At 58.5% G+C, this 94360-nt stretch carries 73 protein-coding genes and 1 pseudogene (1 of these 74 running past the window's edge); 16 read left to right on the top strand and 58 right to left on the bottom strand.

The features are described from left to right. The 13 genes from HPY65_15660 to HPY65_15720 all read right to left on the bottom strand — a co-directional run. Positions 1 to 502, bottom strand: the 5' portion of a protein-coding gene (locus HPY65_15660; GenBank protein NPU85912.1) for a hypothetical protein. It extends 302 nt beyond the left edge of the window; the window shows 502 of its 804 coding nt (coding positions 1-502); its start codon is at positions 500 to 502; the stop codon falls past the left edge of the window. A 3-nt stretch (positions 503 to 505) separates the two neighbouring features. Further along, positions 506 to 1000 (bottom strand): hypothetical protein, encoded by a 495-nt coding sequence (locus HPY65_15665; protein NPU85913.1) that lies wholly within the window; start codon positions 998 to 1000, stop codon positions 506 to 508. A gap of 54 nt (positions 1001 to 1054) precedes the next feature. Next, complete coding sequence (locus HPY65_15670; protein NPU85914.1) at positions 1055 to 2503, bottom strand: hypothetical protein; 1449 nt, start codon at positions 2501 to 2503, stop codon at positions 1055 to 1057. Positions 2504 to 2823: 320 nt separating this feature from the next. Further along, a complete protein-coding gene (locus HPY65_15675; GenBank protein ID NPU85915.1) occupies positions 2824 to 3969 on the bottom strand; it encodes an acyl-CoA dehydrogenase in 1146 nt (381 codons plus the stop codon). 97 nt (positions 3970 to 4066) lie between these two features. Continuing rightward, positions 4067 to 5284: a thiolase family protein gene (locus tag HPY65_15680; protein ID NPU85916.1), complete on the bottom strand. Its 1218-nt coding sequence runs from the start codon at positions 5282 to 5284 to the stop codon at positions 4067 to 4069. A 40-nt stretch (positions 5285 to 5324) separates the two neighbouring features. Further along, on the bottom strand, positions 5325 to 6098 hold the full coding sequence (locus HPY65_15685; protein ID NPU85917.1) for an SDR family NAD(P)-dependent oxidoreductase: 774 nt from the start codon (positions 6096 to 6098) through the stop codon (positions 5325 to 5327). A 22-nt stretch (positions 6099 to 6120) separates the two neighbouring features. After that, positions 6121 to 7455, bottom strand: coding sequence for an acetyl-CoA hydrolase/transferase family protein (locus tag HPY65_15690; protein NPU85918.1), 1335 nt, complete (start codon positions 7453 to 7455; stop codon positions 6121 to 6123). A gap of 553 nt (positions 7456 to 8008) precedes the next feature. Further along, entirely contained in the window at positions 8009 to 9943 is a 1935-nt protein-coding gene (cadA, locus tag HPY65_15695; GenBank protein NPU85919.1) for a cadmium-translocating P-type ATPase, read from the bottom strand. Next, positions 9940 to 10089, bottom strand: a complete 150-nt coding sequence (locus HPY65_15700) for a hypothetical protein (protein ID NPU85920.1) — start codon at positions 10087 to 10089, stop codon at positions 9940 to 9942. Before HPY65_15700 ends, cadA begins: the two co-directional genes overlap by 4 nt. A gap of 245 nt (positions 10090 to 10334) precedes the next feature. Continuing rightward, a complete protein-coding gene (locus tag HPY65_15705; protein NPU85921.1) occupies positions 10335 to 10829 on the bottom strand; it encodes a cytochrome c in 495 nt (164 codons plus the stop codon). A 287-nt stretch (positions 10830 to 11116) separates the two neighbouring features. Further along, on the bottom strand, positions 11117 to 12004 hold the full coding sequence (locus HPY65_15710; protein NPU85922.1) for an alpha/beta fold hydrolase: 888 nt from the start codon (positions 12002 to 12004) through the stop codon (positions 11117 to 11119). 68 nt (positions 12005 to 12072) lie between these two features. Further along, positions 12073 to 13866 (bottom strand): sigma-54-dependent Fis family transcriptional regulator, encoded by a 1794-nt coding sequence (locus HPY65_15715; protein ID NPU85923.1) that lies wholly within the window; start codon positions 13864 to 13866, stop codon positions 12073 to 12075. Further along, positions 13856 to 16000 carry a hypothetical protein gene (locus HPY65_15720; protein ID NPU85924.1) on the bottom strand — a complete coding sequence of 715 codons (2145 nt, stop codon included), beginning with the start codon at positions 15998 to 16000 and terminating at the stop codon, positions 13856 to 13858. Before HPY65_15720 ends, HPY65_15715 begins: the two co-directional genes overlap by 11 nt. Positions 16001 to 17305: 1305 nt before the next feature. On the opposite strand from HPY65_15720, the gene pal reads away from it, so the two are divergent. From pal to HPY65_15740, 4 genes are all read left to right on the top strand, one after another. Beyond that, a complete protein-coding gene (gene pal, locus HPY65_15725) occupies positions 17306 to 18451 on the top strand; it encodes a peptidoglycan-associated lipoprotein Pal (GenBank protein ID NPU85925.1) in 1146 nt (381 codons plus the stop codon). A 192-nt stretch (positions 18452 to 18643) separates the two neighbouring features. After that, complete coding sequence (locus HPY65_15730) at positions 18644 to 18868, top strand: LapA family protein (protein NPU85926.1); 225 nt, start codon at positions 18644 to 18646, stop codon at positions 18866 to 18868. Positions 18869 to 18891: 23 nt separating this feature from the next. Next, complete coding sequence (locus HPY65_15735; protein ID NPU85927.1) at positions 18892 to 19809, top strand: mechanosensitive ion channel; 918 nt, start codon at positions 18892 to 18894, stop codon at positions 19807 to 19809. A gap of 42 nt (positions 19810 to 19851) precedes the next feature. Further along, on the top strand, positions 19852 to 20211 hold the full coding sequence (locus tag HPY65_15740) for a hypothetical protein (protein NPU85928.1): 360 nt from the start codon (positions 19852 to 19854) through the stop codon (positions 20209 to 20211). Here HPY65_15740 and HPY65_15745 read toward each other — a convergent pair. Further along, complete coding sequence (locus tag HPY65_15745; protein ID NPU85929.1) at positions 20182 to 20568, bottom strand: hypothetical protein; 387 nt, start codon at positions 20566 to 20568, stop codon at positions 20182 to 20184. The genes HPY65_15740 and HPY65_15745 overlap by 30 nt on opposite strands. Before the next feature lie 166 nt (positions 20569 to 20734). Here HPY65_15745 and HPY65_15750 point away from each other — a divergent pair, with 166 nt between their 5' ends. Beyond that, positions 20735 to 22240, top strand: coding sequence for a TIGR00341 family protein (locus HPY65_15750; GenBank protein ID NPU85930.1), 1506 nt, complete (start codon positions 20735 to 20737; stop codon positions 22238 to 22240). Between the two features lie 74 nt (positions 22241 to 22314). Next, a complete protein-coding gene (locus HPY65_15755; protein ID NPU85931.1) occupies positions 22315 to 23118 on the top strand; it encodes a zinc-dependent peptidase in 804 nt (267 codons plus the stop codon). Between the two features lie 103 nt (positions 23119 to 23221). On the opposite strand, the gene HPY65_15760 is transcribed toward HPY65_15755, so the two are convergent. From HPY65_15760 to HPY65_15780, 5 genes are all read right to left on the bottom strand, one after another. After that, on the bottom strand, positions 23222 to 24259 hold the full coding sequence (locus HPY65_15760; GenBank protein ID NPU85932.1) for an isovaleryl-CoA dehydrogenase: 1038 nt from the start codon (positions 24257 to 24259) through the stop codon (positions 23222 to 23224). Then, positions 24256 to 24411, bottom strand: a complete 156-nt coding sequence (locus HPY65_15765; GenBank protein ID NPU85933.1) for a hypothetical protein — start codon at positions 24409 to 24411, stop codon at positions 24256 to 24258. The genes HPY65_15760 and HPY65_15765 overlap by 4 nt, the downstream gene beginning before the upstream one ends. Before the next feature lie 168 nt (positions 24412 to 24579). Then, entirely contained in the window at positions 24580 to 26097 is a 1518-nt protein-coding gene (locus HPY65_15770; GenBank protein NPU85934.1) for a hypothetical protein, read from the bottom strand. Positions 26098 to 26909: 812 nt separating this feature from the next. Beyond that, on the bottom strand, positions 26910 to 27959 hold the full coding sequence (locus HPY65_15775; GenBank protein NPU85935.1) for a hypothetical protein: 1050 nt from the start codon (positions 27957 to 27959) through the stop codon (positions 26910 to 26912). 129 nt (positions 27960 to 28088) lie between these two features. Next, the gene (locus HPY65_15780; GenBank protein NPU85936.1) at positions 28089 to 31286 is read right to left on the bottom strand and encodes a PAS domain S-box protein; all 3198 of its coding nucleotides are present in this window, start codon (positions 31284 to 31286) and stop codon (positions 28089 to 28091) included. A gap of 230 nt (positions 31287 to 31516) precedes the next feature. On the opposite strand from HPY65_15780, the gene HPY65_15785 reads away from it, so the two are divergent. The 4 genes from HPY65_15785 to HPY65_15800 all read left to right on the top strand — a co-directional run bounded on the left by HPY65_15785 (position 31517) and on the right by HPY65_15800 (position 35342). Beyond that, entirely contained in the window at positions 31517 to 32170 is a 654-nt protein-coding gene (locus tag HPY65_15785; GenBank protein ID NPU85937.1) for an SGNH/GDSL hydrolase family protein, read from the top strand. Between the two features lie 2 nt (positions 32171 to 32172). Continuing rightward, entirely contained in the window at positions 32173 to 32751 is a 579-nt protein-coding gene (locus HPY65_15790) for a DUF4412 domain-containing protein (protein NPU85938.1), read from the top strand. A 25-nt stretch (positions 32752 to 32776) separates the two neighbouring features. Next, a complete protein-coding gene (locus tag HPY65_15795; protein NPU85939.1) occupies positions 32777 to 33658 on the top strand; it encodes a hypothetical protein in 882 nt (293 codons plus the stop codon). A 91-nt stretch (positions 33659 to 33749) separates the two neighbouring features. Then, entirely contained in the window at positions 33750 to 35342 is a 1593-nt protein-coding gene (locus HPY65_15800; GenBank protein NPU85940.1) for an acyl--CoA ligase, read from the top strand. 289 nt (positions 35343 to 35631) lie between these two features. On the opposite strand, the gene HPY65_15805 is transcribed toward HPY65_15800, so the two are convergent. The 5 genes from HPY65_15805 to HPY65_15825 form a co-directional block, all read right to left on the bottom strand. Continuing rightward, positions 35632 to 37326 carry an FAD-dependent oxidoreductase gene (locus HPY65_15805; GenBank protein ID NPU85941.1) on the bottom strand — a complete coding sequence of 565 codons (1695 nt, stop codon included), beginning with the start codon at positions 37324 to 37326 and terminating at the stop codon, positions 35632 to 35634. Between the two features lie 58 nt (positions 37327 to 37384). Next, positions 37385 to 38647, bottom strand: coding sequence for an MFS transporter (locus HPY65_15810; protein ID NPU85942.1), 1263 nt, complete (start codon positions 38645 to 38647; stop codon positions 37385 to 37387). A gap of 74 nt (positions 38648 to 38721) precedes the next feature. After that, positions 38722 to 39927: an alpha/beta hydrolase gene (locus HPY65_15815; protein ID NPU85943.1), complete on the bottom strand. Its 1206-nt coding sequence runs from the start codon at positions 39925 to 39927 to the stop codon at positions 38722 to 38724. A 195-nt stretch (positions 39928 to 40122) separates the two neighbouring features. Further along, positions 40123 to 40962 carry an N-acyl homoserine lactonase family protein gene (locus HPY65_15820; GenBank protein NPU85944.1) on the bottom strand — a complete coding sequence of 280 codons (840 nt, stop codon included), beginning with the start codon at positions 40960 to 40962 and terminating at the stop codon, positions 40123 to 40125. A gap of 71 nt (positions 40963 to 41033) precedes the next feature. Then, entirely contained in the window at positions 41034 to 41462 is a 429-nt protein-coding gene (locus tag HPY65_15825) for a cupin domain-containing protein (protein ID NPU85945.1), read from the bottom strand. 272 nt (positions 41463 to 41734) lie between these two features. On the opposite strand from HPY65_15825, the gene HPY65_15830 reads away from it, so the two are divergent. Further along, the gene (locus tag HPY65_15830; protein ID NPU85946.1) at positions 41735 to 43114 is read left to right on the top strand and encodes a sigma 54-interacting transcriptional regulator; all 1380 of its coding nucleotides are present in this window, start codon (positions 41735 to 41737) and stop codon (positions 43112 to 43114) included. Between the two features lie 68 nt (positions 43115 to 43182). Here the strand turns inward: HPY65_15830 and HPY65_15835 are convergent, their stop codons facing one another. The 3 genes from HPY65_15835 to HPY65_15845 all read right to left on the bottom strand — a co-directional run bounded on the left by HPY65_15835 (position 43183) and on the right by HPY65_15845 (position 46983). Then, on the bottom strand, positions 43183 to 43839 hold the full coding sequence (locus tag HPY65_15835) for a hypothetical protein (protein NPU85947.1): 657 nt from the start codon (positions 43837 to 43839) through the stop codon (positions 43183 to 43185). A 76-nt stretch (positions 43840 to 43915) separates the two neighbouring features. Next, entirely contained in the window at positions 43916 to 44344 is a 429-nt protein-coding gene (locus tag HPY65_15840; protein NPU85948.1) for a MaoC family dehydratase, read from the bottom strand. Continuing rightward, positions 44344 to 46983, bottom strand: coding sequence for a PAS domain S-box protein (locus HPY65_15845; GenBank protein NPU85949.1), 2640 nt, complete (start codon positions 46981 to 46983; stop codon positions 44344 to 44346). Before HPY65_15845 ends, HPY65_15840 begins: the two co-directional genes overlap by 1 nt. 128 nt (positions 46984 to 47111) lie before the next feature. On the opposite strand from HPY65_15845, the gene HPY65_15850 reads away from it, so the two are divergent. Next, positions 47112 to 47486 carry a hypothetical protein gene (locus tag HPY65_15850; GenBank protein ID NPU85950.1) on the top strand — a complete coding sequence of 125 codons (375 nt, stop codon included), beginning with the start codon at positions 47112 to 47114 and terminating at the stop codon, positions 47484 to 47486. A 31-nt stretch (positions 47487 to 47517) separates the two neighbouring features. Here HPY65_15850 and HPY65_15855 read toward each other — a convergent pair whose 3' ends face one another. The 24 genes and pseudogenes from HPY65_15855 to HPY65_15970 all read right to left on the bottom strand — a co-directional run bounded on the left by HPY65_15855 (position 47518) and on the right by HPY65_15970 (position 80319). Further along, positions 47518 to 48426, bottom strand: coding sequence for a glycyl-radical enzyme activating protein (locus tag HPY65_15855; GenBank protein ID NPU85951.1), 909 nt, complete (start codon positions 48424 to 48426; stop codon positions 47518 to 47520). 18 nt (positions 48427 to 48444) lie between these two features. Next, positions 48445 to 48888, bottom strand: coding sequence for a hypothetical protein (locus HPY65_15860; GenBank protein NPU85952.1), 444 nt, complete (start codon positions 48886 to 48888; stop codon positions 48445 to 48447). Between the two features lie 25 nt (positions 48889 to 48913). Beyond that, entirely contained in the window at positions 48914 to 50080 is a 1167-nt protein-coding gene (locus tag HPY65_15865; protein ID NPU85953.1) for an acyl-CoA dehydrogenase, read from the bottom strand. A 42-nt stretch (positions 50081 to 50122) separates the two neighbouring features. Then, complete coding sequence (locus HPY65_15870) at positions 50123 to 51490, bottom strand: MmgE/PrpD family protein (GenBank protein ID NPU85954.1); 1368 nt, start codon at positions 51488 to 51490, stop codon at positions 50123 to 50125. 200 nt (positions 51491 to 51690) lie between these two features. Then, positions 51691 to 52491 (bottom strand): CoA-transferase subunit beta, encoded by an 801-nt coding sequence (locus HPY65_15875; GenBank protein NPU85955.1) that lies wholly within the window; start codon positions 52489 to 52491, stop codon positions 51691 to 51693. 40 nt (positions 52492 to 52531) lie between these two features. After that, on the bottom strand, positions 52532 to 53467 hold the full coding sequence (locus tag HPY65_15880; GenBank protein ID NPU85956.1) for a CoA transferase subunit A: 936 nt from the start codon (positions 53465 to 53467) through the stop codon (positions 52532 to 52534). 34 nt (positions 53468 to 53501) lie between these two features. Next, a complete protein-coding gene (locus HPY65_15885) occupies positions 53502 to 55883 on the bottom strand; it encodes a formate C-acetyltransferase/glycerol dehydratase family glycyl radical enzyme (GenBank protein NPU85957.1) in 2382 nt (793 codons plus the stop codon). Between the two features lie 71 nt (positions 55884 to 55954). Next, complete coding sequence (locus HPY65_15890) at positions 55955 to 57403, bottom strand: aldehyde dehydrogenase family protein (GenBank protein NPU85958.1); 1449 nt, start codon at positions 57401 to 57403, stop codon at positions 55955 to 55957. 16 nt (positions 57404 to 57419) lie between these two features. Then, positions 57420 to 58259 carry an SDR family NAD(P)-dependent oxidoreductase gene (locus tag HPY65_15895; GenBank protein ID NPU85959.1) on the bottom strand — a complete coding sequence of 280 codons (840 nt, stop codon included), beginning with the start codon at positions 58257 to 58259 and terminating at the stop codon, positions 57420 to 57422. Between the two features lie 78 nt (positions 58260 to 58337). Then, a complete protein-coding gene (locus HPY65_15900; GenBank protein ID NPU85960.1) occupies positions 58338 to 59324 on the bottom strand; it encodes an NAD-dependent epimerase/dehydratase family protein in 987 nt (328 codons plus the stop codon). Between the two features lie 42 nt (positions 59325 to 59366). Beyond that, positions 59367 to 59900 carry a PadR family transcriptional regulator gene (locus tag HPY65_15905; protein NPU85961.1) on the bottom strand — a complete coding sequence of 178 codons (534 nt, stop codon included), beginning with the start codon at positions 59898 to 59900 and terminating at the stop codon, positions 59367 to 59369. A 280-nt stretch (positions 59901 to 60180) separates the two neighbouring features. Then, complete coding sequence (locus tag HPY65_15910) at positions 60181 to 63120, bottom strand: PAS domain S-box protein (GenBank protein NPU85962.1); 2940 nt, start codon at positions 63118 to 63120, stop codon at positions 60181 to 60183. A gap of 266 nt (positions 63121 to 63386) precedes the next feature. Further along, complete coding sequence (locus HPY65_15915; protein ID NPU85963.1) at positions 63387 to 63836, bottom strand: DUF4442 domain-containing protein; 450 nt, start codon at positions 63834 to 63836, stop codon at positions 63387 to 63389. Between the two features lie 76 nt (positions 63837 to 63912). Further along, positions 63913 to 65844: an FAD-dependent oxidoreductase gene (locus tag HPY65_15920; protein ID NPU85964.1), complete on the bottom strand. Its 1932-nt coding sequence runs from the start codon at positions 65842 to 65844 to the stop codon at positions 63913 to 63915. A 287-nt stretch (positions 65845 to 66131) separates the two neighbouring features. Beyond that, positions 66132 to 66800, bottom strand: coding sequence for a nitroreductase (locus tag HPY65_15925; GenBank protein NPU85965.1), 669 nt, complete (start codon positions 66798 to 66800; stop codon positions 66132 to 66134). 194 nt (positions 66801 to 66994) lie between these two features. Beyond that, positions 66995 to 67654, bottom strand: a complete 660-nt coding sequence (locus HPY65_15930) for a TetR/AcrR family transcriptional regulator (GenBank protein ID NPU85966.1) — start codon at positions 67652 to 67654, stop codon at positions 66995 to 66997. Positions 67655 to 67930: 276 nt separating this feature from the next. After that, the gene (locus HPY65_15935; protein NPU85967.1) at positions 67931 to 69448 is read right to left on the bottom strand and encodes an NAD(P)/FAD-dependent oxidoreductase; all 1518 of its coding nucleotides are present in this window, start codon (positions 69446 to 69448) and stop codon (positions 67931 to 67933) included. Between the two features lie 92 nt (positions 69449 to 69540). Next, positions 69541 to 71073, bottom strand: coding sequence for an AMP-binding protein (locus tag HPY65_15940; protein NPU85968.1), 1533 nt, complete (start codon positions 71071 to 71073; stop codon positions 69541 to 69543). Between the two features lie 91 nt (positions 71074 to 71164). Then, positions 71165 to 72517, bottom strand: coding sequence for an NAD(P)/FAD-dependent oxidoreductase (locus HPY65_15945; GenBank protein ID NPU85969.1), 1353 nt, complete (start codon positions 72515 to 72517; stop codon positions 71165 to 71167). A gap of 14 nt (positions 72518 to 72531) precedes the next feature. Continuing rightward, complete coding sequence (locus tag HPY65_15950; GenBank protein ID NPU85970.1) at positions 72532 to 74091, bottom strand: acyl--CoA ligase; 1560 nt, start codon at positions 74089 to 74091, stop codon at positions 72532 to 72534. Between the two features lie 112 nt (positions 74092 to 74203). Further along, positions 74204 to 76039 carry an acyl-CoA dehydrogenase gene (locus tag HPY65_15955; GenBank protein NPU85971.1) on the bottom strand — a complete coding sequence of 612 codons (1836 nt, stop codon included), beginning with the start codon at positions 76037 to 76039 and terminating at the stop codon, positions 74204 to 74206. A 39-nt stretch (positions 76040 to 76078) separates the two neighbouring features. After that, positions 76079 to 77256, bottom strand: a pseudogene (locus HPY65_15960) (thiolase family protein). A 145-nt stretch (positions 77257 to 77401) separates the two neighbouring features. Continuing rightward, positions 77402 to 78529, bottom strand: a complete 1128-nt coding sequence (locus tag HPY65_15965) for an NAD(P)/FAD-dependent oxidoreductase (protein NPU85972.1) — start codon at positions 78527 to 78529, stop codon at positions 77402 to 77404. Continuing rightward, positions 78526 to 80319, bottom strand: coding sequence for an FAD-dependent oxidoreductase (locus tag HPY65_15970; protein NPU85973.1), 1794 nt, complete (start codon positions 80317 to 80319; stop codon positions 78526 to 78528). The genes HPY65_15965 and HPY65_15970 overlap by 4 nt, the downstream gene beginning before the upstream one ends. A 500-nt stretch (positions 80320 to 80819) precedes the next feature. Here HPY65_15970 and HPY65_15975 point away from each other — a divergent pair, with 500 nt between their 5' ends. The 4 genes from HPY65_15975 (at position 80820) to katG (ending at position 85650) form a co-directional block, all read left to right on the top strand. Further along, on the top strand, positions 80820 to 81872 hold the full coding sequence (locus tag HPY65_15975; protein ID NPU85974.1) for a 4Fe-4S binding protein: 1053 nt from the start codon (positions 80820 to 80822) through the stop codon (positions 81870 to 81872). Between the two features lie 17 nt (positions 81873 to 81889). Continuing rightward, positions 81890 to 82543 (top strand): TetR/AcrR family transcriptional regulator, encoded by a 654-nt coding sequence (locus HPY65_15980; GenBank protein ID NPU85975.1) that lies wholly within the window; start codon positions 81890 to 81892, stop codon positions 82541 to 82543. Positions 82544 to 82856: 313 nt separating this feature from the next. Continuing rightward, the gene (locus HPY65_15985) at positions 82857 to 83321 is read left to right on the top strand and encodes a transcriptional repressor (GenBank protein NPU85976.1); all 465 of its coding nucleotides are present in this window, start codon (positions 82857 to 82859) and stop codon (positions 83319 to 83321) included. A 112-nt stretch (positions 83322 to 83433) separates the two neighbouring features. Beyond that, on the top strand, positions 83434 to 85650 hold the full coding sequence (katG, locus tag HPY65_15990) for a catalase/peroxidase HPI (GenBank protein NPU85977.1): 2217 nt from the start codon (positions 83434 to 83436) through the stop codon (positions 85648 to 85650). A 181-nt stretch (positions 85651 to 85831) separates the two neighbouring features. Here the strand turns inward: katG and HPY65_15995 are convergent, their stop codons facing one another. The 7 genes from HPY65_15995 to HPY65_16025 form a co-directional block, all read right to left on the bottom strand. Further along, positions 85832 to 87358, bottom strand: a complete 1527-nt coding sequence (locus tag HPY65_15995; GenBank protein ID NPU85978.1) for an acyl--CoA ligase — start codon at positions 87356 to 87358, stop codon at positions 85832 to 85834. A 96-nt stretch (positions 87359 to 87454) separates the two neighbouring features. After that, positions 87455 to 88930: an aldehyde dehydrogenase family protein gene (locus HPY65_16000; GenBank protein NPU85979.1), complete on the bottom strand. Its 1476-nt coding sequence runs from the start codon at positions 88928 to 88930 to the stop codon at positions 87455 to 87457. 17 nt (positions 88931 to 88947) lie between these two features. Beyond that, positions 88948 to 89412, bottom strand: a complete 465-nt coding sequence (locus HPY65_16005) for a hypothetical protein (GenBank protein NPU85980.1) — start codon at positions 89410 to 89412, stop codon at positions 88948 to 88950. A 90-nt stretch (positions 89413 to 89502) separates the two neighbouring features. After that, entirely contained in the window at positions 89503 to 90720 is a 1218-nt protein-coding gene (locus HPY65_16010) for an iron-containing alcohol dehydrogenase (protein NPU85981.1), read from the bottom strand. Between the two features lie 309 nt (positions 90721 to 91029). After that, positions 91030 to 93027: a sigma 54-interacting transcriptional regulator gene (locus HPY65_16015; protein ID NPU85982.1), complete on the bottom strand. Its 1998-nt coding sequence runs from the start codon at positions 93025 to 93027 to the stop codon at positions 91030 to 91032. Positions 93028 to 93121: 94 nt separating this feature from the next. Beyond that, the gene (locus HPY65_16020; protein NPU85983.1) at positions 93122 to 94054 is read right to left on the bottom strand and encodes an MBL fold metallo-hydrolase; all 933 of its coding nucleotides are present in this window, start codon (positions 94052 to 94054) and stop codon (positions 93122 to 93124) included. Between the two features lie 169 nt (positions 94055 to 94223). Further along, positions 94224 to 94360, bottom strand: a 137-nt coding sequence (locus tag HPY65_16025) for an acyl-CoA dehydrogenase (protein ID NPU85984.1), incomplete at its 5' end; no start/stop codon positions are given.

A 94360-nucleotide genomic window follows, 5' to 3' on the forward strand; every position in this document is an offset into this window, starting at 1 on the left:
CTATCATCAGGGCGGTCCCAGAGCTACCGGTATTTTCCAGCGCTTTATAAAAACCATAGAAATGCTTGATCTTTCCCATCAATACGTAATCATATTCTTTTCCCAAGTCGGATTTATCTTTTTTCGAATAATCCGCAACAGACACATCGACAAATTCCGTTTTTATGAATAGTTTTTTCTCTCTTACCTGATCCGCTATTGATCGTGACAATTGTTGCGCAACATTATAAACTTTCTTTTCTCCTCTCTTATTTAAGTAAGCCCATTCTTCCGTATAAAAATTGGCGTCTTCGATCAGGTTCTCTAATCTCGATTTGGCATATCTTTCGATATCAGGTCTTACATCATCAAAGACAATGACAGCCACTTTCTTATCTATGGTGATAAATTCCTTTTGATTTAAAATGGGAGCCTGAACCGTGCCTTGATCGGACGCGAACGATAATTGGACTGTCATCAGGACAACCAGCAAAGAAGATAATATGGTGTTTTTTCGTCCCATGATTCAGTCTTCTCCCATCTTCACTGTTTCTTTCTGCCCTCCTATCATAAACCACACTTGATCGAATAATTTATCCTCGTAATAAACCTCTATTTTCCATTTTCCCTGTTTTGCTTGTGCGGCACTGCCCTTGATCAGCAACTCTGCTATGATCGCCTCCGAAATCCAGAAACTTTTTATTTCTTGTTCCTTGTAAATGCTTTTGTCGGGGGCAAACCATTTGGCCGTCATGGTTGGAGGTGAGAAGAAACTGCTTGCAATAAACTCACACCACCATACGGCTTTTTCTTCCGATGGATCGAAGAAATTCTTTATCCCGGTGAGTTTCAACGGTCCCGGTAAAATAATATTCCCCTGCGGGATCGCCGACGTGGCCATGCCGGAGTCTCTTATTCTTGAATCCTGAGCGGAATTGCCTCGCGGAAACGTTGCGCATCCATTCATGACCGTGAAACCGACAATCATGCCGATTAAGATGAACATTCTGAGAGTTTTCATGTCGGCCCTTCCTGATGAATTTTGTGGACAATGGATCCCTCTTATCCGGTTTCATCACGGAGAACGATTGATTCCAAGATCCCGGACTTGCAATATCTTCTTTTCAATTTTCATGGCGTGCAACTCGACCGGCTTCGGAGTGATGGCTGCATTTTCTTCTGAAAGTTGAAACGGGCTTTGAGAAACCTTTTGCTTCAATGAGTCGGGGCGGGCATCCTTCAGGGGGTTCCAAAGCAGAAGATAAAAATTTGTTGTTTCCTTCGATAAATCGTAATCACTGAACAGGAAATACCTGCCCTGCGATTTCACCGCCGACCTTACTCCAACGGTTGGCTTCTCCGGCGATATGCATGATTTTTCATTGCCATCCTCATCAATCAGGAAAGCAAAGTAATTTACTGGTTTCTTGTAACCTATAAGATAGCCCCATACACCGTCACCAGTGACTCCGGCGATGAGAAACTGTTGATCGTATGCGCTCACGATGACCCTTGGATAAGTGATCTTGTTCATGTTGTACTGGCGGCTCCACAAGATGTTCCCCTGGGACGTGAACCTGGATACCCCCGCATTGGCCTGTCCACTTCCCGTTATGCTCACAACATTTGCAACGGTGGCGATAATCCTTCCTTTATTGTCGATCACTAAGCTTTGCGGCCAGATACGCTTCGTATCCGGGCTTTTGAGAGTTTTCGCCCATATTGGCTTCCCTTCGAAATCTGTAAGGAATAAACCGAATTTCTCCGTTGCACTGAAAAGAACGGCCAAGTTTCGATCCTGGGTTTCCGTTACCCGGAATTGATCCATTACTGATCCAGTTGAAAGATGATAACAGTTTGCCCAAAGCAGATCGCCTTTTTCAGACAACTTAAAAAGCAATGGGCCGCCTTTATTTTTATCCTTACATCGGGGAGAACTACCGGAAAAGATATATCCTTTATCGGCGGTTTGAACGGCATTGTTGAGATGGAAATCAAATCCACTCATATAGTAATCAATAACCGTAGCCCATTGGATGTCGCCCGTGGAGTCGGTCTTGATGATCAGGGGATACTGCTGTTTGTCCGTTGATTTGAGAGGAGTAAAAAGCATGCTCTTGCTCAAGCCTACGAGGAGAAATCCGCCATCCGAGGCGGCAACGGCGAAAAGTGCACCATCCGCACCACTGCCATCGTACGTTTTCGCCCAGATAACCTTCTGGTCCGCTGAAATCTTCACAGCCAGGTAGTCCATAGACCAGCCGAAACTTCGCACGGTATCACCGAAGAGCAGACAGGCTCCTTCTTCCGTGCAGGCAATGCTCATCCCGGAATCAATCCCGTTTCCGCCATAGAGGAACGCTTGAACGCTTTGATCCGGTTGACCCGGAGCCGAAGCCGACAGCGATTTCTGACGAATGCTATCGCTTCCCGGAGGAAGCGTCGTCGCACACCCGAGAAACAGCAGGAGAGCGATGGACCAGGTAAACATGGCGTAGAATCGTCTCATTTCCTTGCCTTTCATGTAAAAAAAACCCGCCTTCCTTGAAAGAAGCCGGGGTTGAATTGGTAGGTTCGTTGTTTTTCATACCGTTGCCTCAGAAACGGTTCACGATTCCTGGAAATCTTCTATTTAACTCCTGTCATTCCCAAAAAATTGCGTCACTATATCGTCCGAGGCGGAATTGTCAAGTCTATTTACGACAACATCTCAATATTATGTACTTTTTGAATAATGATGCGCTGGATTCATGCTAAAAAGGCAGGGCCGGGTGCTCCGCTTGGAAATTTCACGGAACACCCGGAGTGGGGGGATACTGTTTTAATGCTTCTGGGGGGCTGTTCTCAAAGACCCATCATCCGCCCGACGATGACCTTCATGACCTCCGTCGTGCCGGCGAAGATGGGGATCACGCGCACGTCCCGGGCGAAGCGGCAGATGGGGTATTCCTCCATGTAGCCGTAACCGCCGTGGAGCTGAACACAGTGGTAGGCCACCCGGTTGGCCATCTCGGGGATCCAGTATTTGGCCATGGATACCTGCTTCACGATGTCCTTCTTGGCGAGGAAGTCGCTGATCAGCGAATTCAGGAACGTCCGGCCGATCTCGATCTCCGTGGCCATCTCCACGATCTTGAAGGTGTTGTGCTGGAAGGAGCTGACGGGCTTCCCGAAGATCGTCCGCTCCTTGCAGTATTTGACCGTCATGTCCAGCATGGCCTCGGCCATGGCCTGGGCGATGATGCTCACCACCAGTCGCTCTCCCTGGAGCTTCTGCATCAGGTAGTAGAACCCCTGCCCTTCCTTCCCCAGGAGGTTCCCGACGGGCACGCGGCAGTCCTCGAAGTTCAGCTCCGCCGTGTCCTGGCTGTGGAAGCCCATCTTCTTCAGCTTCCGGCCGCGGGTGAAGCCGGGGGTGCCGTCCTCCACGCAGATCAGGCTGATGCCCTTGAAGGGCGGATCGGCCTTCGTGTCCGTCTTGGCCGCCACGATGACGAGGTCGCAGTGGATGCCGATGGAGATGAAGGTCTTCGCCCCGTTGATGACGTAGTGGTCGCCGTCCCGGACGGCGGTGGTGCGGATCGAGGCCAGATCCGAGCCGGTGCCCGGCTCCGTCATGGCGACGGCGGTGATGATGTCGCCGGAGGCGCAGCCGGGGAGCCATTTCTGCTTCTGCTCCTCGTTGCCGAAGGTGTGGATGTAGGGAACGATGATGTCGCTGTGGAGCCCCGCCAGGAGGCCGTGGGCGCCGATGTAGGACAGCTCCTCGTTGATGATGACGGAATATTCGAATCCGCCGCCGGCGCCGCCGTACTCCTCTTCCAGCCACGGGCAGAGGAAGCCGTTCTCGCCCATTTTCTTCCACACCACCTTGGGGACGATGCCGACTTCTTCCCATTCCTCAAGGTAGGGGATGACCTCTTTCGCGAGGAATTTCTTGAAGCTGTCCCTGAACACCTGATGCTCTTCCTGAAAAATCGTCTCTGCCATTCGAAACCCCTTTCCTGATGAGATGACTCCGGAATGAAAGAACGGCCGTCGTTGCCGCGGCCCCCGGCATTCCCAGGGACCGCGTGCCCGGGGATGCTCAGACCCTGATGACGATCGCCTCGCCCTGCGCAAGGCCGCCGCAGATGGACGCCACGCCGTAGCCGCCGCCCCGGCGCTGGAGTTCGTAGGCCAGGTGCATGGTGATCCGGGCCGCGCTGGCGCCCACGGGGTGCCCGATGGCGATGGCGCCGCCGTTGACGTTGGTCTTGTCCAGGAGCTGCTTCCAGATCGCCGGGTCGCCCCCGGCCAGGAGCTTGGTGGAGACGAGGGGCATGGCGGCGAAGGCCTCGTTGATCTCGATCAGGTCCATGTTCCCGATCTTCAGTTCTACCCTCTTGAGCGCCTTCGCGATCGTCTGCGCCGGGATGGTGGCGATGCCCCGGGGATCGGTCGCCGAGCTGACGGTCGCCAGGATCGTCGCCAGCGGCTTCAGCCCCTTCTCTTTCGCCTTCTTCGCCGTCATGAGCAGGATGGCGCTTGAGCCGGCGCTGAGGGGCGGGGCGTTTCCCGCCGTGACGGTGGGGCTGCCGTAGATCGGCTTCAGTTTTGCCAGCGCCTCCAGGGTGGTCTTCCGGGGGGATTCGTCCCGGTCGATGATGATGGGCTCCCCCTTCTTCTGCGGGATGACCACCGGGATGATCTCTTCGCCGACCTTGTACTTCCCCTCGGCAAAGGCCTTGGCGTACTTCTCTTGGCTTCCCTGCGCCCAGGCGTCCTGCATCTCCCGCGTGACGCCGTGCTCGACGGCCACCTCGCCCGCATCCAGGGCGACGGAGTTGAACCCCTTGGACTTGTAGCCCAGTTCGAAGAGGCAATCAATCAGCTTGATGTGGCCGAGCCGCTTTCCGCTCCGGAGGCCCGGGGCGAGGTGCGGCGTCCGCGGCATGTTCTCGGAGCCCACGGCCATCACGATCTCCGCCTCCCCGGCCCGGATGGACATGACGCCGAGTCGCAGCGCCGTGAGGGAGGAGCAGCAGGCCCGATCCAGCGAGACGGAGTTGTTCTCCGCAGGGAAACCCGCCAGAAGCGTGGCCTGCCGCCCCGGGACGTCCGTCTCCAGGGCATACTCTGCAGGAATGCAGCTCCCGTAGTAGAGGTCGTCCACCTCGTCCGGCTTGAGGCCCACCCGCCGGAGGGCCTCCTTCATCACGATCACTCCCAGGTCGATGCTGGGGATGTCGGCCATGGCCGACTCGAAGCGGCTGAAAGGCGTCCGGACCGCACTGACGATGACGATTTCTTCCTGATTTACCATTCTGATCTCTCCTTTTTAATCGCTGAAACACCCCTTGCTGCTATTTCGCGGCCATCCGGATCGCGCCGTCCAGGCGGATCACCTCGCCGTTCAGCATCGGATTCTCGATGATCTGCCGGCACAGCATGGCGAACTCCGAGGGCTCGCCCAGACGCCGCGGGAAAGGAACCATCGCCCCCAGCGCGTCGCGGGCGGCCTGCGGCAGGATTGCCAGCATCGGCGTGTTGAAGAGCCCCGGGGCGATCGTCATGACGCGGACGCCGTAGTCGGCGCACTCCCGGGCCAGGGGCAGGGTCATGCCGACGACGCCGGCCTTGGACGCGCTGTAGGCCGGCTGGCCAACCTGGCCGTCGAAGGCCGCGGCGGAGGCCGTGTTGATGACGACGCCCTTCTCCCCGTCGACTCCCGCCTCGTTCTTGACCATCTGCTCCACGGCCAGGCGGATCACGTTGAAGGTGCCCACCAGGTTGATCTGCACGACCCGGTTGAAAAACGAGAGCGCCATGGGGCCCTTCTTGGAGAGGAGCTTCGCGGGGTCGCCCACGCCGGCGCAGTTGATGGCCGTGTTGATGCCGCGGAAGGCGTCCACCGCCTTTGCGACGGAGGCCAGGACACTCTCCTCGCTCGTCACGTCGGTGCTGCAGAAGATGACGCCGGCCCCCAGTTCGGCGATCAGCTTTTCCGCCCGGTCCTTCTGCATCGGCAGGTCGAAGATGGCGGCCCTGCCGCCTCCCCCCGCGATCATGCGGACGCACGCTTCCCCCAGTCCCGACGCGCCGCCGGTAACCACCGCCTTCACATCTTTCAGGTTCACGGATCTCTCCTTTCGTCCCTCTTTATTTGGTCATGTAGAAATTCTTCTTCAGGCTGTTTCTCAGCTCCCCCCGGAGGTCCGGGTGGGCGATCTCGATCAGGGCAAGGCCCCGCTCGCGTCGCGTCTTGTAGCGGATGTCGGCGATGCCGTACTCCGTCACGACGTACTGGGCATAGAATCGGGGAACGCTGACGGGCGTGCCGAGGGGCAGCTCCGGAACAATCGCCGAGACGAACGAACCGTCCTTCAGTTTCCGGGACGAGTAGAGCATCGTGATGCCCCGGCCGCCCCGGGAGTAGAAGGTGCCCACCATGAAGTCGAGCTGCCCGCCGACGCCGCTCACCATGCGGTGGCCGATTCCCTCCGAGGCGATCTGGCCGCTCATGTCCACCATCATGGCCATGTTCATGGCGACCATGTTGGGGTGCTGGGCGATGAAGGCGGGGTTGTTGGTGTAGGAAGACGGGTAGAATTCGCAGACGGGATTCTCGTGGACATAGTCGTACATGGACTGGTCGCCCATGCAGAAGGTCGCCACGGTGACGCCCTTGTGGAAGGGCTTCTTCGCGTTCGTGACGATGCCCTTTTCCACGAGCTGGGGCAGGCCGATGGGGAACATCTCCGTCAGGACGCCCAGGTCGTGCTTGCCTTCCAGGCCCGCCACGACGGCCTCCGGGATGGCCCCGATGCCCATCTGGATCGTATCGCCGTCTTTGAGCAGCTCCAGGGCATAATCCCCGATCTTCTTCTCCCGCTCCCCCGGCGTGGCCCGGCCGACCTTGGGGATGGGGGTCGAGTTCTCCACGAAGACGTCGAACTCGGAGATGTGCATCCAGTTGTCGCCGTAGATCGTCGGCATCTGGTCGTTCACCTCGGCGATGGCCAGGCGGAGCTTTCCCTCCTCGCGCCCTCTCCGGATGGCCTCCATGGTGTAGAAGTTCGTGAGGCCGAGGTTGATGAATCCCTGGGAGTTTGGCGGCGTCGTCATGCAGATGAAGACGTCGGAGCGTTTCGCGTACTTGTCGCCACCCTCGGAGCTCATGAGGGGCAGGTAATCCGGCAGGCGGGACTCGATGATCTTGCGGCTGGCACCCGTTCCGAAGGACGGGTCGAAGTTGATGTGGCCGTCCAGGCCTTTCATGAACTCGAGATCGTAGAGCCTCGACGGGCGAACGGCGACGGAATCGCAGATCCGCACCCCTTTCAGCTCTTTCCCCCGGTCCAGGATGGCGTCGAACATGGCCGGGGAACAGGAACCGACGGCCAATCCGATCCCCACGAAGTCATTGTTGCGGATCTGCGCGGCCGCACCGGCCAGGCTCGTCGATTTGCGCTTGTACTCCTCCCTCCAGTCCATACTCCCTCCTTTCGTGTCTGCCCTGTTCCTCCCAAAACAGGGACGTTGAACGGACGACCGCCCCCTTTGCGGTCCCCTGCCTTCCCACGACATGCATGGAACGACACGATACAGAGCAAGGGGCGTGCCCTCATACAACCGGGACGCGTTACACTTTGTTATTGATTGATATTTTACTTGGTGAGGCGGTGCTGCATCGTGGGATCGATGAACCCGTGGTTCACAAATTGAATCAGATGATTCATTTTATGAAGGAATGTTAAGTATTGACCTGCCCCCAGAAACGAGGCCAGTTTTTGTGCTGGGATTGCGGCATAAGACGGGATCAGGGGGCAGGTTATCTATTTTTTTACATTTAGCACCTACAACTCTTCAGTCCGAGCCTTATCTCATGATCAATGATTTCCATCAGAAATATGTATAAAAAAGGCAGAGCCATTTCTACCCCTGCCCTTTCTTACCTCATTTGCCGATGTATTTTCCTAGAGAAGCTATGAAAAATACGAAGCATCAACGATGTCTACCTTAGAATGGCAATTTGCTTTTTTGTTCCTTATCGGGCGACACGCAGAAATCGCGCGTTGATGGCCACAATGACCGTGCTCAGGGACATGAGGACAGCCCCCATGGCGGGGCTCAGCAGGATTCCGTATTTGTAGAGGACACCCGCTGCCAGCGGAATTGCGAAAGCATTGTAACCCGTTGCCCAGGCAAGGTTCTGGACCATCTTCCTGTAAGTTGCCCGGGCAAGGCTGATAATGGCCACCGTGTCGAGAGGATTGCTTCTCACGAGGACAATGTCAGCCGTCTCGACAGCCACATCGGTGCCTGCCCCGATCGCTATCCCCACATCGGCTTGGGCCAAGGCGGGGGCGTCGTTCACTCCATCCCCCGTCATGGCTACAATCAGCCCCCGTGACTGGACCTCTTTGATTTTATCTGCCTTTTCCTGGGGCAGTACCTCAGCGAAGTATTCATCCAAGCCGATCTCGTCAGAAACCCATTTGGCCACGAGCCTGTTGTCTCCGGTCAGCATCATGCATCGGATTCCCATCTCCTTGAGCTTTGCTATGGTCTCCCTGGATTCAGGCCTGATGATATCCGCAAGAGCGATGGCGCCCTTCAGCTCTCCGTTCATCACGACAAAAATAACGGTCTTTCCCTGTGCGCTGAGCCTTCCAATCCTTTCATCAGCAACGCTGATCCCCTTTTCTCTAAGATAGCCGGGGCTGATGACTTTCACCTCCTTGCCCTCTACGATTCCTTCAGCCCCTCTTCCGGGAATGGCTTTGAAACCTTCAACAGAAAAGGTTGCCTTTGAGGAGGAGACAATCCCCTGCGCTATCGGATGCTCCGACCGCGACTCAACGGAAGCGGCATACTTCAGGAGTTCCTCGTCTTTGATGTCGTGAGAAAAGAGGATCGTGCCAGTGACGCCGAATTTCCCCTGCGTCAGCGTGCCCGTCTTGTCAAATATGATGGCCTGGATGTTCCTGCCCCTTTCAAATGCCGCCCTGTTTCGTATCAGAAGACCGCTAGCGGCGGCTTGGGCGGTAGAAACGGCAATGACTAGAGGGACGGCGAGGCCTAACGCATGGGGACATGTGATCACCATGACGGTTACCATTCGTTCGAGAGCGAAGGCAAAATCCTGGTGCATAACGGCCAACCATAGGCCGATCGTCACACCTCCTCCCGTCAGGGCAATGATGGTCAACCAAAGTGCGGCCCGGTTTGCCAAGTCCTGAGTCCTGGACTTGCTCTCCTGGGCTTGCCTGACAAGTTCGATCACCTGGGAAAGGAAGGAATCCCTGCCTGTTTTCCTGACCTCCACCGTAACGGAGCCTTCACCGTTGATGGAACCCCCTATGACTATTCCTCCCGGTTGTTTGGGTATGGGTTTTGATTCCCCGGTCAGCATGGCCTCGTTTACCGACGTTGTCCCCTCTATCACCTCGCCGTCTACGGGGACCTTCTCCCCCGGTTTGATCATGACCCGGTCCCCTGCCTTGAGCTCACCCAGGGAGACATCCCAAGTACTGCCATCGGGCATGACTTTATGTGCATTGGAAGGCATGAGCCTTGCCAGTTCCTCCAGGGCCATGGATGCCCCCATGACGGATTTCATCTCGATCCAGTGCCCCAGAAGCATGATGTCGATGAGGGTGGCGAGTTCCCAAAAGAACACTTTTCCTCTCAGACCGAATACGACGATGCTGCTGTACACATAGGCCGTCGTGATCGCTACGGCAATCAGGGTCATCATGGCAGGCTGCTTCTTCGCCAATTCCCCAACGAAGCCTTTCAGAAAAGGGCCGCCGCCGTAAAAGAAAACGAAGGAGGAGAGAAGAAAGAGCACGTACCCGTCCCCTATGAAGGCCAGAACGTGCCTCAACTCGAGAACTTGCTGGATTAACGGTGAAAGGGCAAGAATTGGGATGGTGACTGCAAGGGATATCCAGAATCGCATCCGGAAGTCGGCAATCATGTGGGCATGGCCTCCCTCGTGCTTGTTGCCTGCCCTATGTCCTTGTTCATGGGCACTTTCCACGTGCCCATCGTGCCGATCGTGCTTTTCTTGGCTTCCACCATGCAGTTCTTGAGACTTTTCTTCGGAATGATGGTGGTCCACATCAGCCTCCTTGTTGGCGGACTTCATACCCCCGACGACAGGTCGATAGATGCTGAAAAATCATGCCGGAGCAAGCCATGGCGCCTTTTCACCCGAGGCGATGTTCGCTGCACTGGAGAAATATTCCGTGATGCTTATGCCCAAGAAGCAGTCGTCATGACTTCCTACGGATTTCTGTTTGTCAAACCCAAAGATACACAGACTTTCATGATCATTGATGGCTTTGGTTAAGGAATATCCGCCTATCCTATGGCAGCTTTTTGAGGAAAGCTATCAAATCAGCCAGATCCTCATTGCTGATGTTCCAGCGAGGCATGTCCGGCTTTAGTTGCGTGCCATCGGGATCCTGCCCCTTGACAACTGCCAACTGGAATTTTTTAGCGTCAAATTCTTTTTTCAGGACTGACCAGCGAATGTCCTTTGCATCCATAACCTGCATCATGCCCATCCGGTGTATGCCGCCCCGTCCGTCTGGACCGTGGCATGAAACACAGGCCAATCTCCCTCTCATCATCATCCATCCGCCATAAGAGGGGCCGCCGGTGTAGGCTATTTCCGTGCCCCGGTTGCTTGTGGAAGTATAATAGATTCGTTCGCCGTTTGAGCGAAAGGCGCCCACTCCCCAGCCGGTGCCGCTGCCTGGCCCCATCACATCGCTGCCCATCTGGGCGCTTCCGTTCAATGTGAAGAAGGCGGCGGACATCACAACCACCGAAATGAAGACGAACGCAATTTTTCTCATTGGATCCTCCTTTCAAATTTTCTTGCAAGAAATCCTGAAAATGTAAACAACGCCAACTTATCTATAATCTGATTATTACAACGAATAATGATTACTACAGGTAGTATACCCGTCATAATCATCGGATTCTGTCTTTCAGGAAGGAATCTTCGATTACCAACTTTGCAGATACTTACAACGAAACCCCGATCTACGGCAATTAAGCGTCCCGCGTGACGGCATCGATCAATCGTCCCCGAAAACGCCCCCGTTCGAATTGACGGGGCTCAGGTCGGCGATTCATCCTTTCATCGGTCGGTTTGATTTGAATGCCGGGAAATGGCCTCTGCTATTTCCGCCCAGACCCCTTTCGGCATGTCATGCCCCATTCCATTGACGATCAACAATCTTGCTCCCGGTATCACCCGGGCCGTGTCTTTTCCTCCTTCGACCGGGATCAGCGGATCATCGGCCCCATGAATGACAAGCGTCGGAACCCTGATGGACGACAGCATGGGCCTTCGATCGCCACCCGCAATAACCGCCGTGTTCTGGCGTGCCATTCCCTGCGGGCAATAGGAACGGTCATAGCTCTTCTCCAGGAACGTCCGGGCTCTTTCTTCCTCGAAAGGAAACCCGGGGCTCCAGATCCTCCGCCAGACATTCACGTTGTGTTCGACATAGGCCTCGCGTTCCTCCGGGGCCGGCGCGACAACGGCGGCGATCTCCTCGGGTTTCCCCTGCGGGAGGCCTGGATTTCCGGTCGTCGACATGATGGAAGTCAGGCTCAGGACACGGTCGGGATGCCGATAGGTGATCATCTGGGCGATCATGCCGCCCATGGAAGCGCCGCAAATATGCGCCTTCCCGATGCCCAGGGCATCCAGCAGGCCAACGGAGTCATCCGCCATGTCGTCCAGGGAATACGCCGATTCCACCGTTTTACCTTGCATGGCCGCCTTGACGGCGGCCATCATGTCGGGAATTCCCGCTTCATCGAATTTCGTCGAAAGACCGGCGTCCCTGTTGTCAAAACGAATGACGAAGAATCTTTTTTGGGCCAGGGATTCGCAGAACTCAACCTCCCAGAAGAGCATCTGGGCGCCGCATCCTGCAATCAGCAGCAATGCCGGGAAAGAACGATCGCCAAACACATCATATTCGATCTGTATTCCATTCGCTGTCACATGAGGCATCGCCTACTCCTTATTCTTCCAATATCATGAATAAAGCTTCGCGAGAGAGGCTGGAAGCGGAAATGGGGTCAGCCCCCTTTTTTCCGCCGGCCGATACCGTACTTCCGGATACGGTACACGGCGGTCGGCCTGGAGATGCCCAGCATCCGGGCGGCGCGCGACTTGTTCCCCTCGCAGATGTCCAGGGCCTGGATGAGCAGGTTCCGGTTCTGCTCGTCGTTATCCTTGCCCGTTGCGAAAGCGTTCACCGGCAGCGCTTTTCCTACATAAGCCGGGGGCGGCGCGTCGTGGGCCGTCTTCCGCTCCGGCAGGCCGGGGCCCTGCTCGTAATAAGCGTTCTGCCGGATGAAATGGCGCAGGGCCTCCATGAAAAGCCTGTCCCGGTACGACGGTTCCGAAGGTTCGTGATTGTCGGCGGCCTCCCCCTGGTAGTTCCGGAAGCGCCCGACGGGGACCTCTCCGCTCCAGCCGGAATCATTGTGGCTGTTCACCACGAACGCGAGATGGCGGGGCTCGATGATGCTGCCCTCTTCCATCAGAACGACGCGATCGATCGCGTTCTTCAGCTCCCGGATGTTGCCCGTCCAGGGGGCATCCACCAGGATGCGCCGGGCGCCTTCCGATATCTCCTGGAACCTCTTCCCGTATTTCTTGTTGAATTTGTTCATGAAAAAAAGAGCGATGGGGACGGTGTCCTCTTTTCTCTCCCTCAGGGGCGGAAGCCACAGCTTGACGATGTTGAGGCGGTAGTACAGATCCTTCCGGAATTTCCCTTCGCTGATCGCATCTTCCAGCTTCCGGTTTGTGGCCGCGATGATCCGGACGTCCACCTTTTTGGTTTTTGAGCCTCCCACGGGATAGAACTCCCGCTCTTCCAGAAACCGCAACAGCTTGACCTGGATGGACGGCAGCAACTCGCTGATTTCGTCCAGGAGCAGGGTCCCGCCGTCGGCCAGCTCGAAAAGCCCTTTCTTCCCCTCCTGTAGCCCGCCGGTGAAGGTTCCCCGGTCGTAGCCGAAGAACTCGGATTCGACGAGGTCCTTGCTGATGGCGCCGCAGTTGATGCGGATATAGGGTTTCCCGACCCGGCTGCTGTGGTAGTGCAGCATCCTGGCGATGATTTCCTTGCCGGTCCCGGTTTCCCCTTCGATCAGGACGGTCGTGTCGTAGCTCCTGGCGATCTTGAGCGCCTGCGCGAGCACTTTCTTCATTTCCCCGCTTTCGCAGACCATGTCCGTCTCGACTTCCTGCCACGACAGGAGCTGCTGGATTCGTTTCTTGTTCCTTTCCTGGAGCTTGGCGTTCTCGATGATGATGCTGGCCTGGTTCGCGAAGATGGAGAAAGACTTGATCTCGCTTTTCGTCAGGTCCATCTTCACGTCGTTCCTGTCCGCCTCGATGAGCCCGATGACATCCTTCTTGATCATGAGGGGCACGGCCAGCGTGGACACCCTTTTGTGAATCCTGCTGATTTTCAGGTCGATGTCCGTGATCCTGCCGTCGTTCGCGTGGTCCTTGATGAAGATGGTCGTCCCCGTCTTTACGACGGAGGTTTCGATGCAGTCGTGCCGGTCCAGGCGAAAGGGGCGGGTGAGCGCCCGTTCCCGCTCGGTAGGCTTGAAACCGATCAGGTATTTGCATTCCAGGAGGTTGCTTTCCTCGTCCTTGAGAAAGATGGCAACCCTTGTGAGTCCGAAGACCCTCGACGTCTCCTTCACGATTTCCGTGAGGATCCGGTCCAGCGTGACCGGCTTCGTGAGGAGGCTGCTGATCTTGTAAATGGAAGACAGCAGCTTCTCCTTGCCTTCGGCGTCAAGGATGTAGCGGTCGATCCTCTCCCGGGTCACATGTTTAACCGTCATGACAGGCCCCCTGCGTCGGCTGGTCCTTAACGGCTTGATGATCTCGGTCTACCATGTCTTCCGGTTCGGCCCCGGCCGTCTGGAGAACATACATCGGAAACACGCCGTAATTCTTGGCCAGCGGCATCTGGCCGACATACTCGCAGGCGCAGTTTTTCAGACGCTGCGCCGTGACCAGCGCGGCAACGGCCTGGCTGACGTAAATCTTCCCCGGCGGCGTGATGGGTTCGATGCGGGCGGCGCTGTTGACATGTGTGCCGTAGCAGGTTCGGCGCCCCGTTACGGGATCCCGCCCGATATAGACCGGCCCGGCATGCAGGGCCACGCGCAGGTTGATTTCGGCGGGCAGGCCGAGCACGCCCCAGTTCGTCCCGTTGATGCAGTCCAGCAGGGCGCGGCCGTACCGGATGGCGTCCTCGGCCTTCCGGAATACGAGAAACAGCCCGTCGCCCCACGTGTTTTTCGCGACGGGCTTCAGACCGAGATCCTTCTCGATTCTGCCGATGGCATCCAGGAAGCCGGCGACGAAGTGGGGCATCTGCCGCTCCTGCATCCTGCTGAAGTGAACCACGTCCGCGAACAGCATGATCATGGTCTGCGCGCTCAGGCCGGCCGGGAGCCGGGTCGCGGCCCGGGCACGGTGGGGCTGCCTGCGGACCTCGATGCCGTCCGGTCGGAATTTCCGCAGATCGATGATCTCCATCGAGTGTCCCAGTTTTTTCCAGTCGCTCATCGTCTGGGCAACACTGCCTGTCGCGGAACTGGGCCTGCCGTCCCAGACCACGAGCGGCACCAGCCCGCACCGGAGCTGTCTTGCGCGGAGCATGGCCAGGCCGAGCAGCAGGTGGTTCGCATACCGGAAGACGACGCTCCCTTCGTCGAGCCGCTGAGGACTGGTGACGATGACGCGCCTGGCTTTCTCCAGGACCCGTTCAAACCTGTCTTTCCAGTCCATATCCTCCCGGATCGCCACGCTGTCCGCAAAGAACTCCTCTCGGCCGTACGGCAGCACCACGTGCGTTTCGCCGCCTGCCGCCAGTACCACCTCGTGGAACAGGATCGGTGCACCGCAGGCGGCGGAAGCGAAGCCGGCCGCCACGTTGAGGTTTGAAATGCGTTCCCGGATTTCCCCCGCCACGGTTTCGACGAGGGATGGAGGGAAGCGCGGCTCCTTCCGATCTGCAAAGTCAACCATGTGTCCCGCGAAAACGACCACTTTCGGTGAAGGCAGCACGCACTCCAGGGGAGTGGGGTCTTCCCCGAGCAGTACCAGGATGCTCTGGACGATGTGTCTCACTTCCGCCATGTCGCCGCTGCGGCCCTGGCTGAGTTCCGATAATGCCTGAAACGATTCGAATCCCTCGCTGAATCGTCCTTGAAGGACCGCCGTGATGCCGAAGATCATCCGGTGCCAGAATGTGTCCGTTCCTTTATCCGCGGTGTCCTGAAGCATTTCCCGGACGCCGGCCTCGATCAGGGCCGCCAGTTCGGCGGCCTTGTCCTTCCGGCCGAGTTCCAGGGCCAGCCAGGCGGCATGGATGCCGCTCCACATGCCCCGATTGGATCGGTAGGCCTCCTCGTACAGTTCGAAGGAGCGTTTCAGACATCGCAGGCGGGCTTCCGGCTCCGTGGCGCGTTCTCCGAGATCGCGCAAAGCGCGGGCCAGCGGCGCCAGCGTTCCCTGGTCCCGATGTCCTTCCTTCAGGAGTTGCCGGAGGATGCCCAGGGCCTCCGCGGGACCACCGGTTCGAATCAGGGCCAGGGCCTGGAGCTGACGGAGATACACATCGGCCGGATAATCCTTCAGGGCATGCCGGACACTGTCGTACGCAAGAATGGGCTCCCCCTGCTTGAGAAGAGCCTCCACCCGGAACCGTTCCTCCTGAAGGTTCGATTCCGGCGTATGGGGAGTTTCGATCTTGATTCCGGCTTTGAGAAGCTCGTCCAGGTTTTCTCTGGCTGCATCGCGGACCAGCACCTTCTGATCCTCATTGAGCGAGCCGTAGGGAAGCTCGTCGTAGCGGATCTTCCATAACTCATCCGGGTACTTGCGCACGAGGTCCCGGTGGACCTGTCCGGCCAGTACCTCCAGGAGTTCCTGGTATCGCGAGGGATTCATGAAGTCGATGGGCATCGTACACGCTCCTCCGGGGATTGTGAGGGTCTGCATTATACGAATGGACGGCTCTCACCACGGCCACACTACCATTTCCCCTCGGTAACGACAACGCCCCGATCATAAAACAGGGGGCGGATTTCAAATCTGCCTCCTGTCCCGGGTTGCTATACAGCCCGGCAGGACGGCTGCGGATTGCCGGTCCTGGTCATGACCATCTGCCATAACGGAATGCTTCTCGACCGGAAGGCCCCTGCGCAATCCGTCCATGCAGGCCTCGCCGAGTCCCAGATTTTTCTCTCGAAGAATTTGACGATCATTATGTACGGCTTTTCGGACATATCGGCATAGCAGTAATGCGCACGAAGGTTCCGGAGATAATCCCACGGGAGACCTTATATGCGGATCGCCCTTTTTTATTTACATGAGAATCATATTGTTTTATTCTGAATCATCTGATGTTGCTTTTTTTAATGTTCACCCCCGAAAACAAGCTGCGACGTGATCATCTGCCGTGCATCGATTCCCTTTAATCCTCTGACAATACATTGCTCGCATAGAACAGTTCTTACCGACGGCCCTTGATGGGGCCGGCAACCATCACCGGCCCGTGAATATCCGCGAACGGGAAAACGCACGGGAGGGCATTGTGAACCTTAACGATCATCAAATCATGATCGGCTCAAACGCCCGCCGTAGTCATTTGGCTGTTATGATGGAGTGGAGGTTCCGGCCTGCGGACGATGCCGTATCGAAGGCTGATGCAATCATATGAATTAACGGTAATTTCCTTCATCTTCCATTGTTTCTCCTGTTCGGACGTCCCGGCCGTCCACCACGATTGATGTACCGGCAAGTCCCGTTATTTGAAATTCCACTCATAATTACCGCATGAATCCGAAGAACCAGGAGGCTGGCGGCCATGCAGTCGTTAATTGAATATTTACGGATATCTCCCGACCTGCTGGAGAAGCTGATCCTGTCCATTGTCATTCTCTTTTTCCTGCTGGCCGTCCGATTCACGCTGAATTTCATTCTGTGGATGCCGACCGGAACACAGGCAGAATCATCCATGTGCCGAACAGCAGATACGGGAAGCCGTGCTCGATACCCTTGCCGGAGAGGACGACATCGATCTCGCCTACCCGACGACCCGTTTCTACAGCAGGGAAAAACCGGCGGTAACGACCGGCGGACACCTCCAGCCGGACACGTCCGATACCTGAACTCATTCCTGTTGTCGGACCGGCAGTCTCAAACCACAAGAAATCCGGAAACCATCCGGTAACCATAAATAAGCAGAAAGAAAGGAGGACACACACCATGAGAAGAATCCTTTGGTTTTTTGTGATGGTTGTATCGTGCATCCTGTTCTCGGGCTGCGCGGCGAAGATGGCCTATACGCCGGTCGATCTCAATCCGAAAATAAAGTCAGGGCAACTCGTTCAAAAAACGGATAATTTCTCTGTTCTCTATGACACGTCCTCGTCGATGGCGGAGCGTCTCGGCCGCGGCAATCGCCTGGAATTCGCGGAGGACGTGACACGGAGGCTGGCTGCGACGATTCCCGATATCAAGCTGACTGCCGGGCTGAGGGACTTCGGAGGATCAAAGGGAGAGGAAAAGACCGAACTGGTGTATGGGATGTCTCCGTTCAACAGGGACGACTTCGTGAAGCCCTTGGACAAGCTCGGACTGCCTCTTGGACGTACGCCGCTGGGGAGGACGATCGCGGCGTCCGGCGAAGACCTCAAGGGATTGCCGGGTAATTCGGCAATCATCATTGTCAGCGACTTCGAGGAGATCACGGGCGTTGACGACATCAGGCCCGGGAGCGTCATCGAAAACGCGGCGGCGGTCAAGTCGCAATACGGCGACCGGCTCTGCATTTACGCGATTCAGATCGGGAAAGCACCGCCTCCCGGCGGTGAAACGCTCGCCCGGGAGGTTGTCCGGGAGGGCAAATGCGGGATGGCCGTGAATGCCGACGATCTCGGGACACCGCAGGCCATGGCCGATTTCGTCGAGAAAGTTTTCCTCGGCCTGCCCGTAGCCATGCCTGAGAAACCGGCGCCCCCAGCCGAGGAGATGAAAAAAGAAGAAGCCGCTCCCTCGGTGGTTGAAGAGGCGGTGGCATTCGAAAACATCCACTTCGACTTTGACAAATACAACCTGAAGCCCGAGGCGCGGGAGATACTGGACAAGCTGGGCGAGTACCTGAAAAACAACCGGGAAGCGACGGTCCTGATCGAAGGCCACTGTGACGAGCGGGGCACGAGGGAATACAACCTTGCACTGGGTGAAAGAAGAGCCGCCGGCGCCCAGCAATACCTGATGGATCTCGGGATCGACAAGGCTCGCATCACGACGATCAGCTACGGCGAAGAACGTCCGTTGGATCCGGGCCACACGGAGGAAGCCTGGGCGCTGAACAGGAGGGATCACTTCGAGATCACCGTAAAGAAATAACGCGGAAGTTATAAAGGCATGGGAAAAGACCCGACTTGGATCTATTCCTTGTCGGGTCTTTTTTTTAATGATAATATTAACCATACCACTAACCAACAATTATAACTCATGTAAACATTACAGCAGTTGTGTAAGCAGATACTTGTATAATTCAAGATTCTCCATGCTGAGTAAAGAAGAAGGGAGGATGATATGAATTACAAATTCATACTGATTCTTATCGCGGTAAGTCTCTCCGCCATCTTTGTTATACAAAATGTAGAAGCAGTTGATGTCACTTTTCTGTTCTGGAGTATATCTATGTCGCGAGCTCTATTGATAGTATTTGCGATCATTATTGGAGTGATCCTCGGGTGGTTTGCCCATAGTTATTTTTCATATCGACGACTAAAGGACTATTCTTCTAACGGTTTATAAGCCTTAGGAGGTAGGCTGTAATTATGAGTGAAACGCTATGGAAATCGGTTGAAACGATTTTTTTTGACCCTCTGGTGGGAAAAATTGTTGCAGTTATTGCTGGCATACTTGTGATCTCTATCATAACCCGTGCATTTCACCGGTTTCTGCTGGGGCGCATTGAAGGTACGGATACCCGTTACCGTCTCAAGAAACTTGTCAATGCAGCCGGCACACTTGTTGCCGTCATTTTTATTACAGTTATCTTCAGCGATAAATTTGGAAATTTGACGGTCGCCTTTGGCGTGGCCGGTGCCGGCATTGCTTTCGCCTTGCAGGAGGTAATCGCAAGTATCGCCGGATGGGTGGCCGTTTCTTTCGGCAACTTCTATTCCGTCGGCCACAGGGTTCAATTGGGGGGCATTGTTGGCGACGTGATCGATATCGGCGTCTTACGGACCACGATCATGGAAACGGGGCAGTGGGTAAGGGCTGACCTGTATAACGGCCGCATTGTCAGGGTCGCCAACAGTTTCGTTTTCAAGGAACCGGTATTCAATTATTCAGGTGATTTTCCCTTTCTCTGGGACGAAATAACGGTTCCGGTCAAGTATGGCAGCGACTATAAACTTGCCCGTGAAATACTGCAGAAAATTGCTGATGACGCGTTGGGCACTGTCGTGCCGGAAGTAAAGAAGACCTGGCATGAGATGGTGATGAAATACCGGATTGAAGATGCCCGGCTTGAGCCTGCGGTAACGCTCATTGCCAACGACAACTGGATGGAGTTTACTGTCCGCTATATAACGAACTACAAGCAACGGCGCAGTACCAAAGACGTCCTTTTCACGAGGATTCTGGATGAGTTTGAGGCAACCCATGGGAAGGTTTCATTGGCTTCGGCAACATTCCATCTGGTGGACGCTCCGGTTCTTGATGTACGCTTGAAACGTGAAGCTTGAGCTCCCGGCGATCGCTCAGGTTGAAGACCTGACGAAAGGCGCATGAATCTATTTGAAATAACGTCCATATTGGTGATACTGACGGCGTTGTTCAGTTACATCAACTACCGCGTGCTCCGCATGCCGATCACCATCGGCGTTATGTTTACCGCTCTGGCGACCTCTTTGGGCATTATCTTGCTCAGTGGACTGGGTGTGGACATCGGGCAGGTTCATGTGGCCAGAATCCTGGAGACAATCGACTTCAATCAGTCGTTATTGCATGGCATTTTGTCCTTTCCTCTTTTCGCCGGAGCAATGCATATCAAGCTCGAAGACTTGAGCCGTCAGCAATGGGTCATAAGCATGCTCGCGACGCTGGGTGTTATTGCTTCAACATTCGTTGTGGGCGGACTTACGTGAATTGCGCGGCGGCCTCGCTCTTTCTCTACCACCAGTGCCGGAACGAGCGACAATCATCACGATCACGTACACGATCGTCGTATTTTCAATCATCGCCCAGAGAATGACCCTTGGCAGACTGTCCACTCGCACCTTTCCCGATGCTAAAGGTGCATCGGGTGGAAGCGGCAAATGAAAAGCATGCTGCTTGCAGGCGATGAACCTTCCATGGGCATTGTCTTTTTTGCTGTTGAACAGTCGCAAAACACGCGGGCAAGGATTATGACGGGAATCTTGAGGTGGTCCATGGGGATGATCGTTTTTTCTGATTTTGTACCGTCGTGTGGGAATGCCTGTATTTAATGTTTCGATCTTCATGTAATTAATTACATTATTGGGCAGAGGAGTCTATGAATTCACCTTTCGCCATCAGAATAAAGTATTTAATCAGACACATGCTTGAGAAAATTATGCATCTATCGATCAAAAGTCCGTAATCAAAGACATCTATTCCGAGGTTGATACTACCGCCGGATATTTCCTCATGCTTACCTTGGCCAATCTGATAGCACTCAGCGGTCTGCTTATAAACAGTGCCCCCGTCATTATCGGAGCCATGCTTATATCTCCTCTTATGGGGCCGATGCTGAGCTTCGGTTTTTCTTTTATTACCGGAGATAAGGTTATATGGAATAAATCTCTTAAGAAGCTTATTATTAGTGTCGTCGTTTCAGTCGTGATCGCCGGCATCGCAACCTATCTTTCTCCCCTCACCGAAATTACAAATGAAATTCTATCAAGGACTACCCCTAATCTTTACGATCTTCTCATTGCTTTCCTTGCCGGCACAGCGGGTGCAGCCGCCATCTGTACCAAGAAGGGTTATCTAACCGTCGTACCGGGGGTTGCCATTGCAACCGCCGTGATTCCTCCTCTCAGTGTTACAGGGTTCGGAATCGGGATCGGAAATATTTATGTTGCATCGGGAGGATTTTTTCTCTTTTTTACAAATTTTGTTGCAATTGTCATTACCAGCTGTTCCGTTTTCTATTTTTATGGATTCAGGCCGATTCTTACAAACAATCTCGATAAGGAACAGCTTAAAAAAAGGATTATCTTTCTTGCCCTTGTTCTATTTCTAATATCCATTCCGCTCATCTATACGCTGGCTCAAACCATTTCAGAGGTCAAATTAAAACAGGATATACAAACAATATTAAAAAAATCATTTGATAGGGATGAGTTCTCAAGACTATCGACTTTCAGTTATTACAAACAGGAAGATGGCACGCTGGAAATCAATGCCGTTGTTGATACGGTAAATTATTTAAAAGACGCGGATGTCATGCCGGCAGAAAAGATCCTGTCGGACAGCCTTAAACGGAATGTGAGGTTTAACCTGGATCAGGTTAAAGTCTTGCGTGGGGGACTCAAGAAGGAAATCAGCAAGCCATCCTTACCGAAAATCATACCGCCGGTGCCGGCCCAGGACCTGGTAAAGAGATCCAGAGAGGATCTTCTCGCGGCGATCAGGCCATCCATTGCCAAGGTTGAAATGATGTTGTCACCCTCACGAGTAATCGACTTTTCGATGGGCTATCATGACAAGGGGCAGCAGGTGACCGTTTTACTGAAAGTCAAGAGAGACGTCTCAATAAGTGCGGAAGAGACACTTTGGCTCCAGAAAGTATTTAGTTCCGATCTCAAAGCTCCCGTTTCTCTCTCAATAGAAACAGTCCCTTTTATTCAGCCGCAGATTTTTCACGCGGGGGAAGCGAACATATCGGATTCAATGAAGCAATCCGTCGTGATCCTGAAGGATATCTACGGCCGGAACAATGAAATCAATATTCTTGTTGAGAGCGGCGCAGAATCTGCATTCCCATATCATAAAAGAATCGCGCTGGCCCGGAAACGCGCCGATATTATGGCTGAGTTTTTAATATCGGACTGTAATATTCCATCAGCAAAAATTAGAATCAGAATATTACCTGCGGCCGTGAAAAAACCTTTTGTCAAGATTTCTGTTCTTACTACTGCACCTTCATAGGAGCATTACAAATCCGCTATTAAATTGAAGCTCAATGCTTGATACTTAAAAAGGACATAAGAAAGCATCTTGCAATGTTTCGCTGGCTGGTCGAACGTCAACGACGGAAACTCACCGAAGCCCCTTTCCCATCCGCATGGGAAGAAATCATCCGGCAGAATGTCGCCCATTACTGCATGCTGGAGGATGCCGAGCGGGCGCATCTGCGCGCACTGGTTCAAGTGTTCATCGCGGAAAAGAATTGGGCAGGCGCCGGCGGTCTGGACCTGACCGACGAAATCCGTGTGACGATCTCTGCCCAGGCATGCCTGCTCCTTCTGGGCCTGCCCCACAACTATTACCGCAATGTGGACACCATCGTCGTCTATCCGTCTACCGTCGTTGCACCCCGGCACAGGCCCGGATTCTTTGAAACGGCGCTCGCACCGGTGGAGCCGGAACAGGCCATTATCGGACAGGCGTTTCGGCAGGGACCCGTTATCATTATCTGGGATGCCGCCCTCCATGGCGGACGCCATCCGGAACTGGGCCACAATGTCGTTTATCACGAATTCGCCCACAAACTGGACATGCTGAGCGGCGCGGCCGACGGCACGCCCCCGCTTTGGGACCGGGCAGAGTACAGGGATTGGGTCCAGACCTGTTCACACGAATATTTACGTCTCCGGAGCGATGTCGAAAAGGGAAGGAAATCGTTCCTCAATTCCTACGGCGCAACGAGTGAAGCGGAGTTTTTCGCCGTTGCCACGGAACAATTCTTTGATCAGCCGCGCTTGATGATCGAGCATGCACCGGAGCTCTATCGCGTCCTGCGGGAATACTACCGTCAGGATCCCTCGACCCGGACGTCCAGGAATCGGTGCCTTGAAAAGGGTTGAAAAAATCCGCTCTGCTCACACAGGGGGAAAGGTAAAAAAAGAAGGCCATGGTGTTCGCCATGGCCTTCCGTGTCTGTACCGGCCGTGGCCGGGGATTTTGTGATTACAGACCGCTCTTGAAGTCGTCGCGCATCAGCTCGCGGGCGATGATCATGCGGCGGATTTCCGACGTACCGGCGCCGATCTCCCACAGTTTCTGATCCAGGAAGTGACGGGAAATGGCGTACTCGGTGCAGTAGCCGTAACCGCCGTGGATCTGGATCGCATCGAGGCCGATCTTGGTGCCCATCTCGCCCGTGTACAGCAGGGACGCCGCGGCCATCCGGTCGAGGTCCGTTCCCTTGCCGCCGGACTTGTTCTCCAGCGTGTCGCAGTAGGCGGCGGCGCTGTAGGCCAGCCACTTGCCGGCTTTGTAGCCGCAGTACATGTTCGCCAGCTTCTCCTGGATCGTCTGGAAGGAAGCGATGGGCTTGCCGAACTGCACTCTTTCCTTCGCATACTTCAGGCTGAGCTCCAGGCAGGTCCTCTGGCCGCCCAGGGTGCAGCCCGACAGCGTGATGCGCTCGGTGCACAGACCGCTCGTGAGGATCGCGACGCCCTTGTTCTCGCCGCCGATCAGGTTCTCCGCGGGAAGTTCCATGTCCTCGAAGGTGATCAGAGCGGTGGGGGAGGTCCTCATGCCCCACTTCTTGATCTTCTCGACCTTGCAGCCCTTCACCTTGTCGAACTCGAAGCAGAAGGCGCTGATGCCCTTGGGGCCGGCGGCGGGATTGGTCTTGGCGTAGAAGGTCATGAACTGGGCGACGGGGCCGTTGGTGATGAAGATCTTGGAGCCGTTGATGATGTACTTGTCACCCTTCTTCTCGGCCTTGGTGGCCATGGACATGGCGTCCGAACCGGCGTTGGGCTCGGTGATGCCGAGGCAGCCGATCCACTCGCCCGTGCAGGCCTTCGGGAGGACGTATTCCCGCTGCGCTTCCGAGGCGTTCCGGCGGAAATTGTCGAAGCAGAGGGTCTGGCTCGCGCCGACCGTCATGGAGAGGGCGTTGCTGACGCGGGCGATGGTCTCGTAAACGAGCAGGGTTTCCACGTAGCCGAGGGCGGCGCCGCCGTACTTCTCGGGGAAAACGATTCCGTTCACGCCGAGATTGCCCAGTTCCTTGAAGATCGGGGGGGCATCTCGTCCACTTCGTACATGTGTTCCATCTGCGGCTCCAGCCAGGTTGTGGCCCAGCGGTAGACCTGATCCTCGAGCATCCTCTGTTCTTCGGTGAAACTGAAATCCAAAGCCATAACGTTTTTCTCCCTTAATTGAATTTAAAAACCCAAACCAGCGGCGGAACCTTCGGGAAGACCGTCAAATTGCACGAACAACCTGTCTCCCTTCGTTTACGCTGCACGCACGCCGATTCTGTCACGCTCATGAAACGGGGTTTTCCCCGTCTTCAGAAAAAGACCGGATCATTTTCCGCTCTGGATTCCCTGATCCCACTCGTAACCCCACACGGCGCTGCCCATGGGGATCTTGTAATTCCTGCGCTCCTCGCATGTTGGGTAACGGCGTCCGCCGCCCTCTGCGGGAAGCATCGACACGGGGAACTTCGGCGGCAGAAGACCATGTTCGCGGGCTTCCCTCTCCAGCCACTCCCGGTCGTCCGGGTGGGCAATGGAGATCAGCGCCGCCGCCCGCTCGTAGCCGCTGAGGCCGCGGAGGTTCACCATGCCGAACTCGGTGCAGACGTAGTTGGCAAACTGGGCCGGCACGTCCACCGTCGAGCCCTCAGGCAAAAACGGAACGATACGGGCCGTGCCGTGCTTGCTCCGGGACGTCATTGCCGCGACGCCACGGCCGCCCTTCGACTGGGCGCAGAAAATGTGGAACTGGAAGAAGCCGCCCGACGACGAAATGGGTCGCTTCTCGTAGAAGCCCGTGGAGATCTGGCCCAGGAGGTCGACGGCCACGCAGTTGTTGATGGAGATCATGTTGTCGATCCGGGTCAGGACGTTCAGGTTGTTCGTGTAATCGACGTCGTACGCCGCGAGGGCCTGGTTGCGGTGAATCGTGTCGTAGTACCACTGCACGTCCACGGGGAACGCAAAGGTGTAGACGCTCTTGTGACGGTCCAGCGTCTTGTAGGCGTTTGTGACCTGGCCGGATTCGATCATCTTGATGAGGCCGAAGTTCAGCATTTCCGTATGGACGCCGAGATCCTTGAAGCCTGCATCCGCCATGGCGGCGACGCAGGCCGATGGCAGGGCGCCGATGCCGAGCTGGATGATGTCGCGATCCCGCATGATCCGCATGACGTTCTTCGCGATCTGCTGCTCCACCGGACTGGGCTGAATGGCCTGCTCGTTCACCTGGGGCCACCGGTACTTCTCGCAGTCCACCTCGACCCAGTAGTCCACGTCGTCGATGTGGATCGTATTGAAGCGGCCGCCCTCCGCCCACGGATAGTCGGAGCGGACCTCAAAGACAATCTTTTTGGCGGTCTGCCGGAAGATGTTGCAGTTGTTCGTCCCGTAGGACATGTTGAAATAGCCGTGCTCGTCGGGGGCCGTGACGGCGTTGAACCACCAGTCCATCCCGCGCTTTTCCTTCACGGCGTTGGCAAACCGGTAATGGTGGGCCCACATGCCGTACGCCCATCCCCACTGGGCCCAATCGGTCGCTTTGTTCTTGTCCCGGGCCGCACGGTTCCAGGGGAAAAAGAAGAACTCGTGGACGGTATGGAATTCCTGATGGGGATCGATCTCCTGCAGTTCTGGATGGGGATAGAACATCGCATGCATCCAGAACTCGATGTCCCTCAACCGGCCGGGACCGTTGCCCAGCCGCCTGGCTACCGCCTCGGTACAGACCGTGGAGTCGCCGCCGGTGCTGCCGTGGTTGATCCAGTCGCCCGACCTGACCATCTCCGCGATCTGTTCCGGCGTCCGTTTCTTGTCTCTGATTTTCTGTTGAACCGGTGTCGCCATTATGCGTCTCCTATTGGTTGTTTATTGAACTGCCATGGCAAAAAGCGCGTTTCCATATTCCTCCACAATCGTACGGGTGTTGAAGGCACTTGCCGTTCAATCCGGTTTTGAAGGAGGCGTGACGTGTCCCAGAACATGCAGAAGAGTTACGGAGCGGTATTCAATGGAGTGAAGAATCGCTGTGGCGACAGGATGATCCGTTGAATAATGAAAAACTGTTTATAATAATTCCCGACACCCTTTGGCGTCTGAAAAAAGCCTGCAATCGGTAAATTCTGTCGCTGTCAACTCAAATGCCATTCCCGGTGTCTTACGCTATAATAATATCCATACTTCCCGCATATTATCCTGATCGAGCTTTTGATTTACCCTTTTATACGAATTTGCTTCCTGATCGGAGGCGTATGTTTCCAACTTCTTCCCGTAAACTCGAGGCAGACTTCCCTGCTTTTTGGGGCCATAGATTGAGGCCTGTTCTCTTATTTCGCAATGCGATTCCGGCTGAAGCTCCCTGCAGAGGTTGCCGACGGTTTCACCGGTTTTCGGATAAGTGTCGCTACAGGATACAAGATTGAGATCCCATCGGCGTTCAACCGATGTGGCCTGCGGGAACCGGGCAGAACGGGACTTCAGCAGAGGACGGCTATGCGGGTCGCGGCGGTGGACGTGGCATCGGCGAAGGTCTTCCCGTATGGCGCTGCCGAAAGCATTCCGGATTTTCCACCGCCGCTTTTCGACGACAAGGCCGGGCCGGTTGTCCGGAGTGTCTACCATCTCGACAACCAGGCCCGCATCTACTTTTCCCTAACTTTTTACAGCCCGTTTTCAAACAGGTAGGCCGTAGCATACACGGCAAGGGGGATTGCCTTGTCCACCGCCTCTTTCCACTGTCTGCTTCCGATGGTTAAATTCCTGTTATATTTGTCGATCTCACTGTCAACCATGAGGGAATACTTGTTCGTCCCTGCCGTTTCGGCATGAAGATCCGTCTCGATGAACGGAACGAACGCTTTCGCCCTGTTGTAGATTTCCGTGGCGAATGCTTCGGGCTTTGACAGATCCGTATTCAGAGAACCCTTGAAAGTGTCGTATTCGCTTTTTGTCAGGACAAATTGCGGAGAGCCGTAGACATACAGATTTGCATATTTCTCGAAGAAGTAGTGATCCACATAGGGAACGGCAGGGTAATTGCCGACATGGTGCGGTGCCGTCAGGTCCTGAAGGTAGTGGGCCGCGATGCCCAGAGATCCGGCGTTTCTGTTCACGGACATGGCCAGATCGTAATTGGTTGCGAAATTTTCCAACGCATGTTCGTGAATGTCTTCATCGAGACCGTTCCTCGCCTTTTTCAGTCCTTCCAGCACGAGCACCGCCGCAGTAGGAAGGTTCTCGATAAAGTTGCCCCATGCCCCCGTGTTGGTCTCTCCGTAGAAATGACCCTCGAAGATCAGGTCCTGCATGTCGCTCTTCGGATCGTCCGGGTATTTGCAGTACTCCAGAAGCAGCGCGGACAAGGCGGGGTTGACATTCACCAGGTTGAGTGCCTGCCTGGTTATCCAGCAGTGCGTGCTCTCGCCCAGTTCAAGAACCCTTTTGAATTTCTCATAGGACTCATGGGTAAGGCGGATCATTTTGCTGACATCTTCAAAGATTTCGGTATTGAAGGCCTTATTGATCTTTTCCCCGAAATAGATGCGAACTTCTTCTTTCCCTTTTTGAGAAATATCCTTTTTGCCGACTTTTAGGCTTTTCTTGCTGACCTTGGGCATGGAATTGAGCTTGGCCATGAGACCGGAGTACTCTTTCAATGAGTCCTTCAGTTCGGTGATGGACACATCCTTTTGCAGCACTGCTCCGTTCATGTCGTCCTCCTTTTCTTGTCCATCTGATTTGAATCGGGATAAAATCCTGCAAGAGATGTTGCCCGCTTAACCGCGCACGTTTCAATTTATCTTGTTCACAAGCCATTGGTTCGAACGGACCGGCCTCCCTCAGTCCAGTACCTCCCTTAGCTTGCTGGAGAGTTGCTCGAGATGAAAGGGCTTCTGGAGGAAGCCGTTGCAGCCTCGCTCCATAATGGTTTTGGCTTCCCCGTCGATGCTGTAGCCGCTGGACAGAAGGACCTTGACCTCCGGATCGATCTCCTTGAGGCGATCGAAGGTCTCCCCTCCCGATAAACCCGGCATGATCATGTCCAGGATCACCAGGTCGATCTCTTTTCTTTTCATCGTATAGACGGCAATCGCCTCCTGGCCGCTTCCGACCTTATAAACGCTGTAGCCCAGAGAAGTCAGCAGTTCGCCGGTTACCTCGGCGACCGTCCCTTCGTCATCCACCAGCAGGATCGTCTCCTTTCCTTTCGCGATGGTCCCGGACTCTCTTGCCTCCGTCACAACTTCTTTCTCCGATGCGGGCAGGAGAATCGTGAAGGTCGATCCCAGGCCCGGCTCGCTCTCCACGTGGATCATGCCCCCGTGCCCCTTGACGATTCCATAGACCATCGCCAGTCCGAGGCCCGTTCCCCTTCCCATCGCCTTGGTTGTGAAGAAGGGATCGAAGATCCGCTCCCTCGTCTTGGCATCCATCCCCGTGCCGGTGTCGGTGATCGTGATTTTTACGTATTTTCCGGGAATGACGGACAGGAGCTGTGCGTCCGCCTCGTCCACGATGACGTTTTCCGTTGCCAGAAAGATCTCCCCGCCTCCCGGCATGGCCTGCCAGGCGTTCACGTACAGGTTCATGAAGATCTGCTCCATCTGGCCGCGTTCGGCTTCGACGCTCCACAGCTTCCTGTCATATTTCCGATGGACGGCGATCTCCTTTTTGGTCCGACCGAACATGGAGGAGGTCTTCTTCACGATCTCGTTCATATCGGTGGGCTTCACTTCGTACCGTCCCCCGCGGGCAAAGCCCAGGAGCTGCCGGGTCAGGTCCGTGCCGCTCTGCACCTGCTCCTCGATCCGCTTGAGCCTTTCGTAATGGGGATGGGATGGATCCAGATCCAGGAGCGTCAGTGAGGCGTAGCCCTGGATGCCCATGAGGAGGTTGTTGAAGTCGTGGGCGATGCCGCCGGCCAGCGTGCCGATGGCCTCCATCTTGTCGGCGTGCTGCAGGCGCTCCTCCAGCCTCCGCCTCTCCTCGTCGGCGTTCCGCTGATCGGTGATGTCGATGAGCGAGGCGACGCTCTGTTTCGTCCCCGGGATCAGGCCGACCGTCAGGAGAATATGCTTCACGGAGCCGTCCCTGTGTCGCAGCCGGAATTCGTAGCTTTTTTCCACGTCATCTGAATTCGTCCGCCGCAGCCTGTGTCGGGCGACCATATTCTCCAGGTCTTCCTTCTCGACAAACTCCGTCCATTTCCTATTTCCCTCCACCTCCTCCCGCCGGTAGCCCGTCAGGCCCTCGAAGCGTTTGTTCGCCAGGGAGATGGTCATGTCATCCTCGACGATCAGCATGGTGGCCCCCGTCGTCTCGAAAAAGGCCTGATAGCGGGTTTCCGACTCGCGCAGGGCGTCCTCCGCCTGCTTGCGGTCCGTGATGTCGTTGAAGAAATTCAGGGTGGCTGGCTGACCCAGCCATGAGATCGGCGTCACATGAATCTCGATCCACTTGACCGATCCATTCCCGGCAAGGAGCCTGAAGGTGTATACGCTGGGAACATGCTCATCTTTCATCCTTTTCCTGTATCGCTCCGCGATCATCTTCCGGTCGTCGGGGTGAACATAATCCAGGAAAGGCGTGTCCAGTATTTCTTCCCTGGGGCGGCCGATGATTTCCACGGCGCGGCGATTGATAAAACAATGCCGGCCCTCCTGGGCAATCGAGATGGCCTCCTCCGCGTTCTCCACGACTAAGCGATACTGCTCCTCGTTTTCCCGCAGCGCCTCTTCCATGCGTTTGCGTTCGGTGATGTCGGTGGCCACGCTGAGCACGACGTCCTTCCCCCCCCATTTCGCCGCCTTGGCGATGGCCTCCATGGGAAAGCGCGTGCCGTCCCTGCGGAGATGTTCCACATCAAACCGCGCTTCCCCGGTCGTCATGACCTCCCGAACCCTATCCTCAATAAGGGCTGCGCTCTCCGGCGTGTCGAGCATCTGGACCCTCAGGCCTTCGGACTCCTCCCGGGTATAGCCGTGGAGCTCCAGCAGTCGCTGGTTGGCGTAAAGAAACCTGCCCTCCAGGTCGTGCACGGCGATCGCGAGGGGCGAGAGTTCAAAAAGCTCGGCCAGGATGCGGTACTGCTCCTCGATCTTTTTCCGGTCCGTGATGTCCCGCGTGCTTCCCTGCACCCCGACCGGGTTTCCGTTTTCGTCGAACAGCCAGCAGGCGGTGATCTCGATGTCCTTGACCGACCCGTCCTTGCAGTACTGCTGGATCTCCAGCGTCATGGACCGGGCGCGATCCGCCGGGGACATTGCCAGCTGCGCGGCCAGTTCGGTCATGGCCGGCTCGACGTAGGATTCCACCACGTATTGGTGGAAGGGAATCTCCATGACCTCCTCGGGCGTGTAGCCGCTGAGCGCCTTGACGGAAGGGCTGACATAGGTGAAGCGGCCGTCCAGCGTCATGGTCCAGATCACGTCGGTCGAATTTTCGGCGAGGAGGCGGTACTGCCGCTCGCTATCCCGCAGGGCATCCTCCGCATGCCTCCGGTCGGTGATATCCCGGGCCACGGCCTGAAAGGCGATGGCTTCTCCCTCCTGAAAGAGAAGCTGCGTGTTCTGCCCGAGCCAGAGGTCCCGGCCGTCTTTCCTGACAATGGGGTACTCAAGATACGTGTTGGAGATTTCCTTGACATACTGGATCCCAAAATGACGGGTCACCCTGTCGAGTGCATCCGGCCGGATCAGGGCCGAGAAAGGCATTCCCACGATTTCTTCTTCACTGTATCCGGCAACCCGCAGCGTCTCCGGGTTTATAAAGGTGAAGTATCCCCTGGTATCGGTCCGGAAGACGATGTCGCTTGCATGCTCAACAAGCGTACGGAATCGCTCCTCGCTCTCCCGCAGGGCATTCTCGGCCAGCCGGCGATCTTCATCCGCCTTTTCCAGCTCCCGGATTCGCCGCTTCAGCGCGGCGATTTCCTCTGCCGACTCGTTCTTTTTCCCGTCCAGATGGGTCATGAGAATCCCTTCATTCACCGGATATGCATCGAATCGGCAGTCGCCGTCCTCCATACCCCCGAACAAAAAAAACCCCGTTTCTCCTTCGAAAGAATCGGGGTCTCGGCGATCGATTCATTGGAATCACCGTCTGTATTGGAATGGACCGGAATCTGTCTGTTGCGCCCGTCGCTCCGATGTCTGGAAATCTGCCGCCAGTATAGCGCCCGAATCGCACAAGTCAAGTTCTTTGGCTGGCAACCTATCAATATTATGGTATATTAGCCCATCAGCAACATTGGGAAAGGAGACGGTTCTTGCGCATCCTTGTGCGTGGCGGAAGCATCCCGGCGGGCGTCGGCGTAAAGAAAAGTTACGTGGAGATCCTGAGGCATTGGGGCGCCACCCTTGGGATTGAAGTCCTGAATCGCTCACGCGCCGGCGAGAACTCCTTCGACGCCGTCTCCACGTTCCGGGAGGACATCGAGCCCCTCGGGCCCGACATCCTGATCCTTCACTTCGGCGTGGACGACGCCTTCTTTCCGGTCTACCGATCCGAGTTCAAGGAAAACCTGGTCCGGGTGGTGCACCGGGCCCAGGCGCTCGAACCTCCCCCATCGATCCTCCTCCTGACCTCCCACCTCTGGGACGATCCCTGCGAGATGCAGGCCCTCGGCATCTATTACCGGACCATCCGGGAAGTGGCCGTGGACCTGAGCTGTACGCTGGTTCCCGTCCACACGTTCTGGGCAGGCTACATCGCAGACCACGGGCTGCTTCAGGCCGATCTGGTCCAGAAGGACGCCAGGCTGCCCAATGAACAGGGCCACAAGGTGTTTGCCGGGGCAGTCGCGGCTACGCTGAACTCCCTGTCGGCAGGCCACTGGAAAAAGAACGGATGGAAGTGGACCGCCGGCTTCTCCCATGCTATGAAATGCGTCAGATTCAAAAATAATCATAGTGGAGGATAATCATGAAAAAACGGCTTTTTGTCCTGGCGGCCATGATGATTGCGCTCATTTTCGCGGGGACGGCGCTGGCCATGGAGTTTTCCGCAGACATGGTAAACAAGGGAAAAGGCGGCAAGGGGATGACTTCGAAGGTGTACATGAAGGACAAGAAATTCCGCTGGGAATCGAAGCAGCAGGACACAATCACCATCTCCCGGCAGGACCTGATGAAGACCTGGATCGTCATGCCGAAGCAGAAAACCTATATGGAGATGACCTTCGATCCCTCCAAGGCTCAGGAGCCCCAGGAGAAGATGAAAGGTGAAATCAGCCGGAAACTGGTCGGCTCGGACACGGTCGACGGCCATCCCACGAAAAAGTACGAGATCACTTACAAGGACGGGCAGAGGCAGATGAAGTCCTACCAGTGGCTGGCGACGGACCTGAACCAATTCCCCGTCAAGTCGGCTGCCGTGGACGGAAGCTGGAGCATGGAGTACCGGAACATCCGCATGGGAAGCCAACCGGACAGCCTCTTCGAGCCGCCCGCAGGATTCAAGAAAATGGCCATGCCCGGCATGCCGGCGAGACCGCGCCGATAGAATCGGTATTGAGGGACAGCGCACCATGGAGATCTCATCCCGTCATGTCGGAACCACGCTCAGGACCTATGAGACGGCCGTGACCTGGCGTCAGACGACGAATTATGCCGCCGCGCTGGGCGACGGCAACCCCTGGTATCTCGACGATTCACGGCCCGGTGGCATCGTCGCCCCGCCCATGTTCTCCGTCGCCGTCACCTGGCCGGTAACGGAGCGGATCGCCGAATTCATCGAGTCGGCAAAGTTCCCGAAGGAGATCGTCAACACCCAGGTCCACTACACGGAGCACCTGGCCATCCACCGCCTCGTCCGGCCGGAGGACAGGCTCTCCTTGAGAGGCCGTATCGCGGCGATTCTCCCCCACAAGGCGGGAACGCTTTTCGTCATTCGCTACGACGTGTCCGACGAGGCCGGAAATCCCGTATTCACGGAACACATCGGCGGCATGATGCGGGGCGTCCGGTGCGTCGACGAGGGCCGCGGCGCGGAAACTCTACCCGAGGCACCGTCTTTCGAGGCCATCGGACCGCCCATCTGGGAAGCCTCGGTATTCGTGGACCGAACGGCTCCCTTCGTCTACGACGGCTGCACCAATATTTACTTCCCGATCCACACCTCCGTGGCCTTCGCCCGCGCCGTGGGCCTCCCGGACATTATCCACCAGGGGACGGCAACGCTTGCCCTGGCCGTCCGGGAGGTGACGAACCGCGAGGCGGACGGCAATCCTCATCGGGTAAAGTCCATCTCCTGCCGTTTTACCGGCATGGTGATTCCCGGATCGGAGATCCGGATCCGCCTGATCGGAAGAGCGTCGAAAGGACCCGCCACTCACTGTTTCTTCGAGGTCGAGAACGCCGAGGGAAAACGCGCCATTCGAGACGGGGCCGTCGTCCTCGGCTTGGCCTGATTCTTTCGTTCTGCGGGAACAACATGCCCGGCCGATCCTGCAGCCGGTATCCCTTTCACCCCCTTACCCATCGCCGCCAAAGGAGGGAATCATGGACTGGCAGAAACTGAATCTTACCTGGCATTACGTGGAAAAATGGGCCGCGGAGAAGCCCGGAGCCGAGGCCCTGGTCTTCGGGGACGAGCGCCTCACCTGGGGGGACTTCAAGGCCCGCATGGACGGCATCGCCAAGGCCTTCCTGGCCGCGGGCGTACAGCCCGGAGACCGGGTGGCCCTCCTGTCGGCGGCCCGGAATGAGTTTCTCACGACCTACATGGCAGCGGGAAAGATCGGCGCCATGTGGCTGGGCCTGAACCCGAAGTTCACCCTCGACGAACTGCGCTACCAGGTGGGCGACGCGAAGCCTGCCGTCCTCATGGCCGTCCGCACGTTTCTCGGCAACGACCTGGCCGGGACCATCGAGGCCCTGAAGAACGAGTTCCCGTTCCTGAAGAAGGTCTTCGTCATCGGCGAGCCCGTTCCGGGAACGGAAAACTTCGCGGCCTTCACGTCCCTGCCCCGGCCGGAGCTGGACGCCGCCCTGGCGGAGCGTGCCGCCCGGGTGAAGCAAACCGACGACGCGCTCCTCATGTACACCTCCGGCTCGACGGGCAAGCCCAAGGGCGTCGTCCACACCCACCGGAGCATCGTGGAAAACATCAAAGTGGAGGTGCAGAAGTTTTATGTCGGTGAGGACATGAGGGCCTTGCTCCACTTCCCCATCAACCACGTGGCGGCGGACGTGGAGATCGGCTTCGCCGCCATCCTGGCGGGGGGCTGCACCGTCTTCATGGATTCCTTCGATCCCGTGGGCTCCCTGAAAATGATCGAGAAGGAGAAGATCACCATGTTCGGGCAGCTCCCGGTCATGTTCCTCCTCCAGATGCGGCAGCCCGAGTTCTTCCAGACCGATTTCAGTGCGCTGAAACTCGTCGCCTGGGCCGGCGCCGCGGCCCCGAAGGTCATGCTCGACGTCCTCTCCGGGATCTGCGCCCAGACGGGGGCGATGCTGATCACCGGCTACGGCAGCACGGAGGTCTGCGGGTTCGTCACGTTCACCGAGAAGGGCGATGACATGGAAACCCTCATGAAGACGGCCGGGAAGATCGCACCGCCCTTCGAGCTGAAGATCGTCGACGGCGAGCGCCGGGAGCTTCCCGACGGCCAAGTCGGCGAGATCGCCGTCCGGGGACCCTTCATGTTCAAGGAATACCTGAATAATCCGAAGGCCACGGCGGACGTGCTGGACAGGGACGGCTGGTACTACACGACCGACCTCGCCTGGAAGGACGACCGGGGCTACATCCATATCACCGGCCGCAAGTCGGAGATGTTCAAAACCGGCGGGGAGAACGTCTACCCCCGTGAGATCGAGGAGATCCTGGAGGTCCAGGGAAAGGTCCTCTTCTCCGCCGTCATCGGCGTCCCCGACGAGATCTACCAGGAGGTCGGCTGGGCCTTCGTCATGCCCATGCCGGGCCAGGAAGTCACGGAGGAGGAACTCCGGGAATACTGCAAGGGGAAAATGGCCAACTTCAAGGTCCCGAAAAAGTTCATCATCCGGCCCCTCCTGCCGCTTCTGGCCAACGGAAAGGTGAGCAAGCTGGCGCTGAAGGATGAGATCAAAGAGATGACGAAGGGCTGACGGCCCGCTATAAAGCCGGGGCGCGGGGGCTGTCACGGGAAGCAAGGGGGACAGGTTCATACCTGTCCCCCTTTTATCTGCTCCTAAACTGGTCCCACCAATTTTGCGACAGGGCCGATAGCCAGAGGCAGTTTTGTTATACCGCTATCATTTCGGCCAGGTTCTCTTCCCTGAATCATGGAAGACCTTCCAGGAAAGTCGCCATCGGAAGTTCGTCCCTGGCATCGCTTTCCTGGAGGGTCCTTTCATTGCGGTCGCAGGCACTTTCAATCAGATGCATGCGCTGCCTTCATGATGCGGCTTCATAAGCCCAGCACGAAAAACCGCCATCCATGAATTTGACGTTTGTAAACCCTGAGCACGAAAGAATTCTTTGCGCCTCATAGCTTCTAATGCCTACCTGACACAGCGTGATGATCGTTTTGTCCCTGGGAATTCTCCCGATTTCATTGCGGAGCTGTTCGAGAGGGATATTAACAACATGCGGATCGGTCCATTTCATCGCAGCAAACTCCATTGGAGACCGGACATCCAACAGGATGTAATCTTCACTGTTTTGCATCATGTTCCAGACTTGTTCAGGAGGGGCCGACTCTGCTGTGCCATCCAGCTTATTCCTGGCAATATTTGCCGCCGTAATGAGGCTGTCCATGGCAGCGGAAAAAGGAGGTGCGTAAGCAAGATCATAGGATGATATTTCCTCGATGGAAGCGCGGTTTTTCATGGCGGCAACGACTATATCTGCCCTCTTGGCCACGTCTCCCAACCCTACAATCTGGGAGCCGAAGAGACATCCGGTTTTTCTGTCTACAATCAATTTTATGATGATCTGCTTTGATTCCGGATGAAAATGTGCTCGATCCCGTGACGGGCTTATGACCGTAATGTAATCGTATCCTGCTGCTTTTGCTTCTGTTTCCGTTAAACCCGACCGAGCCATATTGTAATCTTTGAACCGGAAAATAGCGGTGCCCAAAACACCCTCGAACACAGAACTTTTCCCGCAAATGTTGTCCGCAATGATACGCCCGTGCTTATTTGCCGTCGAACCCATCGGGGCATAAACGGCCCTGCCTGTGATCATATTTCTATTTTCAACACAATCACCGCCGGCATAAATCAATGGATCGGAGGTTTGCATATGGCGGTTCACCCGGATGGCCCCCGTCCGGCCAATATCAAGCCCCGCCTTTACCGCAAGAGACGTGTTGGGTCTGACACCGACGGATAGAATGACCATATCTGCGGAAATCTCCCGGCCGCTGGAAATGGCCCCTCTTACACATCCGGAATCGTCTCCCAGGAAAGCTGAGACTCTGCTGTTCAGCATCAACGTGACACCACCCTTTGTAATTTCTTTCTGTAAATTGAAAACCATTTCCCGATCAAATAGAGTCGGCATAAGGGTGTTCTGCATTTCGATGACCGTCACTCGAATGCCCCGTTTTAAAAGGGCATCGGCGACCTCAAGCCCTATCAGTCCCGCTCCCACGATCACAGCACTTTTGATTCCGCTGCCTCTCATAGCCGCTTTGATCATGCGAACATCATCCATTGTCGATAATAAATAGATATTCTTCAGATTCCTGTTCTCTATGTCGGGCATGACCGGCATGCTTCCTGTCGCCAGCACCAAGCGATCGTATGGGATCTCTTTTATTCCGCTCACATAACGGTTTTCCACCAAAACGACTTTACAATCTCGGTCGATATCCTTCACACGGGTGTTCGTGTTGACCTTGACCGCTTTGAACGAATTGAAATAACTCGCATCCCTCACTACGCCGTTTGAGGTGCTCATGAGTTCGCGTTCGCTTCTGACCTCACCTGACAGATAAAACGGCATACCGCAGCCAGCATAGGATACCTCCGCGCCCAATTCAAAAACGTTTACGTCCGCATCCGGATTCAATCTCTTGATGCGTGCGGCCGCCTTTGCACCACAGGCATTTCCGCCTACAATGACGATTTTGTCCCTGCTCATCTTCCAGTTCCTCTGTTTCCCCAATATTTTTTAATGAGTCATTGATGAGTTGACCTATTTATACAACTTTAACTGTCTTCAAGATCCTTAGTGATCGCTCCCGGGTCAATAAGACCAATGACAGGCAGCCTGCTATAAAAACTAATCCTGCAAAAATATAATAAGCATAATCAAAGGACCGGGTATGCTGCAGGATGAAGCCGACCAAGATCGGGGCAATTATCCCGGCCAGTGAACTCCATGCCAACATGATGCCCGTTACTTTTGGTGCGTCGCCACGATTGAAGATTTCCATGGGAAGCGTATAAATGATGCCGTAGGATCCAAAGCAGAAGAAGGTTGCAAGAGAAAAACCCCACAAGCAGTTACTTAAGGAAGATGCGATAACCCCATAAATAGTGAAAGGAACGGCCATAAACAGAGTGAGTGCGAGCCAAAGACTTCGGTCCTTACCGAAACGATCTGACAACCATCCCATAACGAAGAGTCCTGCAGTGGCACTAATCATTGGAATTGCAGCATATAGACCGGATGACATGAGATTGGAACCGCGGGCTATGCTGAAATACGTGGGAAGCCAATTGAGATTTCCCCACAAATACATGGCTGCTGCGAAGTATAGGATGTTCAGAACCCACACCCATGGATTCATCATAAGTTCTTTCATGGTAGAACCGGCTTCATCATCTATGTTGTTGCCATCGTGTAACCGTTGGGCATCTTTGATGCTTCTCAGCTCTGCCGGTGAGACTTTGGGGTGATCTTCCGGTCGGTCCCGTACAATCTTCCAGGAAAGCACAGCGACGACCAAGCCAAGAACCGCAAATACGAGAAATACGCTCCGCCAGCCATAGGTGCTGATAACAGCCGCGCTAGCCACGTTTCCCAGCAAAACACCAACGGGAATAGCCGCCAGCCACATGGCCTGTGCAATCCCCCTCTCCCTGGGGGGCATCCATAGATTGACGAGATTAGCATTGGCAGAAAACATGGGTCCTTCACACATGCCGAACAAGATACGAATGACAAGCAGGCTCGCAAATGACCAGGCGATGCCGGTCAGGCCGGTCATAACGGACCACAGAACAATTATGCATGTTAACAATGCACGGGAAGAGAACCGCTGTACTATGAAGCCGGCCGGAAAACTGAGTATCGTATAGCCAATGGTGAATCCTGCCATCACGATTCCGAGTTGTGTCGGTGTGATGCCAAACTCAGCCATAATCATGGGCGCTGCCACTGCGAGATTCACTCGATCGAAAAATGAAACGAGTACGACGATAAACAACCATATGAGCATCAGGAAACGGAATTTCATTTGTTCATATCCCCTTAAGATGTGATCTTTAACTGCCGGTCTAGAGTCATCTGATTCATGCAGTTACCGAAGAGTTACATGATCCACCACAATGGCCATCCATTCCCCCTATGCCACTTACCATCCTTGTCGATGTAAAACCGGTCGTCCATGTTGGGGTCGTACCGACCGCCCAATTTCTCAAGGATCCACTCGGACGCAAGACTGAAGAATTCGCTGGCCACGCCTCCCAGCGGATGAAATTCGTTTTCCCAGACCCACAGCTCCTTTGGGCAGGGAGCGGATTCGTACATCATCAGTCCCCTTTCCAGGGGATCGAGTTCGTCAAACTCTCCAACGGACATGAGATAGGGACATTTGATTTTCGGGATAAGATCGACCAGGCTCATACCGTTCGTAAATTTCTCGTCAAACTCCGCCTCGCTCTCGATTCCGGACATGAACATGAAGTTGATTTTATAGCTTGGCTGGGCGATGTTGAAGAGAACGTCTTTCGGACCGTAACATCCCAGACCCGTCGCACACGCCTTCAGGCGGGGCTCATGGGAGGCGATCCGCGATCCCCAGTAGGATCCCATGCTCACACCCATGGCGGCTATCTTTTCGCTGTCGATTTCCGGACGCTCGACAAGATAATCGACAACGGCGGATGCCGCTTTTTCATAATTGTCGATTGTTACCTTCAGACCGTGGAGAAGGGTTTCACCCTGCCCCGGTCCGTCAATCGCCATGACGGCCACGCCGCGGGAGACATAGTATCGCTTTGCAATTACGTGCCATTCCTCCTTGACCATATCCATTCCGGGAACGAGCAGAACACACGGCACCTTTCCCGATTTCGCCGGCAGATGAAGAATCGCGTAGACTTTCTTGCCTTCAAAAGGGATTTCCACTCTTTCGATGGGTGTAGGGCTGAGCTGCATGACTTTCTGATAGCAGCCGACCCCTTTGGTATGGAGCGCCGTCTTGCGCGGATCGTCCCGGAAATAGGTATATTGGGCTCTCAGATAAAGATAGGCGGCCCGCTGATAAAGCTCGGAAGCCGATAACTGATACCCTCTCTCCTCGGCGTTCATCGCCCTTGTCTCGTTTTCGCCGGCAACCATCGTCAAATATTTCGTGCTCATGGCCCCCGTTTTCATCTGCTCGATGATTTTGAGCATATCCGCGTGATTATAGCCGAGCGCTTCTGCAAAGCTCTGCGATCCGGGATGCTGCACATCAAACCCGACCATTCCCATCAACGTCTGCAAAACCCAGAGTTGTCCCTTCCGGTCCATTTCATTCTTCCTTTCTGTTGACTGGCGAAACTCTTTTGGATTGCTCAACCTGCCGGAGAAGATCTCTCCCTCCCCGGCAGGTTGTTCGGAATTTCATGATCCACAGGCTGTCTAAAAAAGCTTCCATGCCCTCCATGAATGCCGTCCCCCTCATTGCCGTTCATGTAGGACATGTTCCCAACGGCAATTCTCAGTCTATATGCCCGTGAAAATCAGGGACGGTTCGTGTCCCGGGATGACAAATCCCGGTTCGTAACGCGATGCGATGGCCTTGACCTTGTTGATGCCGGCATAGAAGGAGAACAAATCGTAAATCACGAGGTGCGGAACAGCCGGACCGATCGTTTTCGGCGCAGGCGGAATGGGATGCGATTTGCCTTTCATATCTACAAGTTCTGTCGTACCGGGAAAGGCCATGAAGTTCGTCAGGGCAATATCGCCCAGCAGCGCAACCGTTCCTTTTTTCGTGTTCACCGCAATCACCTGATTGCCGAGAGAATGTCCGCCCGGTACCTTATAGGCGGTGATGCCGTCTTCGAGCTGAAAATCGCCGTCCAGCATGATCTTGTTCACGTCCGGCTTTTTAAAAAAGTCGATCATGCTCAAGTCATAGTCGCCCCTTGCAAGCTGTTGTGGAATCGGATGGAGCATATTCCACCATTCATCCTTCTGGAAAATGAAGCGGGCATCGGGAAACAAATGACAATTCCCTGCATGATCGTTGTGGAGATGCGTAAGAATGACGGTGTCGATGTCTTTTGGCGTAAGATTCTCCTTTTCCAGCCCTTTTTGAACCAGGACTGCTCCGCCTTCGGCGGGCAGAGCACCCCACGCCTTGCCGTCGACAATGAAACCATCGTTAATACCGGTATCTACGAGGATATTCCGCCCCCCGGACTGGAGCAGGAAGCCGAGATAGGGCCCTTCAAGATCGATGTCCATGTCCCCCAGTGGAGGCATTCCCGCCGGCCACATCATTGAAAGCCTTGCCTTTATACTTCCAAAATAGAGAACCTTGATCGTCCATGTTTTCATTTTTTCATCTCCTTAAGTCAGCACACGATGCTGAATTCCTTTAATTTCAGATGCAGAGACCGATGCGACTTTCAACCACATCCGCCCGTCATGGCTTTCGGCACTTCGGGAACGCAATCTTCACCACCGCCGGGGCAATCAATGATGCAGTAAAGTTCTACAGGTTTGTCCCCTTTGACCGTTCCCCGATGGGGTTCATTGGCGTAAAAATAGACCGTATCCCCGGGTCCTGCCTCTACCGTCTCCCCTTCTCCGTTCTGAAAAATCATGGTTCCGGAAATGATGCACGGCGACTGAATATAGTTGTGGCTGTGGAATGGGATCATCTCGATCGGAATACCTGGCTGCAGCGTGTATTTCCTCAAGGCATATGAATGACGGTACCGTTCGTCGCCGACCTCATTGCTGATGATCCACTGAATCACCATGAAATTATCCGGCGCACCAAACGGCTTTCCGACATCTATTTTCTCAACATCATTGATCTTTCTCAGGATCATGGTCTTCCTCCTTCTTTCATGATTAGTAACTTGTTTTTGTTCATGTTTACCCAAGAACTGCGCGCGCAATTGAGAGGCGGTTTGCAACGAGTGTGCCCCAAGCCGACATGGAATGTAACTATACGAATCTTCAAAGCATGTTCCGAGCACAAAACGTGTTTTCCGGGAATGCACGTACAATCCGCTTGCGATACGTCCTGTTATGTTCTAATGTGTAACAGGTCAGGCGATACACAGGACACAATCAGGGGGGACAATGGCTGATGGGAAACATGGAAATGGCACACGATCTTCTGATCAAAATGCCGGAGATCCTGGATCATATTTCCGATGTCGTTGTAATTTTCGATCCGGAGGCCCATGTTCTGTGGTTGAATAAGGGCATCTGCGAAGCCATGAAATTTACGCGAAGTGAGATCATCGGAAAAACGCAGAAACAACTCGTTGAGGAGGGCTATATTCGAGGCAGCGTTGTTTATGCCGCCATCAGGGAAAGAAAAGAGGTGTCCGGTATCGTCTATGCCAAGGACGGCACGGAGGTCATGACCCGATGCAAACCCATCTTCGATGACAAGGACAATCTCCTTTTTGTTGTAGGGACATCGACTAATATCCAGGAATTAAATGCGTTACGCGTAAACCTGGAAAAAGAGAGGCGTCAGAACAAAAAATACAAAAGAGAGATCGAGCATCTCAGAAAAATGCTCCTGCTTGATAAAGATAATATTTTTGACAGCACGGAGATGAAGACGCTTCTGGAAGTTTTGCTCAAAGTGGCACCGTTTGACTACACCGTGTTAATTACAGGTGAATCGGGCGTGGGCAAGGAGGTGGTCGCCAAGACGATTCACCTCAACAGTTCCCGCCGAAACGAATCCTTCACCCCCGTCTCCATTCCCGCGATTCCTGCAAACCTTCTCGAATCCGAACTCTTCGGCTATGAGGGAGGCACGTTTACCGGATCTCTCCGCGAAGGCAAAATGGGGCTGTTTGAAGTTGCCCATGGTGGTACTCTTTTTCTCGACGAGGTTGGGGACATTCCTCAGGATATTCAGGTGAAAATTCTCCGTGCAATCGAGTCAAATGAAATCCGCAGGATCGGCAGTACTCAGACGATCAAGCTGGATGTTCGAATAATCGCCGCAACGAATCGCCCGCTCGATCAAATGATTAAAAAAGGACTCTTCCGAGAGGACTTGTATTATCGACTCAGTGTCGTGCCGATCCATATAAAGCCTCTCCGCGAAAGGATGGAGGACATTTACCCCTTGTGTCACCATTTTCTTGATGAAATTAATAAGAAGTATAACCTGAACAAGACCATCTCCAAAGATGCGATGGATATCATGAAACAACATCAATGGCCGGGAAATGTTCGAGAACTGAAGCATGTTGTGGAAAGATTGTCCGTCCTGTCGAATGGTGACCTGATCATTCCTGAAGACGTCATGAACGTTCTATCCGTAACAAACACGGAACAGAGCGATCATCAACCGACAAACGCGATCGCTCCTTTAAAGGACTTCGAATCGTTCGAAAAGCTGAAAATACTCGATGCTCTTAAACATGCCGGCGGCAACAAGAAAAAAGCCGCCGCGATGTTAGGTATGACACGAACAAAATTTTATAGACGTCTGGCAAAATACTCTTGAACAGGATCAGATCCATTTGTGCCGGTCCCATTTTGCAGCGGGGGGCGGATTTCATACGGCCCCCGTTGTTATTTATCCGGTCCCACCCACGGAGCCGCGGGGCCGATGACCAGGAAGGGGGCCGGGTTGATCGAGCCGCCGCCGAGCGCCATGTACCCCATACCCAGCAGGAGGTTGTCGTTGATCCTTCTCAACTCGTCGTGCATGGAATGAACGGCCCCCGAGTTATACGGGCTGTAGTCGAGATGGAAGGAATCCTTCCCGTCAATAGGCGATTTCCCGACATACGTGTTCATCTTCCTGGTTCGTGCAATCGCTTCTTTCCCGTCCTTTCCCTTGCCTGAAAAGAGATTGTAGCCCCATCCCCTCTCTTTTTCAGCGGGGAGGAACGCCTTCCCCACCCATCTCCCGGGGCCGAAGAAGTTGTGCGTGTAGAAGTCGGCGGATGCGGCCAGGATGCCCACCGGGAGCGTTTTCGCGCCGTATTCGCCCATCACGTCCTCGAATTTCGGTGCCGGGGCGGCGTAAAAAAGCTGGAAGACGGCCGCCTTGTCGAGCTTCTCGATGTCTTTGTCCGTGGCCTTGGCGGGATCGACCCCGAGGATCTGTTCCATGGTCTGCCCCTTGTAGGGTCCGCCTTTCTGCCAGATGTTGATTCCGGTCAGGGCAAGCTGGATGACGACCAGGGCGAGAATGAGTACGAGAACCGTTTTCAATGCTTTCACGAGATGTCCTCCAACAGGTTATGGGTCGCAATCACAAGGGAGACGGATCGACATCGGTTCCCCTCGCGATCGCTCGTCATTTTCTGATCATCAGGTTGCAGACGATGGTCTGGACGGTCTCGTCCCGCTGGTTCAGCGTGGCGATCTTCATGCGGACGATGCCGCGGTCCGGGTGGGACCGGTGGGGCCTGGTCTCGATGACCTCCGCCAGCGCCCGCAGCGTATCGCCGGGACGGACGGGCAGGAGCCACCGGAGCTCGTCGAAGCCCGGCGATCCCAGGTTGTTCTTGAGGACGCCCGTCATGAGGCAGAGCCGGAACGTCACCGCGATCGTATGGATGCCGCTGGCGATGAGCCCTCCATAAATCGACTTCTTCGCCGCTTCCGCATCCATGTGAAAGGCCTGGGAATCGAAATGAAGGGCGAAATCGATGATGGCGCTCTCCGTCATCGTCAATCCGGGCGATTCGAAGCGATCCCCGACATGAAAATCGTCGAACCGCATCAGGAGAGAACCTCCCGTATCTTTCCGGACAGCATCTGCAGGGAATAGGGCTTGTTGATAAACCCCTTGCACCCCCGGCCGAGAATCTGCCTCGCCTCCCCGTCAATGCTGTAGCCGCTGGAGAGAATGACCCGGACCCCGGGATCCATGGCCTTGAGCTGGTCGAACGTCTCGCCGCCGCCCATTTTGGGCATGACCATGTCCAGGAGAACGAGGTCGATTTCATCTTTGCGGCCGGAGAAAACGTCCAGCGCCTCTTTCCCGCTTCTGGCGACAATGACCTGGTAGCCGAGGTGTTCCAGCATCTCCCTGGCAACCGCAGCAACGACCTCTTCGTCGTCCACGATGAGAATCGTCTCGCTCCCCTTTTTCATCTCTTCCTTCATGACTTCCTCTTCCTCCTTTGACACCTCGATGTCGGAAGCGGGGAAATAGATGTGAAAACTGGTGCCTTGCCCTTTTTCACTGTACACCTGGATCGCGCCGCCGTGGCCGGCAACGATGCCGTAAACGGTGGCCAGCCCCAGTCCCGTGCCCCGCCCCATCTCTTTCGTTGTGAAGAAGGGTTCGAAGATCCTCTCTTTTGTCTTGTTGTCCATCCCCAGGCCCGTGTCGGTTACGCCGATCCGGACGTACCGTCCGGCGGGAAGATCGCTGGCCAGCGCCTCTTCACCGGCGAGGGAGATGTTGTATGTATGCAGATAAAGACTGCCTCCGCCTGGCATGGCCTGCCAGGCATTGACGTAGAGGTTCATGAGAACCTGCTCGACCTGGCTCCGGTCCACACTGGTCGCCCAGAGGTCTTTCTGCAGGCGGGTGTGGATGGTGATCTCCTTTTTGGTGCGCCCGAACATGGTGGAGGTTTTGCGGATGACGTCGTTCAGGTCCGTCGGCCGGACGTCGAGCTTCCCGCCCCTGGCGAATCCGAGAAGCTGCCTTGTCAGATCGGCGCCGCTTCTTACCTGCTCCTCGATCCCCATCACCCGTTCCCGCACCGGATTTCCTTCGTCGAGTTCTCGCAGAATCAGGGATGCATAACCCTGGATGCCCATGAGCAGGTTGTTGAAGTCATGGGCGATGCCGCCCGCCAGGGTTCCGATGGCCTCCATTTTCTGCGCGTTGAGCAGCCGGCTCTCCAGCCTCTTCCTTTCCGTGACGTCCCGGAGGAACGACAGGACCGCCGGCCTCCCCTGCCAGTTCATCTTCACGGAATTGATCTGGGCGTTCATCTCCTCGCCGCTTTTGTTGATGACCCGGAATTCATACGTATTGGACAGCTCCTCCCCCTTCAGCCTCCGGGCGTAACGCTCAAAGACCATATTTCGATCGTCGGGGTGGATGAAGTCGGTGAACGGCCGGCTGGCGAGCTCTTCCGCCGTGTATCCCATGTATTCAATGGTTCGTTTATTCACGAACCGCAAGATCCCGTCCTGGGCGATGAGAATCGCATCGCTGGCGTTTTCCACGAGGAGGCGGTATTCCTCCTCCGATTGTCTCAGCGCCTGCTCGATCTTTTTCCGTTCCGTCACGTCCGTGACGATCTCCACTCCGCCGACGATGCACCCTTCTTCGTCACGCACGGGATATCCCCGTAGAATCCAGCTTTTCTCATAGGATGACAGTTCTACGTTTTCATGCGGTTCCCCCGTCTCCATGGCTTTCCGGACCGGACAGAAGGAGCACGGCTCCTGCCGGCCATGCAACGTGTAGCAGAAGGTTCTCTCAAAATCGCTGGGAGTGAAGCGGAACGCATCGTACATGCCCTTGTTTGCCCAGATCACCCTCATCTCCCTGTCCACGTAGACGACGATTTCCGTCATCGTGTCCAGGATGATGGCTTTTTCGCGCTCCGAAGACCGGAGTCTCTCCTCTGTCTTCTTCCGTTCCGTGTTGTCCCGGACCATGCTGAGGAGAACCTTCTGCGACCCGATCTCTGCACCCCGTGAGCTGACTTCCACGGGAAAGTGCGTGCCGTCCTTCCGCCGGTGAACCGTCTCGAAGAGGATCCCCTCCCGTTCCGCCTGGGTCATCTGGTCCCGGATCATCTCAGGTGGATCTTCCTTGCGCAGATCCATGATGGTCATGGACAGCAGCTCTTCCCGTGCGTAGCCGTACGCCGTCTCTGCAGCCCGGTTCGCCTCCAGGATCCTGCCGTCCGTCTGCCGGACGAACATGAGGATATCCCTGGCGTTCTCACTGAGAAGGCCGTAGCGCTGGAGGATCTCGTCCCTCTCTTTCCTGCCGGTGATGTCCGTGACGACGCCCTCGTAATACAGGACCTTTCCGTCATCATCCCGGATGCATCGCGCGTTGCATGAGACCCATCTGATCTTCCGGTCCCGCCGGCAGATCCTCGTTTCGAAATTCACGCCCCCGTCGGATTTCTCGGTGGCCTCCAGATATTCCCGTCTTTGATCGGGGTCGACATAGTGCTGCTCCGCGATATCCGTGACGGTCCGTTTCATTTCCTCCGGAGAGTCGTATCCGAAGATCCCCGCCATGGCGGGATTGATGAGCAGGTATCGGCCGTCCTTTGTTGATCGGAAAAAACCCTCCAGGGCGTTTTCAAAAAACTGCCGGTAGGCGCTGTCATTCTCTTGTGATTCTGATGGTTTTGCTGGAAGATTGTCGTTATCCATTTCTGCTCCGTTGAAATCCTGATCGATTTCTATATCGGAAACATCCCCCGCCGTCAAACGCACCCTGACGGCATTCCCAAAGCGTCGGATTCATGGTAAGAATCAAGAAAAAAGAGGAAGGATTGCCCATGAAAAGCGTTTTCACGATGATCCCGGCCGTTCTTTTTGTTCTGCTCATGGCGGCCCCGCCCTGTCAGGGACTGACGGCCGACCAGGTCTTGAAGCTGAAGAAGGCGGGCGTCAGCGACAGGACGATCCAGCTCATGATCGAGCAGGAACGGGACGCCAAAGAGAGCCCGTACGATACGATGGGGGTCCGGGAAGTAAAGGACAAAGACGGCAACGTCGTGGTCGTCCATTCGACAGGCCGCTCGAAGATCGACCCCAACGAGGAGGAACGGAAGAGAGTGGAAAAAGCCTGGGACATCCTCCGGAACATCGTCGTCGACGACCGGAGGAGAGAGCCGGCGGCGCCATCCTCGACGGGTTCGACTTCCCCGTGACGGCCCCCGCCCGCGCCCCGGGCTTCTGAATTCAGCGCCCGACCGAAGAGGCAACGCCCTCCGCTTCGATGGCGCGCCGGAGGCGGGCAAGATGTCTTTCCGGCGGCACGTTCCCGCGAAAGGGACTCTTTCCGGCGCCGATCCGGAGCCTCTTTTCCCGGCCCCCCGCATGATACGGAAGCAGGCTGATCTTCTCGACGCCCAGACGGCGCGCCAGCGTCGCAATTTCCCGGATCTCCTCCACTGTGTCGTTCACGCCCGCCACGAGGGGGATCCGGAACCAGGTCCGGACGCTCCGTGCGACGAGCTTCGCGTTTTCGAGGATGAGGCTGTTCCCGACGCCGGTGTATTTCCGGTGCCTCTCGTCGTCCAATGCCTTGATATCATACAGGACCAGATCGGCATACCGAATCGCCGCCAGAAGGATATCGGGATCGGCATACCCGCATGTATCCAGCGCCGTGTGCAGGCCCCTTTCCTTGCAGCGCTCCAGCAGGCGGACGGCGAATTCGGGCTGCAGGAGGGGCTCCCCGCCGGAAAGGGTCACGCCACCGCCGGATGTTTCATAGAAGGAGCGATCCCTCTCCACTTCATTCACGATCTCTGCGATCGTCGCCTCCCGGCCGGCAATGGAGAGAGCCCCGGTCTCGCAGGCGGCAACACAGCGGAGGCATTGCGTACACTTCTTCCAGAAAATGCGGCGGCGCCCGTCCTTCGTCAGCCGGACGGCCCGTTCGGGACAGGCCGGGAGACATCGTCCGCAGGCCGTGCATCGGTTGTTCCTCATCATCAACTGGGGCCGAGTGTCCTGCGACTCCGGATTGGCACACCAGGCGCAGCGGAGGGGGCACCCCTTGAAGAACACCGTCGTCCGGATCCCCGGCCCGTCGTGGACGCTGAACCGCTGGATATCGAAGATCGTCCCCTTTTCGCCCAGCATCCCGCCCCCGACCGCGTCTTAGCCCTTCCTGGCGATGACAAGATTGTCGTACCCCAGTTCCTTCAGGATCACGGGGAACATCTGGAAGGCAGGCTTCACGACGGGCAGGAGCTTCAGCATGGCGGTGATCTTGCCGCCCTGTTTGACCTTGCCCCTGGTGACCGCGGCGACGGGATTTTCCAGGCCGTGCCAGAAGCTGTGGGAGAAGTCCGCCGCCTGCTTCGACCAGACGTCCTCCTGAAGCTCGCAGGGACCGAGGCGGTAGGATCCGTAATAGCCGGGCTTATCCGGCGGATTCTTCAGGTCGATGGTGATCTCCGAATCCGGGTCCGTGTAAATGAAGCGGATGATGATCCCCGCTTTCGCCATTTTGGAGCCGATTTTCTCGTCCGTCAGGACCCGATCCATGAAATATCCATAGATTTCATAGAGATGGTCTGCATTGCGATAGTAAATCCCCATGTTTCCCCCCTTTCGGTCTTTCCCGCTATTTTCCCCGGCGCTGGTCGAAGCGCCGGCCGTACAGCACACTGGCCAGGGTGATGCGGAGCATCTGCACGGTGCCTCCGGCCACGCCCCAGGCCCGGGCGTCCCGGAGCATCCGCTCGACTGGGAATTCCTTGCTGTAGCCATAACCGCCGAAGACCTGCATGGCCGTGTTCGTCACCTCGATCACCATCTCGTTGGCGAAGCACTTGGCCATGGAGGCATCGTAGATGGAGGGAAGTCCCTGCCCCGCCCCGGAAGCGGCCCGATAGACCAGGAGCCTCGCCGCCTCCAGCTTCATGGCCATGTCGACGGTCATGAACTGGATCGCCTGGAATTCGCAGATGGGCCTCCCGAAGGCCTGGCGGGCCTGGGCGTAGGCGATGGCCTCCCGCAGGGCTCCCCCCGCCGTCCCGAGGCACATGGCCGCGTTTCCGCACCGCTCGATGTCGAAGGTCCACATGAGCCTGCTGAAGTCGCCTTCCTTGATGACCACGTTCTCCTTCGGGACCCGGACGTCCTCGAAGATCAGCTCGCAGGACGGCATGCCCCGGAGGCCGAGGAATTCCTCCTGTTTCCCGAAGGTGAAGCCGGGCGCGCCCTTTTCCACGAGGAGGCCGCCGATGCCCTTGTAGCCCGTCGTCTCCCCGAAGCGGGTGTAGACCATGTAGTGGCTGGCATGGCCGCCGCCGGTGATGAAGATCTTGCGTCCGTTGAGAATGTACGAGTCCCCGTCCTCCACGGCCTTCGTCGAGAGGGCCGTCAGGTCCGAGCCCGCCTCCGGCTCGGTCATGCAGACGGAGACGCTCCGCTCCCCCCGGCAGACCCCCGGGATGATCGCCTTCTTCTGCTCCTCCGTCCCGAACAGGTCGATCACCCGGACGGGTCCCACGTTGGACTCGAAGACGGGCGCCGCGATCATGGGGCTGAACTTGGCCAGTTCCTCGATGGCCAGGATGGCGTTGATCGCCGGTTGACCACCGCCGCCGAAGGCCGGCGACAGGGTCATCCCCAGCAGTCCCATTTCGGCGTATTTCGCCATCAGGTCATAGGGAAACTCGCCCGTCCGGTCGATCTCCGCGGCGCGTTCCCGGAACTTCTCCCGCTCCCCCATGGTCCGGAGGGTGTCCAGAAGCATCTTCTGTTCCTCGTTCAAGGAAAAATCCATTGTTTCCGCTCCTTGCATCCGTTATGCGATGCGCCTTTCCCGTCAGATCAGGCCGATCAGCTCCCGGACGTCCGGGAGGCGCTCCAGGTTGAGGATCATGTCGATGATCCGTTCGATTTTATTCCGGTCCCGGCAGCCCGCAAACCAGCGGACCTTGTCCGCCAGGTCCGCCGCCTCCATGGGATCCCGCGGATCCCCTTTGGGAATGTCCGTCTGCCGCACCAGCCTTCGGCCGTCCCTGAGGACGATCTCCACGCGGCTGGAGGTCTTCTCCGGGTAAACCTTGTTCAGTTCCTCGTCCATCCGGACGGTGACCTTTTTCGACAGTTCCAGGAGTGCCGGATCTGCCATCCGCCTTTCCGTGAGCTGCCTGGGCCCCAGTTCCCCGTCGAGGATGCAGACGGCGACGACGTAGGGGATGGAGAATTGGGCGCTCACGAAGGTATCTCCCGCTGCAATTCCCTTCCCGACGGCGATGGCGGCCATCCCGTAGGTGAAGACCTCCACGGTAACGATGTCCGGTAGATCCGGCGACTCCTCCTTCATGAGCGAGAGCACCGCCTGTGCGGCTCCGTGGGTATGGCGACAGGCCGTGTAGGGCTTGAAGTAGATGTCACTGATCGTGTAGTGCTCCCCGAGCCCTTCCGTCAGCTTCTCGAACTTCGGCTCCGCCCGGGTGGTGATCTGGGTGAACCCGCCCTTCAGTTCCGACCCCTCCAAGACCTGACGGTCCCCGGTGATTCCCGCGCCGGCCAGCCCCGCCGCCATCAGCCCCGCCAGAGCGGCCTGGCCTCCCTGGACGATCTTGACGGTGAAGCCGCCCATGAGCTGCTGCGCCATGGAGACGGGCGCCAGGTAACCGGCGCATCCCAGGGCGTTCAGCATTCCCGCCGCGTCGCACCCCCTCAGCCGGGCGGCCGCCGCAGCCGCCCCGAAGGTCCCGCAGGTCCCGGTAGGCAGGAATCCCCCCAGGGTATGCCAGGGGTGCATCGCCGCCGCCGGACGGTCCGCCGCCTCGTACCCGGCGACGACGGCCTCGATGGCCGCCCTTCCTCCCAACCCCATGTCTTCGGCCACGGCCATGGCGGCCGGGATCACCGCCGTTCCGGGATGGTTTCCCCCGAAGCGCAGCCCGTCCTGGGCCTCGATGGCCTCCGCCGTCGTCCCGTTCAGAAAGGCCGCATGGTGAAGATCCGTCCGGAAGCCGCAGCCCAGAACGGTTGCTCGCTCCGGCCCGCCCAGGGAGCGGACGTATTCCACCGCGGCGGCAACGGCGTCCAGTTCCAGGGAGCCGTAGACGTTGGCGACATAGTCCAGGATGCACAGCTTGGCCTTGTGGACGACCTCCGGGGGCAGCGCGTCGAAGGTAATCCCCGCCAGGAACGCCGCCAGCTTCTCCGTATGATCCATAAGCGCCCTCCTCCTCGGGTCCGGTCACGAAAACAGGTCAAATTTTTGATCACCGACCGCCGGCATTGCGATTTCCGGCTGTTCAAAAGGGGTTGGATGCAAGGCTCCCGAAGTCCCCGAGCCGCGAGGCGTACTTTTCCGTACGTCGAGCGGCGAGGGACGAGGGGAACGCAGCAGACGACCCCTTTTCAACGGCCGTCCTATACGTAGCCTTTTGATTCATAAATCTTTATCATCCGGTGCGGATCGAGAACCTCCCGGATGACCTGCAGTTCCTCCGCCCGGGGGGGCTCCGTCTCGTGGACGTCGTCGGCCACCTTCAGGTCCCAGCCTGTCAGGCTCCGGATCTCGTCGATCGTGCACCCCGGATGGAAGCTTGCCAGGTAGGCCTCCTTCGTTTCCGGGTCGAAGCGGAGGACCGCCTTATTGGTGATGATCACGTGGGGCCCCGTGCCGGCCGGCAGATTCCACTTCTCCCGGGCCCCGGCGCCGTCGATGTATCCGGGCGTGGTGACGAAATCGACGCGGGCCGGAAGCCGCCGGGGATCGTGCTGGGCGATGATGAGGACGCGCCTCGCCATGGCTCCGATGGGATTGGCACCCCCGCTTCCCGGCAACCGGCTTTTGGGCTGATCGTAAGGTCCGATACAGGTCGTGTTGATGTTTCCGAAGCGGTCCACCTGGGAGCCAGAGAGGAACCCCACGTCGATCCAGCCCCCCTGCAGGAACATCCCCATGATGTCGACGAGCCCGCCGATCATGGCGGCTCCGGGATTGAGGCAGGCATCGCCGACGGACAGGGCCGGCCGGCGGGGCCGGGCGTCGTAGACCCCCGACTCCTGCATCATGACCGCCCGGGGGGCGTGGGTATGCTTGGCGATGTTGGCCGACATGGTGGGGAATCCAGTGCCGACGACGACGACGTCGCCGTCCCGGATCTCCCGCGCCCCGCAGCAGGCCATGAGTTCCGGCTTGATGTAGTCGTTGGGATGGTCTGTCATCACCGTTCCTCCTCGCGTCCCCTTTCCGATTTGGCAGACTTCAGTACTCGTAGCTGACCGGATAGCCGAAATCGAACCGGGCCTGCAGGCTCCGGAACCGGGCGTAGCCGAACCGGTCGATGAAGTGCTGGATATAGGCCGCGCGGTCGGGAAGGTCGTACACCCATTCCTTGAGAAAGGCCTCGAACCCCTCCACCGTGCCGGAGGCCTCCTTGTAGAGGTAGCCGAAGCCCAGATCGAGGTCGTAGAAGCCCGGCGTGTATCCCGGGTGCGAGGCGAAGGGCTCCTCCACCACGGCGGCAACCTTGAAATCCGGCACGATGGTCCGGGAGGGGTCCTTCCCTATGGTCTCCCGGCTGACAATCCGCTCACAGGAGACGATCACCTTCTTCGATGCATTGGCGCCGTACTTACAGTCCCCGCCGATCCCCCACATCTGGGCGTTCCCGCCCTCGTCGGCCTGCTGGACGTGGATGATCCCGACATCGGGATTCAGGGCCGGGACGAGCAGGACGGGCCTGCCGTCGAAGGGCGATTCGATCCGTTTATACTTGTTCTCTCCCATGAATCCCCGGATGTTCAGCAAGTCCGTCCCCAGCAGGTCTTTCACGGGGACAAAGGGCATGCCCATCGCGCCGGCCATCAGCATCATCGGAAGCGAGAGGTTCGTATACTCCTCCACCTCGATCCTGTGCGGGATGCCCTTTTCCAGGGATCGCCGGTAGCAGCGGGCGAGACCGTAGAGGCCGAGAGAGATGAAGGTTGAGATAAAGCGCTTCACGACGCCGGCGCCGATCATCATGTCGAAATCGTCGGCGGCGTTCCCCCGGGTGATCGTCAGTCCCGATTTCCGCTGCCGGATGATTTCGTGGACGGCGGAAAACGGCGTCCGGCAGATGTAGCCGCCGATGTAGACGAAATCGCCGTCCTGGACGTGGGCCGCAACGGCCTCCTTCATGGTCATGACCTTGCTCACGGCATGCCTCCCGGCTTCCTTTCCCGCATCCCCGCTATACGGCGTATTCCATCCGCTGGATGATCTCGTTCTGCGCCGTGTCGCTCAGATCCACAAACGTCACGGAATAGCCGCTCATCCGGATGACCAGGTCCCGGTACTGCTCGGGATGGGCCTGGGCATCCTTGAGGACATCGGTATCGATCATGTTGAACTGTACCTGGACACCGCCCTTCCGGAAATACCCCCGGACCAGCGCCGCGAGGATCGCCGGGTCCAGGCGCTTCCCGGAGAAGCGCATGTTCAGGTTGACGCCGTTCGTCGCCATCGTGAGGGGCAGCTTCGCCACGGAATTCATGACCGCCGTAGGTCCCCGGAGAGCCCGGCCGTTGGAGGGCGTGATCCCGTTGCCCAGAATGTCGCCGGCGCTTCGGCCGTCAGGGGTGGCACCCGTAAAGGACCCGAAGGCCAGATGGAATCCCACGGAAAAGACCCCCGGCCAGAAGGCCCCGCCCCGGAAGTTCCGGTGCGGCTCGAGGCGCTCGCAGAAGTGGGCCATGACCTTCGCGGCCATGGCGTCGGCTTCATCGTCGTCGTTGCCGTACTTTGGCATCTTTTCCAGGAAGAACAGCCGTTTGTTCTCCACGTCCTGCCAGTCGTCGGAGAGCCAGCCGGCAAGCTCTCCGATGGTGCAGCGCCGGTCCTCGAAGACGGCCTTCTTCACCGCGGTGAAGCTGTCGGCGATGTTGGAGAAGCCCATGAGCTGCACACCCGTGGCGTTGTAGACGGCTCCTCCCCGGGTGAGGTCCAGACCCTTCTCCAGGGGGCCGTCGATCATCGCCGAGGCGAAGGGCGAGGGAACCAGCTCCGCGACGGCCTGGTCGAGAACGGCCATGCCCCGCACCACCTGCCCGATGAAATGCCCGACCTGTCGGTCGTAGGCGTTCCAGACGTCGTCGAAGGAGGCGAAGGATGCGGGATCTCCCGTCTCGAGACCGGAGAGGTAGCCGAAGATGTTGTCGATGCCGTTGGAGAGGGCGAACTCCAGGCACTTGATGCCGTTGAACTGGACGGCGAAGGTGGAGCAGAAGGACTTTCCCTGGGCGCTGGGCTCGAGGCACCCCACAACCCCGTAGTCCCGGGCATCCTCCAGCGTATGCCCCGCCCGGACGAGGGCCGGAACGATCGCTTCGTCGTTGAAGAAATGGAGCGGAACGGCGTCTTTTGCATAGCCGGCGGCCTGCAGGACGAAGGCCTCGGGTGATCCGCTGCAGAGCCGGACGCCGAAGTTGGGCTGCACCGTCCGGATATCGGCGAAGGCGTCCAGGCCGATCATGCTGAGGGCGTTCGTCGCGTCCTCTCCCCGGGCGTCCATCCCGCCGACGGTGACGTTCTGGGTCGTCTTGCCCTCCGTACCCTCGCCCCCGGGAATGAAGGCCTCTTCCAGGACGTTCCAGATCTCGTTGGTCTTGATGAAGAGCAGGGCCAGGAGCTCCCGGGCCTGCTCCGGCGTGATCCGGCCGGCGGCGACATCCGCCTCGTAATACGGAAACAGGATCTGGTCGATCCGGCCGAGGGAAATGGAGTTCCCCCCCGACTCGATCTGCGAGATCAGGTGGATGAAATATACGCCCTGGATGGCCTCGCGGAAGGTCCGGGCCGGATGTTCCGGGACCCGCTCGCAGACGCGGGCGATCTCCAGCAACTCCGCCCGCCGTACCGGTGTGGCCTCCCGGTCTGCCAGATCGCGGGCCAGAGCAGCATAACGGTTGGCAAAGGCGACCGCTGCCTTCAGGGACAGAATCACGGCTTCATAAAAGATCCCTTTCTCCCCTTCCCGCTCCGCCTTTGTCAGCGCACCATGACGACGGCCGGCGTCTGCGATTGCTCCCGCCAGCCCCTGCCGTAGGATCCGGGGGTGGTTCATGGTGAAATGGCCGATGCCGTAAGTAATCTCCAGCATCATGGTGAAGATGTATTTGTCCATATCGGTAGCCACATCTTCCGGAAGGAGGGCCTCGAAGCGCTCCTCCGCCGTCCGGCCCTCCCAGAAGGGCAGGATGTCGTCCCGCAGTTCCCGCTTCTCCTCCTCCGTGATGAGGGCTCGCTGGAGGACGCGCCGGTCGAAGTTTTCCAGGTCTCCGGCGATCCAGCGGCTCTTGTTTTCCGGGAACAGGGGCGCCCCTTTGAGCTTCGATGTCCGGCTGCCCACGATGAGTTCGCCCTCGCGGATGACGACGTCGATGTTCTCAAGCACATGCTCAAAAGCGAGGGACATGCGGGTCAGGGGATGCCGGTCCCAATGGCGGGCCATCGCCTCCGTCAGGTAGCGGGCACGCTGAATGCACACCTCCTGGGGGGCACGGACGATTTTCTCCCGCAGACGGCCGACGCGCGTCTCCGGTACGGCATACAATGGAACGGCCTGGGCTTTCATGCGACCCTCCTCGAGGCCCTCGCCTCTAAAATATCCCGGTTCGTCGTCCGATTCAAAGGCTGACGTCCCTTTCATACGGGGTTGTGACCGATCAAGGCCTTGATTTCCAGATACTCCTCCAAGCCGTACTTGCTTCGCTCCCGGCCGATTCCGGACTGCTTGTAGCCTCCGGCGGGGGCGTCGATGTCGAAATCGGCGCCGTTGACGAACACCTGGCCGCTCCGTATCTTCTTCGCCGCCTGCCTGGCCCTGTCGAGATCCCCTGACCACACCGATCCGGAGAGTCCGTAGAGGCTGTCGTTGGCGATCTCGATGGCCTCCTCTTCACTGCCATAGGGAAGGATGCACAGTACCGGCCCGAAGATCTCCTCCCGGGCAATGGTCATGTCGGAGCGGACATCGGCGAAGACGGTGGGCCTGACGAAGAATCCCTTCGGCAGATGGTCCGGCTGTTCCGTCCCGCCCGTCACCAGGGTGGCGCCCTCGCGGATTCCCGCTTCGATGCAGGCGCGAACGGAGTGGAGCTGCTGCGGATCGATCATCGGTCCCAGGTGGACACCATCCGTGAAGGCATCGCCCATCACCATCGACTCCGCCGCTTCCCGAGCGAGCGCGGCGACCTCCTCCTGCCTTTCCGCGGGAACGATCATCCGGGAAAGAGCGGTGCAGGTCTGGCCCGAATTGAGGTAGCACTGGTGTACGCCCTTGCGGACCGCGACGGGGAAATCCGCATCCTTCAGGAGGACATTGGGGGACTTTCCGCCCAGCTCCAGGGTCACCCGCTTGATCGTCTGCGCCGCCGCCCGGGCCACCAGGATTCCGGACTGGGTGGAGCCGGTGAGGGACACCATGTCGATTTCCGGATGGGAGGCAATGGCCTGCCCTACCCGGGAGCCGGCCCCGGAGACGAGGTTGAATACCCCCGGGGGGAGCCCGGCCTCCTCCAGGATCTCGGCGAGAAGGAAGGCATTCAGTGGAGCGAGCTGGCTGGGCTTGAGGACCATCGTACAGCCGGCGGCAAGGGCGGGGGCGACCTTGCCGATGATCTGGTGCAGGGGGTAATTCCAGGGCGTGATGAATCCGCAGACCCCGATGGCCTCCTTCACGATCCGGGTCCGGCCCATGTCGTATTCAAAGGGATAGTTTTCCAGGATGGGAACGAAGCTGTTCAGCGTGGCAATGGGCAGGCCCGCCTGGATCATCCGTGACCAGGGGGCCGGCATCCCCATTTCCGCGGCGATGGTGTCTCCGATCTCGTTCTGCCGGGCCGCCATGGCCTGCGAAATCTTCTTCAACAGCGCCACGCGCATCGGAACAGGCGTCCGGGACCAGGCAGGAAAGGACTCCCGGGCGGCCTGAACGGCCCGATCGATGTCCTCTTCGTTGCCCATGGCCACCGTCGAGATCGTCTCTTCGCTGCAGGGGTTGATGACGGGGACGGTCTCCGTCCCGGCGGGCGCCATCCACCGCCCGTTGATATAGAGATTGAGCCGCTCCTTCACGTTCGCTTCGGACTGCATGACAGGCCCCCTTTCCTCATTTGATGTCCATGTGGTTCAGCAGGATCGCGTCACGCACCCCGACGGGCAGAATCCTGTTCAGGAAGAGGAAAACGGTGCTCATGAAATCCACCTGGTTGTGGAATGCCGGCCTGTCTTCGCGAAGGATGCGGGCGATCTTTTCGGCTGCCTGGATCGGGGTCGGCGCCGTCTTGATCAGGACGTTGTCGCGGGAAATGAAGCGCCGGGCCCGCTCCCGGTAGGGCGATCCCTCCGGTGGAAGTTTGTGGATCTTGGCGGCAAACGTCGTCGAGACCTGGGCAGGCTCGATCAGGGCCACCCGGATGCCGAAAGGTTCGACCTCGTAGCGCAGGGACATGACCATTCCCTCGATGGCGAACTTGCTGGCGGAATAGATCGACTCGAAGGGAAACGGGATCTGGCCGACCAGGGAGGACATGGCGATCAGCTTGCCGCCTCCCTGCTTGCGCAGGGCGGGCAGGAAGGCCTGGAAGATGGCTGCAGCGCCGATGACGTTGATCTCCAGGCACTTAAGAGCCGCCTCCAGATCGACCTCCTCGAAGGGACCGAAGAAGCCGATCCCGACGTTGGAAAGGACGGTATCAACCCGGCCGTATTTTGCCAGCACCTCGTCCCGAAAGCGGTGAATCCCCTGGCGGTCGGTGATGTTGAGGGGGACGAGGTAATGCGGCCTGGCGGCAGGCCCGGAGATTTCGTCCAGTTCTTTCTGAAGCGTGTCGATGCCCTCCGCGGACATGTCAAATCCGGCAACCGTATCTCCGGCCTTCGCCAGGATCCTTGCCACTTCCCGCCCCATCCCGTCCGCCAGCCCGGTAATGACGACCACCTGTCCCATGTTCCCCCTCCTTTATCCGTTCACGCCTTGTTTCGTTTCGCAAACGTTCCCATGCCGTCCCATGCTACGGGGCGGATATCAGCCACCCGCCGGCATCCGGCAGGTCTTCATCTGTTCCATGGAGGCTCTGAAATCGGGGTAAATCAGCCGGTAGCCGGTTGATTTGAGCTTGGTGTTGTCCACGATGTAGTCTTCGTAGAGATACCGGACGGCGTCGTATTCCAGGTCGGGGATACGGCCCCGGCGCGCAGACAGGCGGCCGTCGATGAGGGCCACGATTTTGAGCAGCCCCAGGGGCAGATGGAGGGAAGGAGGTTTTGTTCCGAACGTTTCCGCGGCCAGGACCAGGGCCTCCTCAACCGTCGGGTTGGTGTCCTCCGCGATGTTGTAGGCCTGGCCGATCGCCTCGTCCCGTTCAGACAGGTGTTCCACCGCGGCCGCCACGTCCTCGGCCCGGATGTTGGAGAGACGCTGCCGGCCGTGACCGGGAATGGCCGCGATCGAGGAGGGACGGGAAAAGGCCTTGCCCGCCCCGTCGGTACAGCGGGGACCGTAAACTGTGCACGGCCTCGTGATGACGGCGGGCAGCCCTTCCCCGATGCGGCGCCAGACGACGTCCTCTCCGTCTCTCTTGCTCCGGCCGTAATCATCCTGCGGAGCCCGCGGGCCTTCCTCGCGGAAGGGGACGCCCCGGTACGGTCCGTAGACACTGGTGGAACCCACGTGGATGTAACGTTTCACGCCGGCTTTCAGGGCCAGATCCGTCAGGCGTTCCACGCCGGCAACATTGGTTGGATATAGTCTTTCGTAAGGGGTGGAAAAATTGCAGATTGCGCCCAGGTGGAAGACCCGGTCCACGCCGCCGGCGAAGAGCGGTGGCAGGGTTTCCGGCCGGGTCAGGTCGGCGGGGACGTATTCGACGCCCAGGCGATCGAAAAAGGAGACGTCCTTGCGCGGACGCGCCGACGCACGGACTCGCACCCCCCTGGAAGCGAGGTGCTCGACAAGATGGCTGCCCATGAATCCGGCGGCCCCGGTAACAAGCGTGATCCCCGTGTACGCCATGGTCCCTCCTCCGCTGGCGCGGGAACGACGGTCTCCTCCCGCTTATGCCTCCATGCGCTCCAGGATTTCCTGCCGCGCCCTTCTCAGCCACTTCACATACATGGTGTTGAATTCCTCGCCGAGTTCGGCGACGAGGCGCACGTACTCTCCCTGCTCCTGCCACCGTTCGAGCAGCTGCCGGCGGCGCTGCAGCTGGTCCTCGTAAATCCGGAGCTGGTTGTCGATGATGGACAGGGCCCGTTCCCTGTTCCCGAAGCCGAAGAAGATGAACCGCATGAGAAACGGATCGCGGAGAAACATCCGCGAGTCCTCGTCTTTTTCCAGCCACCGGCCGAATTCGTTGCGCCCCGCGTCCGTGATGGCATAGAGCTTTCGATGGGGACCGCCTTTTTCCGAGGGTGAGATGTCGGCCAGGGTGATCTGGCCTTCCTCAACCAGGGACCGGAGATTCGGATAGATCTGGCCGTAGTTGATTGTCCACATGTGGCCGAAATGGCGCTCGATGTGGTGCTTGATCTCGTAGCCGTGCATATTGCGGTAGTGAAGAAGTCCCAGGATGGCGTAGCGTACGGACATGGGCGTTACCGTAAAGGATCGTCCGTTGTGATCGGCCGGAATCGCGACTGCGAACCGGCATGCCGACGCTGCAGCGGGGAAGGCTGCGAACTGGAATGTTTCGATTTGTATGGCAGGAAGGATATATATTAATTTTATATAGGTCAAGGCGAATTTTTCGCCGGGGAAAGCGCACAACGGGGAAAAACCGAAAATTGCTTGGGAAACAGGATGTCAGGCCGGGCGTCCTCTTCGGCCCCGGCAGCGGCTCATCCGGCGGCATGCCGCCCCCGTTTTATGCTTAACGGCCTGCCTTTCTGGATAACTCTTCCCGGATCGCCAGACCGATGCGCTCCAGTGTATAGGGTTTCCGGACATAACCGCCGGCTCCCGATTCCTGGGCTTTCCGAACCCGGTCCGTCTCCGAGAATCCGCTGATGATGACCGCTCTCTGACGCGGATTGATCTTCAGAATGCGCCGGTAGGTTTCCAGGCCGTCGATTCCCGGGTCCATGATCATGTCCAGGAGCAGCAGGTCGGCCGGGCGTTCCCGGATGTATTCCACCGCCGCTTCTCCGCTGGAGACGGCCTCGACTCTGTAATTGAGCTGGCTCAGCATGCTGACGGCCAGGTTCCTTTGTCCCTCCACATCGTCCACGACAAGGATCGTCTCTCCCCGGCCCTGGTATTGATCGAGTTGCGCCTTCATCTGCTTCCCCTTCAACGCTTCCCGGGTTACCGGGAAATACAGCGTGAAGACGCTCCCCTGTCCCTCGGCGCTCCGGACGTCGATGTAGCCGGCATGATCCTTCACCGTCCCCCAGACAACGGCCAGTCCCAGGCCCGTCCCGCTCCTTCCCATGACCTTTTTCGTATAGAAGGGTTCGAAGATCTTGCCCAGGTCCGTGGAGGAGATCCCGCGGCCCGTATCGGACACGGACAGGACGGCGTAGTCTCCTTCCTTCATCTCGTCGTACCCCCGGACCGAACAATCGAGATAGCGGTTCTTCGTCCGGATGGTCACCTCCCCGTCGCCGGAGATGGATTCGACCGCATTGGAAACCAGGTTCATCAATGTCTTTGTCAGGTGAACCGGAGAACCCTTTACGTTCAGGAGACCGTCCTCGAGCTCCGTCCGGATGGTCACACCTGTGTGATGGTTCTTCAGTTTTTCAAGCTCCGGGCTCCTCAGATAATCAGCGACAACCCCGTTCAGGTCCAGGACCTCCGAGATGGTTACACCCCTCCTGGCCAGGGTCAGCAGATCCTGAATGATCGCGGCTCCCCTTTCGCCTGAATTCAGGATGTTCTCCGCATATCGCCTCAGCGGGCTTTCCTCCGGCAATTTTCCCAGCAGCAGTTCCGAATACCCCACCAGCACGCCCAGCACGTTGTTCAAGTCGTGGGCCACGCCGCCGGCAAGCGTTCCCAGGGCTTCCATCTTTTCGGCCCGGTTGAGCCGCTCTTCCAGCCTTTTTCGCTCCGTATTGTCCCGGATGCACTCGATGGCGGCAATGACCTCGCCCCGTGAATCGCGGAGAACGGATGCTGTCGCCGACAGGTGTTTGTTCCCGGGCGGCAGGGCGGGCGTGAAGGATTCGCCGAACAGGATGTCCCCTGCCCTCTGGATTGAAGTGTACTTCCCTTCGATCTCCGAATCGGGACGAAGGGCCAGATCGATCAGGATGGGCCTCCTGTCGCCGTAAAAGGGAATGGAATATTCATTGCCGCCCTTCCCCAGCATCTCCTCCTTCGGCAGTCCCGTCATGACCTCGATGGCCCGATTCCAGGCGATGATCTTGCCTTCCCGGTCGATGACCAGCGTGGCATCCGGCAGAAATTCGATGATGTCCGACAGCCTGCGCTGCGATTCCCGCAACTCGTTTTCGGCCCTTTTTCGCTCGGTGATGTCGCGCCAGGTCGTAAGAAGAAGCTTCTTGCCCTTCACCGACACGGCCGTCAGCATGACATCCAGGTGGACCTCCCCGCCGTCGAGCTTCCTTCGGACCCACTCGAAGCGATGGGAACCCTTCCAGTTGGCGAGTTCGATCATTCGCATCGCCTTCTCGGAAGACAGCGCACCGTCGGGCTGCCGCTCCGGAGAAATTTCGGCAGGCGTCAGCCGCAGGAGAAGAGACTTGTCGGGACACCCGGCGATCCTGAGGGCCGCTTCGTTGCACTCGATGTATCGGTCACCCAGCATGAACAGGTTTGCATCGTCCGATTTTTCAAACAGGAGCCGGAAAAGTTCCTCGCTTTCCCTGAGCTTCTGCTCCGCCAGCAGCCTGGCAATGGCCGACCCGATCTGGCTGGCGATGGCCTCCAGGGCCTTCCTTCCGAATTCCGATATGGTGTCAAATACATGGGATGCAACGTTCAGATTTCCGATGATCCTGTCCAGGTGGCGGATTGGAAAGATACCGACGGACCGGATCCCTTCGGCAGTCAGGTCGTCTCCGTTGAAAAGGGACAGCAGGTCGGCGGCATCAAAGTACAAAGTTCTGCCGTCGAGCACAATCCGCGTCCCTGCAGACGATCCGGCGTATTGTCGGACCCTCTCGGCAAACGTGTCCGATACTCCCTGTACATGGACCAGATTCAAAGCACGCGAATCGTCATCGAGCAGGTATATGCCCCCGGAATCACATTCCGTAGCCCGGATGCAGGCCCCCAGGCAGAATTCCGCGGCCTCATGGACGGAGGTTGCCTTCGTGAGGGCAAAGGCCAGTTCGCTCTGGATGTTCAGCAGCCGGTCCGACTGCTTGCGGCCGGTGATGTCCTGGATCACCGCGACGATATAATCGACGGCGCCGTCTTCTCCCCGGATCGGCATCGCCGAAGCCTGGATGTCCACCTGGGAGCCGTCCTTCCGGATGAACTGCATTTCGGTGATTCCTGCCCGGATTGTACGGTCGAGCACGGCACGGGTGCTGAAACGGCCCTCCGGGAGAGAGTCTCCCGGCATGAGGTCCCGCCAGCTTATATTCTGGAGTTCTTCCCGGCTGTACTGGAGGATGCGGCAGACTTCGTCGCTGATTTCGACCCAGTTGCCGTCAGGACCGACGATCGCCGTGCCGAGCTGTGGCAGGTTGAAAAAATGCCGGTATCGTTCCCGGCGGGCTTGCGATTCTCTCATCCGGCCCTGATCGCTCATCCCCGTCGCTTCCAGTTCCTCGATGCACTTTTCCGCAGCCTCCAGCGCCTCCAGGAGCTGTGTCCTGGTCATGCTTCGCTTATCCATGTCGTCCACCGGGAAGATTGATCTGGTTACGGACTGTAACCGGCTTGCTGCCGTGCGAGCATATGGAGAAGGGGGATGCCTGTCAACATATCTTTACGAATCGGGAAAGTATGGGTGCTTACATGTTTTTTTTATCGGACAAATGTCTGCGACCCCGGCGATTCGGATACAGCAAGGATTGCCGGCAGGATGGAGAATGTGGATCGGCTGAAAAAAGGGGGGCCGGCGGCCCCCCATCATGATTCGACGGAACCTGAATTCTCTTCCTATGCCTTTCGGATCTGAAAACTCCCTCGGGCCATGCAACAGACGGTTCCGTTCTCGTCTTTCAATTCGAACTCTTTTACGAAATCCGCCTTCCCGACGCTGTCCGCCATCTTCTTCAGCTCCTCGATCTCGCTCTCGGTGAACGTCGCCTCGATGGTCATGTCGCTCATGGCAGGACGCCTGTAGACGATCGACGCCTCCTTCAGGATGGGGATATATTTTTTCAGGTCAAAACAGGAACTGAAGAGAACGCCCCCCGTGTAATCCGCCAGCGAGAAGAGCGATCCGGCATAGACCATGCCGACGTGGTTGATGTTCGGCTCCTTCGGCAGCCGGACTTTCACGGCTCCCGGATCGAACTGCTCGATCTTCACCCCCATCTTGCCGACAATCTTGATGATGTTCTCCAGGGCGGCTACGGTTTCCTTCTTCGACTCGCTGATGGCCATCGGTTCCTCCTTTTCGGGGATTTGGACTCCTGCACGTTTTCCTTCTTCCGGCTTTCCGGTCAGCCGGGACTCGGGTTCAGGCCTTCAGGCCGGCGGCCAGCCCCTCCTGCATGGCCTCCTTGATCATGCGAGGCCGGACGCAGTCGCCTACGACGATGACTTCCGGGGCTTTGCCCTGAAATGCCTCAACCGCCTTCGGGTCGACCCGGAGGCCTGCGGCGAGAACGACCCAGTCCGCCTCGATGAATTCAGGGGTCCCCTGCCGGTTGACCTTCACGCCCCGGTCGGTGATCTCCTCCACGGTCGTCCGGTTCTCCAGGCGGATGCCCAGCATCTTCAGCATCCCCAGGAAAAACGGCCGATAGCTGGCCGAGACCGTCGGCGCCAGACGGTCCAGCATCTCCAGGACGGTGACGCTCGCAATGTCCTTGGCTTTCGCCATTAGAAACTCCGCCGTCTCGCATCCCACGAGGCCTCCGCCCAGGACGACAACCTTCCCCCGGACGGTCTTCTTCCCTGTCAGGACGTCCTCCGCGGAGACCACGCTGTCCGAACGGATGCCCGGGATGTCCGGGACAATGGGCACGGCACCGACCGCCACGACCAGGACATCGGGCTTCTCGCGCTCGACGGTCGCGACGTCCAGGACGGTCCCCAGGCGGATCTCGACGCCGGCCTTGCGGGCCCGCACGGCCAGGCTCTCTGCCAGGTTCCGGATGTCCTCCTTGTAGGGCGGCAGGCACCCTACCCGGAGCCAGCCTCCCGGCTCGTTTTCCTTCTCGAAGAGCGTGACCCTGTGCCCCCGTTCGGCGGCGATGAGGGCCGCCTCCAGCCCCGCGGGACCGCCGCCGGCAACGAAGACTTTCCCGGGCTTGTCCGCCGCCGCGGGAACGAAATCAAGCTCGCGGCCCGCAAAGGGGTTGACCGTGCAGGAGACCGAGGCGGGACCGTGGGGGTCCTTGTAGATGACCAGGATGTCGGAGAGGCAGTTTCCACAGGCCAGGCAGGGAACGATCTCCCCGACTCGCCCTTCCCTCGCCTTGTTCGGGAGGTGCGGATCCGCAATGAGGGCCCGGCCCACACCGACGAAGTCCGCCTTCCCCTCCGCCAGGATCCGCTCGGCCGTGACCGGGTCGTTGATCCGGTTCGCGGCGATGACGGGGATGCCGACGGCGCCCTTGATCGCCCCGGCGAGGTCCGCAAAGCCGCCCTTGGGGACGAAGGGGGCCACGGTCGGCACCCGCGACTCATGCCAGCCGGTGTACGTGTTGATGAAGCTCACGCCTGCTTCTTCGAGAGCCCGGGCCACGCCCTTCGATATCTCGATCGTGTGTCCCCCGGGCATCTGCTCCTCCACATTGAGGCGCACGCCCAGCGGGAAGTCATCCCCCGCCTCCTTCCGGATGGATGCGACGATCTCCAGGAGGATCCGCATCCGGTTTTCCAGGCTTCCGCCGTACTCGTCCTCCCGCTGGTTCGTGGTGGGCGAGAGGAAGCGGTTCAGGAGGTAGCCGCCGCCCACGATGAACTCGACAGCGTCGAATCCCCCCTCGCGGGCCCGGCGGGCCGACGTTCCGTATTCCCTGACGATGTGGTGAATCTCGTCCACTGTGAGAGCCCGGGGAGTCTGCCGCAGCATCTGGTTCAGCACGGGGGAGGGACCGACCAGCTCGGCCGGCCTGTCCCCGAAGGACACATGATAGGAAACGATGAGCTGGCAGGCGCTTTTTGCCCCTTCCTTTCGGAGGACATCCGTGAGCCGCCGGATTCCCGGCAGGTACCGGTCGTCGTACACGGCCGGAACAAGAAACGTCCCGACGTCGAGAGGCGAAAAGGGGATCATGATCAGCCCGGCGCCCCCCTTTGCCCGCTCGCCGAAATAGGCGATGAAGCGGTCGCCGACGGTGCCGTCGGCCTCGGAATAACCCATGGTCATGGGCAGCATGACGATCCGATTCCTGGTTTCCAGGTTTCCGATGCGTCCGGGTGCAAACAGATGCGAAAACATATCCTGCTCCTTTCGTGAAAGCCCCCCCTGAGGGACGGTCTCCCGGCCCGTCAGCCGGTCATCAAAAGCGGAATGACCGTTGCGGGGCTTCCTTTGAACTGGTTCTTCCTTCCCATGCAATGCCCCGCAAATCCGGTGCCAACCGGCTTGCTATCGGTATCGCGTATGATATCGATGGTGTACGGAAAGACGGGGTGTCTGTTCCCCGCTTTTCATTGGACAGAAGTCAACATACGGACTGCACCCCTGACAGCGACCTCAGGGCGGCTGTTCCCGATCCCGGTCCGTTATGACGACCAGACGGTGATGCTGTCGACAGGCTCACGCGGGCTCTCGAGCCGGTTGGCCGGAAAGTCCGGGTTGGGATAGCCGATGGCGATGGCAATGACGATCCGGTCCGAATCGGGGATCCGGCCGTGTTTCCGCACCACGTCCGGATACATCACCCCCTGGTCCTCGATGCACGTTCCCAGCCCGTGCTCCAGTGCCGCCAGGCAGATGCTCTGCATGACGGCCCCGACGTCCAGGATGCATGTGCCTTCAAGCAGCGCCCGGTCCGTCAGGAGGATGATGGCGGCCGGTGCGTCGAAAAAGCGGAATCCCCGTTCGAGCCAGCGCGCCCTCTCCTCCTTGTCCTCCCTCCGGATGCCCATCCGTTCGAACAGCTGCATGGCCAGCGCCACCTGGCGTTTCCGGTACACACTGTCCGGGGACCATCCCACGACCGGGTGCTCTTCTTTGGGTATTTCCCCGGCCCTGAGCTTCTCGACATTCTCCTTCTTGATCCTCTCCAGGGCGTCGCCCGTTACGACCAGGAACTTCCAGGGCTGCGTGTTCATGGCCGACGGCGCCCGGCCGGCGGTTTCCAGGATCTCCCGCAGGATGTCCCGGGGAACCGGATCGGGTTTGAATTCGCGGATGCTTTTTCGTTTCCTGATGGCCTCGGAGATGTTCATCTTGACGGTCCTCCTTGTTCGGGCTGCCGGATGAAGAATGTCCCGATTCCGATTAGCGTTTCCCCGGTGCGGCACATTCACACCGGACACGGATCGATGCACGGCCCCGGCACGGATCGCAGCACCCCGGAGTCCGCCCGGATCTTCACGCTGCCCGCCCATCCAATAAGGTATCCTGCCGGGCATGAACTTAATTAGACTATGAACGTGCTCATTGATGCGTTCAATTCGTGCGTGTGCAGGCCATCGATGAAAATCCCCAGATAGTCCAGCGTCGCCTTCCGGTAATCCTTTTTCCCTTGTTTCATCCGATTCTCCTGGAAGTGAATCATGCCGATGAAGACGCTCCAGAATATGACCGCACCCGCATACGGATTGATGTTCTTGAAAACTCCCTTTTCAACGCCCTCCCGAATGACGATCTCCCCCTGCTCGAGGTTGCACCGCATGATGCACTTGAAGCGCGCCAGCCTGTCCTCCGGCAGCAGCTTCGGGTACTCATCCTCGTTGTAGCGGATCAGGAAGAAATACTCATCCGTGTCCCTTTCATAGAAATCGTAGATCGCCCGGCCGAGTCGGCGCATGCGGTTGTCAGGTCCGTCTTCCTTGTCCTGGGCGATCTCAATCAGGCGCTTGGAAAGGGATTCGAGCGCCGGCTCGACCAGGCAGAAATAGAGATCGGACTTGCTCTTGAAATACAGATAAATGGTTCCCTTGGCAATCTTGGCGCGGGCCGCGATGTCTTCGATGGTCGAATCCCGGAACCCCTTCTCCCGAAAGACGGCCGCCGCGCTGTCGAGAATCAGTTTGACTCTGGCGTTTCTCTCCGTCTGTTTTCTTTCAGCAACACCCATATAATATCCAATAGTTTTCTTGATTCTGCCGGTGCGTTTCTTTTCACTGAACGCGTTCAGTCAATTAGGCCACCGTTGTTTCACAGTCAAGCAATTTCTCTTAATTTCCTTTAATCACTCATGCTTCCGGACGATTTCGGAAAAGGAATATCCATAGGATACAAAATATCCGGCAACGGATGCCGACATCTCCCCCCGAAAAAAAGGCCGGAACATCGTGGAGGTTCCGGCCTTACAAATAAAAGGCAATGGAATTTCGCGGCTATACGTGCGCGATCAGGAGACGCCGTAGTCCTTCCCGGTGATCCGGGAGGCACAGATCAGGCCCGCCGCCACCGCGCAGTCCATGGCCACGCCGTACCCCTTTACCGTGTCGCCGGTGAAGTACAGCCCCGCCACGCCGGGGGCCTCGACGGGGGCCTTCAGGGTGCCCGCCTGGGTCTTGGACTTCGCCACTCCCTCCAGCTTCCAGGCCGTTGGGAAGAGGGCCCAGTCCACGCTCTTCTTGAACCCGGGGTAGCGGCGCTCCAGGTAGTCGATGATGAGCCGGCAGGCCTTGACCATCAAATCCCTGTCTTTTGCCTCCTTTTCCGTGACCGGGGCGTAGGCCGTCATCAGGTGCTTTCCTCCGGGGGCGCAGGAGGGATCCGTCTGGGACTGGATGTTCCAGCACATGTAGACGTTGTATTCGAAGCCTTCTTCCTTCGGGATGACGTAGGTGTCCTTCACCCCGACCTTCCACTCCCGCTCCGGCAGGACGAGCCGGTTCAGCCCGAAGTAGGGCGCGATGGAGCCGTACCCGTAGAGGCCTTCCATCCGGTCGGCCCACTCCGCGGGAAAGGCGCCCTTGTCGGCCACTTTGAAGATGTCCTGAATCGGGATATTGCTGACCACCTTCCCGGCGGTGATTTTCCGGATGGCGCCGGATCCGTCTTCAACGGCGACGCCGACGGCCTGCCCGTTTTCGATCAGGATCTCCCGGACGCGGGCATTCAGCTCCAAGGTGCCGCCCAGCTCCCGGAAGCGGTTGGCCACGGCCTGGCTCCAGCGCATGATGCCGCCGGTGGTGAACCCGGAGGGCCACCTGGCCCGCCCGGCCTTGAAGCGCGGATTGATCACCTGCCCCATGTAGCGGAAGATGTCGCCGATGGAAATGTCGTCGGGATCGTTGATCGTCGTGATGAGGGTCGAGACGGCGTGGATCATGCCGAAGATCGTCTTGTTCTCGTAGAGTCCGTTTTCCCTGCACCACTGGGTAACGGAAACGGATTCCAGGCGGTCGAAGTCCTCGTCCTTGAGCCTGGCCGCCGCGAGATAGAACTTGACGAAGGGAATCCTGTTGTCCTCCGCGATCTTCTTCAGACGCTCGTCCATCTTCCCGGCATCGAAATCCAGGTACCATTCATCGCCGATATACGTGCTGTTGATGTTTCCCACCATGGGAACGCCGGTGCCCAGCCGCTCGTCGAGATCCAGGAAATACCCGTCGCCGTTGAGGGCCACGCCGTGATAACCCACGTCCAGCGTGTAGCCTTTCAGCATCTGCCGGGCGATGATGTCCTCCAGGACCGGCTCGGCATAGGGGATCCAGGTGTACTGTTTCGCCAGGAGCGACTTGTACCAGGAGGCTCCGTGCCACAGGATCTCCTCCCCGCGGATCGTCAGGGCCCGTCCCCCGACCCGGTCGCACTGCTCCACCAGGAGCGTCTTCCGTCCTTCCTTCGCGGCCAGGGAGGCGACGGTCAGCCCGCCGACTCCGGCTCCGACGACGATTACATCATAATTTTCTTCCATGTCTATTCCCTCGATTCACCTTGACTACCATGAGGCAGAGCTTTAATACCAATACTTAATAACTTGATATTATTAACATTATACTAACCATATTATTCTTCATTGATGATCTTCCGGATCTCCCGCTTGAGAACCTTGCCCAGTGTTGTTTTCGGCAGCCCATTGAGGAAGAATATTCGCTTCGGTGCCACGAACGCCTTCATGTTTTCGTTCAGATAGGCAAGAAACTCCTCTTCCGTGGTCTCCATTCCCGGCTTCCGGGTAATCGCGGCGGCCACTTCCTCCCCGAACTTCTCGTCCTTCATGCCGACGACGGCGCACTCCATGACGGCGGGATGCTTGTAGAGGATTCCCTCGATGACTCCGGGATCGATGTTCTCGCCTCCCTTGATGATCAGGTCCTTCTTGCGGCCGGTGATGTAGAGCTCCCCGTCCTCGTCGAGCCGCCCCAGGTCGCCCGTGTGGAACCAGCCGTCTTTCAGGACCTCGGCCGTTTCCTTCGGCTTGTTCCAGTACCCCTTCATGACGACGGGTCCCTTGCAGATGACCTCCCCCTCCGCTCCGCGGGGAACTTCCCGGCCGTTGTCATCGACGATGAGCAGGCTCATGGAGGCGATGGGCGCACCTGCGCTTCCCGGCTTGATGGGCCGCTCATGGTGCTGCCGGGTGATGGTGCCGGCCGTCTCGGTGCACCCGTAGGAAACCCGGATGTCCGCGCCGAACAGCTTCATCGCCTGCACCTGCGTCTCCACGCTGAGGGGGCCGCCGGCGGAGATGAACATCTTCGACGCCGACAGGTCGTCTTTCTTGGGGTCGAAGACCATCATCATGTAGACGATCATGGTCGGGACCAGGGGGGTGTATTCGAGCCGGTACTCGCGGATTGCGTCCAGCACTTTCCGCGGATCGAAGGGCTGCATCATATAGGTGATGGTGCCGACGTAGTTGCCCTCCAGGCAGGTGAGAACCCCCAGGATGTGGTTCATGGGGACGGTGACCAGCACGGTCGACATGTACTCGCACCCGGTGTAGACGACGCCGTTGCGCATCTGGGCTTCCATGTTGCGATGGGTGATCATCACCCCCTTGGGAACGCCCGTCGTGCCGGACGTGTACATGAGGATGGCCACGTCTTCCGCGTCCACCGTCTCGATGTCCCCCCCGCCGTCGGCTTCCTTCAGGACATCCGTGTAGGATACCGTGTCGTCGCGGGTCTCACCGCCGATGACGATGATCTTCCCGACCGACGCCACCCCCTTGGCGGCCTCCAGGATCTTCGGGAGCAGCATCGTCTCCGTGATGATCACCCGGGCACCCGAGTCTTCCAGGATGTAGCGGATCTCCGCCGCCGTGAGCAGGAACACCACGGGAAGGTAAATGGCGCCGCACCGGTTGATGCCGTTGATGATCTCGGGGATCTCCGGCACGTTGCTCACGACCGTACAGATGGCGTCTCCCCGTTTTATTCCCGCCTTCTTCAGTCCCGCGGCCAGGGCCTGCGCCCGGCTGCGGATGTCCGTGTTCCTGATCCGCCGGGGTCCGTCGTTCCCCAGGAAAACGAACTGCTCGTACTCGCCGTAGGTCTCGATGTTGCGATCCAGAAAGCGCGCGATGTTGCGATTCATGTGCAAAGTCCCCCCTTTGGAATGATCGAATGAAAGGGGCGGAGGGCCCGCAAGGCCCCCTGCCCCCGAATGAACCTGAATTGGAATGCTGCTACTTTCCCTGCCGGGCCAGGATCTCACCGGCGCAGATCATGGCGGAGCTGGCGGCCGTGTTCATCCCGACGCCCCGCCCCGTGTAGCAGTCGCCGGCAAAATACAGCCCCGGCACCTCGGGAAGGAAAACGGGAAGCCTGTACCGCCCAGTCATTCCGGGTGAACGACTCAGGCCGTCGATCCCGATGGTGAAGCCGTCCTGCCTCCACACCAGGTCCCGCTCCACGTTAGGAAACATTTTTTTAACGACCTCCCAGAACTGTTCCAGGGTCTTCTTGCGGAACTCCGCGTTCCCGATCTGCGCCGGCGTGCCGCAGGCCCCGATGAAGGCGATCATGTGCCCCGGGGGCGCGATCGTGTCGTCGAAGTTCGTGTGCCCCAGGATCTGCAGTGGCAGCCCCACGCCGGGCACGCGCCAGGCGGAGAGGTAGCACTTGTCGGTGAACAGGGGCACCCTGGTTCCGATGGTGAAGCCCGTGGACGCGCTGGTCTCGAACTCGCATTCCTTCATGCGCTTCGCCCAGGCCGGGGCGAACTGCGCCATCTCGTCCATGGAAAGGAACCGGAGCACGTTCCAGATGGGCGCGGCGATGACGACGATCGGCGCGGAATACGCGCCGCCATCCGTCACAACCTCCGTCATTTCCCCCTTGCGGACGTTGACCTTCCGGATCGGCGTCCCCAGGTTGAGCGTTCCTCCCCTCTCGCGGTAGGCCGCCTCCATGGCCGCCATCATCGTCGCGACGCCGCCCAGGGGCATCCGCACCGCGTTGAAGGGAAGGTCCGGGCTGATGGAGACGCGGATCTGGTCCCGGTAGATGTGGATGAACTCGCCCGCGGAGATGATGTCCGACTCCGTCAGGGTCGTCTGGACCATGCCGACGGTCTTGCAGAACTCGGCGATCCGGGGAGACTTCACCTTCTCTTCGAGGAGCTTCGTCAGCGAGACGTTGTCGTAGTGGTCGATGATCTCGTCCGTGGCGGAACCGATCCACTTCTGCAGGTCCAAAAGCTCCTGCTTTTCGCCCGCCGAGAGGTTCAAGTACTCCATCATGGGCTTCCACGTTCCGTCTTCGTCGTAGAACATGAAGCCCTCCAGGTTGTGGGACCAGGGGATCTCCTTTCCCAGGACCTGGAGCAGCTTGTTGCAGGACGAGTGGATGCCCTGGTCGACACAGTGCGTTCCCATGTCGATCCGCCAGCCGCCGGGAAGCTCGAATGTTCTCGAACGCCCGCCGACGACCTTGCTCTTCTCGAAAACCGCCGTCTTCAGGCCCTTGTCCTGGAGAAGACTGCCAACGCCGAGGCCGGCGATGCCGGCCCCGACAATGATTGCATCGTACTTTCCCATAACGGCCTCCGTTCTTATTTTCTTCCCAGCTCCTTCTTCATCTCATGGTAGAGATCGAGCTTCTTGACCTTTCCCAGCGGCGTCAGCGGCAGCATGGGACGGACGATGATATCCTCGGGAAGCTTGAAGTTGGAGAGCTTGTCCTTCAGGAACTCCTTGATCTCCTCCGGGGTCGGGTTCTTTCCCGGCTTGGGCATGACATAGGCCCGGCCGACCTCGCCCCACTTCTCGTGGGGACGCCCGATGACCGCCGCCAGCATGACGTCCGGATGCTTGCATATCACGTCTTCGATCTCCGGGGGATAGACGTTTTCGCCGCCCCGGATGTACATCTCCTTTTTCCGGCCGACGATGACCAGCGACCCGTCCTCCTCGAACCGGCCCATGTCCCCGGTGTGCAGGAAGCCGTCCTTGTCGAAGACCTTGGCGTCCTCTTCCGGCCGCTTCCAGTAGCCCTTCATGACGACGGGGCCCTTCACGCAGATCTCGCCCGCGCCGCCCTGGGGAACGATGTTCCCATTATCGTCCTTGAGGACCATCTCGATGCACGAAATGGGCTTGCCCACGGAGTAGGTCAGCTTCTCCTCGCCGTCATTCTGGTGCGTGAAGGTGATGGCGGCGGTGCACTCCGTCAGTCCGTACGCGTTGAGGGGGATGACGCCGACGACCTTCTTGAAGGCCGAGATCAGCTCCGATGGGCAGGGCTGGGAGGAGACAATGGGAATTTTCAGCGTGCTGATGTCGTATTTGCCAAGGTTGGGGTGGGCGAGCTCCATGGCATACATGGCGGGCACCTGCCCCAGGGTCGTCGCCTTTTCCTCGGCGACCAGGCGGAGGGTTTCCTCGGGGTTGAAGACGTCCATCATGATGACCTTGTTGCCCGCATTGAGGTTGCAGGTAATCCCCATGACGGCGCCGCCGACGTGGGCGAAGGGGAGGTTCAGGACGATGCTGTGGCCGCGATGATACTCCATGCATTCGATCTGCGCATTCGTATAGGTAATCAGGTTCCTGTGGGTCAGCATGGCCGCCTTGGGTACGCCCGTCGTCCCGGAGGTGTAGATGAACAGGGCGGGATCGTCCTCCTCGATGGCATCGGCCGCCTTCTTGAGCGCCGCCGCGTCGGGCTCCGCCAGGAACTTCTCCCAGAGCAGGATTCCGTCCGCCTCCTTGTCGAAGCACACCACGTGTTTGAGGGTCGGCATTTCCTTCCGCACCGCCTCCAGGTTCGCCAGGAAGTCAGCACCCATGAAGCCGCTCGGCATGAACAGGACGGAGATCTCCGAGTCGTTGACGAAGAACTTGAGCTCCGGCGGCGTGGTCCGGACGCTCAGGGGTACGCCGATGGCCCCGACCTTCGTCGCCCCGAAGTGGGCCATGACGATTTCCGGCCACAGCGGCCCGTAGATCCCGATCCGGTCTCCCCTCTTAACGCCCAGCTTCAGGAGGCCCATGGCCACCCGGTCGGTCCTCTCGTCGTACTCCTTGTACGAGATCCTGCGCTCCTTGAAGACCAGCGCCTCGTCGTTCGGAATCTCCTTCGCATGCTTCTTGAAAAGGTCTCTCAAAATCATGTTGTGTCCCCCTTTCCCATCCATGATTGTTTCCCCTCCTGCAAGACCGGCGGCGGGAGGAAGCCTCCCGCCACCGCCCCACGAACGCGATTGGTCGGGGCATCCGATGAAATCAGGATGCGAAGCTCTCCTCGGCAATCTCTAGGATCGACAGGTCTTCCTGCCGGATGGCCTTCACCGTGCCCTCGATCTCGGGCAGCACGTTTTTGATGAAATAGGCGGCACCGGCGATTTTGCCGGCGTAGAAGGCCGCCTCCCGGTCCTCCTTCGCACGAGCCTTCAGGGCCTTGCGGTCCGCCGTGTCCACGCCCATGGCCGCCAGCTTCTCCGCGGCGATGCCCGCCTGCCAGAACAGGAACCAGGCGCTGACCACCTTCCCCATCATCATCAGGAACGGGTAGGCGTTGACGAGGGGAACCGCGAACTTGCCCTCCTTGCCGCACTGGCCGAAGTACAGGACCGTGTTGACGAGGACCTCCACGGCGCCGTAAACGTCGTCCACGATGTCCGGGCAGCGATCCCTGTAGCGGCTCAGGACCTTGTTCATCTCCTCGATCAGCTCCATGAAATAGGCTCCGCCCTTCATGCCCAGCTTCCGTCCCACCAGGTCCAGCGACTGGATGCCGTTCGTCCCCTCGTAGATGGACCCGATCTTCTCGTCCCGGAGAATCTGCTCCACGGGGTACTCGCTGCAGAAGCCGTAGCCGCCGTAAACCTGGATGGCCGTCTCGCAGATCCGGAAGGCCATGTCGGAGCAGTAGGCCTTGCAGATGGGGGTGAGCACTTCCATCAGGCCGTTCCACTTGGCCTTTTCCTCAGGATCACCGGTGAGTTCCCCCCGGTCATGGCAGGCACCGGAGAAGTAGATGAGGGCCCGCATGGCCTCGACGTGCGACTTCATCCACAGAAGCATGCGCTTGACGTCGGGATGCTTGATGATCGGCACGCTGCCGTTGCTCTTGCCCAGCAGGTTCGTCCCCTGGAGTCGCTCCCGGGCGTACTCCAGCGCCTGCAGGTAGGAGAACGACGCCCCGGACAGGCCCTGGACGCCCACGCCCATGCGCGCCCCGTTCATCATCATGAACATGATCTTCATGCCCTCGCACTCCTTGCCGAGGAGTTCGCCGACGCATCCGCCGTTGTCGCCGAAGTTGATCACGCAGGTGGCACTGCCGTGGAGCCCCAGCTTTTCCTCGATCTTGGTGACTCCGAGGTCGTTGTGCACCCCCGGGCTCCCGTCGCCGTTCACCCGGAACTTGGGAACCAGGAAGATGGAGATGCCCTTCGTCCCCTCGGGATCGCCCTCGATCCGCGCCAGGACGGGATGGACCATGTTGCTCACGTAGTCGTGGTCCCCGCAGGAGATGAAGACCTTGGTCCCCTGGATCAGGAACGTGCCGTCGGGCTGCCGGATCGCCTTGGTGGTGAGCGCCCCCACGTCGCTGCCGGCCCCCGCCTCGGTGAGACACATGGTACCCCCCCACTCGCCGCTGAGCATTTTCGGCAGATAGCGATGCTTCTGCTCCTCCGTGCCGTAGCTCTCGATCAGCTCCGCCGCGCCGCTGGTCAGGCCCGGGTACATGGTGAAGGCGAAGTTGTGGAAGAACCAGTCCGCGCAGGCCAGGTACAGGACCATGGGAAACCCCTGGCCGCCGTGCTCCTGGTGGTTCATCATGGCGTTCCAGCCGCCCTCGCAGAACAGCCTGTAGCCCTTCCGGAACGCCTCCGGACCGTAGACCTGCCCGTTCTCCAGGCGGCAGCCCTGGTGGTCGCCGTCCTTCAGGACCGGGAATATCTCCTCCTTGGCGAATTTCTCCGCCTCCGTCAGGATCATGTCGAAGGTGTCTCCGGCAAAGCTCTCGAAGCGCCCCCGGCAGATGTTTTCCACTCCCAGCATCTCGTGCAGCACGAACCGCTGGTCTCTCGAATCGACGATCAAACTGGACATGCTATCCTCCCCGTTGTTGATGAATACTGCTTTGGACTGCTATTTTTCCACCCGCTCCAGCAGGATGGCGTTGGCGTTGCCGAGGCCGCCGCACAGGGTGGCCACCCCGTACTTCGCCTGCGGATAATCGTTTTTCATGATGCTGTTCAGGGTCACGATGATCCGCGCCCCCGACTCGCCCTGGGGATGCCCCAGCGCCAGGGCGCCGCCCCAGACGTTGACGTTCTCGAAGGGGGCGTTTTCCCCCAGGCCCAGCTCCCGGATCACCGCCAGGGACTGGCTGGCGAAGGCCTCGTTCAGCTCCCAGAGATCGATGTCTTTGCCGCGAGCCCCGCCTGCTTCAGGAGCTTCGGCACAGCGTAGATCGGGCCGATCCCCATGATCGAGGGGTCGCACCCTGCCATGGCCCCGCCGGCGTACTTCACGTGGTAGTCGAGCCCCAGCTCGTCCGCCTTGTCCCGGCTCATGAGGAGGAGCGCGCAGGCCCCGCTGCTCAGGGGAGAGGACGTCGCCGCCGTCACCACGCCGTCGGTCCGGAAGGGGGTCTTCATGCCCGCCATCTCCTCCAGGGACACGTCCGGGCGGATCCACTGGTCCCGGTCGACCAGGAACGGCTTGCCCGCCTCGTCGACCCCCTCGATGGGAACGATCTCGCCCTTGAATTTTCCGGCTTCCGTGGCGGCATGGGCTCTCCGGTGGCTCCAGAGGGCCATGTTCTCCTGGTCCTTCCGGGACACCTTCCACATGGCAGCCACCTTCTCCGCGGTGAAGCCCATGTTGAGGCCTTCCACGCCGTACTTCTTCATGACCCGCGCCGGGGGGATGCAGTTCGTGGACTGCGGTACCTTCAGCATGTCCTCCGCCCCGGAGGCGATGTAGATGTCGCCTTCCCCGCACATGATCGCCCGGGCGGCGTTTTCCGTCACGGCCATCCCGGAGGGGCACATCTGGGTCAGGGTATAGGTGGCCGTCTGTTCGGGAAATCCCCCCGCCAGCCAGGCCAGCCGGCCGATGTCGAACTGGATGTCCGTGGGATGGGAGCAGCCGCAGCAGACGCAGTCGATATCCTCGGGCCTGACCTTCGGATTCCGGACGAACAGGGCATCGTAAACCCTGGTCAGGATCTCGTCGGGCATCAGGTTCCGGAACCACCCCTTGTCCTTGTGGGCACGGACGTTGGCCGACCTCACTCCATCGATGATGACGCACTCTCGCATGACAAACCGATTTCCTTTCTCTCGTTATGAATGGGACACGCGGAGCCGGATCCCCGCTCCTTCACGGGAGGCATTCCCTGGTCGGGCACGGGATTCCGGCGTTCCGGGCATCCAAAGAAACAATCTCTTCGCCGCGGCGGAGCCTTCAGCCGAACATCTTCTTCAGGGCCCCCGGATTGGCCTTCAGGCCATGGAAGGTCGCGTTGAGGAGCTCGGCGTTCCGGGCGACCAGGGCCATCTGCTGCAGAGCATCGAGACGAGGCTTCATCTTCTCCTCCCAGCGCTTCTGGTATGCCGACAGGAAGGACTCGGAGAAGTCGCCCTTCTCCAGCGCCTCCAGGGCCGTCTGCACGGCAAAGCCGCCGCTCCGCACGCTGTTGGCGACGCCCTCGAGGATGAACGGATCGACGAAGCTTCCGGCATCGCCGATGAGCATCGCGCCGGCAGCATAGGTTTTCCCGATCTGCCCCGCGCTCGGGACGCGCCACCCCATCCAGTCGCTGACCTGCCGGGCCTTGCGCAGCTTCTCCCCGAAGGGGCTTGTCTCGATGAACTTCCACGTCAGCTGCTCGACATCCTCCTTTGCCCGGACGTACGGCGTCATCTGGTAGCCGATTCCCACATTGACCACGTCCCCGTAACCGGGATGCGGGCTCAGGCAGACAAATCCCGGGAAGAAATAGGGATCGTAGTGCACCTCCATGGTCCGGAGGGGAGGGTCGCAGTCCGCGAAATAGGCCCGGCCGGCCAGGAAAACCTCGTCGTAATCGTCCCGGAACAGCCCCAGGCGCTTCGCCACCCAGCTGTGGCTGCCGTCGGCTCCGATGACGATCCGGGCCGGGTACTCGACGAATTTGCCTTCGTACTTGGCCTTGACGCCGACCACCCGCCCGCGGTCCATCATCAGGTCGTTGACCCAGAACTCCTCCAGGACCCTGGCCCCCCGGCGGGCGGCCGTCTCCTTGAGGATGTTGTCGCCGATCCGGCGGGGACAGGTGAGGCTGAGGATGTTCGGGCCGCGGATTTCCGTGTAGTCCGGGGAGGTGAGCGCCAGGTCCGGGAACAGGAATCCCTTCTCCTTGAGCTCGTCGTAAGCGCCGATCTCCTTGTACGTGTCGGCGCCGTAACGCCCGTAGATGTCCGAGCAGGGCTTCTCCCGGGGGAACCGCTCCTTGTCCACCAGGAGCACGTCGCAACCCGCCATGGCCAGCCTGGCGGCGGTCGTGCTGCCGCCCGGTCCCGCTCCAACCACGATGACGTCCCATGTCTTCATGACCGCACCTCCTCCTCGCCCGGCAGCGCTTTCTCCCCGGTCTGCGGCGCCTCCAGCCGGATCACGTCGCCCCTCGGGCATACCGAGGCACAGGTTCCGCACCCGATGCAGAGCTCATGGTCCACATCGACGTAACCGCATTTCATGCATCTCCGCGCGTCCTCCCGGGCCTCGGCGACATCCAGGACACCCTCCACCTCTTCAAAGCAGGTCACGGCATCGTCCGGCATCAGGGAGGGAATACCGGCGACGCTCAGCTTCTCCAGCCGCACGGGAAAGATCTTTTCTTCCAGGGGCGCACCCAGGGGCGGTTTCTCTTTTCCGACAGGAGCAGCCCGCCCTCTCAGCCAGGCATCGATGGAAGCGGCGGCCCGGCGTGCCGAGGCCACGGCTTCGATAACGGAGCCCTTCGCCTCGACGACGTCGCCCGCGAGGAAAACGCCCTCCAGCGTGGTCATCTGTGTGTCCGGATCGATCCGGACCCGTCCTCCCCCGTTGATCTCGATGCCCGGCGTGTTTTCGAAAACGCCCCGGTCCGTCTTCTGTCCGACGGCAAAGACGACCGTGTCGGCATCGAGGAGAAACCGTCCGGCGCAATCGGTGTCGCACTTGATTCCATTCTCGCCGATGGAAAACCGGGTGACCGGGTCCATCTCCACCCACTGGACCTTCTGCCAGTCGCCGCCGATCCGGACCGGCAGGGCGGAATGGATGAACGTCACGCCTTCGCTCCGGGCTTCCTCGACCTCCCAGCTCATGGCCGGCATTTCGCACTCCCCTTCGATGCAGGCGAGGGAGACTTCCGTCGCCCCCAGCCGGAGCAGCGTTCGGGCCACGTCGGTGGCGACGCTGCCGCCGCCGATGACCAGCGCCTTTTCTCCAACCCGGATGGGAATTCCGGCCTTGACGGAGGTCAGGAAATCGACGGCGCTGAAAACGCCCATGAACCCGGCGCCGGGAAGCGAGAGCCTGGATCCCCTGGGGGCGCCCGAGGCCACGAGGACCGCGTCGAACTCTCGGCCGAGAAGGTCGGCGATGGAAGGGCTCTTCCCGACCTCGACGTTCGGCCGGAAGGTGATTCCCCTGCCGATGATGGTGCTGAAATCCCGCTCGATCACGTCCGCAGGCAGCCGGAACGACGGCACCGTCCGGGTGAGCATGCCCCCGAAGCTCGGCGAGGCGTCGTACACCACGACTTCATAGCCCGCCACGGCCAGGTAGTGCGCCGCCGCCATGCCCGCCGGCCCGGCACCGACCACGGCGATTCGCTCGTCGTATTTCCGGGGGTAGCGTCCCTTCTCCACCCAGCCCTTTTCATGGGCCATGTCCGACACCAGCCGCTTCATGGCCCGGATGGGCAGGGCGGCTTCAATCAGTTTTCCCCGCTTGCAGGCCTCCTCGCAGGGACGCGAGCAGATCCGCCCCAGAACGGAGGGCATGGGATTCACGGATGCAATCAGCCTCCACGCCTTCTCGAATTCCCCGTCGGCGACCATGTTGACGTAGCCCTCCGGGAAGTGTCCGATGGGACAGGCCCCGGCGCAAGACTCCGCCGTCAACTCCTCCATGTCCCGCGGGAACATGACGGGGCTGTCGGCACAGTCTGGGCAGAGCCTGCATATCTGCCGCTGGAGCTCATGAATCGCCCCGGTGGGACAAGCCCGGAGGCAGGCGCCGCAGTTGACGCACACTTGCGTCCTCATGACGGGGGACGCAACTTTCTTCAATCGGGCCGGGGCGCCGTCTTCCTGGATAATCTCAAGATCAACGGGTTCCGCTTGGTTCGGCATGAAAAAAAACCTCCATTTTCCGTTCAGACCGACAGGCGCGAGGATCGACTCACCGCATCTGCCCCGTCGCCTTATCCGCAAGCGACGGGTATCACATGCTTATCGTGAGCTATCTCTTTGTAATGAATAGTGATTGATTCTGCCGGAGCAGCCGTTGGAGACGCTGTTTCACAGCGGCTTGGGTGGGCTTGAAAAATCAAGTAAAACTGCATGGTTTACAATGGTTATCTTTCCCCGACATCTTGGGAGGATACAATCATATTCCCAAATTAAATGTCAAGTTATTATTGTAATTGGATTCTAATAATTGTATTTGATTTCATGTCAACGAGAGGCTCCCTTTATCAAAACCTCTGCCACACATGACTTGACCTGCCGGCAGATGGATATTTTCGTTCGTCCCGGGTTGATAATTCGATTGACGCGGCGGGAGGGTCTCTCTATATTGCCGTCGATTTGTGAATGATCCATTATAGTTTGCATATTTGAGGGATGGAGCGATGAGCAGCGACGTATACGCCAGGCTGAGGCGCTTTCTGGATGCCCTGCCCGCCGGGTTTCCCGAGACGCCCAGCGGCACCGAGATCAGGATACTGAAGAAGATGTTCACCCCGGCAGACGCGGAATTCGTCATGAACCTGAAGGACACCCCGGAGCCGGCGGCGGACATCGCCCTTCGCATCGGGACCGATGAAGCCGAGGCTGAAGCCAGGCTGGAGGAGCTGTCCCGGAAAGGGTTGATCTTCAAGACATATCGCGATGATCGGCGCCTGTACCAGGCCTACCAGTTCGCCATCGGGCTCTACGAATTCCAGGTCAACCGCCTGGACCGGGAATTCTGCGAGCTCTATGAAGAATACCTTCCGTATCTTGCGCTGTCGCAAGCCAGGCTGACCGGCCAGCACCGCGTCATCCCCGTCGAGTCCTCCCTGCAGGAAACCTCGAGCGTCACCCCCTACAACCGGATTCGCGAGATCGTCCGGGGGGAGGAGCTGATCTCCCTGAGCCCCTGTATCTGCAAGCAGGAGCGGCATATGCTCGGTCAGCCGTGCGACAAGCCGCAGGAGGTCTGCATGATGTTCGGCCATTTTGCCCGCTTCTACATCGACAACGGCTACGGTCGGCCCATTGGCGTGGAGGAGGCGCTGCGGGTGCTGGATGTCGCGGAGGAGAACGGCCTGGTGCTCACCTGCAGCAACGCCCGCAAGCTGGAGACCCTTTGCTGCTGCTGCACCTGCTGCTGCCCCATGCTGAAGAACATCAAGGGCCTGAGGAGCCCGGCCCGGTACATATTGTCTTACTATCGCGCGGTCATGGATCAAAACGCCTGTGTCGGCTGCGATGCCTGCATCGGGATCTGCCCCATGGATGCCATCGGATCCGGCGAGGATGTCCCCGAACTCAACGAAAAGCGCTGCATCGGGTGCGGACTTTGCGTGAGCAAATGCCCCGCCGGCGCTCTCTCGCTCGCGGAGCTTCAGGACCGGAAGGAGCCCCCCCCCACGATCGAGGGCGTCATGGAGCGCATGGCAGCGGAGCGCGGGCTTCGATAAAAAAGGAAACAGGGAACATGAAAACAAAAAAACCGGGCATCCTGTCCAGGGCCGGACAGAGAAGGCAGCGGGAGAAGGAGGGCCGGCGCGACGCCATTCTGAAGGCGGCGATGGCCCTGTTTGCCTCGGAAGGCTACCGGCAGGCCAGCATGGAGCGCATCGCCGACGAGGCCGAGGTGTCCATCGGCACCGTTTACATCAACTTCAAGAGCAAGGAGGAGATCCTGGCTCACCTGATGGACGAGATCGCCTACGAGATCCGCAAGATCGTCGGCGACAACTTCCGGGCCTCCGAAGACCCCTACGAAGGTATGAGGAAATCTGGCATCGCCTTCATGACGGAATTTTGCCAGCAGTACCCGGAGAAGATCATCATCCTGTACCGGGAGTCGGTGGGGAAGAGCCCGCTCCTCGAGGCGCACCGGGAGAAGATGCACAAGCAGCTGATCAACGACCTGCAGGGCGCCGTCGAGACGCTCAAGGAGAAGAGCGGCTTCCGCTTCCGCAGCGACCTGTCCTCCGAGATCATCGCCACCTGCATCGGCGGGATGTACGAGCGGATCGCATACCAGTTCATCATCTGGCAGGACCGCACGGACGAGCTGGACGAAGCGAGCGAGGAAGTAGTCGATTTCCTGATCGGGGGGATCGACGCCCTGCGGAAGAAATAATCACCGCGGGACAGAGTCTCGTTTGTGACTACAGAAAAGACGTCCAAACGACATGACTTTCTGAAGCCGGACGTTTTTCTTCACCGACAAACACTCATCCTTGCCGGTCACAGTCATGGCTCTCCGACACAAAGACGCCATCGCTCACCTCTCATACGATCCGGAAACAGAAATCAGCCATTGAAAAAGATGGATCCCGCAATGCCATCATTACCCCCATCGACCGTCGCCGTCCGACTTCGACGGAAAAAATCTTGACAAGAGATGGATGCTCTGCCAGAAGGCAATCAGGAATGGTTCCGAATTAAGGACAATGGAAAAAGAAACGATCATTCAACGGTTGAAGGAGAAAGGCCTCAGCATCACAAATCCGAGACTGGCCATCATCGACGTGCTGGTTGAGCAGGGGCATCTTCATCCCGGCGCGTCCTTCATTTACAGCGAGGCCAGGAAAAAGCACGGAAGCCTGAGCCTTTCGACTACATACGCCACGATCAACGAGTTCAATCGGCACGACATCATCAAGGCACTCGAGTTTGACGGAAGGGAAAACCGGTGCGAAGTCAATCTGGACGAGCACATCAATCTCATCTGCGACCGATGCGGAAAGATCATCGATTACAAGCCCCCCATTTCCGTCAACCGGACGGAGGTGGCAAAGACGACGGGTTTCGTTATCACGGGTAACCGCTCTGAATATTACGGATTTTGTGAGGACTGCAGCAAAGACCAGGACAGTGCTTCTCCCGAAGGAAAACCGCGCAAGCGCCGTTCCTGAGGGCAGTCAAAAATTTTTTCCTTTTGATCAGGAATCATTCCTGATTTTGTCGCTTCCGATTCAACAACCCTTTAAACCTATTGAGACAAATAAAACGAAAGGAGAAAATAGGATGAGTGAAAACAGCAAGTCCCCGTCAGCGGGAAACGGACGCAACCCCATGGCCGGCAGAGGCACGACAAACCGCGACTGGTGGCCGAACCAGTTGAACCTCAAGATACTTCATCAACACGACAAGAAAAGCAACCCGATGGATCCGTCTTTCAACTACGCGGAGGAATTCAAGAAGCTCGATCTTGCAGCCTTGAAGAAGGACCTCTATGGACTGATGACCGACTCGCAGGACTGGTGGCCCGCCGATTGGGGCCACTATGGGGGGCTCTTCATCCGGATGGCATGGCACAGCGCCGGCACCTATCGGATGGGCGACGGCCGCGGCGGCGGCGGGCGCGGCAACCAGCGTTTTGCTCCTCTCAACAGTTGGCCGGACAATGTCAACCTCGACAAGGCGCGCCGGCTCCTCTGGCCGATCAAGCAGAAGTACGGCCGGAAAATCTCCTGGGCCGACCTGATGATCCTCGCCGGCAACTGCGCCCTGGAGTCGATGGGATTCAAGACCTTCGGCTTCGCCGGCGGACGTGAGGACATCTGGGAGCCGGAAGAAGACGTCTACTGGGGCTCCGAAGAGGAATGGCTGGCGACGAGCGACAAACCCAAAAGCCGTTATGCCGGTGAGCGGGAGTTGGAAAACCCCCTGGCGGCCGTGCAGATGGGCCTGATCTATGTAAACCCGGAAGGCCCGGACGGTAACCCGGATCCGGTCGCCTCCGGACGTGACGTCCGGGAAACCTTTGCGCGCATGGCCATGAACGACGAAGAAACCGTCGCGCTTGTCGCCGGGGGTCACACTTTCGGCAAGTGCCATGGCGCCGGTCCGGCGACCCACGTGGGACCCGAGCCCGAAGCCGCCTCCATCGAAGAGCAGGGCCTCGGCTGGAAGAGCAGCTTTGGCACCGGCAAAGGCGGCGATACGATCTCGAGCGGCATCGAGGGCGCCTGGAAGCCGAACCCGACCAAATGGGACCTTGGCTATCTGAGGGTGCTGTTCCAGTACGAGTGGGAACTGGTCAAGAGTCCGGCCGGTGCTCATCAGTGGCTGGCCAAGGATGTAAATGAGAGGGACATGATCGTCGACGCCCATGATCCGTCCAAAAAGAACCGGCCGATGATGACCACGGCGGACCTCTCCCTTCGCTTCGATCCTGTCTACGAGCCCATCGCGCGGGACTACCTGAAGAATCCCCAGAAATTCGCCGACGCCTTTGCCCGCGCGTGGTTCAAGCTGACCCACCGCGACATGGGCCCCCGCTCGCGCTACCTCGGCCCGGAGGTCCCGGCAGAGGAACTGATCTGGCAGGACCCCATCCCCGCCGTCAATCATAAACTGATCGGTGGACGGGAAATCACCTCCCTCAAGCGCAAAATCCTGGCTTCCGGCCTGTCCGTGTCGGAGCTGGTTTCAACCGCCTGGGCGTCTGCATCCACCTTCCGTGGCTCCGACAAGCGCGGTGGGGCAAACGGGGCGCGCATCCGTCTGGCGCCGCAGAAGGATTGGGAAATCAACCAGCCCGCCCGGCTGGCGAAGGTGCTCAAGACCCTGGAGAGCATCCAGAACGCGTTCAACCGCGTGCAGACAGACGGCAAGAAGGTATCGCTGGCTGACTTGATCGTGCTGGCCGGCTGCGCGGGCGTCGAGCGGGCCGCGAAGAATGCCGGTCACAAGGTGAAGGTTCCCTTCACGCCGGGGCGGATGGACGCCTCGCAGGAGCAAACCGATGCGGCCTCGTTCGCCGTGCTCGAGCCGAAGGCGGACGGTTTCCGAAACTACCTCAAGGCCAAATACAGCGTATCGGCGGGAGAGTTGCTGGTTGACAAGGCGCAACTGCTCACGCTGACGGCACCCGAGATGACGGTTCTCGTCGGCGGCATGCGGGTCTTGGATGCCAATTTCGGACAGTCCCGGCACGGTGTATTCACCAGGCGGCCGGAGACGCTCACCAACGACTTCTTCGTGAACCTGCTCGACATGGGCACGACGTGGAAGGCAACCGCAGAAGACGATGACGTGTTTGAGGGTCGCGATCGCCGAACGGGCGAACTCAAGTGGACCGCCACCCGTGTCGACCTGATCTTCGGTTCGAACTCCCAACTCCGGGCCCTGGCGGAAGTCTACGGATGGGAGGACTCCCGGGAGAAGTTCCTGCACGACTTTGTCGCGGCGTGGAACAAAGTCATGAACCTTGACCGTTTCGACCTTGCCCGAGCCTAGCAGAAACGTCTTCGTGGGCTTCGGACGGGGCGGCGGAAAGCGGCCATCGAACAACCGGTTCCAGCGGTCGGCTGATCGCCGCCGCTGAACCGGAGCGTTGCACATTTCTCAAGAGCACGCATCTGCATTGTCCGGGCCTTGTGATCCGGAAGCTCCCGGATCACAAGGCCTCAGGCTGAACTTATTTCTTGAAGAGCTGTACCAGAACCCCTTTGTCAATCTTCATGGCAGCATTCTTCGGCATCGTCTCCACAAATTTGATCACCCGCGGTTTCTTGTAGCCGCTCAAATCCTTCCGGCTGCTGCAATAATCAAAGATCTCCTGCTCCGTCAGGCTCGGATCCTTCTTCACGATCACGGCGGCCACCTGTTGCCCCCAGTCGTCATGCGGAATTCCGAGGACAAAGGCCTCCGCCACCTTGGGATGGCCTGCCAGCACGGGAATGATCTCGCCGGGATAAATATTCTCGCCGCCGCTGATGATCATGTCGTCCACTCTCTCCTTGAAGAAGAGATAACCGTTCTCGTCCTGAACGAAAACGTCTCCCGTATGCTGCCAGCCGTCGGATGTGAAAAGCTTCTCGGTGTCTTCCGGCTTGTTCCAGTAGCCGGGGGTGATGTTGTCGCCGATGACCACCAGCTCTCCCGGCTGCCCCGGAGGGACTTCCTTCCCTTCCGAATCGACCAGTTTGCCCTTCATGATCTGACTCAGGAGCTTCCCGACGGATCCGGGCACCCTTGTGTCATTGGAGTCATAGTTGATCGATGAACCGACATGCTCCGTCCGTCCGTAAAGCTCCAGTGTTCTGACTTCGAATTTGCTTTCAAACTTCGCATACATCGCTGCCGGAATCGGCGATCCTCCGAATGCAACATGGTGCAGGGAGCTCAGGTCATACGTTTCCAGGTTTTCAACCGTGGCCAATTGGGCACCCATCAGACCCACGAGGAATGCCCAGGTCACCTTGTTCTTCTCCACGGTCTCCAGGAATCCCGTCGGACTCCATCCACCCGGCGTAAACACGACGGCTCCGCCTGTAAGAATCGCCGCCAGTGAAGCGATCGTGCCTCCGACATGGAACAGCGGTGCGATGCAGAAAAACCGGTCGGTCGACGTGATCCGCTGGGTATAGGCAAATCCTTCCGCGCTGACGATGTTGTTGCGGTGGGTCTGCCGGACGCCCTTGGGACGTCCCGTCGTCCCGCTGGTGTACATGATCATGGCCAGATCGTCGTCCAGGGCCGGGTGGATCTCGGTCTCTCCGGGATATCGGGCCAGGATGTCCTTCAGGAGGACCATTCCCGGTTTGGGGTCGTCCCCGTCGGCGATGACGATCTGCCGGATGCAGCCTTCCTCCTTCTGCAATTCGCTCATGACGGCAGCGTGCTGGCTCAAGGTGAAGACGGCGACCGCGCCCGAATCCTTCAGGACATACCGGAGCTCTTCCTTCTGGAATCGATAGTTCAACGGAATGGGTACGATTCCGGCCTTCAAGGCGCCGTACAGGAAATAAAAATATTCGGTGCAATTGGGGAGATAGATAATCCCTCGCTCCCCCGGCCTGATTCCCGCTTCCTTCAGTCCGTTCGCGATCTTATTGGATATCTCTTCCAACTGATCATAGGTTGTTTTCCGGTTGCCGTCGATGGCCACCGGATTGCTGCCGAATTCCCGCGCTCTCATTCTGAAATACGTTGCGATATTCACGTTTCCTGCTCCTTGTCTGTTGAAACTGGTTTTGTTCCATCCGGATCGCCTTCGCGAACCTCATACCCCATGGCATCGGGAAACGATGTCCGGGCGTCAATACGCCCCCATCAACTCCTCGCTGAGGCTGATCATGATGTTTTTCTGCTGGGAGTACGCATCGAGAACCATGATGTGGTTTTCGCGCCCGATGCCCGACTGCTTGTAGCCCCCGAAGGGAGCGTGGGCCGGCAGCAGGTTGTAGCAGTTCACCCACATGCGCCCCGTCTCGACGGCCCTGGACACGCGGAGGGCCCGGTTAATGTCCTGGGTCCAGACGCCGCCTGTCAGTCCGTAGATACTCTCGTTGGCCATCCGGATCACATCTTCTTCCGTCTTGAACTTGATGAAGCAGACCACCGGCCCGAAGATCTCCTCCCGGGCGACGCGCATACCGTTGTCCACGTCGGCCAGGATCGTCGGCTTCACGAAAAATCCCTTCGCAAAATCCCCGTCCGTAACGCGGTAACCGCCGCAGGCAACGTTCGCTCCCTCCTTCCTGCCGATTTGCACATACTCCAGGACCTTCTTCAGTTGAGCCTCGTTGGCGAGACACCCCATCTGCGTTCCGATGTCCCAGGGCATGCCGAGAATGACGTTTTCGAAAGCCTCCACGCAATCCGCCAGGAAGCGGTCGTAGATGTCTTCATGCACAAAGACACGCGATCCCGCGCAGCAGACTTGTCCGACGTTGAAAAGGATCCCCAGGGCCGCGCCCTCGACCGCCTTCTTCCAGTTGCAGTCCGGGAAAAAGATGTTGGCGGACTTGCCGCCCAGTTCGAGCGTGGCTGGGATGATCCTGTCCGCGGCAGCCCTGGCGACGGTAAGGCCGACCTCGGTGGAACCGGTGAAGGAGATCTTCCGGATGCCTTCGTGTGTCAGGACGGAACCGCCCGTCGTCGATCCCCGTCCGGTGACCACGTTAACGACCCCCGGCGGCAGGACCTGCTCCATGAGCTTCGTCAGTTCCAGGAGGCTCAGGGACGTCTCCGACGACGGCTTGATCACCACGGTGTTCCCCGCCGCCAGCGCAGGCGCCAGTTTCCAGGTCGCCAGGGCGAACGGGAAATTCCAGGGCACGATGAGCCCCACGACGCCGATGGGCTCCCGGAGCACGAGGCTCAGGGTCGTCTGGTCGATCATGACCGCCCGGCCCTCTTCGGTCCGGACGGCGCCGGCCATGTAGCGGAACTGGTCCGCGCCGAAGGGGATGTCGATCCAGGAAGGCTCGCGGATGGCCTTCCCGGTGTCGAGGGACTCGATCTCCGCCAGGTGGTCGCCGTGTGCATCGATCAACGCGGCGATCTCCATCAGCATGGCGGCCCGATCGGCCGCACAGACGTCCTTCCAGTTTTCGTATGCCTTCCGGGCGGCCTGGACGGCGCGGTCCACGTCCTCGGCGCCGGCATCGACGAAGGTCGACAGCAGTTCCCCGTTTGCCGGGCAGCGGGACTCCAGCGTCCTGCCTTCGATCCCGTCGACCCACTCGCCGCCGATGAACAGCCTGTAGCTGGTATCAGCCGGATTGTTCATGGAAACAAAACCTCCTTTCAGGCCGCCGTGCCCTCATCGTCCGTCTTCGAGAATGCGTAGTTGCACTCGACCTTCGCGTTGTGCTCGTTCCACGAATTGAGGCCCGGCATCATCTTGAACAGCTGGGTCTTCTTGCCCTCGACCTTGTATTCCGGGGAAGCCAGGGCCTTGAGCGGGCTCATCTCCCCCCGATTGAGCTTGGCCATCATGTTGAAGGGACAGGAAAACCGCGTCACGCAGGAGTCGTCGTAGGGGGCCTCCCTCAATTCCTTCCACGGCGCGGGCTTCGCCTCGAACGCGACGCCCGTGCATTTGCCGTTCGCAAAGTCCCATACGGCCACCCGGTCTTTCCCGTCCGGTCCGTCCCAGACCCGGAACATGAATTTCCCGTTCAGTTTGGCGGCCTTCTTCAAATGCTCCTCGGATTCGTTCAGGTTTTTCCGGCAGGCTTCGAGCCACGCTTTCCCGTAATACGTAACCATTCGACCCTCCTCCTTTGGATTTTTCGTTCTCTGTCTTCCCCGTCCCCCGATATGGAGATGCGGACGGGTTCCTCTTCCCGGAATGCCTCCTCAGACCCCGATGCACCTTCGCACGAGGGTCTCGAAGGCCGGGGTCCTGCTGATGCCGACGGGATTGAACGCCATGCAGGCATCGTCCATGCTCTGCTCGATCAGGGCCTCGACGGTCGCTACGTCCGTCGGGAACCCATAGTCCTTGTATCTGAACTTCACACCGACCCGGGCATAGAGGTCCCTGAGTTTCTCGATTGCTTTCATCCCCAGGGCTTCATCCGACAGACCGTCGTCCTTCACGCCCAGGGCCCGCGCCACCGTGGCATAGACGTGCGGCACCTCCTTCATGTTGAATTCCATGACGTAGAGGTTGGCGATCGCCACGGCCAGTCCGTGATGGAGATGATGCAGGGCGCCGGCCGTGTGGCCGATCCCGTGGTCCGCCCCCGGAAGGGCGGTCTGGAAGGCAATGCCCGACATGCAGGAGGCAATGAGCATCTTGGATCGGACATCGAGGTTCTCCCCGTTCGTGTGCCAGGCCTCCTCGATGTTGTCCGCGATCATCTCGACCGCCCGGAAGGCAATGGCATTGGACAGGTCCTGCCGGTCCCCGGACGCCAGCGCCCCGATGGAATGGGTCAGGGCGTCCAGGGCCGTGGCCGCCACGAGATGCCGGGGCAGGCTCTTCGTCAGTTCCGGGTCCAGCACCGCAAGCTTGGGGATGAACTTGTAGTCGCCGATGATCAGCTTCTTCTTCTGCGCCCGATCCATCACGACGGCCCCCCAGGTCACCTCCGACCCGGTGCCGGCGGTGGTGGGGATGCAGATGATCGGTTTCGTCTCCGCCGGGACCAGGTACAGGCCGACATAATCCTCCAGCTCACCGCCGTTCGATTCGAGAACGGCGGCGGCCTTGCAGGCATCCATCACCGATCCGCCGCCGAGGGCAATCCAGAAATCCGCCCCGGCGTCCGCAGCGACCTTTGCAATCTCATACACCTGCTCCCGGTCCGCCTCTTCCAGCACCCGGTCGAAAACGGCCGCCACTTCGATCGCGCTTCCTTTCAGGGCATCCAGCAGGTAGTCCAGGAGCCCCGCTCCCTTGACGCCCTGATCCGTGACGACACAGGCACGGCTCCTGCCCTCAAACTGCCAGTCCAGGCCAAGATCGTCGGCCAGGTCGCGGACCTTGCCGTTGCCGAAGATGATCCGGGTCGGATTCCACCACTGGAAATCCATGTTGTGCAAAGGGACGTTTCTGAAGATCTGGCTCATGCGGATTCTCCCCTCTCCTGTTTTTCTTCCACAACATTCCGCGGCGGCCGCCCGATCGGAATGCAACCCTCATTGCACCGACCGTGCCGAGCGCGCGGAAACACCGGGGCCATTCTCCCGGTTAACATCCCGCCAGGAGCCGGCCGTCATGAACGGTAGTGATATTATAGATTTATGGCTTGTGGAGGGGGTTGAGAGCTTTCTTCCGGAGAGGGATCGAGGGGCTGGTAACCTGAAAAAGGGAAGCAGAGGCGGCAAGGCACCTGCATCAGGACAATACAGGTGCCTTAACGTAAGACAGGTGTCCGGTCACTCGACAGACTTCAGAACGGCCATTTCGTACTTCTTCATTTTTCGATATAGCGTGTCCCGGGATATTCCGAGTTTCCTGGCCGCTCCCGAAACGTTTCCTTCGCTTTCTTCCAGGGCGGTTCGGATCATGGAATTTTCAACGTCCGTCAAACGGATGGAATACATTTTTTGTTTGTGGACCGGTTCTGATTTTTTCATCCGAACAGCCCTTCCGCCATCATGTTCCCGGGAAAAATCCTCCAGGGAAAGAACGCTTCCTTCCGAGAGGGTGATCGCCCGCTCGATCCAGTTTTTCAGCTGCCTCACATTTCCCGGCCAGGGCTGGTTCTTCAGGTATTCCATCGCTTCCGGGGTGATCTCCGTCACGTCCTTCTTCAGCCGGTTGCCGATTTCCTCCATGAAGTATCCGATCAGGATCTCGATATCCTCCTTCCGCTCGTACAGAGGAGGAATGACGATCTCGACGACGTTCAGCCGGTAGTACAGATCGCTTCTGAAATTGCCGTTCTCGACCTCCTCCTCGAGGGACCGGTTCGATGCGGCGATGATCGTGGCCTCCAGGGGGATGCAATGCTTCCCGCCCAGCCGCAGGAATTTCCTCTCTTCCAGGACTCTCAGGAGTTTCGCCTGCATGTCCAGGGACATGCCGTTGACCTCGTCGAGAAACAGGGTCCCCCCATTGGCAAGTTCGAATCGGCCCGGCTTACCCGAGGCGAGGGCTCCCGTGAACGTGCCGGCTTCATACCCGAACAGCTCGCTTTCGATGAGATCGTTGGGAATGGCGGAACAGTTCAGGCCGAGGAAGGGGCCCGTGGCGCGCGGCCCATGGTTGTGAATGCTCTGCGCCAGCATTTCCTTTCCGGTGCCGGACTCGCCGCAGATCACAACATTGGACCCGGTCTCCGCAACACGTTTCGCAAGGGCGATGGTTTTCCGGATGCCCCTGCCCGTCCCCCGGATATCGGGAAACCGGTACCGGGCGTCAAACCCGGCAACCTGCTTCACCAGGCTCTGGATCTTTTTGAATTCCCTCAGGACGATCAGGCTTCCGACATTCCTGGAATCCGGACCGACAATCGGATTCAGGGTCAGGAGACACCGTTCCCGCCTGTCCGGCTTCCCCAGGAATATCTCGTGATCATCGAGCGGCCGGTTCGTTGCGACGGCCGCGAGTATTTCCGTGCTGTTCAGGATCCCGCGGATGTTCTTTCCGCGTGCCTCTCCGGAACGAACGGCCAGGATTTTTTCCGCCGCCCGGTTGATATGCGTGATATCGCCCTTCTCGTCGAGGATGATGAGACCATCCACCATGGTCTCCATGGCGGACCTCAGGTAATGCGAGGCAATCTCCAGGGCCCGCAGTTCCTCTGTCACACGCAGTTGATTCTCGATGGCCCTGGCCGCGGCGACGATCATCCCGAACGTATGCGGATGCTTCTGGGCGGACTCATAGGTCGATGTAATGTCCAGGGTTCCGATTACGTTGTTATGCTTGTCGTGGATCGGAGCCGCCGCGCAGCTTGCCAGGTGAATCACCTGGAGATAGTGTTCCTCGGCAACGATCTGATAGGGCGTTCCCAGCTTCAAGGCCAGGCTGGGCGCGGTCGTCCCGAAATTCGCTTCGCTGAAGCAGTTGCCGGCCACGGCATTGTTCTGCCGGCAGTATTCCCAGATTTCCCCCTCTCCGATGGCATCCAGGATAAACCCGTTGCGGTCGGTGAGGAAGAGGACCATCTGAAGCCCGCTGATGAGCCTGGAAAGACCCTCCAGGAAGGGTCGGGCCGCTTCGATCAGGACTCTGTTTTCCCTCAGGGTATTCTTCTTTTCCGCTTCCGTGAGACGGCTCGGCACCGTCCCGGACCGGGGATCGAGCCCATCCGCCCTGCATCTCTGCCATGACCGGAGGATCTCGTCCCTGACGACTCCGCCTCTCACGGTGCCGGTGGAAACAAACTCCTCCCAGGCGGCCTTCAGCTTTTCTCTATCGACGTCCATGTCGTTCCTTCAATTCTTCCATCCGTTGCTGAATCGGGTCACAATGAACACCGGATCGTCCTCGGGCAACGCTTCCCGGAAGCGAGCCATCCGATCAGTTGTCGATCCTTTCCCTCATGGCCGCGACGGCCTTCACTTGCGCCGTCAGGTTCGTCACGTAGGCGTTTCTCTCCTGGTAGACGGATTTCTTCTCGTCGTATTCGACCCGCGCCATCGTTGCGGCCGCCCGTTCGATATCGCCGTTTTCCATGTCCAGGTACGAGTCGATCAGGTCCCGGTAGGCGTGGGCGTCCCGGAGGGCCATGTCCATGAAGCGCGGCACGTCATCATCGGTGTAATAATAGAGATGGGACATGGCGATCACCTTCACGGAGGAACCGAGCGACCTCAGTTTTTCGATGGAGCTCACGTAATCCGGAAACGATGTCAGGAACTCGACTTTGTTGAGGTCTTCCCGTTCCATGATCGGATTTCCCAGAGCCTCTCCGGGAAAGAGGATACCTTGTTCCCTGAGAAAATACGAGAGGTGGTCCCGGGTGTGGCCGGGCGTGGAGAAGACTTCGCAGGTGCAGTCCCCCAGATCGACCGCATCCCCTTCCCGGAGCGGATCGGCAAACTCCACGGGGCCGATCCGAGTTTCTTCGACACCCTCGTCTTTCACTTCGATGTCGTCGAAGTATTGCGCGGTCTGGTCGCTCAGGAAGTTCATTACCTTCAGGGTTTTCTCATTCTCCAGCAGGCGCCCCGTCGATTCATGCGCCCTGAGCTCCAGTCCGGGAATCGACCGTTTCAGAAACGGCAGGGCTCCCATGTGCTCGTAGTGGCCATGGGTGACGAAGAGGCTGTCCAGGGAGTCCGGGCTACCGAGAAACTCAGACGCCTGGCGGAGATAGGAAGGCCCCAGGATGTTCAATCCCGCTTCGATCATGACGCTCCGCTTGCTCCCTTTGACGATGTAACCCGGATAAACCGTATGTCCCGTAATAAAAATCCGATCGTTCAGTTTCCCTTCTGCTGCCCTTCTCATTCCAGAAACGTTTCTCTCTTTCCTCTGTCTTACATTTTCCCCGGGCCATTCCGTGCCGGCGACCCTCCGGGGGGGGTCCGGGAACAGGCGGACGGAAAAGGAGGGAAGAAAAACCATCCGCCTGTTTGTTCCCGGATTTAAGCGATGCGTGAATCGCTTCCTGCTTTTTTCAGGCAGGCTTGTAGCGGTTCAGGCTGTCCCGGGCGATGAAGGCGCGCTGCATCTCCGAGGTGCCGTAGGCGAGCTCGGCGAAGCGGGCGTCCCGGTACAGGCGCTCCACGGCGGGCCCCTTGACGTAGCCGTGGC

The organism is Syntrophaceae bacterium (assembly GCA_013177825.1).
Classification (GTDB): domain Bacteria; phylum Desulfobacterota; class Syntrophia; order Syntrophales; family PHBD01; genus PHBD01.

Bases quoted from the DNA above. Each gene is read 5' to 3' on its own strand.
- HPY65_15690 (NPU85918.1), bottom strand. From the start codon at position 7,455: ATGGACTGGAGGGAGGAGTACAAGCGCAAATCGACGAGCCTGGCCGGT.
- HPY65_15735 (NPU85927.1), top strand. From the start codon at position 18,892: ATGAGTGAAACGCTATGGAAATCGGTTGAAACGATTTTTTTTGACCCT.
- HPY65_15715 (NPU85923.1), bottom strand. From the start codon at position 13,866: ATGACGGTTAAACATGTGACCCGGGAGAGGATCGACCGCTACATCCTT.
- HPY65_16010 (NPU85981.1), bottom strand. From the start codon at position 90,720: ATGAGCCAGATCTTCAGAAACGTCCCTTTGCACAACATGGATTTCCAG.
- HPY65_15885 (NPU85957.1), bottom strand. From the start codon at position 55,883: ATGAAAGCCCAGGCCGTTCCATTGTATGCCGTACCGGAGACGCGCGTC.
- HPY65_15970 (NPU85973.1), bottom strand. From the start codon at position 80,319: ATGCCGAACCAAGCGGAACCCGTTGATCTTGAGATTATCCAGGAAGAC.
- HPY65_15665 (NPU85913.1), bottom strand. From the start codon at position 1,000: ATGAAAACTCTCAGAATGTTCATCTTAATCGGCATGATTGTCGGTTTC.
- HPY65_15915 (NPU85963.1), bottom strand. From the start codon at position 63,836: ATGGCCATCAGCGAGTCGAAGAAGGAAACCGTAGCCGCCCTGGAGAAC.
- HPY65_15945 (NPU85969.1), bottom strand. From the start codon at position 72,517: ATGGGAAAGTACGATGCAATCATTGTCGGGGCCGGCATCGCCGGCCTC.
- HPY65_15950 (NPU85970.1), bottom strand. From the start codon at position 74,091: ATGATTTTGAGAGACCTTTTCAAGAAGCATGCGAAGGAGATTCCGAAC.
- HPY65_15930 (NPU85966.1), bottom strand. From the start codon at position 67,654: ATGGGTGTTGCTGAAAGAAAACAGACGGAGAGAAACGCCAGAGTCAAA.
- HPY65_15705 (NPU85921.1), bottom strand. From the start codon at position 10,829: ATGAGAAAAATTGCGTTCGTCTTCATTTCGGTGGTTGTGATGTCCGCC.
- HPY65_15870 (NPU85954.1), bottom strand. From the start codon at position 51,490: ATGGATCATACGGAGAAGCTGGCGGCGTTCCTGGCGGGGATTACCTTC.
- HPY65_15795 (NPU85939.1), top strand. From the start codon at position 32,777: ATGGAGATCTCATCCCGTCATGTCGGAACCACGCTCAGGACCTATGAG.
- HPY65_15790 (NPU85938.1), top strand. From the start codon at position 32,173: ATGAAAAAACGGCTTTTTGTCCTGGCGGCCATGATGATTGCGCTCATT.
- HPY65_15815 (NPU85943.1), bottom strand. From the start codon at position 39,927: ATGGACCGGAAGGGACAACTCTGGGTTTTGCAGACGTTGATGGGAATG.
- HPY65_15730 (NPU85926.1), top strand. From the start codon at position 18,644: ATGAATTACAAATTCATACTGATTCTTATCGCGGTAAGTCTCTCCGCC.
- HPY65_15810 (NPU85942.1), bottom strand. From the start codon at position 38,647: ATGAAATTCCGTTTCCTGATGCTCATATGGTTGTTTATCGTCGTACTC.
- HPY65_16005 (NPU85980.1), bottom strand. From the start codon at position 89,412: ATGGTTACGTATTACGGGAAAGCGTGGCTCGAAGCCTGCCGGAAAAAC.
- HPY65_15955 (NPU85971.1), bottom strand. From the start codon at position 76,039: ATGTCCAGTTTGATCGTCGATTCGAGAGACCAGCGGTTCGTGCTGCAC.
- HPY65_15755 (NPU85931.1), top strand. From the start codon at position 22,315: ATGTTTCGCTGGCTGGTCGAACGTCAACGACGGAAACTCACCGAAGCC.
- katG (NPU85977.1), top strand. From the start codon at position 83,434: ATGAGTGAAAACAGCAAGTCCCCGTCAGCGGGAAACGGACGCAACCCC.
- HPY65_15710 (NPU85922.1), bottom strand. From the start codon at position 12,004: ATGCCTCATGTGACAGCGAATGGAATACAGATCGAATATGATGTGTTT.
- HPY65_15865 (NPU85953.1), bottom strand. From the start codon at position 50,080: ATGGATTTTTCCTTGAACGAGGAACAGAAGATGCTTCTGGACACCCTC.
- HPY65_15720 (NPU85924.1), bottom strand. From the start codon at position 16,000: ATGCCCATCGACTTCATGAATCCCTCGCGATACCAGGAACTCCTGGAG.
- HPY65_15935 (NPU85967.1), bottom strand. From the start codon at position 69,448: ATGGAAGAAAATTATGATGTAATCGTCGTCGGAGCCGGAGTCGGCGGG.
- HPY65_15775 (NPU85935.1), bottom strand. From the start codon at position 27,959: ATGAACGGAGCAGTGCTGCAAAAGGATGTGTCCATCACCGAACTGAAG.
- HPY65_15920 (NPU85964.1), bottom strand. From the start codon at position 65,844: ATGTTTTCGCATCTGTTTGCACCCGGACGCATCGGAAACCTGGAAACC.
- HPY65_15890 (NPU85958.1), bottom strand. From the start codon at position 57,403: ATGCAGTCCGAAGCGAACGTGAAGGAGCGGCTCAATCTCTATATCAAC.
- HPY65_15825 (NPU85945.1), bottom strand. From the start codon at position 41,462: ATGATCCTGAGAAAGATCAATGATGTTGAGAAAATAGATGTCGGAAAG.
- HPY65_15805 (NPU85941.1), bottom strand. From the start codon at position 37,326: ATGAGCAGGGACAAAATCGTCATTGTAGGCGGAAATGCCTGTGGTGCA.
- HPY65_15910 (NPU85962.1), bottom strand. From the start codon at position 63,120: ATGGATAAGCGAAGCATGACCAGGACACAGCTCCTGGAGGCGCTGGAG.
- HPY65_16020 (NPU85983.1), bottom strand. From the start codon at position 94,054: ATGAGAAGGGCAGCAGAAGGGAAACTGAACGATCGGATTTTTATTACG.
- HPY65_15855 (NPU85951.1), bottom strand. From the start codon at position 48,426: ATGCTGGGCGAAAAGGGGACGATCTTCGATATCCAGCGGTTCAGCGTC.
- HPY65_15860 (NPU85952.1), bottom strand. From the start codon at position 48,888: ATGGGGATTTACTATCGCAATGCAGACCATCTCTATGAAATCTATGGA.
- HPY65_15905 (NPU85961.1), bottom strand. From the start codon at position 59,900: ATGTCCGTACGCTACGCCATCCTGGGACTTCTTCACTACCGCAATATG.
- HPY65_15985 (NPU85976.1), top strand. From the start codon at position 82,857: ATGGAAAAAGAAACGATCATTCAACGGTTGAAGGAGAAAGGCCTCAGC.
- HPY65_15925 (NPU85965.1), bottom strand. From the start codon at position 66,800: ATGAACATCTCCGAGGCCATCAGGAAACGAAAAAGCATCCGCGAATTC.
- HPY65_15900 (NPU85960.1), bottom strand. From the start codon at position 59,324: ATGGCGTACACGGGGATCACGCTTGTTACCGGGGCCGCCGGATTCATG.
- HPY65_15770 (NPU85934.1), bottom strand. From the start codon at position 26,097: ATGGCGACACCGGTTCAACAGAAAATCAGAGACAAGAAACGGACGCCG.
- HPY65_16000 (NPU85979.1), bottom strand. From the start codon at position 88,930: ATGAACAATCCGGCTGATACCAGCTACAGGCTGTTCATCGGCGGCGAG.
- HPY65_15800 (NPU85940.1), top strand. From the start codon at position 33,750: ATGGACTGGCAGAAACTGAATCTTACCTGGCATTACGTGGAAAAATGG.
- HPY65_15875 (NPU85955.1), bottom strand. From the start codon at position 52,491: ATGACAGACCATCCCAACGACTACATCAAGCCGGAACTCATGGCCTGC.
- HPY65_15940 (NPU85968.1), bottom strand. From the start codon at position 71,073: ATGAATCGCAACATCGCGCGCTTTCTGGATCGCAACATCGAGACCTAC.
- HPY65_15965 (NPU85972.1), bottom strand. From the start codon at position 78,529: ATGAAGACATGGGACGTCATCGTGGTTGGAGCGGGACCGGGCGGCAGC.
- HPY65_15700 (NPU85920.1), bottom strand. From the start codon at position 10,089: ATGTGGACCACCATCATTCCGAAGAAAAGTCTCAAGAACTGCATGGTG.
- HPY65_15830 (NPU85946.1), top strand. From the start codon at position 41,735: ATGGAAATGGCACACGATCTTCTGATCAAAATGCCGGAGATCCTGGAT.
- HPY65_15840 (NPU85948.1), bottom strand. From the start codon at position 44,344: ATGCGGTTCGACGATTTTCATGTCGGGGATCGCTTCGAATCGCCCGGA.
- HPY65_15675 (NPU85915.1), bottom strand. From the start codon at position 3,969: ATGGCAGAGACGATTTTTCAGGAAGAGCATCAGGTGTTCAGGGACAGC.
- HPY65_15670 (NPU85914.1), bottom strand. From the start codon at position 2,503: ATGAAAGGCAAGGAAATGAGACGATTCTACGCCATGTTTACCTGGTCC.
- HPY65_15980 (NPU85975.1), top strand. From the start codon at position 81,890: ATGAAAACAAAAAAACCGGGCATCCTGTCCAGGGCCGGACAGAGAAGG.
- HPY65_16015 (NPU85982.1), bottom strand. From the start codon at position 93,027: ATGGACGTCGATAGAGAAAAGCTGAAGGCCGCCTGGGAGGAGTTTGTT.
- HPY65_15740 (NPU85928.1), top strand. From the start codon at position 19,852: ATGAATCTATTTGAAATAACGTCCATATTGGTGATACTGACGGCGTTG.
- HPY65_15745 (NPU85929.1), bottom strand. From the start codon at position 20,568: ATGAAGATCGAAACATTAAATACAGGCATTCCCACACGACGGTACAAA.
- HPY65_15845 (NPU85949.1), bottom strand. From the start codon at position 46,983: ATGGATAACGACAATCTTCCAGCAAAACCATCAGAATCACAAGAGAAT.
- HPY65_15765 (NPU85933.1), bottom strand. From the start codon at position 24,411: ATGGCTTTGGATTTCAGTTTCACCGAAGAACAGAGGATGCTCGAGGAT.
- HPY65_15975 (NPU85974.1), top strand. From the start codon at position 80,820: ATGAGCAGCGACGTATACGCCAGGCTGAGGCGCTTTCTGGATGCCCTG.
- cadA (NPU85919.1), bottom strand. From the start codon at position 9,943: ATGATTGCCGACTTCCGGATGCGATTCTGGATATCCCTTGCAGTCACC.
- HPY65_15850 (NPU85950.1), top strand. From the start codon at position 47,112: ATGAAAAGCGTTTTCACGATGATCCCGGCCGTTCTTTTTGTTCTGCTC.
- HPY65_15750 (NPU85930.1), top strand. From the start codon at position 20,735: ATGCTTACCTTGGCCAATCTGATAGCACTCAGCGGTCTGCTTATAAAC.
- HPY65_15680 (NPU85916.1), bottom strand. From the start codon at position 5,284: ATGGTAAATCAGGAAGAAATCGTCATCGTCAGTGCGGTCCGGACGCCT.
- HPY65_15820 (NPU85944.1), bottom strand. From the start codon at position 40,962: ATGAAAACATGGACGATCAAGGTTCTCTATTTTGGAAGTATAAAGGCA.
- HPY65_15895 (NPU85959.1), bottom strand. From the start codon at position 58,259: ATGGGACAGGTGGTCGTCATTACCGGGCTGGCGGACGGGATGGGGCGG.
- pal (NPU85925.1), top strand. From the start codon at position 17,306: ATGAGAAGAATCCTTTGGTTTTTTGTGATGGTTGTATCGTGCATCCTG.